Below are 87,425 nucleotides of genomic sequence, written 5' to 3'. Positions count from 1 at the left end.
CGTACAGTTTGGTGAGCTGGGTGGTGTTCACGTCGGCGGTCTCGTAGGTCGTCTTCTCGATGGTGACGTTCTGTCGACGTTCCCCATCAGTGGTCTCGATCGACCGAATCTCGAAGGGAGTCGTCAGCTCGACGATCCGGTCGTCGGTGACCACGTACTGGGTGCCGGTGATGTTGGCCGGGTCGTAGGTGGTGTTCGTCTCGAACTGGCCGCTGTCGGGGTTCGTCTGGGACATCAGCACCCCGGTGTGGTCCCCGTCAGCCGTCGAGATGTCGAACCGACCGATCGAATCCATCGCCTCAGGACTGTTGGTCCCGAGCATGGTCAGTTGCGCGGCGGCCCAGCCCTGGTACTCGTCGCCGGGCGAGAACTCTTGACTGAAGACGTAGGGGTCGATCAGGTCGGAGTTGTTTATCTCGCCAGCCTGATAGGCGTCGTACGTGTTGGTAGCGATCGTATCGATATCCGAGTCAACACTCTGGCGCTGGGACTCGATAGCGTCGAAGCGGCTGGGATACGCCGAAAAGTTTAGATACCGCACGGGCTCGGGTGCAGTATCCGTCCCGTCGACGTGGATGCCTTCGATGACGACCTCGTAAATCGCAGCCGCGTCACTCGGGCTGGTGTCTGACCGGCCAGTCACCCGCTCGGTGCCCCGGAACGGGTCCCACGTGTAGGTTGCCGAGGTGTCGACACTGTGGTCCGTGACCTTGATATCGATAGTCTGGGCCGTCATAGTGGTTCCATTGGGGAGTGTCACCGAGGTAGTACCGTAGCCGACGATTTCGACGGGGCCGATATCGCCACCCTGGTCAGAGACTGCGACGCTGTGGAACGATTCACTGACGCCGGACTCCGACTCCGTGACATTTTCCAGATGTTTCGCGTGAGCAACGGCAGCGTTCCACTTTATCACGAGGTTCGCGTACTTGATGCTGTAGTAGTTCGCGTTCGCAGTTTTCGCCTCGGTCTTCGAGGCAGCCTCAGAGGCACCAGTGTTCAGCGCACGGATGTAGGCGTTTTTCGAGAGGATTCGCGCCTGCGTGGCCGTGTCTTCGAGATAGTTGTCGAGCGTCGTGTGGTAGATCTCGCTCGACGCCTGCTGATTCTGAGCGGACTGGTAGATGTCGAGTTTGACCTGTTCAGCGTCTGCGTTCGTCGTGTTCACCTCCGTGCTGCCGGGGAGCGTCCCGCACTCGACAACCTCGACGTATGGGTTAGTCAGCGAGCTGATCTGCTCGCCAGTGTCACATGTCAGGTCGCGGTCGCCGCCAGTCGATCCGATGAAATAGACGAGACTGACAGGCCTGTCGGAGCCTGAGCCAAACGAGGGAGAGCCGGTGCCGTGGACGGTGACTTCGAGAGTGACCGACTCATACGCCCTTTCGTTGTTGAACTGGATGATCTTCTCCGCGCCCGATCCGAGTCGCTGTCGGGCGAGCGTGACGTTGCTGCCGCCGGGGCCGTCGGTCGTGGAGACTTCGACGGTGAACTTGCCATCGATGTCCTGCTGGTTGACGATGACGTGTTCCGGATGGCCGTCGATTGTTTTCGAGTAGGTGTTATCCTGTGCGAGCGCGAGGCCGGCGGGGGCGATCGCCGAAGAGACGAGCAGGACAGCGATTAGGACCGCGCCGCGGTTCATGGCTCGCCTCCGTCGATGGCGACAGCGGTCTCGCCGACGGCATCGCGCACGTCCTGGTCGGTCGCGTCTTCGAGCTGGTCGTCGTCGGAGTCGTTGGTTCGGACGTGGTGGGCGGCGACGACGGCGGCGGCGAAGATCGTCGGAACGACGACGGGGAACGGCTGGCCGACGAGAGCTGAAGCGATCGTCGAGGCGGACACGCCGATGGTGCCGAGCAGGCCGTAGCCCAGGAGAGTATCGAGTTGCACGAGGATCACCCGAGGTAGCTGATGACGTAGTAGCCCGACGCCTCGACGGCGACGACGACCAGCCCAAAGGCGGCCGTGCCAGCGATGACTTCCTGGGCACCGAGGATGTTCAGCCCCGTGACCAGGACGAGGATCGCCGTGCCCACCGCGAGGTAGATCTCGACCGGCGCTTCACCGCGGGCGATGTTCGCGAGGTCAGTGTCCACTTCGTAGGACGTGCTCTTGCTCTCGTTGACGCGGTTCGTCGCGTACGCGCCGACGAGCGCGACGAGCGTCAGCAGGAACGCGAAGGTGATGTCCGTTCCCTGGACCGTCCAGACTGCCGCGCCGAGGTCGTTCCCCAGGATGTTGATCGTCGCGATTCCGTTCGTCACGAACGCGCTCGCGGCGAACACTGTGCCGAACAGCGCGTCTTCGATGTCGATCTTTCCGTACATGGTAGCACCCGGTCGCCGATTGCGACCGTGTTCGCCGGGTGCAGTCGACCTCCTAGAAAGCACCGAATCACGGGGTTCGCGGGACTCACCCGAGGATTAAAGTAACGAGACTGCAGGGCCGGCTGCATGGAGATGCGAAAACTCTCCCCGGCGGGCGGCTGTGTAACTGTCTCCATCCCGATCGACGACCTACGCGAGCGTGGGATCGTCGACGAGGATGGCGAGCTGAACGGCGACCACTGGGCGAAGGTCCAGAGCCTCGACGAGAACGACGAGGGCGACTATCGCTTAGAGTTGGTGAGTCCATGATCCGGGCCCGACCCCGTGGGGTTCGAGCCAGATGTATCGCCGATCCTCGATGTATGCACCTGTGGGCTGTGGGCCATGGGCCAAGGTGCATAGATTCGAGTCAGTCAGGTCGGCGGTTCGCACCGATCACGGCGACGCCCCGACCCCCGTTTATGAAGAACCACCCAGTCGCTCACTCGCGAACGACGCGATTCGACCCCCCGTACATACACCAGTTTAAACCATGACTCGACGGACTTCCCTCAAGATCACCGACGAACGGCAGCGACTCCTCGACAAAGCCAGCGCGATCGTCGCCAGCGACCCCCACGACGACCCACCGATGTCCGACGTACTCGATGCAGCGCTGACCCACCTCGTCGAGAGCGAGGCGAACGTCGACGACGCGCGGGTTCGGCGTGAGCTTCCGTCCGGTGTGGTCACGCGCGAGCAGTTGGAGGAGATCGCCGACGAAGTGGCCGGCGTCGCCCGGAAGGAAATCCAGGCGCTTTGGCAGGCGGCGCTGCTGGTCGAGGAGCGGGACCACAGCGAGATCGGGACCGACGACGTGGCCGATTCCTACGAGCGCGCACAGCGGTACATTCTGGAGCAGAATCTGGGATCGCTGCCGTTCCATCACCAGCTACTGTACGAGCTGATCCGTGTGGGCGGTGTGCTGACGGCTGGGGAGTTGCACGAGCGCTACGAGGCGGTGGCCGACGACGTGTACCGTGGGCGTGGGCTGACGCCGATCTCGGAGCGGTCGCGACGGCTGAAGCTATCGAAACTGGAAGATTACGAGTTGATCGAAATGGAAGGGGAGAATCAGCATCGACGATATACTGTGTGCGATGAGCGTGTGAAAGCCGCGATTGCCCTGAATTTGGTCCTTTAGCGAATCGGGTTGATGTACCTGGAAGAGGAGATTCCATAGCCTATCCGAACTAATAGGATGAAAGACACATAATCCAGAGTGGAAAGCAGCATGCTCCAGAGTTGTCCTGAGTGCGACACCAGTAATATCTACGAGCGACAAACGAAAGTACCCACATACCGCTGCAAAAACGGCCATACATTTGAGGAGCCAGAAACTCGGGAACACTACAATGTCAGTGGTGGGTACACTGAAAAAGAGCTGGTAAAGGAACTTCAGCGGCTGGCAGACGAGTTGGAAAGGTATCCACCCACAAAGACTGAAATGGACGAATACGGAGAATACTACGGACGAACTTATCAACTGAGATTTGGGAGTTGGTCCGAAGCTGTGAAAACGGCTGGATTCACTCCCAGAGATCCTATAGATGACCCCAAAGACCGACCTGACGGGTGTAGGCTCTGTAACACTGCAGACACAGGATTAGACTTTCATCACTGGAGATACGGCGATAATGAACTCGGTTGCTATCTTTGCAGAGAGTGCCACGATCAAATACATGAGGGAAAAGGTGGCAGACACAATACAGACTGGCTGAAACACTGTGTTACGAACACAGTTGAATTGCATTTGGAATCTGGAGGAAGCTCTGATCTAGCCACGATCAAGGAACAGTATAACTTCCCAGATATAGACGTGCTGATTAAGCAAACACTGGAAAACTATGGTGAATGAGAGTTCTTGGTACAGTTGTACGATCTTCTGGAGATGAAGTTGGTCTACCTATGCGAAGTGCCATTCTCCGTAATTATCTGATCTCCTTACTCTGCTGGCCTCATCATCGGCCAGCCGATGAAGAACCATCCGAACCCGGTGTTTCCATTCGTGCGACGCACTTCCACCATTACAAATATCTTCACAATCTATTTGATCATCACAGAGTGATGGGTACTCAGCTTTCACAGAGGGGTAGACCTCATCTGAAAGGCTTCGGGACCCACTATCGACACAAGCAAAATCGGTTTCGCCGAGACGGTGTTGCAACTCTTTGAGGTGGTTTGGCATTTCTGTCATTTGTATCCGCTGAGACTGGTTCTCAGCAGGTCAAATTCATTCTGGGGTATGTTAAGTCTTTTCCTGAAAATCCCGAATTCTCCACTCTTAGGCCGCTAGGAAGTTGTTTTACTAGTCAGGCCACTCCTAGGCCAGCCACTAGTTTGTCCTAGCCTAGTAGACTAGTGCGAAATCATGATAGCACATCTCCGCGAGTGCTCGCTCAATCCTAGCTCCCGGAAATTTGGCACCTATTTACCCCGAATCCACCCCTCGAACCGTCTGTATGCAGGACAGCATGGAGGTCGACAGTGGCGAGGAGGTGACTGTAGAACACATGAAGACCCTCTCCGGCGACGGTACACGCTTCGCGCCACGGAGTCTCCGGCGTCGCTCGTCCGCGTCACGCCCAGAAGCTCACCGGCGACACGGACGGCCCGCGGCCCACGTCGAGCGTCGCGGAAAAGACACGGCTGTCCCTCTCGGCAGGATCGGCGGCCGACGCCGGCCTCGGCGTGGTCCAGGCGGTCGACGCTGGTGGCTGACGACGCTGTCGAGTGGGAACGCCGGCACAGCGTCACGCGAACACTTATACTCGGATCTGACAAAGACGAGAGCGGATGATCCGGCTCGGAACGGGGCTGCTGTCGACCGCCGACGGCCAGTCGAGACTGCTCGTCGGCTCCGAGCCGGTGTCGCTGCTGCTGGTGTTGACCGCCGCAGTCGTCGGGATGGGCGTCGCGTTCTTGGTGTGGCTCCACCGGGATCGTCCCGGTGCGCCGCCGCTGGCCGTGTTCGTCACCACGGCCAGCCTGTGGTCGATGGCCGAAGGGCTGGAGCTCGCGGCTGCCGGGTTCGGAGAGATGCGTGCGCTCGCACAGGCGGAGTTGATCCTCTCGACGGTCATCCCGCTGGCCTGGCTGGTGACCGTGCTCGAATACACCGGCAGAGCGGAGTGGCTCACCCGTCGTCGGCTGGCGGGGCTGCTGGTAGAGCCGCTGCTCGTTACGGTCCTCGTCGTGACGGCACGTCGCCACGCGCTGGTCTGGCAGTCGACGGGAACGACCGTCTTCGGGAACACGAGCGTCTTCGCACCGACCTACGGAATCGCCTTCTGGGCACATCTGGCGTACTCGCTGGCGCTGGTCGTCGTCGGCGGCGTGTTGCTCGGGCGTCTCCTCGTTCGGTCGAATCGCCTCCACCGCTGGCAGAGCACTGCGCTGCTGGGCGCGATTGCCGTCCCGATGATCGTCCACGCGCTGTTCGTCCTCGACGCCCTCGACGTCGTCACCTCGGGGTTCGACCCGTCGAGCCTTGGCTACGTCGCCGCCGGCATCGTCCTCGCGGTGGGCATTCTCCAGCGCGAACTGTTCGACATCGGGCCGGTGACCAGAGAGATCGGTCGCGAAGTCGTCCTCGCCGAGATGAACGATCGGGTGTTGATCCTCGACGGCGAGGGCCGGATCGTCGACGCCAACGGTGCGGCCGAGACGCTGTTCGAGGGATCGCGCGACGACGTGCTCGGGAACACACTCGCGACGGTGCTCCCCGATCTGGCCACAGCGCTGCCCGACACACCCACGGAGGGGCGGCTCGAACTACCCCTGGAGAGCGAGGGGGAAGTCAGGTACTACGACGTTCGCATTGCCGGACTGTCCCGCGCCTACGGCGTCCTCTCGGGGCAGGTCGTCAGCCTCCGCGACGTGACCGAGCGCCGACAGCGAGAGCAGCAACTCGACGTGCTCAACCGGCTCCTGCGGCACAATCTCCGCAACGACCTGAACGTCGTTCGGGGGAACGCCGAGCTGCTCGGAGCGACCGTCTCGGGTGAGGAACACGACCGGATCGACCGGATCACGTCGACGACCGACGATCTCGTGGCGACCAGCGACAAGATCGGTCAGATCGCCGACGCGGTCGAACGCGACGAGCGATCGCCGATCGAGCTGTGCTCGGAGCTCAACGCCGTGGTTCGCGACGTTGAACCACGGTTTCCGGACGGAACGGTCACCGTCGACTGTCCCGAACCGCTCACCGTCACGGCCGGTTCGTCGCTGTGGACCGCGCTCGAAGAACTCCTCGATAACGCCCTCCGCCACGGTGGCGACGCACCGACCGTCACGGTGCGCGTCGCCGAGAACGTCGCCGATCGACAGGTCCGTCTCGACGTGATCGACGACGGGCCAGGGATCGACGAGGCTGAGATCGCTGCGGTGACCAGCGGCGAGGAGACGGCGCTGCACCACGCGTCCGGGGTCGGACTCTGGCTCGTGACGTGGGTCGTGCGTGGCTACGGCGGCACGATCGACTTCGCCGTCGAGGACGGGACGACCGTCACCGTCCGACTGCCGCGGGCCGACGACGAGACGCGTGGTGTGACCGAATCGCGGTGATCCCACGGACTTTTGTCCGGTCGCACTGTCGCGAACCCATGGGCTACCACATCGTCGACCCGGCCGACCTCGACCCGGAACCGGACCGCCCCTCATACTGCCGGCTGTAACTTCGTGACGAGCTTCGCCACTCCGGGGGTGGCGAAATCGGTCACAGATGTACAGCCGGTAGTGTCAGAGATGAAGTACGTCAGCGAAGCCACAGACCTCGATCACATCGGCCTGCGGACCTACCGCGTCGAACCCGGCCAGTTCTTCGTCGCCGAGCCGGGTAGTCCCCACCGCGCGCACGTCGCCGCCGACGCCGACGGGGAGTGTCGCCTGCTCGGGATGGGCGCACCGCCACAGAGCGACGGCCACAGCTACGAGGTGTCCTGAGTTCACGGAATCCCGGCGGCGAGCACCATCCCGACGTACCCGACCACGGCGAGCGGGAGTCCGACGTGTATCAGCCGGCGACTGTTCCGTGCGAACTGGCACAGCGCCTCGGGACCTCGTTCGGCGAGGACGACGGCTTCCAGAGAGTCGCTCCCCGCGGCCCGACCGAACACGGTGACGGTGTCGCCGGGTGCGAGCACGCGCTCTATCTCGTCACCGTCGACTTGGCCGGTGAGGAATCCGGGACTCGCGTCGGTCGGGTCGACTCGGACGGCCCCGTCCGACCCGGTGAGATCGAACGGGACCGCACGCCGCTCTGTGGCGACCAGTGCCTGTCCCCGAGCCGACGCCACCTGCTCTTCTACGGCACCGAATCCGGGGCACTCGCCGCGCTGGACGACCAGCGCCGGGCTCCCGTCCGACGCCGAAACGACCAGTCCGTCTCGACAGGGTTCTGCCACACCGTCGACGAGTACGTGGCCGCTGGCGGGGACCCTGGCGGGCGTCACCTCGTCGGCTGCGTTGATCGCCGTCGCCAGCCGATACTGTCGACCGCCGTACGCAGTCGCTCCGGCACCGACGAGAAAGAGCGTCCAGGCGAGGTGGTACGTGTCGAGACCGGCGTAGTGGGGGGCCGCCGCCGGGTCCCCGAGGACGTACGTCGTCCCGATACCGACGACGACGAGCGCCCCGCTCGTGCCGTAGACGACCGTCCGTCCTCGGTCTTCGAACAGGTACCGGGCAATTCGCCAGTCGCGTCGATACTCGACGGCGACAAAGACAGCCGCGATCAGGCCTACCGGAAGGAGAAACTCCCACAGGAGGTGTTCGATCACGATTTCTGTTCACCCTGGTTCGGAGAGAGGGCGGCGTTGGCCACTCCTCGCAACGCGACGAGTGGCCGCATCCGACCCGCGTGTTACTCGCCGTCGGCCTCGCTCTCTCGCCGCATCGCGATCTCGAACCACGGACACAGACGGAGCTGTCGGTAGAACTTCGGGTTCTCCTGGAGGTCCTCGTAGGACACCCAGAGCAGACCCCCGACCTCCTCGGGATCTCGGTCCAGCGAGGTGTCGGTCAGCGTCGCCTGCAGGACTGTACAGACCTCCCACTCGACGCCGGCGTTCTCGTAGTAGCGCTTGTACTCGAAGCGGTCTGTCTTCTGGAGATCGTCGTACTGGTCGGGCGTAATCCCGAGTTCCTCTTCGAGGCGCTGGCGGGTGGCTTCCTCCTGGCTCTGGCCCTCGACCGGGTGGGACGCGACGGTGCCGTCCCAGTGAGTGTCCCACAGACGCTTGTCGTGAGCGCGCTGGGCCAGCAGAATCCGCCCCTCCTCGTCGAACAACAGCGCCGTGAACGCGCGGTGGCGGATGCCGTCGCCCGTGTGGGCATCGAGACGGTTGGCCGTCCCCTGTTTCTCGTCGTTCGCGTCGACGGCGATCACGTCCTGGAGCGCGTTCTCGTGTTCCACGTCGTCGTCCATGTCTGGGGTCTCGGCGGAGTCGCTCTTACTCCCTTCGGCTGCGTCGCTCATACCGGTGGCTCTCGGCAGGCACTCTTTGCTGCTTCGGTTGCGGGACGGATCAAGAACGTGAGGCGTCGGCTTCGTCCCCGTCGGCGAGGCGAACAGCGCCAGAGAGCTCGTGCTGGGTCGTCTCGGTCAGGTCGATCCCGGCGGCACGGAACCGCTCGTGGACCGCCCGGAGAAACTGGGACTGGACGGTGGCGCGCTGGCTGCGGTCGGCGCGGTCGAGCCAGATCGTCGAGAATCAGCCCCACCTCGCCGGATGCTCCAGTGAACGGCACTATCCGAGCCGTTCGTCGAGAATCAGCCTCGTCTTCGTGCTCACGACTTCCTCCAGCTCTCGGGCCTGTGTAATCAGTTCGTTGACGCCGCCGGTGTCGGCGCAGTCGACCACGAGTACGATGTCCTCCTCTCCCGACACCTGCCAGACGAAGTCGACTTCGGGCCACTCGGCCATGAGGTCGGTGACTGCGTGCGTGTCGACGTTGACGTCGACGCTGACCTCGATCATCGCTTTGACGTTGCCCGTCTGCGTAGCGATGGTGAAGCGCTCGATGATCCCCTCGTCGATCAGCCGCTCGACGCGGTTTCGGACGGTGCCCTCGGAGGTTCCCACCTCGTCGGCGATCTCCGTGTACGGCGTTCGGGAGTCCCGCCGGAGGATGCCCATGATCTCGCGGTCGAGGTCGTCCATTGAGGTGTGACGCTTGTCGCGGTCCCTACTTGAGGATTACGAAAATCGTAACTCGACTTCGAAAGCAACCCTTATCAGCCCGAACTATGTACGTATCTCGTAATGGCTGACGCATACGTCGCGATCGAAGGTGAGCGTGTCGTCGAGGCACGTTCGCGCGCACCGGGCACCGCACGTGGCGAACTGGTATTTACGACCGCGTACACGGGCTACGAGGAGAGTCTGACCGACCCGTCCTACGAGGAGCAGGTCCTCACGTTCTCCTATCCCCTGATCGGCAACTACGGCGTCCGCGAAGAGCGATTCGAGTCCGATCGAGTCCACCCCCGCGCCGCCGTCGCTCGCGAGATGACCGACGACGTGGCCGAGTGGCTCGAAAGCGAGGGCGTCCCGGCCGTCGACCACCTCGACACCCGCGACGTCGTCACGGAGATCCGCGACGAGGGTGCGATGAAGTGTGGGATCTCGGCCGGTCCCGACGCCAGCGAGGAGAAAGCGCTCGAACAGCTCGCCCAGTGTGAGCACATGTCCGACCACACCGACATCGGCGCACAGGTCAGCGTCGACGAGGCAGAGACCCACAACGAAGCCGGCGACGGGCCGACGGTCGCGCTCGTCGACTGTGGCGCGAAGGGGTCGATCGTCTCGTCGCTGGTCGAACGCGACGCCACCGTCCACGTCCTGCCCTACGACACGACGCCGGAGACGGTCGACGAACTCGACCCGGACGTGCTGTTTATCTCGAACGGCCCCGGCGACCCGGTGAACTTCGAGCAGGCCAACGAACTCGTCGCCGAGAAGGTCGGCGACGTCCCCCTCGCGGGCATCTGTCTGGGCCAGCAGGTCGTCGCCAACGCCCTGGGTGGGGACACCGAGAAGATGGAGTTCGGCCACCGCGGCGTCAACCAGCCCGTGCGTGACCTGCGCAGCGGGCAGGTCGTCATGACCACCCAGAACCACGGCTACACGGTCGCCGACCCCGGCGAGAAACTCGACGTGACGCAGGTCAACGTCAACGACGACACGCCCGAGGGACTGGAGAACGACGACCTCGACATCATCACCCGCCAGTACCACCCCGAGGCCAACCCCGGCCCCAACGACTCGCTGGACTTCTTCGACGACGTGCTGGCGCTGGCAGAGGAGTAATACGACCGGCTGTAAATCTGTGAACGATTTCGCCACCCTGGGGTGGCGAAGATCTTCACGAAGTGACAGCCGGCAATAAGCGACCGGCTGCTCCGTCGTTCAGATCGGTTTTGATCGATGGCTAGCTCTTTAACGGTGGACTCTCTCTCCCCCGGTAATGGTTGCTGGCGACATCGACTGGCGGGCGCGTGCGAGCGCCGACCCCGCGTTGACGGGGGTACTCGCGGTGACGGTGCTGGCGCTGGTGGCGCGACTCGTCGACCTGGGGGGACGCATCGCACACTTCGACGAGGGGAGAGTGGCCTACTGGGCGCTGGAGTACGCCGAGACGGGGTCGATCTCCTATCGCTACATCGTCCACGGGCCGCTGGTCCAGTACGTCGACGCCGCCCTGTTCCAGTTGCTCGGGACCGGCGACGCCGTGATGCGACTCCCCGTCGCCGTCTTCGGCGGCCTGTTGCCGCTGTCGGCGCTGCTCTTTCGGGACCACCTCCGTGACAGCGAAGTGGTCGCGCTGGCGATCGTACTGGCGGCCAATCCGGTCTTGCTGTACTACTCGCGGTTCTTCCGGAGCACGCTGCTGGTCGCGGGCTTCGTCTTCGTTGCCTTCGGTCTCGCGGTGCGGGCCTACGACACGCGACGGGTCCGCTACGTCTACGGCGTCGCCGCGCTGTTCGGGCTCGCGCTCGCGGCCAAGGAGAACGCCGTCGTCTACGCCATCGTCTGGGTCGGCGCGACCGCGCTCGTCGTCGACCAGCTCTTCTTCGCCGAGCGGGGCGAGGAACGCGGTCTCGACCTCGCAAAGCGGTACTGGGATCGGCTCGTGGCCCGTGGGCGATCGCTCGGCCCGGCCGGCGTCGGTCGCTACGCCGGCCACCTCGTCGGAGCCGTCGCCGTCTTCGGACTGGTCGTCGTCTTCTTCTTCGCGCCGCGTAACCCCGCGGACGGCGTCGGACTCTGGTACGCGATCGGACACCCGAGTTCGCTCCCGGCGGTGGTCGACGCCACGGTCGCGGATCTCACCGAGGGCTTCGAGTACTGGTTCGGCGGCACCTCCGATCCGGGCTGTCACAAGGACAACCTCGTCGACGGCTACGCCTGCTTTCTCGGACGGTTCCTCGAAACACTGCTCGTGGCTGCTCTGCCGCTGTCGGTGCTGGCCGTCGGCGGGTTCCTGATCGAGCGGTACAGCGCGGTCCGTCCGCGTCCCGTCGTGCTCTTTGCCAGCTACTGGGGGTTCGTCTCGGTGGCCGGCTACCCGCTGGGGACCGACATCTACGGGGCCTGGATCACGGTCAACGCGCTGGTGCCACTGGCGATCCCGGCGGCGGTCGGGCTGGCGTACCTCTACCGGCTGGGTCGGACCGCCTTCGACGAGGACGACACGGTGTCGACCTCGCTGGTCGGGGTCTTGCTCCTCGTCCTCACCGCCCAGGTCGCCGTGACGGCCGGCGGACTCGTCTACGAATCGCCGGCCGCGGCGGACAACAACCTCGTCCAGTACGCCCAGCCGACCGACGACTTCCGGCCGGTGCTGGCCGCCGCCGCCGAGGCCGACACCGACGGGACGGACGTGCTGATCTACGGCTCGGAGCTCGCGGCCCCGCGTGGCGTCAGTCCACAGGAGCCAAGCTGTGGCGATCTCGGAGAGCTGTTGCCCCTCCAGTGGTACCTCGCGAAACACGACCTGAACGCGTCGTGTGAGGCCAACCCGGCGACCGTCGAAGCCGATCGCCCGCCCGTCGTCGTCGCACGGGGCGACAACGCGACGGCGCTCGAAGCACGGCTGTCGGGATACACGGCCGAGAGCTACCAGTTCCGTGCCTCCGGCGGGGCGACGACGTTCTTCGTCCGAGAAGACGTGAGCGAGCCGGAGCCTACCCTTCGACGCCCGTGACCTCGTACCCCGCGTCCCGCAAGGTCTCGAGGATCGCGGCCTGATCGGCGCTCGCCTCGTAGTAAAACACGATGTCGAAGCTCCCGTCGCGCAACAGCTGTTGGCACTCCCAGACGAACTCCTCGCCGTCGATGGTGAGCCCCTGGTGCTGGTTCGAGGAGAAGTCGGCGTCGTCGTTGCCCGAGTAGACGTAGGTGTCTTTCGGGTCGTGGCCGGCGTGCTCGGCGATGACGTTGCCCGCTTCCAGGGTCGTCTCCATCATCTCGATGTCGTCTTGCCCGTCGAGGTCAGTGTGAACGATCGTACCGTTCAGTTCGATCTCGCCGGGTTCGAGCAGTGCCTTCGTGCGTCGATAGAGGTCTTCGTCGAGTGTCTCCGCGCCCATACGACTCACTCGTCTGTCGGCACTAATACGACTCACGATTCGCGGCTGCGACCCCGCCGTATCGTTCGTCTCCGGCGGTTTCGAGACATGGTGCTCCCGAACGTCTTCGGTCGCCGGACGGACGTAGCAGCGGCCGGTGCCGTCGCTGTCGCGATGGAAAGCGGAGAACTCGACTGCAGCGTGAGCTTACAGTCGCGTCAGGTTCTCGGCTCGCGGACCCTTGTCCGCTTGCACGATGTCGAACTCGACTTCCTGCCCCTCTTCGAGGTCGGGACCGCCGATGTCCTCCATGTGGAAGAACACGTCGTCGTCAGCGTCCTCCGTGTCGATGAATCCGTAACCGCCCGTGTCGTTGAAGAAGTCTACAGTACCTTGCGCCATTGTGATCACAGCCGGGTGAGGTTTTCCGCACGCGGACCCTTGTCCGCTTGCACGATGTCGAACTCGACTTCCTGGCCCTCTTCGAGGTCAGGACCGCCGATGTCTTCCATGTGGAAGAAGACGTCCTCGTCGGCGTCTTCTGTGTCGATAAACCCGTAACCGCCAGTGTCGTTGAAGAAGTCAACCGTACCGGTCGCCATTGCACGTATTTAGAGGTGGTTCTGCTATTAAAACCCACCGGTTATTTCGACTGATCTCACGGGACAGATTCGAGACGGCCGGTCGAACGGCCCGACGGAGCGGCCGCGGCGGGCGACAGATCGCAAAACTCATGCCCGTCGGGTTTGTCGAATGACACGATGCTACAGCGGGCACGAGCACTTGCGCAATCGGCCTACGAGCGGCTCCTCGAACGCGAACTCTCCGACGCACCCAGTCACGTCGCCGTCATTCAGGACGGCAATCGCCGCTACGCCCGCGAGCAGGGTGCCGAAACCACGGAGGGCTACACCGAAGGAGCGGAAACGACGGAAGCCCTTCTACACTGGTGTGACGAACTCGGAGTCGACGAAGTGACGCTCTACACGTTCTCGACGGAGAACTTCGACCGACCGAAGGAACAGCGAGAACACCTCTTCGATCTCATCGAACAGAAGCTCACGGCCTTCGCCGACGCCGACCGCGTCCACGACAACGAGGTGCGGATCCGCGCCATCGGCGAGACCGACATGCTTCCCGAGCGCGTACGGGACGCCATCGACTACGCCGAGGACCAGACCGCCGAATACGATCGACTCCACCTCAACGTCGCGCTGGCCTACGGCGGCCGCGCGGAGCTACTGGGCGCGACGCGGGACATCGCTCGCTCGGTCGACGACGGGCACCTCGACCCCGCCGCCGTCGACGCCGACACCATCGAGGGGCGACTCTACGAGGGGCCGACCCGCGACGTCGACCTGATCGTCCGAACCGGCGGCGACGAGCGCACCTCGAATTTCCTCCCCTGGCACGCGAAGGGCAACGAGGCCGCGGTCTACTTCTGTGCCCCCTACTGGCCGGAGTTCCGGAAGATCGACTTCCTGCGGGCGATCCGAACCTACGAGCACCGCGCGGCGTCCTGGCGTCGCACGCGCGCCCGCCGCGCGCTGACACTCGTCCGGGCTCTCGGTCCCGAGGCGTCACAGGCCCGGCGGATCCTCGGTCGCTTCCGTGACGCGCTCACTCGCCAGGAACGGGAGGCCGTCGAAGACGACGTTGACGTGGTCGCGGACTGAGACGGCTTTTCGGACCGACTTCCGAGCGATCGTCTCTCCAATACGCGGTTCGCCGTCCCCTACCGCCCGAATCGGCGCTGTCGGTCCTGGTAGTCCCTGAGCGCCCGGAGGTAGTCCCGCTCGCCGAAGTTCTGCCAGTTCACGTCCGTAAAGTACAGCTCGGAGTAGACGGACTGCCAGATCATGAAATCCGAGAGTCGTTCGGCCCCGGTCTTGACGACCAGGTCCGGCGCGGTCGGGAAGACCAGTTCCTCCTCGACGACGCTTTCGTCGATCTCGTCGGGGGCGAGATCGCCGTCGTCGACCGACTGAGCGATCGAGCGGACGGCGATGGCGAACTCGTGTTTGCCACCGAGCCCGATCGAGACGCCGATCGGGGCGTCTGCCGGATCGTCGTCGTCGGGTCCGCGAACGGCGACCTCGCGAGGGGCACGCAGGGTCCGCAACTCCGACTCGATCGTCGGGACGACCCCCTCGTCGAGGACGCTGACGTAGACGACGATCCGGTCGGCTCCGAACTGCACTGCCAGGTCGAAGAACCGCTCCAGAGTCTCGTAGGCACCGTCGACGAGCAGATCGCGCTCCGTGATGACGAGGGCGACTGTCTCGGGGAGCGCCGCGTCGCTCAGCTGGAGGCGGGCAGCGAGATACCGGTCGTAGATGGCCACGCAGAGCCGTAGCGCGTCGGCCGGCGTAATTCTTCGGATCGGCGAGACCCACCGAGGGTCGCCCGTCGACTGCCATCCGACGGCCGGTCGCCGAGTTCGGAAAGGGTAAGTGCCTCTCTACGGTACCAGCGTGACGTGACATCTGCTGTCCGGCGGGCCGTCGGGTTCGCGCTGGTCGGGGCCGTGGCGCTCCTCGTGCCACTCGTCGACGGCGTCGAACCGCCGTGGCTGGCGACGGCGCTCGCGATCGCTCCGTTCGTGGGGATCGCGGCGCTCGCACTGACCGTCGTCGACGACGGTCCGTTGTTCGAGCTGTTCGCCAGGCCGGGCGACCGCGAGGACCAGACCCTGTACGGGCTCGCTGGCTTCGCCCTCTCGATCGCCGGGCTCTCGCTGCTCGCCCTCCAGTTCGGGCTCCCGATGTGGGTGTTCGTCGCCAGCGTGTTCGTGCTGGCCGGTGGGAATCTCGGCACGCGGCTGGTCGAGCGCGCGACCGCCGATCCAGTGGCCGCGACTGCCGGGTTCGTGACGGCGGGGTTCCTGGCGGCGACCGCCGGGAGTGCCGTCTCGGCGATGCTGGCCGGCCGAGCGCTGACGAGTCAGTTCCTCGCGCTGCTTGCCTTCTACGCGATCAGCGGCGCGCTGCTGGCCGCACTGTTGCGTGCAGTCCTGTTCGAGCGTGACGACCCGCTGGTGTTGTTCTCGATCGGACTGTTGCTGTGGCTGTTCTCCGATCTCCCCCTGCACGACGTGACGGCGGGGCGTATCGCTCTCGCGCTGGGCGTGACGGTCGTCCTCGGCTACGTCTCCTACGCGCTCGATACGGCGTCGCTGCCGGGGATGCTCACCGGCGTCTTCCTCGGCCTCCTGACGATCGTCCTCGGTGACTTCCGGTGGTTCGCCATGCTCATCACCTTCTTCGGGCTCGGTGGTCTGGCGACGAAGTTCCGCTACGACGAGAAGCTCGACCGCGGCATCGCGGAGGAAAACGAGGGTGCTCGGGGCAGCGGCAACGTCCTGGCGAACTCCATCGTCGCGCTCGTGGCCGTCCTCGCCGCGGCGGCGAGCCCGAGCCACACCGGCATCGATCCGATGTTGCTGCTGTACGCCTTCGCGGGCGCGGTCGCCGCCGCGATGAGCGACACCTTCTCCAGCGAGTTTGGCGGTCTCTACGACAATCCGCGGCTAATCACGACGCTTCGGCGCGTCGAACCCGGCACCGACGGCGGCGTGACCTGGCAGGGTGCCGTCGCCGGGCTGGTCGGCTCGGGCATCGTCGCCGGCATCGCTGGCGGCCTGTTCGCGGACATCGGAGCCGTCGGCGCGCTCGTGATCCTCGGTGCCGGCTTCCTCGGCATGCTGGTCGACAGCCTCCTCGGGGCGACGATCGAGGGCGAGACGGTCGGCAACCAGAGCGTGAACCTGCTGGCCACGCTGGCGGCGGCGGTGGCCGGCGGACTCGCCTTCCAGTTCGTGCTATGATCCGCGAGGGCCAGCCCGACGACTGGCCCCGGCTGCGCCGCATTCAGGCCGCGACGCTGTCGGACCCGTGGCCGGAGCTACTGGAGCTGTCGCTCGGCGAGCCGTCGCTGGTCCTGGTTCTGACCGTCGACGAACCTATCGGCTACGCGCTCGTCGTCCCCGACGACGGGGTCGCCTACGTCGCGGAGTTCGCGATCGCACCCGACAGACAGGGCGAGGGCAACGGGAGCCGCCTGATGCGGGCACTGCTGGAGCGACTGGCCGAGCACGGAATCGACACGGTGCGGCTCACCGCGCGGGCCGACGCCGAGCGCGTCCACGCGTTCTACCGTGGGTTCGGGTTCACCGTCGTCGAGGAGATACCGGACCACTACGACGACGCCGACGGCCTGGTGTTCGAGCGGTAGCTACAGGTCCTCGATCGTCCGCACGCGGACCGCCGTCGGCTGTTTGACGAACTCGCCTCTCTGTCGGGCGACGATCTCGTCGACGCCCCGCTGGGCCGCCACGTCGAGGAGTCGCTGGGAGAGGGTGTCGTCGAGGACGACCGCCGTCGGGATCTGATCGGCCCCCTCGACGAGCGCGAACGCCTCGCTCGCGGGACCTTCCCCGAGGACGTTCGCCTCGTCGTCGAGCAGCCGGACGGTCCCGGTGCCTTCGGTGACGACCGCCTGTGCGTGTGCCGCCACCGTCGACGACGACGCGTCGTCGCTTGCGTCCCCGCCGCCGTCGTCGGGCTCGCCGGGTGAGCGCTCGGCGGCCTCTGGCGACGGTTGGCCGTCGGCCTCGGGGCTCACGGGTTCGACCGTCTCGGACGAGGCCGACGCCGCGTCGGCGGTCCCGACCTCGGCGTCGACGTCTCGGCCGCCGGAGGTGACTGCGCGTGGCTCGTCGGGCTCGTCCTCGGACGCCTCGGGCGTCGCCGCGATCGGGGCCGGGCTCCCCTCGTCGACGGCCTCGTAGGGGACCTTGTCCCGTAGCGCCGCGAGAATCTGTGAGCGCGAGAGGTCCTCGACGCACGTGCCGGCCGGCGCGAAGGCGACGTGATCGACCGCACCGACCTGTGCCAGCTCCTTCAGGATCAACTCGCCGCCGCGGTCGCCGTCGAGGAACGCGGTGACGGTCCGCTCGCGGCTCAGGTCGGCGATCGCCTCGGGCACGTCCGTCCCCTCGACGGCGACGGCATTTTTGATGCCGAACTGGAGCAACTGGAGCACGTCGGCTCGCCCCTCGACGACGATGATGGCGTCGCTCTCGGCGACGCGTGGGCCGGCGGGCAGTCCCTCGTACTCGGTGATGTCCTCGACGCGGAGGCGCTGGCGGACCTCTTCGACGATGTCGTGGGAGGTGATCGCCTCGGCCTCGAAGTCTGCGAGCAGCTCCGTGGCTCGTTCGACGACCTCGCGGCGCTTCGCGTGCCGGACGTCTTCGAGGTCGGTGACGGTGACGGTCGCACGGCACGGTCCGACCCGCTCGATCGTCTCCAGCGACGCCGCGAGGATCGCCGTCTCGACGCGGTCGAGTCCGCTCGCGATCGTGATCTCGCCGAAAGACTGTCCCCCTTCCGAGGTCACTTCGACGTCGACGCGCCCGACTTTCGACCCCTCCTGTAGCTCCCGGAGGTCGAGCTCGTCGCCGAGCAGCCCTTCGGTCTGTCCGAAGACTGCGCCGACGACGTCGTTGCGCTCGACGACGCCGTTCGCGGTAAAGTCTGCGTGGATGAGATATTTCGTAGAGTCCTGCATTCCTGGATTCCAGTTGCCGGGAAATCGACCCCGTATTCGTGTCGAAAAGACGTTCGATTGGCCGCCTGAAATAGCTGCCGACCGGCCTCCGTCGGGCTGGGGGTTGCCCCCGTCTACCGGACTGCCTCGGAGAGTACGTCCGCGCCGTTTGCCAGCGCCGTCACGGGATCGTCGGGGTCGTCGTTCTCGAAGACGGCCCATTCGGCGTCGATCTCTCGGGCGGCCCTCGCGACGGCGTCGACGGCGAGGTCGCCCTCGCCCAGTGGGGGCGCGGCCTCGCTGTCGAGGTGGACGTCCTTGAAGTGGACCAGCGAGATGCGGTCGGCGTATCGTTCGAGGAGAGCGACGGGGTCCGCGCCGCCGTACAGCGCCCACCCGGCGTCGACCTCGAACGTGAGGTCGTCGCTGGACCGGTCGACGAGCAGATCGAAGGCCACGCCCTCGTCGGTCTCGACGAACTCCTGGTCGTGGTTGTGGTAGTGTAGTTGCATCCCGCGGTCTGCGACCGCTCCGGCCAGGTCAGAGAGTCGGTCGGCCGTCGCCTCGACCGCCTCGACCGTCTCGAACTGGTCGGGATCGAGCCACGGCACGACGATGTCCTCGTACCCCAGCGCCTCGGCGGTCTCGACGACGCCGTCGAGGTCGTCTTCGAGAGCCTCGATCCCGACGTGTGCGGCGGCGGCGACGAGACCGGCGTCTTCGAGGGCCTGACGGATCTCTGCGGCGGGCTCCTCGTCGACGCGGTAGGCGAACTCGACGCCGTCGAACCCGGCGTCACCGACGCGGGCGAGCACGTCGAGGATCGACTCGTCGATCTCGCGGAGCGTGTACAGCTGGATTGCGGTCTGCATGCGTCGGCGTTGCGGACGTGCCCTCAAATAGCTACGGCCACGTTTCGACCGAACTTGGCCGTCTCAACTGCGATCGTCGCCGGCCCTTCCCGACGCTCCCCACGACGACTGGTCGAACAGAATTTCTCTTCAACCACCCGGATCGAATAGCCGTTATCCCTATGTTGGTCCAGTTGCAAGCCAGCACAACGATGTGGGACGGCTCGAACTGGACACGCAGTCGCTTCGAAGCGCTCGGGTGGGCACTCGCTGCGCTCGCGGTGGCGGCACTGGCGGTCCCGTGGTTCCTCTGGCGAGACAGCACTGTCGTCGCCGGGCTGCCGCTGTGGATCTGGTGGCACGTCGGCTGGATGGGGCTGGCGTCGGTCGCCTTCTACGCGTTCACCCGCTACGGCTGGGGCGTCGGCGTCGAGAGCGCGGATCCAGCGGCGACCGAGGCTCCGGGGGCGAGTCGCGATGACTGACACGGCGATCCAACTGGGCATCGTCGGCGGCTACATGGTGCTGGCGGCGGCTATCGGCGTCGTCGCCTACCGCTTGACCGACCGCACGGCGGAAGACTACTACCTCGCCAGCCGGACCTTCGGCACGGTCGTCCTGCTGTTCACGACGTTCGCGACGCTGCTGTCGGCGTTTACCTTCTTCGGGGGCCCCAACCTCACCTTCGCGCAGGGTCCCGAGTGGCTGCTGGTGATGGGGCTGATGGACGGGATCATCTTTGCCGTCCTCTGGTACGTGCTGGGGTACAAGCAGTGGCTCGTCGGCCAGCGCCACGGCTACGTCACGCTCGGGGAGATGCTGGGCGATCGCTTCGGATCGCGTCTCCTCCGCGGGCTCGTGGCGGCGATCAGTCTCTTCTGGCTCTTTCCCTACGTGATGCTCCAGCAGAAGGGTGCCGGGCAGGCGATCGTCGGGCTGACCGACGGCGCGGTCCCGTTCTGGGTCGGTGCCGGCGGCATCACGCTCTTTATGATCGTCTACGTCGCCGTCTCGGGGATGCGCGGAGTCGCCTGGACCGACACGCTCCAGGGCATCGTCATGCTCGGGCTCATCTGGGCGGCCGTCGCCTGGATCCTCTCGGCGGTCGGCGGCCCGTCGGCTGCGACGGCGCGTCTCGCCGAGACCGACCCCGAGTTCCTCGCACTGGGCGGGGGCCTGTACACGCCGGAGTACATCCTCTCGACGGCGATCTCCATCGCCTTCGGCGTGACGATGTTTCCCCAGATCAACCAGCGGTTCTTCGTCGCCCGCTCCCAGAAAGTGCTCAAGCGGACGCTGGCGCTGTGGCCCGTCCTGGTGGTCCTGCTGTTCGTCCCTGCGTTCATGCTCGGTGCGTGGGCCGCCGGCCTGGGCGTCACCGTCCCGGAGAACGGCAACGTGATTCCCGCGGTGCTCAACGAGTACACCGCCGGGTGGTTCACGGCGGCCGTCGTCGCCGCGGCCCTGGCCGCGATGATGTCCTCCAGCGACTCGATGCTGCTCTCGGGCGCGTCGTATCTCACCCGCGACCTCTACCGGCCGGTGACCGACCTCGCAGACGAGGAGCTGACGCTGCCGGCCCGCACGTCGCTGGTCGGTCGCGTCCGCCGCTCGCTGCTCGGGCTGGCCGTCTCGATCGGCCGCCTGCTTCGATCAGACCAGGACCGCGAGGCGCTGCTCGCACGCGCGGGGGTCGTCGTCTTCGCGACGCTCTCGTTCGTCGCCAGTCTCTCCGCGCCGGGGACGCTCGTCCAGATCGGCGACACCGCCTTCGGCGGGTTCGCCCAGCTCGCCCTCCCGGTGATCGTCGCGCTGTACTGGTCCCGGACGACTCGCTGGGGGATGTACGCCGGCATCGGCGGCTCGCAGCTGTTCTACCTCGCCAGCGTCTTCCTCTCGGGTGTGCCCCAGAGCTACCTCGGTGGCTGGTCGGCCAGCGTCGTCTGCATGGTGCTGGGACTGGCCCTGACCGTCGGCGTCTCCCTCCTGACGAGTGCGTCCCCCGGCGAGGACGCCAGCCTGTACAGCGTCTCGGGCGTCGACGGCGACTGATACTGCCAGCTGTCACTGTTTCATACTGCCGGCTGTCACTTCGTGACGAGCTTCGCCACCCCAGGGTGGCGAAATCGGTCACAGATGTACAGCCGGTAGTAGCAAGCGATTCGCGACTACGGGGTCGCAACATTCGTGACAGACGGACAGCCGGCAGTATGACGACCGGTCGTCCGAGACCCATAGGTGAAGATACAAGAGCGTCGAACCCGACAATCCGAGTATGGACGCAACGGACAACGTTGGCGGCCGTGATCGGATCGTACGCGCGCTACTGGCGGTCGTGCTGAGTGTCGCAGCGCTTCGCTCGCTGCGGAACGGCAAGCGACTGCGCGGTCTGCTCGCCGGGATCGGCGCACTCGTCTTCGGCTTCAACGCCACGACGAAGTACTGTGGGCTCAACGACGCGCTCGGCGTCGACACGACCGGCGACGAGGTCACCGTCGACATCGACGAACTGCGAGGCGAGGACACGGAGACTGTCGTCGAAGACGCGTCCGAGGGCAGTGGGCTCACCTGTGCCGACTGTGGCGAGCCGATCGTCCCCGGTGAACGTCGCGGCCCCGACGAGAGCGGCGAAATCGTCCACGATCGCTGTCACTGAGTTTGCAGACGCTTCACAGACGGACAGTCGACGAAGTACAGTCGTTCTGGTAGTTCGGACTCACGATCGATAACTAGAGACGGGATTTTTTGTGTTAGCTCTACAGAACCACCGACTATGGGGTCGTCTCGATCCGATCGTGCCGTTTCACCGGTCGTGGCGAACGTCCTGTTGGTCGCGGTCGTCGTGATCCTGGCCGCGACCGTCTCGGTGTTCGCGCTCGGGTTCGCCGAGGAGACGACCAAGCCGGGACCCGTCGTCGGCCAGTCCAGTGGCACGCTCGAAGCGAACACCGTGGGAGACGGCAACGGTATCGTCCGGCTCACTCACGTCGCGGGCGACAGGATCCCGGTCCCTGAGATGGAGGTCGCCGTCGACGCGACCGACGCCTGCGGCAAGAAGGGGCGGCTGGTGAACCTCCCCGTAGACCGGTACAGCGGCAAGGCGATCGGTCCCGGCAACATCGAGGGCGACGACATCTTCGACGAGCGGTCGTACAACAGCGGCGGCACGCCCGACGAGAACGCGATCCACGGATCGGAGTACACGGCCAGCGATCAGATCGCGTTCCGCATCCCTGATACGGACTGTACGATCGAGGAAGGCGAAGAGATCACCGTCCGCGTCGTTCACACGCCGACGGCGTCGGTTCCGATCACGAAGACGTTGACCGCGACGAGCCAGTGACGCTTTGCACTCCGGCGACGGGTCCGGACTCCGTCTCACACTGCCGGCTGTCACTGTTTCACGATATTCGCCACCCCGGGGTGGCAAAATCGTTCACAGATGTACAGCCGGTCGTATCAGTCCCGGCGGTGGACGGTCATCTCGACTGGCCCGTCCGGACGGAGCGTGATCGACGGGGCAAAGGAGAGGTCGTCGTGGGGTTCGACGGTCCAGTCCTGTGCGACGGTCGCCAGGACGAGACGGGCTTCGAGCATGGCGAACCGGTCGCCGATACAGCGACGGGGGCCGCCCCCGAAGGGGAAGTACCCGAACTTCGGGATCGACCGCTCGAACTCTCCGCTCCAGCGCTCCGGGCGGAACGACAGCGGCTCGTCGTAGATGCGATCGTCGTGGTGGATCACCCAGGGGTGCATCGTGACCGTCGTTCCTGCGGGAATCTCGTAGTCACCGAGCGTGTCGGGTTCGGTGGCTTCCCTGACCAGTTCCCAGACCGGCGGATAGCGTCGCATACTCTCCTTGATCGTCTGCTCGGTGTACGGAAGATCGTCGAGATCGCCCATCGTGGGGAGCCGTCCACCGAGCACGTCGTCCAGTTCCGCCTGCAACCGCTCGCGCTGCTCGGCGTTGCGCCCGAGGAGGTGCAACGCGTAGGTCAGCGTCAGCGCGGTGGTCTCGTGTCCGGCGAGGAGGATCGTCACGATCTCGTCGCGGACGCGTTCGCGCGTGATGTCTTCACCCTGTGCGGCGAGGAGCATCGAGACGACGTCGTCGCCGCCGTCTGCCTCGTGCTTCTCGACGATCCGGTCGGCGACGTCGTCGAGCGTCTCGAGGGCGTCCCGATAGCGGCGGTTCTCCGGCGTCGGAACCCAGTCGGGGGCGTGGTACGGCCGTTCGGCGTAGTCCATCACCGCTTCGAGCGCGTCGCTGATGGCCGCCTGTTCGTCGCGGATGTCCACGTCGAACAGTGCATCGGCGGCGATCTCGACGGTGAGATGCATCATATCCTCGTGTACGTTGCGCGTCTCACCGTCGGACCACGAGTCGAGCAGTCGCTCGATACCGTCGGTCATCTGCTCGGAGTACGCCTCCAGCATCTGCGGGTGGAAGGCCGGTTGGACTCGGTGGCGCTGGTCGCGCCAGGCACTGCCCTCGCTGGTGAGCAGTCCCTCGCCCAGCGCGTCACCCAGTGCCTCCTGAAACAGTTCGCCTTTGATGTAGGACTGGTTGTTCTGGACGAGGACCTGTTCGACGAGTTCGGGGTCGCTGATCTGGTAGATCGTAGTTCCAGCGACCTCGAAGGAAGCAACCGGCCCGTACTCCTCGGCCGTGTCGGTGACGAATCGGAGGCGGTCGTCGGCGAACTCGAAGGTGCTGCCGACGATCGGGTAGCCGCTGGGTCCGGGTGGCGTGTCGGTGTGGTTCGTCGTTGCCATTGTATCCCGAATATATGGGGGCAGTGTCAATCGGTGTACTGCGGGCGAAGGCTGGCCGTTTAAGTCAGTCGCGGAAGCAACCGCGCCTCGATCTTGCGCAGATGCTCCGAGGCGGTACTCTCCGCACAGCCGACGGCAGCCGCGACGTCTTCGATCGTCGCGGTCCGTGGCGTCGCGTAGTAGCCCACGTCGACGGCTGCATCGAGGACGGCCCGCTGGCGATCGGTCAGCGCCGACCGTGCGGCGTCGACCTCCGGATCGTAGGTGCCCAGCTGCTCGATCTGTACGTCGGCCGTCACGTCGGCGGGGAGGTCCGCCATCGCGTCGTGGAGTGTCTCGGACCCACCTGCGACGCGGACCGTCACGCTCTCGGCTTCGAGTTCGATCGGCAACTCGACGAGCAGCCGGTGGCGCTCGACGATTCGGAGCAACTCTGCCAGCTCCGCACTCGGCCGGGAGTGAATGAAGACGTACAGATCACCGTCGTCGGTGTCGAACACGTCGTAGGAGATGGCGTCGTCCCACGCTTCGAGATCGCTGACGACGCTGCTACGGGTGGCTTCCAGCCGGCACAGCTCTACGAGCGTGTCGTCGTGGAAGTAGTTCATGTTACAGATCGTCCCGTGATCGACGTCGAGGCCCGGCACCAACGCGTCCTGGCGCTCCGAGGAGGGCGACCGCGGAAACGTGAGTGTCAGATACCGCATATCGGTGGTCGCGTCGGCCAGCAAAAGACACTGTCGACCGCCCCGACACACGCGAGAGGCTACTCTTTTGCCTCCGACACGAGTAGCCCGGGATATGCAGACCCACATCGTCCCGGTCGGGTTCGACTACGACCGGCTGATCGCGCCGCTGGTGCGCGAGCAACTGGACGTGGACCACGTCATCCTGTTGGAGGGAGCCGTCGGCAGCGAGGCCAACGTCGAGTACTCCCAGCACCTCGCCGAGAAACTGGAGACGGACTACCAGAACCTGCTGGGCGCGACCACCGAGCGGTTCGTCATCGAGGACGTGTACGACTACGACGCCGCCTTCGAACAGGCCTTCGAGCTCATCAACGCCGAACTCGACGAGGGCAACGAGGTGTGGGTCAACATCTCCGCGATGCCCCGGACCGTCTCCTTTGCCTTCGCGACGGCGTCGCACTCGATCATGGTCGAACGCGAGGGTGACCGGGACCGCATCCACACCTACTACACCGTCCCCGAGAAGTACCTCGAAACGGAACTGGCCGAGGAGCTACGCCGCCAGAACGACCTGCTGGAGGAGCTGAAAGCCGAGGTCGACGGGATCGCGTCCGACGAGAGCGACGGGGAACTCCGAGAGCGTGTCACGACTCGACTCGACTCGGCGCGGGACCTGCTCGACGAGTTCGACGAGCGCGGGACCACTATCGGTGCCAAGGAGATCGACGGCAGCCACGTCGTCGAGTTGCCCGTCGCCTCCTTCTCGAACGTCAAGCCCTTCGAGGAAGTGATCCTCTTTACCCTCGGCGAACACGGCGAGTTCGAGTCCGTCTCCGAACTGGCCCAGGCGCTGGCCCGAGACATGGGCGAGGAGTACACCGATAGCTTCCGCTCGAAGGTGATCTACAACGTCGATCGGCTCGGCCCCGGCGGGAAAGGCTACATCGAACAGGAGGAACACGGGAAATCGTACCGAACGCGCCTGTCGCGGATCGGGGAGCTGTGGGTGCGAGCCCACGGGGACCGAGAGGACGCCTAACGGTCAGACATCTTCGGGATCGCTGTCAGGGTCGTCCCCGGCCAGACACGTGCCCCGTTCGAAACCGAAGCCATTAGGAACCGGCTGAGTGTACGATCACAGCAGATGATGCGTCGAGCACCCACTGCGCTCGTTCTCCGGCCCGTAGTAGGGGCGGCTACGCCCCACTAACTCACTCCGCTCGACGCTCGCACCGCTTTCCGACCACGCCGACAGCGACCGACAGAACCCATGAGTGACACACAGGACGCGACCGACGAATCGCTAGCAGAGCAACAGGGGATCGAGGGAGAGTACGATCCCGACGCCGTCGAGCCCCGGTGGCAGGACCACTGGGTCGAAGCGGAGACCTACGCCTACGACGAACCGGACGCCGGAGAGACCGTCGACCCGGACACCCGCTTCAGCATCGACACGCCGCCGCCGACGGTGTCGGGCAACCTCCACATGGGCCACCTCTACCAGTTCACGCTACAGGACTTCGTGGCCCGCTACCACCGGATGGCCGACGACACCGTCTACTTTCCCTTTGGCTACGACGACAACGGCATCGCCTCCGAGCGCCTGACCGAGCGCGAGAAGGGCATTCGCCACCAGGACTTCGAGCGGCGGGTGTTCCAGGAGAAGTGTCGGGAGGTCTGTGAGAGCTACGAGGCCGAGTTCACCGAGGACGTGCAGTCGCTGGCGATCTCGGTCGACTGGGACAACACCTACAAGACCATCGAGCCCCGCGTTCAGCGGGTCTCGCAGCTGTCCTTTATCGACCTCTACGAGAAGGGCCGGGAGTACCGCCAGCGCGCGCCGACGATCTGGTGTCCCGACTGCGAGACGGCGATCTCGCAGGTCGAACAGGAGGACGAACACCAGGAGACGCTGTTCAACGACATCGCGTTCCCGCTGGTCGAGGACGGCACTGGAGACGCCGACGACGACGAGACACTGACGATCTCGACGACCCGCCCGGAGCTGTTGCCGGCCTGTGTGTCGATTTTCGTCCACCCCGACGACGACGCCAACCAGCACCTCGTCGGCGGCACCGCACGCGTCCCGCTGTTCGGTCACGAGGTGCCGATCATCGAGGACGACCGCGTCGATCTGGAGACCGGCAGCGGCGTCGTCATGTGCTGTACCTTCGGCGACCAGACCGACATCGAGTGGTACCAGGCACACGACCTCCCGCTGCGGATCGCCATCGACGAGTCCGGGACGATGACGGACGTGGCCGGCGACTACCGGGGCCAGAGCACCCGCGATGCGCGCGACGCCATCCTCGCCGATCTCGACGCCGAGGGGTACCTGCTCGAACAGCGCGACCACGACCACACGGTGCAGGTCCACGAGCGCTGTGAGACGGAGGTGGAGTATCTCGTCACCGAGCAGTGGTACGTCGAGATGCTCGACAGGACCGACGAGTACCTCGAAGCGGGCCGCCAGATGGACTGGCACCCCGAGAAGATGTTCAGCCGCTACGAGCACTGGATCGAGGGACTGGAGTGGGACTGGTGTATCTCCCGCCAGCGGGACTCGGGAATCCCGATTCCGGTGTGGTACTGCGAGGACTGCGGAGAGCCGGTCCTCGCGAACAAGGCCGACCTCCCCGTCGACCCGCTCTCGGACGACGCGCCCGTCGACGCCTGCCCCGAGTGTGGCCACGACGACCTGCGGCCGGAAGAAGACGTGTTCGACACGTGGGCGACCTCGTCGCTTACTCCCCTCGTCAACGCTGGATGGGACTGGGATGCTGATGCTGAAGAGTTCAGCATGGCCAACCCCGAACTCTACTCGTTCGACCTGCGCCCGCAGGGCCACGACATCATCTCCTTCTGGCTGTTCCACACCGTCGTCAAGTGCTACGAACACACCGGCGAGGTGCCATTCGACAACGTGATGATCAACGGGATGGTGCTCGACGAGAACCGCGAGGCGATGTCCAAGTCAAAGGGCAACGTCATCCCCCCGAGCGACGTGCTCGAAGAGTTCCCGGTCGACGCGACCCGCTACTGGGCCGCGGGCACCTCCATCGGCGACGACTTCCCGTACAAGGAAGGCGACCTCGACGCCGGCGAGCGCCTGCTCCAGAAGCTCTGGAACGCCTCGCGGCTGGTCGAACAGCTCACGCCGGCCCCGGCGGCCGTCGAGCCCGTCGACGAGAGCGATCTCGCGCCCATCGACGAGTGGTTCCTCGCCGAACTGGACGCCACGGTCGAGTCGGTGACGGACCGCTTCGAGGCCTACGAGTTCTCGAAGGCGCGCAACGAACTCCGGTCGTTCTTCTGGAACAGCTTCTGTGACGACTACCTGGAGATCGCAAAGCAGCGCCTCTCCGGCGAGGGCAGCGCCTCGACGGAGTTCGCGCTGACCCGCGCCCACCGCACTTTCCTCAAGCTGTTCGCACCGTTCCTCCCTCACATCACCGAGGAGCTGTGGGACCGGATCTACCGTACCGACGAGTCGGCCGACGGGGCCGGCCTCGCCGGGGGCGACACCTCCATCCACACGACCGACTGGCCGACCCCCGGCGGCTACGACGCCGACCTCGAAGCCGGCGAGACGGCGATGGAGGTCATCTCGGCGCTGCGGACGTACAAGACGGACAACGGTCTGCCGCTGAACGCGGACCTCGACCACGTCCAGGTGTACGGCCACGTCGAGGGGCTGGCAGACGCCGTCGCCGAGGCCATGCACGTCGCAGACCTCGAACTGCTCGCGGACGCCCCCGACATCACGACGGAGATCAGCGACATCGACCTCGACTACTCGATCGTCGGACCGGAGTACGGCAACCAGGTCGGCGACATCGAGGCCGGCATCGCACAGGGCGACTACGAGATCGACGACGGTCGACTCCACGTCGCTGGCGTCACCCTCGACGCGGAGATGTTCGAGATCGAGGAAGCCCGCACTTACTCCGGCGACGGCGAGATGATCGAGACCGAGACCGCGGTCGTCATCGTCGGGTAGTCGGGAGCGACAGCCGCCTCGGCGGGCAGGTCCCGCGGTCGGCCAGACGTGTCGATCCAGCGCCCAGAAATATTATCCGTTAGCAGACTAGTAAATACACTAGAGACAACCGCTGCAGCTGGGTGCTGGGCGGTGTGTGGCCCGCTCGTCGCGGGTCGCGAGACACGCGAAAACGGGGTGGTAGTCAGTGTTACGAGTACTCAGAACGGTCGCCGTCGTGCTGGTCGTCGCGGGCGTAGTGGTCGGTCTGGCTCCGACGGTCGGTCTCACGACCGCCGGTGCCAACCGGGGCGTCTCGGTGGGCACGGCACCCGACGGCTCGGCGCTGCTGGCACTCGAACCGACCGGGACGACCGTCACGAACCCCAGCGAGACGACGGTCGCGACGCTGCGCAACAACGCCGGTGAAACGCTGAACACGGCGTACAGCGTCTCGGTCGACGGCGACGGGGGCGCTCTGACCGTCGTCACCGCCGGAACGCCGACGAATCTGGATCCCGGTGTCGGAACGGATATCGCGGTCAAGTGCAAGCCGAACGGCCAAAGCGGAACGGCCCAGTTACAGGTCCACGTCGCCGAGGCGGCCGGTGACGGCGTGACGATCCGGAACGCGCTGCTGACCGTCGACGTGGCGTACGACTGTCCCGGTGGTGGCGGCGGACGACCGAGCGATCGGCCGGCGTTCGACGACGCGGACGGCGACGGTGAGTACGACGAGGGCGAGGAGACGTACTCCGTCCGGGACCTGGAGAACTTCGAGAACAGGAGCGTTCGGCTCGCGATCAAAGACGCGGGCACCATCGACGCACGGGGACAGCGGGTGTCGATCGAGGCGAGAGAGATTCTGATCCAGAACGCGACGCTCAGATCGAACAAGCGGGTGTCCCTGGATGCGACCGGGGCCGTGACTATCGGCGGGGAGATCGAGAGCAACAAGGGGATACAGATCGACGCCGGTGGGCAGATGGCCGCCGATTACGCACAGCTACGCTCGAAGCGTGACGTGACCCTCTCCGCCAGCGGATCGCTGCTCCTTCGATTTGCGACGATCGACGCGAAGGGTGCGGCGACGGCGACGCTCCAAACTCAGAACGGTAACCTACTGGTGGAGGGGCTCAGCGTCCGGGACGACGACGACACGCTCGTCTACACGCCCGCCGACGTGTCTGTCTCCGGCACGCCGAGTCGGGGTAGCGTCGAAGCCGGCTGATCACTCGGCGAACTCCGTTCGATCGAGGGGGTCGGCCGCAGTCCAGTACCGCTCGAAGGTCTCGTCGGCCCACGACAGCACCGCGGGGTCGTCGGCGTCGATCGATGCCTGCAGGACGCCGTTGTCGTCGCGTACGAGCAGGTGGACCGTCTCGTCTGCGACAGTCACGGCCAGTGGCAGCTCGTCGCGTGCGAGCCTGATCTCGACGCCGTCGGTCGCGACGAGCGCGAGCAGTCGCTCGCGCAGCGTCGAATCCTCCGCGATGGCTTCGATCGCGCTCCGGGAGAACACGCCGCGAAACGTCTGTTGGCCGGCGGCCGTGCGTTCCTGGACGACGGTGAGGCTCTGCTCGTTGAACGCGTGTGAGAAGACACGCACGTCCGCGGCGGTTTCGATCATGTCGAGGACCCGCTGGACGGGCGCGTTGGGGCGGGTCCCGCTGGGAGTCGTGATCGTGGCGTCGGCCAGCCGTCGGAGGTCGAACGTCATCGCGTCGGTCGGGAGGTGTTCGACGATCGGTCGCAGGGCACGCTCCGTGTCCAGCGTCGACAGCAGGTCGGTAAAGCCCGCCGCGACGAGTTCGCCCGTCGCGGTGGCGACGTAGCCGCCGCTCTCGCGCCGGACCCAGGACCGGTCCTCGAAGTCGCCGAGGATGCGACCCAGGGTCGCCTGTGACGCGCCGGTCTCGTCGGCCAGTTCCCGGCGGGTGTGGCGCTCGCTCGCGAGCAGGGCGAGCACCGAGACTCGGTTCTCAGAGAGTGCGAGAAACTCGATTTCCGACAGCGCGGCCTCCATACGTCACGTTCGCACTCGCCGGTGTAAACCGCTTTCGCAGCGTGAAATATTTTCACGGGGCGGGGGTCGCCGGTCGGGAGCCGGGCCTTGCACAGCGGCTTCGATTTTCGAACGTAGTTCATGCGTTTGCAGGCCCTCCGTTCGAGTATGACTCGTCTCGACGCACAGCGATATCGTATCGGCACCGCCCCAGGCAGGGGACCCGACGAGGTGAGCGGCGAGTGAACGGCAGCCGCCGAACGCTCGTGTTGTTCGCGGTCGCGAGCGTCCTCTTCGGAGGGACGTTCGTCGCCGCGAAGGCGGGACTTGACTACTTCCCGCCCCTGCTGTTCGTCGCCCTGCGCTTCGACGTGGCGTCGGTCGTCCTGATCGGCTACGCCGTCGCGACGACGCCCCGCGAGGGACTCCTGCCGCGCACTCGCGGCGACGTGCTGGGCATCGTCGCCACCGGGATCTTCGCGATCGGGCTGACCAACGCGCTGCTGTTCGTCGGCCAGCAGTACGCCACCAGCGCCGTCGGTTCGATCGTCTTCAGCCTGAACCCGATCCTGACGCCAGTGTTCGCGGCGGTCCTGTTGGCCGACGATCGGCTCTCGGCTCGGGGTAGCGCCGGGATGCTCCTCGGCCTGCTCGGCGTCGGACTGGTCGTCAGCCCCGATCCGGCGAACCTCCTCGCCGGTGGGTTCGGCAAGGCGATCCTCTTCGCCGGTGCGGTCAGTGGCGCGCTGGGCAGCGTGCTCATCCGCTGGGCCGACGAAGGCCTGTCCAGCAGCGTCCGCACTGCCTGGGGACTCCCCCTCGGTGCGGGCCTCACGCACGCCCTGAGCCGTGCTGCCGGCGAATCAGTCGGCGCGATCACCTGGAGCGGCGAGGCGCTGCTGGCGCTTGGCTACGTCGGGGTCTTCGCCGGTGCGGTCGCCTACATCGCCTACTTCGAACTCCTGGACACGGCGGGGCCGATCCGTGCGAACCTCGTGTTCTACGTCGTCCCCGTCGTCGCGACGCTGGGCGGGTGGGCACTGCTCGACGAGACGATCGCACCGACCGCCGTCGCCGGCTTCCTGACGATCTTCGCCGGCTTCGCCGTGCTCGGGAGCGAGTCCGTCGACTCGACGGTGATCCGCCGCCGCGTTCCCGGCCTCCGGGCGAGCGATACCCCGGTCCGAACCGAGCCCAACGGCTTCGAGTCCGACTGATACGGACGGTTGTGGATTGCTACGAGATCGACCGCACGGCAGTGTGTGGTCGACTGGGTGAACGTCTACAACCGTCCGTATGACGGCAGTGGCGTTCGGTCCGTGGACGTTCCCGATCCGCGCGAAGTGTCGGCCATCGCCACGCGCCGCGCGAGTTCGGCGGCGTCGTCCGTCGCCGTCCGTGCCGTGTGGTACCACGATTCTAGCAGACAGCTCAGTTACCTCTTTCGGTACCCAGGAGTGAGTGGACCGCCTTTCCGTGGCACTCAGACGTGCTAATTGTAACTGAAGTTCACGACAATTGTATCAATTTCGCGAAACATTCATGCGTGTACGGCCCCTCCATTCGGCTACGATGAACTGGCAACACCGACGCGACCAGCACCGCGCAGCACAGAAAGAGACCGAAACCCGCAGCGGCACCCGATGGGCCTTCGTCGCGGCCGCCGTCGGCGCGGCCTGATACTCCCGGCTGTACATCTGTGACCGATTTCGCCACCCCGGGGTGGCGAAGCTCGTCACGAAGTGACAGCCGGCAGTATGAGGACGGCGGCGTTCGCTTCTCGCAGTCTCACTCCACGATGGCCTCGCGGCGTTTGAGCTTCTCGACCCGCGTCGCCAGTGCGAGGAAGACGGCGACGAACGTCAGCACCACCGCCCAGCCGGCGGCCAGATCGTGGGCCGGGAGCGTGTGGTCGAACCCGCCGACGACGGACTCGGCTCGCAGCCAGGTGTGGTGTGGCCCGCCCAGGATCGGGACGAAGTAGTCTACCACGTCGTTGAACCCGTACCAGCCCAGCGCGACGGCGACGGCCGGCACCGAGAACGACGCGTAGCGGTGGATCAGGAAGGCTTCGACGGCCATGGCCAGGTGGCTCGCGACGAGGAACCAGTAGAGCCACAGCGGGATCCCTGCGGGACCGTTGATCACGAGCTGGACGTAGGGCGTCCACAGCCCGAGCTTCAGGCAGCCGAAGAACGCCAGCATGTGGAGCCAGTCGGCGTCGTAGTCCAGCCGCCAGGCCACGAGCGAGAGCCCGATGAACATCGTCGCGACGGGCGAGTCGGGGATCAGCGGGTAGGCCAGCGCCGGTGCAGCGCCGAGCTGTCCCTCGACGAGGGGCGGCGCGAGGTTCAGCGGCCGACCTGCGTAGTACCAGAACCCAAAGAGCGTGCCGACGAGGTTGACCAGCGCGATCGGCCAGGCCAGTCGCAACCCGACGTCTTCGAGCCAGTCGGGCAGCGGTGCGACGTACCGGGGCAGGCCCTCGGTGTCTGGCAACGTCACGTCGAAGTAGCGCCCGACCAGTCGTTCGACCCGCCGCCCGACGCCGTCGTGCCCAGCCATGTCAGTGCTCTACGGCGGCCGAGAAATAACGGTAGCGGTTGGGTCGGCCGCCGTCGGTCACGCGGACGGTCGCCGCGATCGAGCGGCGGTCGTCTCCCCCGTGACGACCGACCGGGAAGCAGCGACGTTCCGTCTCAGGCGGTTCGATCCCCGTCGTCCGTTTCGTCGGAGTCCTCGTCGAGGAGGTCGTCCAGGTCGTCCGCCCCCGGTCTGTCCGCCGTTTCGTCGTCGAACTCGACCGTCTCACCGGAGTTCTCGTCGAGGAGATCGTCCAGATCGTCCGTCCCCGTGCCGACGTCGGTGTCGAGCAGGTCGGCGAAATCGCCCTCCGCTTCGTCCTCGTCCGACGGCGCGCTCTGTGCTGTCGCGTCGTCGGTTCCGTCCCCGTCGTCCTCCCGATCCGCTCGCGCGTCTCCCTCGTCTGTCAGCTCCGATCCGGGGAGGTCGTCGGTGTCGGGAAACGCGGCGGTGTCGGGAATCGCCTCGGTCTCGTCGTCGCCGCCGTCCGACGGAGCCCCCGCCGCGTCCTCGGGATCGATGCCCGGGAGTTCGTCGCTGTCGGGGAACGCGTCGCCAGAGAGGTCGGCGGCGTCTGCGTCGTCGCCCGGCGCGTCGGCCTCGTCCTCCGTAGTGGACGCGCCGTCCGTGCCGTCGTCGCCCGGCGCGCCGTCCTCGCTGTCGTCGCCCACCTCCTCGTCTCCGGCGTCCGGTTGCCCGTCGGATGCGTCCGGTCGTCGCTCGCCGTCAGACTGCGCGGGCTGGTGGTCCGCTGGTGAGCGGTCGCCCGCCGCAGGTTCAGAGTCGGCTGCGTCCTCGGCGGCCGTCGCCGGCTCGTCGTCCGTCCCGTCGGCCGGCTCCGCGACCGCGCCCTCGGGGGCCGCGGTGGCAGCCTCAAGCTTCCGGAGCGCGTCCGGCGTCGCGATGGCGTAGAGTACGTCGCCAGCCCTGAGAACGCGGTCTCGTGCCGGGAGCGGGACCGGCTGCTCGTCGTCGCGGGTGACGGCAGCGACGGTGACCGACAGCGAACCCACGGGCGCGCCGTCGATCGAGGACCCCGGCGCGACGGTGACCGTGGCGAGGGTCTCGTCGGCGGCCCGGAGGAGCGACGCGAACTCCCGATCCGGCCGGTCCTGGACCGGCAGCGTCACGAGCTTGTACCGGCTCGTGGGGTCGAGCTTGGGCGTGTCCGCGGCGTCGATGGCGACCGTGACGATCTCGTCGGCGACGCCCCGGAGCTCGCCCGTGAGCACGCGCCGCGGGGGATCGATCTCCCAGACCTGGACGAGATCGCCCGCGCTGGCGGCGTTTGCCGGGTCGGCCCGGATCGCGACGGCGTTGGTGGCCGGCGGGAGCGTCGGGCCGATCCCGGCGGCCCGCGAGCCCAGCGCGAGGTACTCGATAGCGCCGGTCTCGTCGAACTCCACGTCGACGTGGCCGACGCCGTAGTCGGTCTTCAGCCGCGAGACGAACCGCTCGCGCAGCTCCGCCTGCGTGAGTCGCCGCGGGAAGAGGAACGTCCGACCGGCCAGCGTCTCCCGGGTCGCGGCCGCGACCGGATCGTAGCCCACCACGTCGTCGATCTCCTCGGGGATCTCGACGGCGATGACGCGACCGACGGCCTTGACGAGCTGGCTGACCTCGCCGTCGATCCCGTTGCCCCCCGTCGCCGCGAACAGATCGATCCCCAGTACGTCACCGACTCGCATGCCGGCGTACGCGCCGAGGCCGCCGACGAGGAACGTGACGACGTTGAGCAGTGCCGCGAGGGCGTCCGGCTCGGCACCGCCCGGCACGAGCTGCTGGGCCAGCAGCGAAGTCGCCCCGGCGACGGCGGCGACGCCGGAGAGCCCGACCAGCAACGCCAGTCCGGCCGGCACCCGCTCGCGGACGTACCACCGGTAAAACAGCGCGACCGCCGCCGCGAGGAAGCCGGCGAGCACCGCCGTCCCGGCGATCCGTGCGGCCGTGTCGACGAGGGCTCCCGTCACGCCGCTTGCGAGCTGGAGAGTCACGCGACCGCCTCCTCGAAGGCGTCGAGGTCGGACCGCGTCCCGACGACGAACAGCTGTTCACCGGCCACGAGCTCCGTCGTGTCCTCTGGCGCGATCCGCCAGCCGCCGGGTTTCCTCACGGCGAAGACGGCCACGTCGTAGCGCTCTCGGAGGGCCGCCTCACCGATCGTCACGCCGTCGAGTGGCTGGCCGCTGTGTGGTGTCACTCGCCGGAATCGCATGTCCGAACGCCGCAGGAGCGAGACGAGTTCGTACTCCCGACGGGTGCCCCGAGACTCGACGACGACCTTCGCCCGGTCGGCACGCAAGAGCGGCTGGGCGTCAGTGCGGCGGACGGCGGCCGTGAGCCGGCCCTCGCCGCCGTCGGTGGTCGGTGCTTGCACCGGGGCCGGCAGCTCCTCGCCGTCTTCGACCGCCGGTTGCTCCGGGACGGCGACCGATTCGGAACTCCCGGAGCGAGCGCTGACGACGGTCCCGCGGACCTGTGCGTCGGTCGTCAGCAGCGTCACCTCGTCGCCGCGTGCGAGCCCGGTCGGGAGCAGGGCGTCGACCGACACCGCGTGGCGGCCGTCCTCGATCCGCTTCGAGAGCCCGGAGAAGGGCGGCGCTGCGACGACGGTCGCCCGACCGCGCTCGTCGACGGTGACCGACACGTCGCCGAGGTCGAACTCCGTCTTGAGGCGCTCGGCCAGCCGCTGTTCGAGTTCGTCGAGCCGGAGGTCGGCGGGAAACGTCCACTCGCCGCCACGGATCTCGGCGCGGAGCGGTTCGGGCAGGGGCGGGTACCCCTCCATGTCCGCCACCTCGCCGACGACGTGGATCCGGACCTCGCCCGCGCCGCCGACGAAGTCGACCACGTCTTTCGAGAGCGTGCGATTCCGGAGCGACGTGAGCGTGAGCCGTTTCGGGAACGCCGCACCCATCGAGTCGCCCTTGCTGTGGGCGTACATCGACGCCATGCTGACGACGAGGATCGCGACGACGATCCGCTCGGCGTTCGGGCTGGCGGTGATCGACTGGTCGGCCAGTGCGAGCAGCCCGCCGTTGACCCCCGCCAGCGCGATCGCGAGGACGGCGACGCCGAAGGCTGGGACCGTCACGCCAGCGAAGTAGCGAAACGAGAACGCCATTGCCCACGAGACCAGCGCCGGGATGATCCCGACGAGCAGCCCCAGATAGATGCCAAGCAGCACTTCGACGGGAAAGGAAGCCATGTCACAGCCCTGTCGCTCCTGTTCTATAGTCGTATCGGCGGGAACGGAGAGAAGACAAGCTTTACTCGCGCCGACGCGAGCAACGTGGTATGGACGACGTTCGCGACGTGCTCGGCGTGCGCGCGGTCCTGCTGTTGCCGACGCTCGTCGCCGCGCTCTCGTTCGTGACGGGGGTGGCGAACATCAGCGCACGGCGTCCCTCGGGACCCCTCGCCGAGCATCTCCCGACGGTCGTGAGCCAGACGGTCGGATTCACCGGCGCACTCACGGGCTTTCTGCTCCTCTTTGCCGTCACCGGGCTGCGGCGACGGTATCGTGCGGGCTGGTACGCGACGGTCCTGTTGTTGCCGCTGTCGGCCGTCCAGGGGTTGCTACAGGGGGTCGTCGACCTGCCGTACCTGGGGACCGATTTGCCGGTCTCGCTCCCGCTGGTCGTCCTCTCGATCCTCGCGCTGCCGGCAGTGTTGATCAACCGACGGCTGTTCGACCGGGCGCTCGACGTCTCGACGACCCAGCAGGCCGCGATCGCGGCCCTGATCGGCGGGCAAGTGTACATCACCGCCGGCACGTACGCGCTGCGCGAGCAGTTCGGCGGCGTCTCGACGCTGACGGACGCACTGTACTTCGCTATCGTCACTTCGAGTACCGTCGGCTACGGCGACATCTCTCCCGATCCCCAGTCTCAGGCCGCGAAGCTGTTCACCATGTCGGTGGTCGTGCTCGGCACGTCCAGTTTCGCGCTGGCGCTGGGGTCGGTGCTGGGGCCGGCGATCCAGAGCCGCATCACGAAGGCACTCGGAACCATGACCGAATCACAACTCGACTTGCTCGAAGACCACGTACTGGTCCTTGGCTACGGCGACCTGAGCGAACCGATTCTCGACGAACTGTCCGGTGCGGTCGAGTTCGTGGTCGTGACGAGCGACCCGGACGACGCCGCGACGCTCCAACACCGGGACATCCCGGTGTTGACGGCCGATCCCAGCGACGAGGAGCCGCTGCATCGGGCCGGTATCGAACGCGCCCAGGCGGTGATGGCGGCGACCAACGACGACGCACAGGACGCGCTGGCGATCCTGACGGCCAGACAGCTCAACCCCAGTGTCCGGATCGTCGCCGCCGCGACCGACCGCGAGAACGTCGCGAAGCTCAAGCGAGCGGGCGCGGACGTGGTGATCAGTCCCGCAGCCATCGGCGGTCACCTGCTGGTCGAGTCGGCGCTCGGTGACGAAGACTCCGAGTCACTCGCGGACCGGATTCTCGACGACGAACTCTAGCCGCGGTCCACGATGGCCACGTCGGTGTCCATCTCGGCGATGCTCTCGAATGTCGGCGGCGCGACGAACCGAGAAGCGGCGCTTCGGTCGCGGCTGGCACCGATGAGGACGAGGTCGTAGGCGGGTGCCGTCCGGCGCAGGAAGGGGACGATGTCCTGTCTGGCAACGCGCGTTTCGATGGGTGCCGTGAAGCCGTTCGCGAGGTTCGACAGCATCGACTCGGCGCGTCGCCGGTTGTCCGACGGACCGATACAGGTACAGACGGCGACCTCGCCCGTGGCCCCGGTGAGCCGGAGCGCGAAGTCGATCATGCTGTGGGCCACGTCGCTGGCCCGCCGGACGGGGACCAGTGCCCGCCCCCACTGGGTCGCGCCGTCGGCCGAGCGGTGGACCAGCACGTCCACGTCGCTCCGGAACAGTTCGTGGACGAACGGGGCGAGCCGACCGCGGTGCTTGGCGTAGGGAGCGGCGACGAGATCGCAGTTCGTCTCGGTCGCCGTCGCGATGATCGTCCGGCCCAGCGACCCGCTCTCGACGGCGACGACGACCTCACAGGGAACACCGGCGGCCGTCTCGATGCGGTGGGCCCGCGTCTCCAGCCGACCGACGGTATCGGCGACCGCCGACCGATCGATGTCGTCCCACAGCGACTCCTCGGGGTCTGACCCAGCGCCGGCCCGGTCACCGGCCTCGTGTTCGTCCAGCAGGTCCCGCTCGGCGCGTGCCAGCTGTTCGTCGTCGACCACGTCGAGCAACACCACCTTGCCCGCGTCGTGCGCGCTGGCGATCTCGCCGCCCAGCATCGCCGTCGCATCCGCCTGCTCGCCGTACATCGGGACGAGGACGTGATCGTCGCCCTTGACCGACTGGTACAGCACCGTCGCGCGCTGTTCGTAGAACTCCCGCCGCCAGACGACGAAGACGCTCGCGACGAGCAGGCTCGCGACGAAGACGCTCCCGAGGAAGGCCGGTTGCTGGCCCGAGGGGACGAGCAACCCAAGCAGCGCCGTCGAGTACGCCGCCGGCTCTTCGAGGCCGATCGACCACGTGGCCGCACCGACGAGCAACACGGCCAGGGCGGCGGAGACGGCCGTCACCTCCAGTGTCGCCGCCGCACCGACCACCCGGTTCGAGACGGCCAGGCCGGCCCAGCCACAGCCCGCACCGATCGTCAGCCCGCCGACGAACTGCGCGGGGTTCGCGTACTCGCCGTCCGGGTTGGCAAAGAGCGTGTACGCACCGGAGGCCAGCGGCGGGAACAGCAGGAAAGAGAGCGCCTCGAGCGTGTTCGAGAGGTAGGTGACCAGCCCGATCGACAGCGGGACGAAGACCAGCACGGAGAGGTGAACGATCGTCGAGGTCCGCTCCAGCCAGGCGCGAAACTCGTGGCGCTCGCGGTGCTGGAGCCCGCGGACCCGCTCGACGGTCGTCCGAATCGCCCGCTCGAGGCGGTCGCGCATACCGGTCACTGCCGCGCCGCCGACATGAGCGTGTCGGCTACAGCGACGCGGCCGTCTCCAGTGCCAGCGTGATCGCTCGCTCGACGTTGTTCTTCGCCTTCTCGGGCAGTTCCTCGTCGTCGGTCTCGCCTTTCTGGGTCCCCTCGACGAGGTTGCCGTCGACCGTACAGATCGCGCCAGCGGCCATCCCCTTGCGCCGGGCCAGCGAGAACAGCGCGGCGGCCTCCATCTCGACGGCCAGCAGGCCCGCCGCTTCCCACGCCGCGACGTACTCGTCGGTCTCGGCGTAGAAGGCGTCGTCCGTCGCGATCGGACCGACGTGGACGGACTCGTCGTTGGCCTCGGCGGCCTCGACCAGCGCCGACAGCACCGCGTAGTCGGGCACGGCCGGCACCGTCTCGGCCTCGTATCGCTCGGTCGTCCCCTCGTCTTTGGCTGCTCCCGTGGCGACGACCATGTCGCCGATCTCGATGCCTTCCTGGAGCGCGCCGGTCGTGCCGACCCGGATGACCGTCTCGACCCCGACGGCGTGGAGTTCCTCGATCGCGATCGCCGCCGACGGCGAGCCGATGCCGGTCGAACAGATCGTCAGTTCCCGACCGTCGTAGGTCGCGTTGACGACCTTGTACTCGCGGTTCCGGGCGACCGTCGTCGCTTCGTCACACTGGGCGGCGATCCGGTCGACGCGGCCCGGATCGCCGGGAACGAGCGCGATGTCGTTCAGATCGCCGTCCTCGACGAGCAGGTGGGGCTGCTTTGCCATGTCCGACGGGAGGGACGACAGCGACTAAAGTAGCCGTGCTTTGGCTCGACCCAAACAGATAATGTCTGTGAGTATGAAGGTACGGCTATGCCACAGCTCGAAGTCCACCTCAGCGTCGACGCGGAGAGCGAACCGACAGTCTACCACGTCGACGGCGACCTGAAGCGCCCCGGCGAGGCGATTCAGGCCGCCAAAGAGCTGGCGACAGAAGACGGACACGAAGGGGTCGAACTCGAAGAGGTGAAGCTGGCCGAGACTGCCTGACACGGACGGTTGTCGCGATGTGCCGGCGAGCGTCTACCCGTCCCACCGCGCACCGCTACGCAACGACACCCGTCCGTACGAGACCGTCGGCTGTAACTTCGTGAAGCGCGCCACCCCGTGGCGAGATGCTCACAGATGGACGCCCGATAGTCTGGGCTGGCGTCTCCTCGCAGAGCGACCCCTCGCTTCCGAGCGGTAGGGGACTGAGCGATCCTCGCGCGGGCCGACGACGCCGTCAGAACGCCGGTGCCAGGAACAGGAACAGATTGTTGGTGGCCGGCCCCATTCCGACCGCGGCGATGAGCGAGAACACGAGCGCGCCCTCGGCGGGCTCGTCAGCCAGATAGCGATTGAACGAGACGACGATCGCCGCCGCGATCACCAGCTTCACCAGCAGGAACAGCCACCCGACACCGAGCAGGTCGGCCGTCGGGAGCTGGCCGGCGAACTCCATGATCAGACGCGGCAGCGGCGACTGTTCGCTGGCTCCGACTACGTCGGCACCGACCGCGGTCGAGACGCCGTCGAGCGCGTGGGCGAAGACGACGACCGGACCCGCGTACCGCGTCCGGACGAACACGGGCGTGCGCCACAGGCTGATCGCCAGTACCACCAGCGCCGTCACTACCAGCGCGACGATCAGCGACACCGCCGGCCACACCGGCGAGAACGTCGGCTGTGCGATCGACTGCCAGATGCGGACGACGACCAGCACGACGAAGATCGCCGTCCCGACCAGCCCGAGATTTCGGACGACGGTGTCTTCGTTGCCCCGGACGATGCCAACGGCCTGGAGAGCGAGCCAGACGCCGCCTGTCAGGAGGAAGGTCGTCAGGTACACTGCTGGCGTCCCGAACAGCGGTTCGTACAGGGGCGGGTACAGCCCCAACTGCTCGAAGGCGTGGAAGGCACCACCGATGGCCATCCACGGCAGCAGGGACACCACTGCCCGCTGGTCGATCTCGGGTTCAGCGGCCGAGAGCAGTGCCGTCACCAGCCCGGCCCCACCGAGCAGGACGACGAGATACGGGAGCGGCGGCAGCGCGAAGCTCGTCGGTAGGATCTGCATATCCCGCCAACCGTCGCCGAGGGGCGAAAGTGTTCCGACCTCCGGTGATCGGTCCTCGGGACCGCGCCGTCGCCGAGAGGCTTACGTATCGACCCGCCAATGGGAGACCATGGACTCCGTCCCCGAACGCATCGAACACACGGTGCTGGGACCGACGACGCGGTGGGCCGACGTACAGGCAGTGCTCGACGACGCGACCGAACACGGACTGCGAGCCTGCATCCCACCGTGTTACGTCGCACGGGCCGACGAGTACGCGGACGTACCGCTCAGCACGGTCGTGAACTTTCCCCACGGCCAGGGCGCGACCGACGCCGTCGCGGCGGCGGCCAAACAGGCGTGGGACGACGGTGCCGACGAGATCGACATGGTCTGTAACGTCGGCCAGCTGAAGGCCGGTGCCGACGCGGCCGTCACCGAGACGATCGCGGAAGTGGTCGCGACCGTGCCGGTCCCGGTGAAGGTGATCGTCGAGGCCCCGCTGTTGACCGACGCCGAGAAGCACCGCGCCGGTGAGATCGTCGCGGAGGCCGGGGCCGAGTTCTGCAAGACGGCGACGGGCTTCTCCGACGGTGGCGCGACGGTCGCCGACGTGGCGCTGTTGAGCCAGTACCGGCCGGTCAAGGCCAGTGGCGGCGTCGGCTCCTGGGAGCGAGCGAAGGCTATGTTCGACGCCGGAGCCGAGCGCATCGGCGCGTCGAGTGGCGTGACGATCGCCGAAGAGTGGCGGGCCGCCGAGGGCGGTGCGAGCGAGCAGTGAGCGTCCTCGATCGCTTCCGCCTCGACGGACAGACGGCGATCGTCACCGGCGGCAACCGCGGGATCGGCCGAGCGATCGCGCAGGCGCTGGCAGAAGCCGGGGCCGACGTGGCGATCGGCAACCGCGACGCCGAGAGCGGCCGGCGGGCGGCCGAGGAGATCGAGGCCGCGACCGACGCGACCGTGCGAGCCTACGAGGCCGACGTGACCGACGAGGCGGCGGTCGAGGCACTGCTCGAGGCGACGGTCGAGACGTTCGGCGGACTGGACGTGCTCGTGAACAACGCCGGCATCACCGTCCACGCGCCCGCCGAGGAGATGACCGTCGAGCAGTTCCAGCGCGTCGTCGACGTGAACCTCACCGGGACCTTCCGCTGTGCGAAACACGCCGGCCGCGCGATGCTCGACGCCGCCGATCAGAGCGACGAGAGCGCCCGCGGCGGCGTCAGCTCGATCGTCAACCTCTCGTCGATGTCGGCCCGCGTCGCCAACTATCCCCAGCACCAGGTCGCGTACAACGCGACGAAGGGTGCTATCGATTCGTTCACGCGACAGCTGGCCTCGGAGTGGGCTGACGACGGCATCCGCGTCAACGCCGTCGCACCGGGCTACGTCCGCACCGACCCCGTCGACGAGGCGCTGCGCGAGGACCCAGATCTGGAAGCGCTGTGGAAAGAGGAGATGCTCCTCGACGAGATGGCCCGCCCCGAAGACATCGCGCCGCTGGTGGTCTATCTCGCCAGCGAGGCCTCGTGGTACGTGACCGGCTCGTCGGTGCTGATCGACGGCGGCTACACGGTGCGGTGAGCAAGGTTCATCGCCCGGTCGGGCGGAAACTGGCCGACGGCGGCCACTTCCATACGTGCGTTTGAGAGTCTCTAGCTGCCGTTTTCCCGACCGAGAGTGTTTTCCCTCGTGACCGGCTAGGCCGCCCGTGACCGACGCCGAACAGACACCCGCTCGCGACGACGAACTGACGAGTCACGGATACCACATCACGCTCGACGACGGCCGCGACTCGTTTTTCGCCCTCTCGATCGAAGACGAACAGAGCGACGACGCCTGGCTGATGTCAGACACCGTGCGTGCGTTAGACGAGATGCGCTAGCAAATCGAGGTGATTCTCCGCCGACTGCTGTCGCTACCACGCCGACAGCCACTGTACCGAACACTCACGTAGTGCGGTCCTCGAAAGCCCTCGGCTCGCTCCGGGGATCTGTGACGGATATCCTCACTTCGTTCGGATAGTGCCGTCGCAGATCCCCGGACCGCACCTCGCCCTTTCATCCACCAGGGCACAGACTGTCGGGCAATCTACGAGCCTGGCAGATGAAAGGGCGAGTGGGCGAGGGCTTTCGGGGAAATCCTGTCCGTCTCGACACCGACTGTTGCGAGAACGATTCCGTCGTGCTTTTGGCCACGAGGGACAAGACAGAGACAACGCAGCGCATGGCCCAGTATCACATCGAGACGTACGGGTGTACGTCGAACCGCGGCGAGACCCAGGAGATCGAGCAGGCCCTCCGAGAGGGTGGCCACTACCCCGCCGAGGGACCCGAGGAGGCCGACGTGGCGATCCTCAACACCTGTACCGTCCTCGAAAAGACCGAGCGGAACATGCTTCGACGGGCCGAGGAGCTCGACGCCGAGACCCCCGGGGACCTGGTCGTCACCGGCTGTATGGCGCTGGCACAGGGCGAGGAGTTCCGCGCGGCCGACGTGGACGCCGAGGTCCTCCACTGGGACGACGTACCCCAGCACGTCCTCAACGGCGAGTGCCCGACGGTCACGCCCGACACGGAGACCGTCCTCGACGGCGTCGTCGGCATCCTGCCGATCGCGCGTGGCTGTATGTCAGACTGTTCGTACTGTATCACCAAGCAGGCGACCGGCCGAATCGAGTCGCCGTCGGTCGAGGAAAACGTCGAGAAGGCCCGAGCGCTGGTGCATGCCGGTGCGAAGGAGATCCGCATCACGGGCCAGGACACCGGCGTCTACGGCTGGGACACGAACCAGGGCGAGAGCCTGCTGCCCGAGCTTTTGGAGCGGATCTGCACCGAGATCGACGGCGACTTCCGGGTCCGCGTGGGGATGGCCAACCCGAAGGGCGTCCACGGCGTCCGCGAGGAGCTGGCCCGCGTCTTCGCCGAGCACGACGAGCTGTACAACTTCCTGCACGCGCCCGTCCAGAGCGGGAGCGACGACGTGCTCGCGGACATGCGCCGCCAGCACGCCGTCTCCGAGTACGTCGAGGTCGTCGACACCTTCGACGAGCACCTGGACTACTGGACGCTGTCGACGGACTTCATCGTCGGCTTCCCCAGCGAGACCGACTCGGACTTCCAGCAGTCGATGGCGCTGTTGCGCGAGAGCCGCCCGGAGAAGATCAACGTCACCCGCTTCTCGAAGCGTCCCGGCACCGACGCCGCCGAGATGAAGGGCCTCGGCGGCCAGACGAAGAAGGATCGATCGAAGGCCATGTCCGAGCTGAAGATGGACGTGACCGGCGACGCCTACGAGGAGATGGTCGGCGAGGAGCGACGCGTCCTCCTGACCGAAGACGGGACCGACGAGTCGCTGGTCGGCTACGACGAGGCGTACCGACAGGTCGTCGTCGTCGACGCCCGAGACCGCGGCCTCAAGGTCGGCGACTTCGTCGACTGCGAGATCACCAGCCACAACACCGTCTACGCCTTCGGCGAGCCGATCTAGACCGGGAGCTGTATCGCCACCAGCATCACGACCGTCGCGACCGCGGCGACCGCCGTCGCACGACGCCGCGAGAGGTCGTAGGTCGCGTCGAGCGCGCCGATCCAGACGTAGCCGATCCACAGCGTCACCGCCAGGGAGGGAATCGAGCTCACGTCGATCAGTCCGCGGCCGTTGAACGTCACCAGCGTCCCCTCGACGCTGCTGGTACCGTGGAGGACGCCGTTCAGCGTCGCACCGGGCGTCGTCGCCAACTGCCAGGCCGCGACGAGCGTGACGAGCGGGTAGACGACGACGTAGGGGGCGTGAGACCAGCCGACGAAGGCCAACAACTGCCTGAACCGTCCCCGGCCACCCGCGAGACGCGCGGCCCCGTGCAGCAGTGCCGTCGTCACGACCCAGCCGACGAGGACGAGGAGGATCCCGCCCACGGTGCCGATGGCGAACCACAGCGGCAGCCGTGCGGTCTGGGCACCGATGACGAACTCGACGGTCGCGATGTCGGACGAGAGCCGCCGTTGCAGGGCGACGTAGACAGGGAACGCGGTCGCGATGCTGCCCGCGCCGACCAGGAACACGAGGACGAGCGGCTGGACCAGCGAGAGCCGCTCGTCGGCCGCCTCGAACGCCGCTCTCGGCCGGACGAGCAGCGTGGCGAGGGAAACGTCCATCGCCAACAGTTCCGACACGGCACCAGAAATAGTTACCGAGAGGGACCCGGAGCCGTTCCGAATCGCCGCGCCGGAATCACGGAGTCCACAACGGCGACCGGTCAGTCCCGGAGTGCCTCGACCGGCCGGGCGTTGGCCGCCTTCCAGGCCGGATAGAGGCCGCTGAGGAAGCTGGCACCCGTCCCGAAGAGGAAGCCAAGCACCGTGTACTGGAGGGCTTGCCCGGAGAAGGCGAGGGGGTCCGAGAGCAGCTGTGCGTTCATCACCATGCCCAGGCCGATACTGATGAACACGCCGAAGATAGAGCCGACGACGCCCAGCAACGCCGCTTCGTACAGCATCAGCTTGACGATGTCGAGGCGGTGATAGCCGACCGCCCGGAGGACGCCGATCTCCTCTTTGCGCTCGATCGTGCTCATGAGCATCACGTTGAGGATGCTCACGGACGCGACCAGCAGCGAGATCCCCCCGACCGCGAGCAGGAACGTCCGGATGAGGCCGATCTGCTGGTTGAACCGTTCGAGGGCCGACTCGGCGTCGAAGACGCTGTATCGCGAGCGCCGCTCACTGTTGAGATTCTCGTCGATCCGATCGCTGATGGCGAACGCTTGCTGGGGCGTCTCCGCGCGGATGAGGACCTGTGACGCGCCGTCACCGAGTTCGCCCGGTGGCAGGACGACGGCATCGCCCGTCGAGACGAACGAGGCGCGACTCGACTCGGCCAGCACGGCGACGACCCGACGGCTCTCGCCGTCGACCTGCACGCTGTCTCCGGGTTGGACGCCGAGCGTCTCTGCCAGTTCGTTCCCGATCGCGACACCCGAACGCCAGTTCCGCGGGATCTGGCCCGATTCCGCGGTGACGAACACCTCTGGATCGGAGACCGACACCAGCGACGCGCTCGTCGTCTGCTGTAACCCGGTCACTCTCGCCCGTCCACGGGAAAGCGTGTAGACATCGCCGTTGCCGGCGTAGCGTTCGATCTCGGCGACCTGTTCTCGACGGAGCAACCCGAACTCCGAGTCTTCGCCGGGGCCGACGCCGACGGTTCGGATCGCGTCGTCGGCCGTCCCCATGAACGACTGTTCGAGCGTGGCACCGAACATCCCCAGCGAGGCAATCGCGACCACGCCGATAGTGATCCCCGCCATCGCGAGGATCGTCCGAGCGCGTGCCCGCGAGAGGTTGTTCCGAGCGAAGGCCAGGAACGGCGAGAACCGCGCGAGCGGGCTGTCAATCATCGTCTAACCTCCCGTCGACGAGCCTGATCGTCCGGTCGGCGAAGTCGGTCACCTGCTCGTCGTGGGTGACGGTGAGGATCGCGACGCCCTCGTCGGTGATCTCGCCGAACACGTCCAGTACCTGCGCGCCGGTGTCCTGATCGAGGTTCCCCGTCGGCTCGTCGGCCAGCAGAATGTCGGGGTCGTTGATCAGCGACCGCGCGACGGCCACCCGCTGTTTCTGCCCACCGGACAGCTCGTTTGGGTAGTGGTCGAGTCGGTCACCCAGCCCGACGCGTTCGAGCAGTTCGTCGGCCCGCGCCTGCAGGTCCGACCGATCGTCGCGGACGAGGCCGGGGACGGCGACGTTCTGCCGTGCGGTCAGCGTCGGCACCAGGTAGAAGCTCTGGAAGATGAACCCGACGGTCTCGCGTCTGAGGTCCGTCCGTTCGCGCTTCGAGAGCGTCGACAGTGCCGTCCCGTCGACGGTGACGCTGCCCTCGGAGGGCTCGTCGAGCAGGCCGAGCAGGTTCAGCAGCGTCGACTTCCCGCTCCCGCTGGGGCCGACGACGGCCGCGAACTCCCCGGCGTTTACGTCGACAGAGACGCCGTCGAGCGCCCGCAGCGTCTTGTCGCCGGACTCGTAGATCTTCACCGCGTCGGTGGCGCTGATGACGCTCATCGGTATCGTCGGTACGCGAGCCCGCCGGCCACCACGACGAGCACGATCCCGCCGATCAGCACGATCGGCATCGAGGAGTCGCGCTGCGGTTGCTCCGCGGCGGCCCCGGTAGCCCTCGGCGTGTACGGGACGGTGGTCGTCTTGGTGATCCGCTGGCCGTTGACCCGGTAGCTGACCTCGACCGGCACCGAGACGGTCTCGTTGGTGTCGCCGGTCAGTCGGGCGTCGACCTGGAAAGACTTGAAGTCACTCTGTGGGACGTTGCCGACGAAGTAACTCGACTGGGACTGGGCCGGCTGGATCAGTTCGTTCTGGCCGACCGAGACCGTCACGGCGGAGGCGTTGCTGGTCCCGAGGTTGCTGGCGCTGCCACGGACCGTGAGCTGACTGCCGACCTGTTCGGTCCGGACGCCGGTGAGCGTGATGTTGCCACTCGCGCTGAAGTCTTCCCGTACCGTCACCGTGCGCGAGATTTCGCGTCCGTCGAGGCGGTAGTTGACGGTCAGGGGGATCGCGGCAGTCGACGCGCCCTCGGGGACCGTCGCATCGAGTTCGAACCCAGTGGAACTGCTGGCATCGAGAGAGCCGACGAACGCAGTCGACTGGGCCTCACCGAGACTGTACTTGCCGTCTTCGACGGTGACGGTGACCCCCGATACGTTCGTCTCGCCGCCGTTGTTGGCCTGTCCGGAGACCTTCAACTCGCCGTCAGCACCCGACACCTCGACGCCGCTCAGCGAGACTTCGCCGGGATTCTCGGCGCGGTCGGCCGTCGTCGTCAGCTCGCGGGTGACACTCTTGAACTCGCCGTCATCGGTCGTGTACGAGACGGCCGCTTCGACCGTCTTCTCGCCCGGTTCGACGTCGCTCGCCGAGAACTGCAGCGTCCTCTCTGCCCCCGCGTCCAGCTGTGAGACCACGCGACGGTCTTCGTCGAGTTGCAGGTCGGTCGAGGACAGATCGACCGTGACCGCTCGGATCGGTCCCGTGCGCGCGTTCGAAACCGAGAGGTCGAAGGTCGCGTCACCGTCGGCACCGACAGCGCCACCGGACAGCGACAGCGCGGGGTCGGTCTCGCCGGCAGTGACGGTCACGTTCCGCTCGAAGTTGATCACGTCACCACCAGAGAGGACTTGGACGTGGAGGACGAACTGCTGTTCGCCCCGTTCCTCGATGTCGACTCCGAGGTCCCGCGTCGTCGACTCGCCCGGTTCGATCGTGCTCGACTCGTCGGTCGAGTTGTACAGCGTGCTGTTGTCGGCGGTCGTCTCGCGCACTTCGACCGAGCGAAGCTGGTAGTTGTCGCTCGCTGCCGCCGGGTTCGAGATGGTCGTACTGATCGTCACAGTGTCGCCCGGCGCGGGCTGGTCCGGTGTCGTGGTCGTACTGATCGAGACGACCCCGGTGCTGGCACCCGTCACGGGACCGACGGTGAGTGCGACGGTCCCGACGAGGAGTATCGCGACGAGCGAGAGCGATCGGAGTCGTTTCATCGGGCACCTCCAGTGGCGGACAGAGAGCGTCGAGAGGAAGGTGTATCGGTCGTCCTGCGGGGCACGTTCGGCGACATCGATGGCGTAGTCATTCCGTTTTCGCCTTTGGCCCCCGAATAAAAATACCACCGCCCACAGCTTCCCGGCGTGAAATTGTGCCGGCCCGTTTTTTATACTCCCCCGTCGATCACGGATATGAACCGTGTCTGGAACCGCCCCGTCACTCGCTACGTCGACGTGACTGATGAGCGAGGAGCCAGGGATCGAGACTGTCGCCGAACTCCTCGACGACGAGTACGCACGGGAGATCCTCGCCGCGACGAGCACGGAACCGATGTCGGCAGAGGACCTGGCCGACGCCTGTGACGCCTCGCCGCCGACCGTGTACCGCCGGCTCGAACGGCTGCGCGAGCAGGACCTCGTCGTCGCCCAGCAACAGCTCGATCCCCAGGGCCACCACTACGACGTGTTCCGGGCACAGCTGTCCCGCGTCACGGTCGACCTGGCGGACGGCGAGTACAGCATCGACATCGAACGCCGCGAACCCGACGCGGCCGACCGCTTCACCGAACTGTTCGAGGGGCTCAAATGACGACCGCACCACTGGCGACACACGCCGCGAGCGGGTCGACGCCACTCCAGTCGACGGCCTCGCCGGGACAGCTGCTCGTCTTGCTGTTCTTCCTGGGGTTCGTCCTCTCGGTCGTCCTCTCGATCATCGTCCTGATCAAGGGCGTCCAGAGCTACCGGCGTACCCACGACTCGGCGCTGCTGGGCATGGCTGCCGGCATCCTACTGTTGAGCGGCGTGCCGCTCGTGGTGAACCTGATCCTGGGCAACACGACGGGGGCCAGCACGGAGACGATCCGGATCGTCACGGACCTGACCAGGCTGAGCGGGCTCGGTCTGATCCTGTTCGTCATCTACCGCACACAGCGATGACCCGAAACACGACACCACTGCCGACAGCGGGGGCGAGTAGCCGTGAGTGAGCTCCTCCAGGCGTCGCTGGCGGTGACGACGGTGACCGCGCTCCTGACGGCGGTCGTCGGCGGCTTCGTCGCCTACCAGGCCTACCGGGGCTACCGGCGCAACGCCAGCCGTGCGATGCTGTCGCTGGCCGTCGGCATCCTGCTGTTGACGACGATACCGTTCGTGCTGAAACAGCCCCTCGTCCTCCTCTCACTGGCGACGACCGCCGAGGCAGAGCTGGTCGCCCAGACGTGTCGAATTGCCGGCCTGCTGACCGTGCTGTACGCGTTTACCGGCGCTTAGTCGACGAGGCGGTCCACGTCGGCGTCGGCTTTCCACTCGCCCAGTTCCTTGGGGTCGACGTGGACGAACACGTCGTCGACTTCCGGCAGTTCCTGAATGGCCTCGATGACGGCGGTCTCGATGTCGTGGGCCTCGAACAGCGTCTTGTCGCCCTCGACCTCGACGTGGAGGCTCACGTCGATCTCCGGGCCGACGTAGTGGGCGATCACGTCGTGGGCACCCTCCACGTCCTCCTGTTCGAGCGCGCGGCGGACGATCTCCGCCCGCAACTCCTCCGGTGGCGCGGCACCGACGAGGTAGTCGAGGTTGTCCCGGACGACCTCGACGCCGGTGTAGATGATGCCCGCGGAGACGACCATCGCGGCGATCGGGTCCAGGACCGGGTAGCCAAGCGTCGCGCCGACGACGCCGACGAGCGCCGCGGCTGCCGTGAGAATGTCGTTGCGGTTGTCAAGCGCCGTCGCGACCAGTGCGGGAGAGTTGTGGTCCCGGCCGGCAGACAGACAGTACCGATACAGAGCGTACTTCAGCACGCCAGAGAAGACGAGGACGGCGACGGCGGCGGGGCCACGGCTCACGCCGACATCGCCCGACAACAGCGAGCTGGCGGCCTGCCAGAGGATGATCCCACCGGCAGCGAAGATCCCGACGGCGACGAACAGCGAGACGAACGGCTCGATCCGCTCGTGGCCGTGGGGGTGCTCGAAGTCCGGCGGCTGTGTCGTCAGGTAGAGTCCGGCGACGATGACGAGGCTGTAGGCGGTGTCGGCGAGGCTGTTGACCGCCTCCGAACCGACAGCCAGGCTCCCGGTCTCCGTCCAGACGACGCCCTTCAGGAGCACGAGCGCGAGATTCGCGCCCAAGATGACGAGACCGACCCGGCGGAGCACGTCCCGGCGTGACATTACGTCGTCGTTGCGCCGGGGGTGACTAAGCCGCTTCGCTCGCGTCGACGCCGGCTGGAGAACTGATCCCAGTGATCTCGAAGGTGGCACCGGTGGCTGCTCTCGAACGAGCACCCGATTCAGTGTGTCCGTCGTGGGCGTCGTCGGCTGCCCGCCCCGACACCGTGATCTCCCAGCCGTGGGCGTCGACGATCTCGCTGACGATCGCCAGTCCGAAGCCGGTTCCCCCGTCGGTCGTCGAGTAGCCGGATTCGAACACCGCCTCGCGGTCGTCGACCGGGATGCCGGGACCGTCGTCTGCGACGTAGAAGCCGTTGCCCTCCGGTAGTCGCCCGACTCGAACGGTCACGTCGTCACCGCCGTGTTCGACCGCGTTCCGAAAGAGGTTCTCCAGCAGTTGACGGAAGCGGTCGGGGTCGGCGACGAGGTCGAGATCGGTTTCGACGACCAGATCGGCGTCGCCGGCCTCGATGACCTCCCAGCACGACGCCGCCAGCGACGCGAGCGAGATCGGTTCGGTCTCGTCGATAGGCTGGCCCTGCCGGGCGAGCGAGAGCACGTCGTCGATGAGCGTCTCCATGCGGTCGAGCGCCCGCTCTCCGCGCTCGAAGTGTGAGGGGTCCCCCGTCTCGCGAGCGCCCTCGAACGCGCCACGCAACACCTGCAAGGGGTTCCGGAGGTCGTGAGAGACGACGCTGGCGAACTCTTCGAGGCGCTCGTTCTGGCGCTGGAGTTCGCGTCGGTCGCGCTCGCGCTCCGTGATGTCGGTAAAGAGCACGAGCCGACCGACCGGTGACCGTCCGGCCGCGAAGGGACTCTCGGTGAGCTGGTAGTACCGGACCTCGCCGCCGTCGTGAACGGACAACACCCCAGATTCGGAGTCGAGTGCCTCGGCGACGGACGGAACGACGCTCCAGAGCGGCCGTCCGATCACGTCTGGTTGGCTCAACGAGGGAAAGAGGCTCGCTGCGGCTCCGTTGTACTCCCGGAGCTGATCGCGTTCGTTCACGATGAGGATGGGCTTGTCGTCTCCGTCTGCGAGCCCGATCGCCTGAAACCGTTCGTGGAAGACGAACGAGACGCCGACGGCGAAGACCGCGACACCGAGCGGTTCGTGGCTCACGTCGACGAGCAGGGGCGTCGCGTGCCCGACGAAGTTCAGTGCGAACGGTGCCCCCGTCACCGCGACGAGGAGGCCCAACGGCCACGTCTCGTAGCTGACCTGCCGGAGTCGCTCGAAGAGCATGAAGTACCCGACGAACGTCAGCGCGTAGCAGAGCCCGACGACGATCCAGTGTGCGGGGCCGTGTGTCACGGCCAGGTGGGGGAACGGCGCCGTCGCGGTCCGGGTCGCGAAGTACAGTCCGTGATACGAGTTCGTGACCTTCAGCGCGAGGACGACGAGGAAGATCGCGACGGCCGCGCGTCGGAGGCCGGTGCTGCGATGGAGCGTCCGTCCGGTGAACGCCGAGCAGAAGTAGAGCCAGGCACCGACGGTCGCCAGGCCAACAACGAGGCCGACGACGTAGAACACGGTTTTGAGCCCTGGGTCGGGCACGAGGAAGTAGCCCAGATACGAGAGCGCCCAGCCACCGCTGGTCAGGAGCAGCGCCGTCAGTCCTCGTCGCGTGCCCGGGTCTTCGAGCTGCTGGACGCGGTCGATACTCACGAAGCAGGCCAGTGTTGCCACAGTGAACACCAGGAGATAGCCCGCGTAGGTGAGGTCACCGGACAACTGAATGATCACTCGAAGACTCCGTCTGTTGCAGCGTTCACCGCCGAACGGTCATGACACTATCGTTCCCGACAGTTCGAGCCACGTTCGCTCCCGAACGAGACGGCGGTGTCGTCGTCGACGACCGTCGCGTCGTCCTGGGCAGCGAACCCCTCGTGAACGCGGTCGTACGTGTCTTCCAGCCCCTCGACGATCACCTGCGTGTCGCTGACCACCGGCATGAAGTTCGTGTCTCCCTCCCAGCGGGGGACGACGTGGGTGTGGAGGTGGTCCTCGATCGAGCCGCCCGCGGGTCCCCCACCGAGGTTCAGCCCGGCGTTGAAGGCGTCCGGGTCGAGCGACGCCTCCAGGGCGTCGAAGGTCCGCTGTTTCAGGCGAGCGTGTGCGAGCAACACCTCCTCCGGGAGGGCCCGGTAGTCCCCCGTGTGCTGGTAGGGGATGACCATGACGTGGCCCGGACTGTACGGCGCGTTGTTCAGCAACACGTAGGCGTGATCGTTGCGGGCGACGACTCTGTGCGCCCGGTCGTCGTCGCGCTCGGGCAGCGCACAGAACACGCAGTCGACGTCCGGGTTCTTCTCCTCGCGTTCGACCCACTCGATCCGCCACGGCGCGAACACCTGCTCCATGGCCGTGGGTCGACCGCGAGACGGTAAATCGCTTTGCCACGAGGCCGGCGAATCCAATATTTAAACCTTGTTGCCGTTCACGGGTTGCTCCCTATCTAGACAGTACGAGAGAGGTTCTTAAACAGTCTACTGCCCTCTCGTACCATAAGATGCCATATTCGACTTCCGTCTTGCGATAAACGGTCTAAACGACCCCGAACTGTGGAGGGTTTTTATGCGTTGATTTCCCGTTGGTCGAACCGGGATGGCAGTCACAGACACCGACACCCACATGTCGGAGCCGTGCTCGACGTGTGACCGAACGACGCCACACGACGTCTCCGTCCAGATACTGACCGAAAGCACCAAATCGAAGAACGCGGCGTTCTCGCGGGAACCGTATCGCGTCAGTGAGTGTCGAGTCTGTGGTACCACGACAGAGACGCGAATGAACAACGCCTGATACGGACGGTTGTCGCGATGTACCGGTGAGCGTCTCCCCCGTCCCAACGCGCACCGGTACGCAACGACAACTTTCCGTATGATACGGACATCCCGGCACCACCCACCACCCACGCCACCTTTTGGGCGCTCACCGCCGAGCGCCAGCGCACCCGACAGCGAGTCACCGAGAGCGCGTCAGTCGAGCCGCGTCGTCACTTCACAGCCGTCATCTGTCACGATGACGGTGTGTTCTCTCTGGCTGACGAGCTCGCCCTCGGCTTCCTGGAGGACCGGGTAGCCGTGAACGATGTCTTGCTGTTTCAGGCGACGGAGCGCCATTCCCGGACGGGACACGTCGAGCCACCGGGCCGCGAACGGCAGGGTCTTGAACTCCTCGGTGATCTGGTTCAGCGCCTGTCGGGCCTCGCGGTTTCGGACCGACCCCTCCCGTTCCAGCGAGAAGATCTCCTCCGTCGCACCCTCGTTTACCTTCCCCGTCCCGGTCGTGGCGAACGGTTCGATCGCGACGACCTGTCCCGCCTCCAGGGTCGCACCGCCGGGGATCGACCGGTTCGGGACGTTCGGCTCGGTGTGTTGCTCCCAGTGGCCCAGCCCGTGGCCCGTCAGGTTGACCACCGGATTGTAGCCGTACCCCTCGATGACGTCCTCGATGACGGCACCGATTTCGCCGGTCTGGACGCCGGCCTCGACGGTCTCCAGTGCCGCGTCGAGGGCCTCGTCGGCGGCGGTCTTCAGCTCCTCGTTGCCCGAGAGATCGACCGTGACGGCCGTGTCGGCCAGCCACCCGTCGATGTGGACGCCGATGTCCAGTTTCACCATCTGCTCGCCGACGGTGCGGTCGTCGTCCGGTCCGGCGGCCCCGTGGGCGGCCTCGTGGTCGACGCTGACGTTGACCGGGAAGGCGGGCTCGCCGCCCAGTTCCCGGATGCGGGCTTCGGCCCACTCGGAAATTTCGAGGTAACCGGTCCCCACTTCGAGTCGGTCGGCGGCCTCGTTGCGCACCTGTGCCAGGATCTCTCCGGCCTCGCGATGTTTCTCGTACTTCTCGGCGGCCAGGTCCACGTCTGTCATGAGTGTGGGTTCGGAACTGTGGGGCAAAGGGTTTGCCGTTGTACGTGAAAAGGGGTGTAATGGCTACCAACCGTGAGGGACCGATCTACGCCAGCACGCTCCTGTGGGGGGTCGTGCTCCTGGCGACGGCCGCCGTCATCGTGACCCGCGGTCTCTGGTCGGGCGTCGTGGTCTTCGCGAGCGCCGCCGCGGGCGTGGCCGTCGTGACCGCGTTGCTCGCCGTCGTCGAGCGGTTCGGCAGCGAACCGCAGTACGACAACAAGCTCGACCCCTGGGACGAGTAGCGGCCCTACCGCGTGGCCGTCTGCATCGCGTCGGTGTTCTCGGCCGCTCCGACGCGGCCGGCGTGGTCGAGGACGATCACGCCCGCTCGTCCGCCCGTCGCGTCCGCGAAATCGTCCACGGCCGTCTGGGCGGCCTGGCTCGGCTCGTGTCGTTCGAGCGCCCGAACGGCCTCCTTCGCGAGTCCGAACCGAGCGATCGCCTCTCCCTCGCCGGTCGCGCTCGCGGCCCCTCGCTCGTCGGCGTAGACACCGGCCCCGAGCTGTGGCACGTCGCCGACGCGGCCGGCCAGCGCGAACCACCGGCCACCCGTCGAGGTCGCGGCCGCCACCCGATCGCCGTCGGTCGCGACCGCACCGACCGTGTCGTGGCTCGCACCGAACCGCTCGCGGACCCACGCCAGTTGCTCGGCGGCGTCTCCGTCCGGCGGGTCGGCCGCCTGCCAGCGCTCTCGCGTGCGCTCCGTCCACAGATTCCCGTCCGTCTCGACGCCGACCGTCGCCGCGAACTCGACGGCGCGGTCGCCGGCCAGCAAGACGTGGGGCGTCTCCGTCGCGACCGCTCGCGCCACGTCGACAGCGTGTTCGACGCCGGGCATCGCACAGGCCGCCCCCGCCGTCCCGTCGTCGGTCATCACGCTCGCGTCCGTCCGGACGACGCCGTCGCTCTGGACGGTGCTGCCGACGCCAGCGTTGAAGCGAGGATTCGACTCCAGGACGGCGACCGCGTCCCGGACCGCGTCGAGTGGCGACGCGGCGTCGCTGCCCGCACGAGCGGCGTCGTCGAGAACCGCCTGCCGAGCCGTTGGTTCGTCGGGAGCCGATCCAGCGCCGCCGTGGACGATCAGATCCATGTGGAGGTCGAGCGCCGCCACGGTCAAAAGCGACCCGGCGAACCGAAAACCCGAATGGAACGGGCTGACTGGTCGAGAGCGATGTACGAGCGCGAGGATGCGACGGAGTACGCCCTGATCGACCGCTGGGACGACGGCTTCGGCTGGTTCGCTCACCCCGAAGAAGGCGGCCAGCGGGCCAGCCACGCCGTTCGTGCCAGCGACGACGGAGCTACCCGCGGCGACGGCGGCGTCTGGCTGTTCGATCCGATCGACGCCCCCGGAATCGACGAACGCGTCCACGACCTCGGCGAGGTGGCCGGCGTCGTCGTGCTGTCGGACTACCACGCCCGCGACGCCGGGACGTTCGCCCGCCGACACGGCGTCTCCGTCCACGTACCGGACCACCTCGACCGGAGCGCCAAGCGGGTGGACGCCCCGGTCGAACGGGTCTCGGGATCGGTCGCCGGCTTCGAGCTGACGGCGATCAGACCGCTACGGGCGTGGCGCGAAGTCCTCGCCTACCGGGAGTCCGACGGGACGCTGTACGTCCCGGACTTCCTCACCAGCGAGAAGTTCGCCGTCGGTTCGGAACGCCTCGGGATGCCGTTCCTGAGTCGCCTCTCACCGCCACGGCGACTGTTCGCCGACTGCGATCCCGACCGAATCCTGCTCGGCCACGGCGAGGGAGTCTTCGACGACGCCAGCGCCGCGCTGACCGACACGGTGACGAACGCTCGCGCTCGCTTCCCGCGGGCACTCGCGAACGCACCGACCGAGATCCGTGCCGTGCTCGACGCAGTTCGCTAGCCGAGACATCGGACTCGATTCCCGCAGCAGACGGCCCCTGTCCCCTGTTACCATGCCCTCGCGGAAAGCGGCACTCCTTTAGGCGCGACTTTCGATTGGCCGCGTATGAGCTACGATTACGACAAGGTCGAGGTGCCCGCCGAAGGCGAGAAGATCGAGGTCGTCGACGAGGACAACGACGAACTCGACATCCCGGAGAACCCGATCGTCCCCATCATCCACGGCGACGGTATCGGGAAGGACGTGGGCCCGGCCGCCCAGAAGGTGCTTGAGGCCGCCGCGAACGCGACAGGCCGCGAGATCTCGTGGATGCGCGTCTTCGCAGGCGAGTCCGCCCGAGAGAAGTACGACGAGAACCTCCCCGACGACACCGTCAACGCGATCGACGAACACCGGGTCGCCATCAAGGGGCCGCTGACGACCCCGGTCGGCGCTGGCTTCCGCTCGCTCAACGTCGCGCTGCGCCAGACGCTCGATTTCTACTCGAACGTCCGACCGACCTACTACCTCGACGGCGTCCCGTCGCCGATGAAAGCGCCCGAGGAGATGGACATGGTCACCTTCCGTGAGAACACGGAAGACGTCTACGCCGGCATCGAGTGGGAGGCCGGCACCGAAGAGGTCGAGCAGGTCCGGGACTTCGTCGAGGAGGAGATGGGCTTCGACGACGTGATGCACGACGGTCCGATCGGCATCGGCATCAAGCCGATCACCGAGTTCGGTTCCAAGCGGCTGGTCCGCAAGGCCATCGACTACGCCATCGAGCACGACCGCGACAAGGTCACGCTCGTCGGCAAGGGCAACATCATGAAGTTCACCGAAGGCCAGTTCACCGAGTGGGGGATGGAGGTCGCCGACGAGGAGTACCCCGACGACGAGGTCTTCGCCGCACCCGACTCCCTGTGGGAGACCCAGGACGACATCGACATCCCCGAGGACGCCGTCATGGTCGAGGAGCGCCTCGCCGACGCGATGCTCCAGTGGATGCAGCTGCGCACCGACGAGTTCGACGTGCTCGCGATGCCCAACCTCAACGGCGACTACCTCTCGGACGCCGCTGGCGCACAGATCGGCGGCCTCGGCATCGCACCCGGTGCGAACTTCGGTGACGCCCGCGTGCTCGCAGAGCCCGTCCACGGCTCGGCCCCGAAGCGCGCCGGCCAGAACATGGCCAACCCGACCGCGATGATCCTCTCGGGCCGTCTGATGTTCGACTACATGGGCTGGAAGGACGCCGCCAACCTCGTTCGCGACGCCGTCGAGGAGACGATCTCCTCGGGCAAGGTCACCTACGACCTCGAACGCCAGCTCGAAGACGCCGAGAAGCTCGGTACCGAGGAGTACTCGGACGCCATCGTCGAGAATATCGAGAAGCTCGCGTAAGCGAGTTTCTGGACTCGCCCGGCGTCACCTTTGCTCACTTCCAGGCTGGCTCGTCGCGTGGCGGGCTGAACACGTCGATCCCGCGCACGGGCTCGTCCGTTCGATTGGCCGCCTCGTGTGGCTCCTCGGCCGGGACGACGTAGGAGTCGCCGGCACCGACGACCTGTTCCTCGCCGTCGATAAGGAACGTGAACGTCCCGCGAGCGACGAAACCGACCTGCTCGTTGGGGTGGCTGTGTTCCGGGACGACCGCGCCCGGTTCGATGTGGAAGTGCTGGACGTTCATCCGCTCGCCGACCGCCAGCGGCGCGATGTGGACGCCGTCGACGACCTCGGTGAACTCGCTGTCGGCGGTGTCACAGACCTGCATGGCAGAGGTGAGTGGAGGGCGGCAGGTAAGCTTACCGGGGCGGTGGGAGGGTCGAGCCGGGACGCGTCGGCGGACTGGAGAACAGTTTTCATGCCGTCGACTCCAAAGATCGAGTACCATCAAGATGAACGAGCAATCGAAGCGAACGGCCGTCGGACTGGTCTCCGCGCTCGGACTCGGCGCTGGCGGCTTGATCCTGGGGATCGTCCTGGCGAACGTCGCGGGAATCGGGCTGGTTCTGGCGGGATTCGACCTCGACCCGACGAGCGTCGAGTTCCTGATCCTCTCGCTGATTTTCGTCCAGGGCGTCGGCTGTTTCGGCGTGTCGATGGCGTACGTCAACGCCAGACCGTCGCTGGGGCCGAAGATCAGAGAGCGACTGGGTTTCGAACCCGGATCGACGCCCTTCGACATCGGTTACGGCGTGCCCGATCTGCGCGACCTCGGTGTGATCTTCGGGGGGTACTGTACCGCCTTCGCGGGCGTGATCGTCGGCCTCCTCGTCATCTCACAGCTACAGGTCGAGACCGGACAGAACCAGCTCGGTGAGGTCGCGATGGCGAACCCCGGAATCGTCCTCTACCTGATCCCGGTGATGCTGTTCGTCGTCGGACCCAGCGAGGAGTTGCTCTTCCGTGGCGTCGTCCAGGGTCGCCTCCGTGAGGTCCTCGGTCCGGTTTCCGCGATCCTCATCGCCAGTATCGCCTTCGCTGGGATGCACGGGGTCGCACTGGTCGGTGGTTCGACCGTCGGGAACGCGCTCGTGCTGGTCGTGTTGCTGTGGCCGGCGCTGGTGTTTGGAACGAGCTACGAGTACACGGACAACGTCGTCGTCCCGGCGGTGATCCACGGCATCTACAACTCGACGATCGTCCTGTTCCTGTACATCGGTATCGTCTACGGCGACGAGATGGCGGCGGCACCCCAGACGCTGCTGGCCGCGCTCCCGGTGTGACCGCCAGATTCAATCACGGACCGTCCCAACGGTGAGTATGTACGCCGTCGTGGGGTGTAGCGACTGTTCGGCGCTGTGGATCGTCGAGGGGCGGCCGGCGACGACCCAGTGTCCCCGCTGTGGCACGACCAGAAAGCACGAGAAGCGCCGCAAGTTCGTCGAGACCGACGACGAGGACCACGCTCGCGAGGTCCGGTCGTCGATGCTCGCGAACCGTCAGGATCAGGGCGACGCGTTCGCACGACTGGATTCGTTCGCCGAGATGGAGGGGCGACTCGACGACGCCGGTCCGAGCGACGAGGCGGTGCTAGAGGCTGCCGGCGTAGATACAGAGGAGGTCGCGGCCGCCGCCGAACGGTCCGAGGGCGGCGCTGGCGGGGGACAGAGCCGAAAAGAGACCGTCCTGTCGGCACTCCGCGAGTGCGAAGCGCCCACCGAGGCGGACGTGATCGACTACGCGACCGAGCGTGGCGTCCCCGCCGACTACGTCCGCGACGCACTGGCGAAGCTCCGTCGCCGCGGCGAGGTGACCGAGAGCGGCGGGACCTACCGCCGACTATGAACGTCGCCGGCTATGCCGTCGAGCCCGGCCGGACCGCCGTCGGTGTCCTGGTCGGAGCCGCCGGACTGCTCTTTCTCGCCCAGCCGATCACGGGACCGATCGACGTGGGCGGCGTCCCGATCCAGCCGGCGCTGGCCTCTCCGGTCGTGCTCGCTGCGGGACTCGCGCTCGGGACGGTCGTGTTCTACCGGCAGGGCTACGCGCTGTTCGCGGCGGCACACGCGGTCTTTGCCGTCTCGCTGGTCGGCTTCGTCGGCGGGATCGCTCTCGGGAGCGACCGCCTGCTCGTGGTCGGCGTGGCGGCGCTCGTCGGCGGCGCGGGGTGGCTGGTGACGATCCAGCGGCGGGCGTCCTGATACGACCGGCTGTACATCTGTGACCGATTTCGCCACCCCGGGGTGGCGAAGCTCGTCACGAACTGACAGCCGGCAGTATGACTCCAAGCGAGCTACGCCAGCGCAGTCAGCTCCCCAGCGCCGCCGACGTAGAGTCGCTGGCCGACCGAGAGGAGCGCGTGGCTCACCTGTCTGTCTCCGACGCCGGCTTCCCACCGCACCGCGCCGGTCGAGCTGTCGAGGGCGACGACGCGCCCGCCGTCCTCGTCTGGCCCGGAGAGGGACACCGTCTCTTTGGCGATCACGGGACAGCCCGCGCGAAAGTCGAGGGGCTGTGACCACACCGTCGCGCCGCTGGTGCTGTCGAGTGCGTACACGGTGCCGTGGGACGTTCGAGCGCCCGCTGGACGGGCGAACGTGTACACGCGCCCGGCGTCGGGATCGACTGCCGGCGTGTAGACGTAACTGGCCAGTTCTCGGTGCCACCGCCGCTGTCCCGCGTCGAGATCGTACGCTATCAGCGGGACGGTCGATCGGCCACCGGTGCCGACGGCTCCCCGGTACAGCGTCCCGTCGACGACGGCAGGCCACAGGACTGCGACACTCTGATGGGATGGCTGCCAGGACGTGTGAATCGCCGGTGGCTCGCCGAGGAGGGCCCTCAGCGCCGAACGGTCGGACCGGTAGCAGCGGACTCGGGACGGCGAGGAGACGAGTGGCCGCCCCTGGTAGATGCTGATGTCGTGGTCGCCACCGGTCGATGCGTGCCACCGGATCGCCCCGGTGTCCGCGTCGAGCCCGTAGAGCGCGTCGGTGTTCGTCGCGACGTAGATCGTGCCGCGGTGCTCGACGGCCGAGTACGCTTGTCCCTCCGGGAGCTTCGTTTCGAACAGCGCCGTGCCGGAGGCCGCGTCCAGCGCCCGGAACGTCCGTCCGCCGAGGTACAGCCGCCCAGCGACGTAATCGAGCGACCCGACGCCGTCGAGATCCGCCTCGTGCCACCGTGTCACGCCGTCCGCTCGGACGGCGTACACGTCACCCGACGCGCCGGATCGCAGCGTCAGGCAGTACACCGTCCCGTCGGCTGCGACCATCCGGAACACCGTTCCCCGGAGATCGACGCGCCACTCGCGTTGGGGTGTCTGTCTCGGTGGCGTAGCAGTCGGACTGTGGCGACTGTTTCGAACGCCGCGGTGCTGTGACGGCCACGTCCCTGCCGGAGGTCGCCGATCGGCTCGTATCGTTCGCTCCGGACGCTGCGGAGCGCGGCAGCCGGCAGTAGCGACCGTTCCGGCGACGACACCCGCACGGAGCAGTGACCGACGGTTGTACTGAGACATGACGATGGTGTTGACCCGGTGACCGTTCGGCGGTCACGACTATTCCTGTCAAATATCGACGGTATAAGTGTACTGGATTCGTTCAGTAAGATCAACCACGTGATTGGGTCGAAGAGACGACGACGAGCAAGACAGCAGCCGGGATAGCGGCGTTGTTGGGACGCTATCGATCGAAATCGACCAGGCGAGTGCTGCTACCGCCCGAGGTCCTCGTGAGCACTGGAGAGGTGCCGCGAGGAGAGGGCCGCCAGCAGGGAGAGTTCGCCGGCCAGCGCCCCGGCGGCGATCACTTCCGCGAGGGCGTCGGCGTTGCTGCCCGCGGGGTCGCCGCCACCGGCGTAGCCCAGCACGTCCAGCCCCTCGGCCTGGGTCGGGAGGCTCGTGCCGCCGCCGACGGTGCCGACCTCCAGCGACGCCAGCGTCACCGAGGCGTACAGCCCGTCCTCGCGGGCGTCGACGGTCGTGATCGCGTTCGCGCCTTCGACGACCTGTGCGGCGTCCTGACCGGTCGCGAGGAAGGCCGCGGCGACGACGTTGGCCGCGTGTGCGTTGAAGCCGAGCGCCCCGGCCTTGGCCGAGCCCACGAGGTTCTTGCGCGTGTTTGCCTCGGCGATGGCCTCGGTCGTGGTCCCGAGTCGCTCCTCGACCTGTTCGTGGGGGATCAGCACGTCCGCGGCGACGGTGCGGCCCCGTCCCTCGACGGCGTTGATCGCGGCGGGCTTCTTGTCCGAACAGAGGTTTCCAGAGAGCGCGACCAGTTCGGCGGGCGTCTCGCGCTCGACGATCTCGCAGGCGGCCTCGGTCGCGATCGTCGCCATGTTCATCCCCATGGCGTCTTTGGTGTCGTAGGAAAACCGCAGGAAGACGTTGTCGCCGACGACGTAGGGGGTCACGTCCTGGAGTTCGCCGTGTCCAGTGGTCGCCTCGGCGGCCTCCGCGAGGTCGTCGACGTGTTCGCGCACCCAGGCCGACACCTCGCCGGCCGCGGCCACGTCCTCGACACGGAAGACCGGCGCGCGGGTCATCCCCGACTTGAGCACGCGAGCGGTCGCACCGCCAGCGCGCCTGATCGTACTGACGCCGCGGTTGACACTGGCCACGAGCGCACCCTCGGTCGTCGCCAGCGGGAGGTAGTGCTCCCCGTCGGCGGCGCTCCCGTCGACGGGGAGGGGGCCGACGACGCCCATCGGCACCTGGGCCGCGCCGATCATGTTCTCGACGTTGGGTTCGGCGTCGGCGGCCTCGAAGGTGTAATCGCCGACCGATTCGAGGTCGACGCCGGTCTCTTCGGCCAGCAACCGTCGGCGTGCCGTCGCGGCGGTCTCGGCGTCGGCGTGCTCTTCGAGTTCGTAGAGGCGAAGCTCGCCCTCGCGAACGCGTTCGGCGAGGTCCTCGGCGTCGGTCATGGCCGAATGCTCGCGGGCGACTCCCCTAACAGTTCTGATCCGGTCAGGACAGGCGTTCGACCAGCTCGTCGGCCGTCACGGTCTCGCCGTCGAGTTCGATCCGGAAGGCCGCGTCACCGCCGGTGCGCTCGAAGGCGGTCAGATTCCCCGTCACGAGGAAGGTGTCGCCGTAGCCGGGGTTGCCCGTGTACCCCGAGACGGTGACCGTCCCGTCGCCGCTGTCGGTGATCGTGTCGTTGTCTTCGGCGACGAGGTCGTCGGCCACGTCGGCCGCTCGCTCGACCGATCCGTCGACGGTGAACTCGTAGCGTACCTCGCCCTGTTCGGTGGCGACGACGGCGACCTCGTGGGTGGTGGGTTCGTCGCCGCTGCCGTCCGCCCCACCGCCGTCGCTGGCACCGTCGCCGACAGCGTCCGTGCTTTGGCTGACGACGCGCCGTTCCATCTCGCGGACGACGTAGTCGCCGTCGCCGCCGGTCTGTCTGATCTCCGTGATCGCGCCGTTGACCACGAACGAGTCGCCGTAGCCGGTGTTCCCGGTGAAGCCACTGACCGTCCACGTGCCGTCGTCGTTCCGGCTGATGGTGTCGTTGTCGCCGGCACCGATCCGGTCGTTGATCGTCGTCGGCCGGATCGGTCCGGTCGCGGTCAGCTCGTAGCGCACGTCCCCCTGGCTCGCTCCGACGACCTCGACGCAGCGCTCCTGGGGCGTCTCCGTGCCGAGCGTGGCGGCCTCGGCCACGTCGCTCCGGAGGTAGTGTCGACGGTAGTCCTGGTCGGTTTCGATCTCGATGGCTTCGATCGTCTTGCCCGCGTGCTGGCCGCTCCCCCGGTAGACGTTCGGGACGGCGTCTATGCCGTCGGTGTCGCGGATGCCGGACAGTTCCGGGAAGTCGTCGGTGTCGCCCACGCCGTCCTCGCTGTAGCTCTGCTTCGTCTCGGTCGTACCGTCGACGAAGTGCAAGCGGACTCGCGAGGTCAGCACCGACGGCACGCCCCCAGAGAGGACGAACTCACCGACGGGGACGTGGACGCTGGTGGCCGTAAACGTCGTGGCTCTGTGTCGACGCTGGCACGGGTCCGGGTTGTCGACCGTCTGCGTGCCGTTGATCGTGACCGAGTCGACGATTCGTCCCGGCGAGCCGTAGCGGACCGGCTCGCCGTCGTCCAGAGAGACCCCGTTGCTCGACTGGACCGAGCTGCCGTCTTCGAAGGCGACCCGGACGGCGTCGATGCCGGTCGAGTCGGTAACCTCGACGTAGTCACAGCCGATCGCGAACTGGCTGTCGCTTACCTGTGCCGTCGCGGTGCCGGCGACGCCAGCGGGTCCCACGAGCGCGCCCCCGAGTGTCACCCCCAGAAACGCCCGCCGTGTGCTCCCGTCAGACTCGCCGTTCGGTCCGGGATTACCGCCCGAATTGTCTCCCATACTCCTCGTCTCTCTCCGTGGGGCGGTTTGTTATTTGGAGCCAACCGCCGGCCGGCGATCGATAAGTCCACCGTACCGAGGCTTCCGGGCCTTCGCGTGGCCCGTCGATCGACGGTCGCGAACCGATTGTGTGCTAACAAACACCACGATACTACAACGACGGCCACCGACTCCCAGAATGCCACCGTTCTCGCGTATTGAAGGTAAAATCTTTTCAATACGGGGTTCCGTAGAAAGAGACAACAGGGGTAGCCAGCTATGCCAGCAATGGAATCCGCGGAGTTCGAGACTGACCTCAGTCTCTTCAAGTACGACAACCTCGAACAGCTCCCGCCGGAGTACCGGGATCTCGGGGAGGACGAACGGACCGAGCGAATCGAGAGCGCGCTCGACACACTCGGGGACGACGTGGTGATCCTCGGACACAACTACCAGCGCCGCGAGATCGTCGAACACGCCGACTTCATCGGCGACTCCTACCAGCTGAGCAAGGAGGCGGCCAACGCCGACGCCGACTACGTGATCTTCGGCGGCGTGACGTTCATGGCCGAGTCCGCCGATATCATCACCGACGACGACCAGAGCGTGATCCTCCCGAGCATGGAGGCGTCCTGTCCGATGGCCGGCATGGCAGAGGCCCTCCAGGTCGACGCGGCGTGGGCCGAGTTGACCGCCGAGACCGACGCCAACGTCGTCCCGATCACGTACATGAACAGCTACGCCGACCTGAAGGCCTTCTGTGCCGAGCAGGGCGGGCTGGTCTGTACGTCCTCCAACGCCCACAAGGCCTTCGAGTACGCCTTCGAACAGGGCGACAAGGTCCTCTTCCTGCCCGACAAGCACCTCGGCGAGAACACGGCCCACCGGCTGGGGCTCGAAGACGAGATCGTCGAGTGGGACCCGTGGGACCCCGACTCCAAGGACGCCAGCAAGGCCGTCGCAAACGACATCATCCTCTGGGACGGCTACTGTCAGGTCCACGAGCGGTTCCGCGAGTCCCACATCGAACAGGTGCGCGAGGAGTACGACGACGCCAACGTCATCGTCCACCCCGAGTGTCGCCGCGAGGTCGTCGAGGCGGCCGACGTGGCCGGCTCGACCGCCCAGATCTGTGAGGTCGTCGAGGAGGCCGAGCCGGGCGACACCTGGGCGATCGGCACCGAGATCCACCTTACCCACCACCTCCAGCGGTGGCACCCCGAGGTGAACGTCGTCCCGCTGTGTGGCGAGGCCTGCATGGACTGCAACGCCATGCGACAGATCGACCCGAACTACCTCGCGTGGGTGCTCGAAGAGCTGGTGGCGGGCCGGGAGCGCAACGTCATCGAAGTCGCACCGCAGGAGAAAGAGCTTGCACAGGTCGCGCTCGACCGAATGCTGGAGATCTGAACCATGAGCGCAACGACGGACCACGAGACGGTCGACGTACTCGTCGTCGGGTCGGGGATCGCGGGCCTCGCTGCCGCCCTCGCCAGCGCACGCGAGGGCGAGGAAGTCGTCGTCGCCACGAAAGCGACCCGTCCCGAAGGTGCCTCCTCCTGGTGGGCCCAGGGCGGGATCGCCGTCTCGCGGGACCACCCCGAGCAGTTCAAGCAGGACATCCTCGCGGCCTCCGACGGCACGGCCGACCCCGACGCCGTCGACGTGCTCGTCGAGAACGCCAACGAGGCCGTCCGGGACGTGCTCGTCGAGACGTTGGACGTGAACTTCGACAGCCGCGAGGACGACCAGCGGGAGTCCTCGGAACGAGCGAGCGGCGACGAGGACTACGACTTCACCCGCGAGGCCGCCCACAGCGAGGACCGCATCCTCCACGTCGACGCCGCCACGGGCAAGCACATCCACGTCCCCTTCCTGCACTACCTCGACGACCACGACAACGTCGAGATTCGAGACGACACGGCGGCGCTGGAGCTGATCCGCCACGAGGGGCGCGTCCACGGCGCGATGCTCGAATCCGACGGCGACGCCGCGCCGCTGTACGCCGGTGCGACGGTGCTGGCGACCGGCGGGATCGGCGATCTGTTCACCCACTCGACGAACCCGACCGGGTCGACGGGCGACGGGATCGCCATGGCCGCACTGGCCGGCGCAGACGTGGCGGACATGGAGTACGTCCAGTTCCACCCGACCGTCTACGTGGGGGGCGAGCAGGGAGCCGACGCGGCCAGCGACGCGAGCGCGACGGGCGATGGCGGCGACCCGTTCCTCGTCAGCGAGGCCGTTCGCGGCGAAGGCGCGCTGCTGCGCAACGGTGCGGGCGAGCGGTTCATGCCCGACTACCACGACGACGCCGAACTCGCGCCCCGCGACGTGGTCGCGCGAGCGGTCGCCGCCGAGCGCGAGGCGACTGGTACCGTCGTGCTGGACGTGAGCCCGCTCGACTTCGCCGCGGAGTTCCCCGGTCTCGTCGAGAAGTGCGAGGACCGCGGGGTCGACTACACCGAAGGAATTCCGGTCGCGCCCGCCGAACACTTCCTCTGTGGCGGCGTCGCCGTCGACGACCGCGGCCGGACCAGTCTCGACCGGCTGTACGCCGTCGGCGAGTGCGCCCGGACCGGCGTCCACGGCGCGAACCGGCTGGCGTCGACGAGCCTGCTGGAGGGGCTGGTCTGGGGGCTGCGTGCCGGCTCGGACGCGGCCGGCCACGCGCCGACGATGATCGAAGCGCCGGAGCTGCTGGAGCGAGATCCTGACCTGCCCGAGGACTTCGCCCGCCAGAAGTTCCTGCGCCTGCGGCGCGTGATGGACGAGTACGTCGGCCTCGAACGCGACCCCGCGGACCTGAACCGCGCACTGGGCGTCCTCCGGCGGCTCAAGGGCGAGGTCGACGCCTACGTCCGCACGCGCACCGCCCGGTCGCTGTACGAACTGCGCAACGCCAGCGTGACGGCGCTGCTGGTGACTCGCCACGCCATCGAGAACGACGAGAGCGTCGGGACCCACCACGTCGTCGAGGCCGACCCGACCGAAGAGCCCGAACCCCGGGCCGACGACTGATGCTGACCGACAGCGACATCGAGCGGTGGCTCCGGGAGGACGTGGGCCACCACGACGTGACCAACGACGTGCCCGGCGAGACCACCGGCCGACTCCTCGCCACGGAGTCCGGCGTCGCCGCCGGTCTCGACGCCGCGACGGCCGTCTTCGACTACCTCGACGTGACCGTGCGAGAGCGAATCGAGGACGGGACCGCCGTCGAGAGCGGCGACGTACTGCTCGCCGTCGAGGGACCGGCGCGTGCGATCCTGCGGGGCGAGCGCGTCGCCGTCAACGTCGCCGGCCACGCGTCGGGAATCGCGACGAAGACTGACGCCGCGGTCGCCGCCGCCCGCGCGGTCGACGACGAGGTTCGCGTCGCGGCGACACGCAAGACCACGCCCGGACTGCGCGGCGTCGAGAAGCGCGCCGTCGCGGCTGCCGGCGGTGACACCCACCGGCTCGACCTCTCGCACATGGTGATGGTCAAGGACAACCACGTCGCTGAGCTGGGGCTGGACGGAGCGATCGAGCAGTTCCGCGAGCGGGCCTCCTTCGCGACGCGGCTCGACGTAGAAGTCGAGACGCCCGAGGACGCGCCCCGAGCGGCCGCGGCCGGCGCAGATGTCGTCCTGCTGGACAACATGCCCCCCGGCGAAACGCGCGAGGCCGTCGCGTTGCTCCGCGAGAGCGACGCCGCGGCGCTGGCGGAGGCCTCGGGCGGGATCACCGTCGAGACGGTGCCCGACTACGCCGCGACCGGCGTCGACGTGATCTCGATGGGATCGCTGACTCACTCCGCGCCGACGCTGGATCTGTCTTTTCGGACCGGGTGAGATCGACGCCACAGCGGGAGCCGCGTGGGCCGACGACGCCACGGGCAGGCACCGATCACCCGCGCACGTTGGGGGGACCGTTACGTTTATGCGACGTATCGCTGATAATTCGATCGAGGCAGTGGACGCTAGGGACAACGACGAGTAGGGATACATGGCGTCGGAAAACAACGAGACAGCCGCGCTTGCCGACGATCTCCTCCAGCGGCCGCTCTCTGCCGTCTGCGACACGGCGGAGACGATCCACCACGTCCTGACCAACAGGCGCGTCGGACTCACGAGAGGCGGCGACGAGACGACGGTGATCGAACCCGGCACCGCCTACGGTGCCGTCGCCGCGATCACGGACCGTCGGCTCCTGTTTCTCGTCGGCGTGCCGCCCGACCAGGAGACGGACTTCCGCGCGGAAGTCGCCTACGACGACGTCGAGACCGTCGAGAAACGGACGGAGACCCTGACACAGTCACTCGTCGTCGAGACGGTGGCCGACCGCTTCGAGTTCACCGCTCGCAAGCCTCGCGCGGTCGATGCGGCCGTCGACGCGCTGGAGTCGACGCTCGCCGAGCACGTCCTCGATGAGGCAGCGGATCACCACGAGTCCGCGCGCGAGGCCACGGAGCCCGCCGACAGCGCCACAGAGCTGGAAGCGGCGCTCGACGCGTACCGCCGCGCGGCCACGCTGCTGGGCGACGAGGACGAGCCGGTCAGCGACGCCGAACGGGCGGCCCGCGAGGACGCCGAAGCCGTGCTCGCGCGACTCGTCGCCGCCCACCGAGAGCACGCGGCGGCGTGTGCAGACGCCGCCGACTGGGAACTGGCGGCCGACAACGACGAATCGGCCTACGAACTGCTCGTCGACGCACGCGAGGCCTACGACCGGGCACTCGAACTCGCACGGGCGTACCCGCCAGGCGATCCCGACGCGATCGAACGCGAACGCGCGGCCGTCGTCGAGAGCCTGGAGCCGCTGAAGGTGCGATTCGCCGTCGCGAACGCCTGAGCGAACCGCCACAGTGTGTCGGTTGCGGAGCTCGAACGGATGGACGCACCGATCGCACGGCCGTCGTGCGATCCGTGCATCGATGTTCATACTACTGGCTGGAAATCTGTGAACGATTTCGCCACCCCGGGGTAGGGAAGATCGTCACGAAGTGACAGCCGGCAGTATCAGCTGTCGCTCGTGAACGCGTCGAAGATCGACGAGAACTCGTAGGGTTCCTGTTCGATCTGGCTGCTCTCGTAGAGCGCGCTCCCCTCGCCGTTGTCGCGGACGAGCTCCCAGAACGACAGCCACCGGAGGTTCTTCTCCTGGGCGAAATCGAGCACCGTCTGTGCGTCCTCGGGGTAGAACACGTTCGAGTCGACGTCGTTCTGGCCGATCATCGGCGTCAGGCCGATCGTGTTCCAGCGCTCTGTGGCCGACCGAGCCGGATAGATGTCGGCCAGCTGTCCGTGGACGCTCTCGGCGGCGTCGACGACGGTCTCGCCGTTCAGTTCGAACGCCGAGCCGTAGTTCATCGTCATGAGGTTCACGGCGTCGAGTTCGACGCCGCGCTGGGCCGCGTCTTCGAGCACGAACAGCACGTCGTTGCTCGACTGCTCGGGGAGCCCGCTGGGCATCACCGGCAGTGTGTACGAGATCGACAGCTCCGGGTACTCTGCCTGGAGCAAAGCGAGTGCCTCGTTCCGGCGTTCGATGACTTCGGGATTGTCCCGGATGTGTTGCTCCTCGTCGAAGTCGATGAACTGCGCGTCGAGCCGATCGACGACGGTCGCGTACTTCTCTTTGAGCGTGCTCGCGCTCGTCACCGCCTCCGCGAGGTACGTGCCACTGAGACCGCCGAAGGAGACGATGACCTCACCGTCGTGGTCGGCCCGGAGGTCGGCGATCTGGCCCTGCATGTCGAGGCGTTCGCCGCTCTCGCCGACGATCAGGTTCGAGTCGCCGGCCCACGCCGGCTCGCCCCCGGCGGAGTTGACGAACGCGAGCGTGAAGTACTTCGTCCCGGCGTTCGAGACCGCGTCGGTGAGCGCCTGCTGGTCGTCCAGGGCCACGTCGACGAACGGGGCGAAGACGTTCTCCGGGATCGCGCCCGGTGTGCCCGTGTCTCCGTCCGAACCGTCGCCGCCGTCGTCACCGCTGCCGTCGTCCCCACCGCCACCGTCTACGGGACCGACTTCGTCCCACGGTCCACCGGCGTCGGGCTCGTCTCCCCGAGTCCACCACTGGGCCTCGTAGATCGTCCCCTCGTAGACGACCCGATCGCCGCCGGTGTACGTGGTGCCGGCGTCCCAGGCCGGATAGTCGGTCTCGTTGCCACCGTCCGTGCCGTCGTCGCTGCCGTCGTCGCTGCCGTCGTCGCTGCCGCCGTCGCTCCCCCCGTCGGAGCCACCGTCCGAAGAGTCGACGACGTTCCACGGCCCCCACTGGGTGCTACCGGGTTCGTCGCCCTGTGTCCACCACTGGGCCTCGTAGATCGTCCCCTCGTAGACGACCCGGTCACCCTCCGAGTAGGTCGCGCTCGCGTCCCACGTCGGGTACTCTTGCTGTGCCGATGCCGCGCCGACGCCCGTGAGCCCCACGAGCGCCGACAGTGATCGTACGTACGTCCGTCGTCGCATGTGTGATCCCTCGACGGCCGGGACGGCAGTACGACGGCGACACCGATCGGGCAGCTGTCAGTGCCCCCCTAACATCCGGACACCCCGATGGCCGCGACCGTAGCGGACGCCCGACCGCGACAGTACTGTGGTGTTTCGTCGGCTAAAAATTAATCATTTATAGTATGCATTTCTGTCGAACAGCGCAGAAACGCGCGGCGACGGTCACCAGCCGTGCGTCGATACGAAACGCCGGGCCGATCGGCGACGGCCACGGACGGCCGGCCGTTGCCGTCACTCGACCAGCGGCTCGCCGGTCATCGCGTCGGGCTGGTCGATCCCCAGCAGCGACAGCATCGTCGGCGCGAGATCCGCGAGCGTCCCGCCGTCGCGGGCCTCCCGGCCCGCCGCCGTCCCGTCGGGGCCGAGGTAGACGAACGGGACCGGATTGAGCGTGTGGGCCGTGTGTGGGTCCTCGGAGGTCCCCATGTCGTCGGCGTTGCCGTGGTCGGCACAGACGAGGACGTGACCGCCGGCCTCGGTGATCGCCTCGACCATGCGTCCGAGCTGCTCGTCGACGGCCTCGACGGCCGCGGTGGCGGCCTCGAAGTCGCCGGTGTGGCCCACCATGTCGGCGTTGGCGTAGTTACAGACCATCGCGTCCGGGTCGTCGTCCTCGATGACCTCGATAGCGGTGTCGGTGACTGCGGGTGCGCTCATCTCCGGTTGCTGGTCGTAGGTCGGCACGTCCGGACTCTCGACGATCCGGCGGATCTCGCCGTCGAACTCGACCTCACGGCCGCCGTTGAGGAAGTAGGTGACGTGGGCGTACTTCTCGGTCTCGGCCAGGCGAAGCTGCGTGTGCCCGGTCTCGGCCAGCACCTCGCCGAGCACGTCCTCGGGCTGGTTGGGCGGGTAGGCCACCGGGAGATCGAAGGTCGCGTCGTACTGGGTCATGGTGACCAGCCGGACCTCCGGCGGTTCCGTGTCGCCGCCCCAGTCCTCGGGACGAACGTCGCCCAGCATGCGCGTGAGCTGACGCGCGCGGTCCGAGCGGAAGTTGAAGAAGATCACGGCGTCGCCGTCGTCGAGTGCCGGCCGGCCCCGGTCACTGCTCTGGCGTTCGCTTTCCGGGGCCTGTCGAGGCTCGCCCTCGACCAGCGTCGGCTCGACGAACTCGTCGGTGTCGCCCCGATCGTAGGAGTCGGTGACCGCCTCGACCGCCGTGTCGGCGCTGTGGGCGGCCTCGCGCGAGACGATCGCGTCGTAGGCCCGGCGGGTGCGCTCCCAGTTCTGGTCTCGGTCCATCGCGTAGTAGCGCCCGGCGACGGTGGCGACGTGGCCCGTTCCACGCTCCTCGGCGTGGGCCTGGAGTTCGGCGAGGTACTCCTCGCCGCCGGTCGGCGAGGTGTCCCGGCCGTCGGTGAAGGCGTGGGTGACCGCCTCGACGCCGCGGTCGGCGGCGAAGTCGATCAGCGCGTGGAGGTGCTTCTGGTAGGAGTGGACGCCGCCGTCAGAGACCAGCCCCATGAGGTGGACCGCGCCGTCGTTGGCCTCGGCGTAGTCGAAGGCCGATTCCAGGCGGTCGTTCTCGAAGAAGGTGCCGTCTGCGATCCCGTCGGTGACGCGGGCGGAGTCCTGCTTGACGACGCGGCCGGCCCCGATGTTGAGGTGGCCGACCTCGGAGTTGCCCATCTGGCCCTCCGGGAGGCCGACGCGACGCCCGTGGGTTTCGAGCGTGCTGTCGGCACCGATCTCGCGGTATCGGTCGACGTTTGGCGTGTCGGCCGCGGCGACCGCGTCCCGGGTGTCCGTGTCGGGGTTCAGTCCCCAGCCGTCCAGAATGACGAGTCCGACTTCCATATCGGGTCGGTGGCGGGGCCGCCCTAAGATACTGTCGGGTGTCGGTGGCGCTCACACGGCGGGTTCCCACGTTTCGAGCGTGTATCCGTCGTACGGCGTCTCGTCGACGAGTGTCCACGCCTCGCGGTCGAACGCCGGGAACGTCGCGTCGCCCTCGTACTCGCCGTCGACGCGGCTCAGCAACATCCGGTCGTACCGTGGCAGGAACGCCTCGTAGACCCCGGCACCGCCCAGCACGTACAGCACCGGATCGCCGCGCTCGCGGGCGAGATCGATCGCCGCGTCGACGCTCGCCGCGCGAGTCGCCGTCTCGGCCTCGAACGAGCGCTCGCTCCGACTCAAGACGAGCTGTCGTGCGCCGGGCAGTTCCTCGAACATCTCGAAGGTCTTGCGGCCGAGCACGACGGTGTCGTCGGCGACTCGCTCGCGGTAGCGCCGGGACTCGTGGGGGAGGTGCCAGGGGAGTCGGTCGCCGTCGCCGATGACGCCGTTTTCGCCGACCGCCGCGACTGCGATGATCTCCATGCGCGACCGTTGGGTCTGGGACTACTACTCTCCACCGCCGCCGGTCGATCCCGAGCGCGACCCAGCGCCCGCCCGGACGCCGCGGCCGCGTGACGATGCTTTATCCCCCTGCGGTCGCTCCCACCGGCATGGACGTACTCGTCATCGGCGGCACCGGACTGATCAGCACGGCCGTCTCGCGCCAGCTCGTCGCGGCCGGCCACGACGTGACCTGTTTCACTCGCGGGGAGAGCGACGCCGAGTTGCCGGACACGGTGTCGTTCGTCCACGGCGACCGCGACGACGACGCCGCCCTGGAGCGGGCCCGCGACGCGGTCGAGCCCGACTGCGTGATCGATATGGTCTGTTTCGCCCCCGCACAGGCCGAGGCCGCCGTCGAGATCTTCGCGGGGATCGAGCAGTACGTCTTCTGTTCGACGGTCGACGTGTACCACCGCCCGCTGGCGACCAACCCCGTCACGGAAGACGCCGCCCGCGAGCCGGCCGTCAGCGAGTACGGCGCGAACAAGGCCGCCTGCGAGGATCGCTTCCTGGCCGCCCACGACGACGGCGCGTTCGCCGCCACCGTGCTCCGCCCGTGGAGCACCTATGGCGAGGGCGGGCCGGTGCTCCACACGCTCGGCGTCGGCACCTACTACGTCGACCGGATCCGGAAGGGCAAGCCCATCGTCGTCCACGGCGACGGCCAGTCGCTGTGGGGCCCGTGCCACCGCGACGACGTGGCCGCGGCGTTCGTCGCCGCCGTCGGCAACGGAGCCGCGTACGGCGAGTGCTACCATGTCACCAGCGAGGAGGTGATCACCTGGAACCAGTACCACCGGACCGTCGCCGACGCGCTGGACGCTCCCGAGCCCGACCTCGTCCACGTTCCGACGACCGTCCTCGCCGACGCCGTCCCGGACCGCACGGCGATGCTGCGCGATCACTTCCAGTTCTCGACGGTCTTCGACAACAGCAAGGCGAGACGAGACCTGGACTTCGAGTACACCGTCAGCTTCGAGGACGGGGTTCGTCGGACCGTCGAGCGACTCGACGCCGAAGACCGGATCGAACCCTGGGACAGCGAGAACGACGACGAGCTGATCGCGGCGTGGCGCGACGCCACCGCCGACTTTCGTGCAGCGTTCGGACGGTCGTGACGGCCGGCTCTCAATCGACGATCGCGGACGCCCACTCCGACAGTGACACGAACGAGAGGCGATCGCGGAGGAGGAACCACGGACTCGCCAGCGCCGCCCCGAGGGCGTTGGCGTAGGCGTCTCCCAGCCCGAAGTAACGGTCGGGCAGGAACGACTGCCAGATCTCGATACCGACGCCGTAGGCCACGGTGATCCCGAGCACGAACACCGCGAGTCGGCCGGTCGACCACCGCCAGGTGCTCGTGGCGTACGCCAGTGTCCCACCGAAGGCGGCGTACGCGAGGAAGTGACGCCACTTGTCCAGCGGGAGGAGATCCGGCGGACCCGCAACGATTGGCTCTCCCGGCGGCGCGACGACCACCGAGAGCGTGAAGATCACACCACCCACCACGGCGACGGCGAGCCACCGGAGCCACGACGGCAACAGCGGGACGCGAAAAGCACTCATTGGCTACGTTGCCGACAGTGAGGGGTAAAAGCGATGTGGTCGCGGGCGACGCACTCGTGGCGACGAGTCGTCCGTATCAGGCGTTCGTCTTGTACAGGTTGCCGTCGTCGTCGTAGCGGGCCTCGAAGATCCGGTCGAACTGGTCGTCGGAGATCGTCACGTCGATCGCCCCGAGGTTCTCGTCGAGCTGGTCGACGGTCCGCGCGCCGACGATCGGGACGCAGTCGAAGTCGGGCTGGTCCATCAGCCAGCGCAGAGCGACCTGTGCCGGCGAGGCGTCGACCTCCTCGGCGACGGCCCGGACCTCGTCGATGACGTGCCAGCCCCGTTCCGAGACGTAGAAATCGAGGAAGCGATCGTCGAACTGGGCACGCGTGTCTTCGGGGGCGTCCAGCTCGTAGGTCCCGTCGCCCGCACGCTCGTACTTGCCGGTGAGGAAGCCACCGGCCAGCGGCGAGTACGGACAGACCGCGAGGTTCTGGTCGGCACACACGTCGAGGTACTCGGCCACGTCCTCGTAGTAGGCGGCGTGAAAGAGCGGCTGGGTGACGGTGAACGCCTCGTAGTTGTTCACGTCGGCCTTCCACAGGCCCTTGGTGAGCTTCCATGCGTCGGCCGTCGACAGGCCGACGTTGTGGACCTTCCCCTCGCTGACGAGGTCGTCGACGGCGCGCAGCGTCTGTTCGATCGGCGTGCCGTCGTCGAACCGATGCAGGTAGAGGACGTCGAGGTAGTCCGTCTGCAGTCGGTCCAGCGACCCCTCGACCTCCGCGCGGACGTTCTTCTTCGAGAGGTTCTCCTGGAAGCGCGAGACCGTCGACCAGAAGCACTTCGAGGCGATGACGTAGTCCTCGCGGTCCCGGCCTTCGAGCCACTCGCCGATCCACCGCTCGGAGTCGCCGCCGCCGTAGCCGTTGGCGGTGTCGATGAAGTTGCCGCCGCGCTCGGCGAAGGCGTCGAGCAGCTCGTGGGCGTCCTCGCGGTCCGTCTCGACGACGCCGCTGTCCTCGTGTTCCTTGCCGAAGCGCCACGTCCCGAGACAGATCGGCGACACCTGCAAGCCGGTCGTGCCGAGTCGTCGGTAGTGCATACGCTCGTGTGTGAGAACGCGAGCGGGATAACTGGGGTGGGTACTCAGTCGCGTATTCGACGGGTTCCTACAGACGCCGCTCCAGTTCCTCGCGCAGGATTGTCCGGTGACAGCGCTTCTGGTCGGTGTTCTCGTAGCAGACCAGCGCCACGTCCTCGCCCGCCTGCAGGGGTGAGACCAGATCGTCCATCGGAGCCTGGCCCTCGTCGCTGGTGAGGTGATCGCGATACGTCTCCTCGAAGTCGAGTTCCTCCCAGGCGGCGTTCTGAGCACCCTCCTCGCACATACCGTCGAGCTTGAACGACTCCTCGCGAGACTGGAACTCTTCGAGGAAGTCCGATGGCGGCCCGAGCGCAGGGCGGTTCTCGTCGACCGCACCGTGGAACCACGGCGTCGGCGAGCGTATGACGCCGACATGACGGGCCCCCTCCGGCAGGTTCACCAGAACCTCGAGAAACTCGAAGCACTCGGCCTGATCGATTTCGAAATGGAAGGCCGGTCGAAGCGTCCGCGAGTCTGGTACGATACGATCGAGGTGGATCTTCCGTTGCTCGATTCGGATGGCGAATACGACACCGCAGATGCCTAGAAGCCGGCGGTATCGAGTTCGTCGAGGAACGCAGGTCGATTCGAGTGCTTCTCTCGGAGGCGAGCGACGAACGCGGCCAGTTCGTCCTCGAACCCGAGGCGTTCCATCTCGCGCAGGTGCTCGATCACGGTTCGGTAGTGATCGCGACCGGTGTCGCTGGCCAGGTACGGCTCCAGTCGCTCCTGATACGCTTCGAAGTACTTCTCGGGGTGGAGGTCGGCGACGTCGGCCCGGTAGCGCTTGAGCGTCGCCACGTCTTCGCTGTCGAAGACTCTCGACAGGGCCTTCTTGTGTTCGCCTTCGTGGCAGTACAGGTCGATCAGCCGATCGGGATCGAGCCGTCCGAGTTGTGTGACGATCCCGTGGAAGACCGATTCCCACCGCTCGTCGGAGCAAGCGGTCTTCAGTTCGTCGTAGGCGTCCCAGTCCTCGAATCGGACGAACAGCGTTCGGAGACGCTCCCGGTATCGCTCGTCGTCGCGTTCGTCGTAGAACTCGGCCGCGAACCGGTGGAATTCGTGGGAATGGGTGAATTGATCGAGCCCGTCCTCGACGACGTCCTCCGCGCGGTCGTCTCGATCGTCCGCGAGAAGTTCGTCGACGTATTGCCGACAGAACGACGGACGCTCCGTGTACACGTCGGCGAGGATCGCACGGAGCGTGTCCCGCTCGTCGAGTTCCGACAGTACCCAGACGTACGTCGAGAGCAGTGTTCGCTCGTGAGGGGTGTACTGAGATTGCGAGCGAGAGGCATCTCGGCCGTCTCCCTCCAGTGCGAACGCTTCGATCTTTTCCGTGAGCGTCTCGCCGACGAATGCTTCGATATCGAGCGGGATCGCGCTGAGACGGTCGACATCGATCGCTCCGCCGGTGAACAGATCGGCGTCCAAACGGTCTCTCGTCAGATCGGGAACCCGCGTTGCAGTCGATCCGTCAATCGGAACGTCGCCCTCACCAGTCGGTCCATCCTCGCCGTTCGCGGATTCGTTCTCGTCCGGAAGATCGCTCTCGGAGGGAGACAGGTCGGCCGGTACGTGGGGTTCCAGCAACGACCGGAGATGTTCGAGATCGTCAGTCGTCTCACAGACCGCTCGAAGCGCCTCGTCGTAGGACTCCCCCACGAAGTCGAACTCCGTCGTCCGGTACTGCTCGAACAGAGTGTCGACGTACTCGTGTCGTTCCTCGGGTGGTCGGTCCATCTCGCGGACGGTTTCCGCATATGCGTCGACCGCTTGCTGGATCTGGTCGCCGTAGTGGCCGCTGCTGTCGTCGATCCGATCGAGGTTCTCTTGGATCGTCTCCGCGAGCGCCCGATATATCTTCAGGGCTTGCTCGGCGTTAGCGTTCTCCCGGTAGGTATCCGCTCGATCGTAGTACTGGCTGAAATCGAGTCGCGTATCGTATTCGACGATGTCATGCTGTCCAGCGGCATCCTCGAAGCGCTGGTCGATCTCGCGCCTGTAGTCGGCGGCGCTTTTCTCGGCCGGCCCATCGACAAGGGCGAGGAACTGCTCTCTTCGGTGCTCGTCCTCTGCGAGAATCCGACTCAAGAACGTCCGCACTGTCTCGTCGTCGGCCGGCTCGACCGCTCGTTCGACGGCTCTCGGCGTCGGCTTGTTCGATGCTTGGGCCGCCTCGTCGCCGTAGTCGGACGTGTCCGATCGATCACCCAACAGTTCGTCCGAGCGGTCGGCCACGGCCAGCAACACGGCGACGACGTGCTTGCACTCGCCGTCGTAATCGTAGGAACACGAACACCGGGGAGCAAACTGTGTCGCCGACAAGTCGACCGTCGTCCGGTAGTCGTGGCTGCCACGGACCGTCGCAGTCACCTCGCTGTCCGCGACGGTGAGGTCGCGGACCCGGCCCGCCTCGAAGTACTCGACACCGCGCTGGAATGACTGTGCGGTACAGATCTCGCGGATCGCATCACGGGTCGGGATCTGGACGTCCATACGTGATCGCTCGGGATCGCCGCTCGCGTCGGACTCATTGTCAGTCATATCTCGTCGGGAGACCAATCTTCGAGCGAGACTCGTTCGGCAATCGGGCCTTCGCCTCGTTGCTCGACCGCTTCGAGAAAGCCGATCGCTGTCTGTTCGGGATCGATAGGTCCCCAGCCGTGGTGTGTCCCCCAGAATCGCGTCGCCCAGACGAGGGTGTCGTCGACGACGATGCCGACGTTTCCAATGATGTCTTCGGGATTGTCGTAGTACTGTGAGGGCGGCGTACCCAATCCGTCCTGGAGCGTGGCGTTGTACGCGAAATCGTCCCAGGCGTTGTCGAGCGTGCGATGCTCGACTGCCCCTGAGAACTCCTCAGGTGGCGCTCGCCGCGGCTCGACCGGTACGATCTCGACCGGGATCGCGTGCCGACCGACGATCGATTCCAGTAGCTCGACGGTTCGACGATGGTCGGCCGCAGTGTCAGCCTCGGCGTAGTAGCGCAGTCGCATGGTTGTCCTGGGCAACGCCGTTCGTCGATCCTCACTACGGTGCGGTGAGTTTTGTGGACTGCGGTCCGACCGCGCTGGTCGGGAATCACGGTGGTGCTCAAGAGAGAACACCGGTGCCGGATTCAGCGAACTCAGTCCTCGTTCGGTGGTTCCGGCGGTTCGAGGAGTGCTCGGAGAAGCCGACCAGCGCGGCTCTCTGCGAGTTCCGCGAGCGTCCAGTCGACGCGAAGGCCCACCAGTGCGAGGAGCCACGCGAGAGTGAACGTGCCGACGGTCGTCACGGAGCCGCTCTGTATCGCTGGTAGCGACTGGAGTGTCTGAACGGAGAGAACGACGAGCAAGAGCACGCTCGCGACCTTGACTGGGACGTCGCGCACCAGCGCACCCGTGCGAGCAGTCGCGCGCTTGAGCGAGGATTCGTTCCAGGCTCTCTCGACGTGTGGGACGAGTCGGTCGAGCAATCGGACGAACGGGCCGACAGTGTGAGTCTCTCGCAGGTCGATGACGACGACCTTCGGATCGGGCTCTTTGGTGAGCCAGCGGTAGAGGGACGACGCCCGTGTGACCTTGGCCACCTGAGCAGTGAGTGACTGACTGGTCTGGACGACGCGTGACGCTGCGAGTACGCGACTTACTTTCTCGTCCACGGCTTCGAGAGACACTGTCGGCGAGCCATTTTGCGTATCCATTCCGAATGAGCGGCAGTTCGACTGGAGCGGTATCTAGCTTTCGGTGTTCGAAGCCGATCACCCGCCGATGCTGACGACCTCGGCCCGGACGGTGATCGTTCCCAGATCGAGAACGACCGTCGAGCCCTGTCTGATCGTGTCGCCCTTGAACCGGACGCCGCTGGTCGTCTCTCTCACCTGGAGTTCCGTCGTGAGTGTGACATCTCGAAGGAACGGATGGTCGACGACGTTCACCGAACCGCTGTCGCCCGTAGCGATGATGACTGCCGGCTCGACGGCGACGCCGGTAACGCGAGCGACGGTCGTGTCTCTCGAGCGCTCGGTCATGCCCGTCTCGATCGTATCGGCCATCTCCTCGCGGACGTCGGTCATCCGGAGCGTGACTGTGCGGTTAGCGAGCGTGCCACGTTCTTCGAGCGTGCCGACGCGGCGGATCGGCCCCGACAGCTCGTAGCTCTCGGTCGAAATTTTGACACTGTTGCCCCGCTGGACGTGCATGTCACCGAATTGCTGGCGCTGGCCGTACGACAGCGTCTGTAGTGAGAGTCCGATGAACACGCGCTTACGGTCGGGATCACCCGTTGCGTACGTCGTGACGGTCTGGACTTCCGCGGTTTCGTGCCCGGCGATCGTCGCGAGGTCACCGTCGGCAATTCGTGCTGCCGTCTCGACGTCGACGGTACTTTCGACGAGTACGTCTGTCTCTTTGCGGTCGAGACCGTCCCCGATTCGTTCGAGTCGGCCGTCGATCGTGTACTCGCTCGCTGGGAGTGTGACTGTCTGGCCGCGACGGAGTTGCGTGGTCCCGAAGCGACGCTCGCCCTGCTGAGTGTACGTCTCGAGTTCGACTTCGACGTAGACCGTTCGTTGCGTCGAGTTATTTCTCGCGTACGCGGCTACATCTGTCACCGTAGCCACCGTCCGTCCCGCGAGTTGTACTTCGTCGCCGGCCGTCATCTCGCGGGCGTCGGTCGTTGGGACAGTGTCCTGCAGGACGACAGTCGTCGTCTCTCTGTCGAGCGAGTTTCCGTCGCCGATGGCTCGGATCTCGCCGCTTACTTCGTACCGGCTCGTGGTGATGTCGAGTGTCCGCCCGAAGCGCAGAGGGGCGTCAGCGTAGATGATGCTATCGTCGTTTGGCTGACCCTGTAGTTCCGCGCGGATCGTGACGTGGGTTTGATCGTCCTGTGGCGAGAGATGGATGTCCGTGACCGTGAGCTCCGAGTTCCCGCCGAGGCTGTAGGTGTCGCCTTCGTTCATCTCGGCGACGAGGTAGTCTGGTTGTGTCCCGAGATCGAGCGTGACGTTCGTCGTCGCGAGGTCCGACTCCAACTGGTCGTTACCGCCGAAGACGAGGGCAGCACCGGCGACTGCGACAGCGAGAACCAGAACCACGGCGAGCGCGTCGATAACGTTGACGAACCCGAAGAGGTTCCCTTCGTCGTCGAGGACTTGCATTCGCTTCGGAGTGTTTGGGCGTTTTAAAAGGTCTTTCGCTACGGAGGGGTACTCTCCAGTTCAGTGTCCGGTGAGAGGCCCTCGAAAGCCCTCGGTGCGCTCACGCGAGACGCGCCTCGCCCTTTCATCCGCCAGGACGTGGGGGGATGGTTCGACACGGCTGTGGATGGTATCCCTCTCATACTGCCGGCTGTACGTCTGTAACGAATGTTGCGACCCCGTGGTCGCGAATATCTCGAAACAGCTACAGCGGGCAGTATCAGCCCTGGACGGCTGTCCCGTTCCGGACAGCGCCGGCCTGGACGGTCGCTTCGCGCGTCTCGTTGGCCGTCTCGATGGTGTACGTGCCGGGGTTGGCGACGCGGACGTTGTACGCACCGGTCGCGTCGGCCGTCGTCTGTCGTTCGTACGTGAACGAGGCGCCGGGAACCGTCACGTTCGTCCGGACCGTGACTGTCTCGTTGGGCGCGACCTGCCCCGTCAGGTTCGCGCCGGGAACGACCTGGTAGGTGAGTTTCTCGCCGCCTGCCGTGACGTACAGTGGCTGGAAGTGGGCGAGCCCGTCCCGATCTGCGGTTCGACTCCCGTAGTGGTCTGTGAGATGTGCGTAGGCAGTTCCACCGGTGGTGTTGATGTCCTCGGAGAGGACGACGTAACCGACGCGGCCGTCGAACCGACTGTACCACTCGTCGGCATTGGGGCTCCCGAGGAACTCGGCGTACGTCTGTCGGGCGTAGCTGTAACTCTCCGATTCACCGTTGACGAAGTAGTTGTACACGCGGTTGCGCCCCCACTGGCTCAGGACGTAGTTGTCGGGATAGGACTCGTTGAGCTGGGCCGAGTGGTTCGCGACGTGGGCAGCGCTCTGGTAGGTACTGTCCTCGACCGTGAGCTGGCCGGTCTTGACCGGCACCTGCACGATCCCGAGACTCCCGACCAGCAGGAAGATGAGGGCGAGCGTCCCGATCGTCCGTCGATCCGGCACGGTCAGTGGGGGGAGCGCCTCGCGGGTCGCGTCAACCGAGAGTGCCTCGACGGCGTCGATCCAGGCGGCGAGTCGCACGAAGCCGATGCCCGCGAACACCGCGAGGACCGGCGCGAGTTCGCCGACGAACCGGACCGACAGCGTCGAGAGCGCGAAGAAGTACCAGACGTACGCGGTCGGCACCGCCCACTTTGGTGCTGTTCGAGCGCGCTGGATGCCGACGACCATCGCCGGGATCGCGATGACGAGCGTAAACCCCAGCAGGAGCAAGACCCCGAGCGTGTCCGGATCGAACAGGCCAACCGTCTCGGCGATGTTGCGCTCGGCCGTGATCCGTCCGGCCCCTCGCAGGAGCGCGTCCCAATCTTCCGGGCGGGCCTCGCGGAAGACGAGGAGCCCGACCGGAGCGAGGACGGCATCCATGGCCAGCAGATGGCGAGCGTCGTCGGTCGCCCGGTGGACGGCTTCGGCGACGAGGAGTGCGAGAGCGACCCCGCCAAAGACCAGTGCGGGCGAGAACGCGACGCGTGGGGTATGCCAGCCGACGACGACGTGGCCGACCGCGGCGAGCCCAGTAGCGATCGTGAGGCCGGTGAGGATCGGCGCGCCGGGGACGAGTGGTGACTCGCTCCTGTCGACGGCTGCCAGAGCCAGGGCGGCGACCGCGAGGCCGACCGCCGCGATGAGGAGTGGTGCAGACTCCCAGGCCAGCGTCTGGCCAGCGACAGCGATCCCGAGAACGACGCTCGCGAGCCACGTCTTCGGTGTGGTAAGTTTATCCTGATCGGTACCTGCGAGGACCGTCAGCGCGTAGGCCGTCGCCGCCAGCCACGGGTAGTCGAAGGCGTGGTGGTCCGCGAAACCCAGGCTGGTCCGCATCGCGTGGCCCGGAATGATCGCGAAGAGGAGGACCGCTGCGAGCCCAACGCGCCTGTCACCCGTGACGGTGACAGCCAGCAAGTAGACGAAAATCGCCGTGATGACAGCCGTGAGGACGGGGTACCACGCCATCACGTCGCCGACGACGGCTGCACCATTGCCAAAGAGTTCTGAGAGCCACCACAGCGTCGCCACGAGGAGTGGTTCTCCCTTTGTGACGCCGTCCGGTAACGCGGCAAGGGCATCGAGACTGAATACCGACTGACTCTCCGCGAGGACGCGCTCGACCCAGTAGCGGTAGTAGTACGGATCGTTCCCCGAGAGGACGACGTTACCGTCACGGTAGACCGACTGGAGTGGGTGAGCGCGAACGAGTGCGACGACGGTGAGGGCGGCCGTGAGTGTGAGGATGGTTGTTCTGTCGAGTGTTGGCCATTCGAATCCAGAGAGAGTACCGTCGAAATCGAGCGGCTCCTTCTCGTCTGCTGGGTCATCTGAGAGCGCTGCTGCCGTGGCATCTGGATTCGCAAGCCGGTATTCGTCGTCGACGGACTCGACGACACCACTCGCGACTAATTCACCGAACGGACCCGAATCGATCGGCACGTTGTCGAACGCCCAAGTGTCCTGTTTCTCGTCGACATCGAGAACTGTATCGAGGGCATCTCGGAGATCCGGCCGCTCGTCGAGAAGCGCGTTCACGTCGCCCTCGTCGCTCATATGCGGTGGTGTTTCGTGGCCAGAATAAAGTCACCGACTCGTGGTTACTTCGAATCGTTTTGTTGGAAATATCCAACGTATCGAAGAGTGCCTTGATGTTCCTCGATGTGGCCGACAGCGAGTTGTTCGAGCGCCCAGTAGACCTAAGGCCGCTGTGTGATAATCCAGAATAGAGCGGGCGTAGCAATGATGCACTTTCGGACAAACCTCTTGACGATCACGTTCCAATCTGCGCCTGTGTCTTCGGTAGCATTCGAACGTATGTGACGACTCGTGAATATGGCCACCTATTCGATTCCTCATCACACGAGGGTGTCATAGAACGATTACCACACCAAAGAGCAGGGTGAATGCTGAGATGGTATGGCCTCAGCGACCCTGCAAGATGATCCTTCGGTAGAGACGTTCTTCAATGTCGTGGAGACCGAGACGCTAGCGCTGTTTGAGCATCTCTCCTTCGAGTTTCTCGAAGAGTTCGACGTGTTCGCCCCGGCGCAGACGGGGCGAACACGAGACCACGAACCACCAGAGCTGATGCGTGGCTTCCTCCACTGCTACTACAAGGACATCTACGGTATCCGCCCTGTTGCACGAGAGCTCCACAATACGGTTGTCTGGCTTGGCTGTGGCTTCGATCGACCGCCGTCGAGAGACGCGGTCGATCGATTCCTCACTGACCTCGAACACGTCGTCGACGATGTCTTTGATCACCTCGTCGAGCAGGCCGCCCGGCGCGGCCTGCTCGACTTGACCTACTGCATCGATTCGACCGATGTGAGGGCGATGCCCGCCGATCAAGATGCGTCGAAATGCTACGATCCAACCGACGAAGAGTACTACTACGGCTACGGCTGTACGATCGTCTCGACCGGGCAAAAGATCCCGATTGCAGCCGAGTTCACCGAGAGTAAGCAAGCGCCAGAGGAGACGGCGATGCGCGTCACGCGTGACGCGCTCGCCGTCGCCAAGCCGATCTGGATGGTCGGTGACAGCGCCTACGACACGCTTGACTGGCACGACCACCTGCTGGCCGCAGGGGTCGTGCCAGTCGCTCCGTACAACGCGCGAAACACTGACGACCCGAAAGACATCGAGTACAGGGTCGAAGACCGCATCGAACAACACAGCGAGGACGGTCAGCTGAAGCAGTCCACGTTGGATGAGACGTACAACCGCCGTACTGGAGTCGAACGAACCAACGAATCAGTGAAGGACTGCGGCCTCGGGCGAACGCACGCCCGAGGCCGCGTCCACGCACGAGCGCAGGTATTCCTCGCGCTGTGCCTTCGACTCGTCGTCGCAATTACCAACTACGAACGTGGAGACAATCCGGGAAGTACGGTCATCACGGTGTGACAAGAGTTCTATGACACCCTCCATCACACAGTTGCGGTTTCATCCTGCGTCTGGTCACTCTTTTGACCGACCGAATAGGATGCTGATCGCATCAAGTACAACTTGGTACAACTGTCGCGTCACTATCTTCAGGTCGAACCAGAACGACTGCTTTCGGATGTACTCGATATCGTAGCGGATCTTCTCCTGTGGGTCGTAGCCAGTCACATCGTTAATCTGTGCGAGTCCAGTCAGGCCGGGTTTGACGAACCATCGACTTCGCCACTCGTCGACGCTCGATTCGATGTCACTGTCGAGTTCAGGCCGCTCCGGTCGAGGACCGACGACGCTCATGTCGCCGACAAGAACGGACCAGAGTTGGGGGATCTCGTCGAGGTGGGTCTTCCGGAGGAGTCGTCCGACGCGCGTGACACGTGGGTCGACCCCGCCCGCATCTTCGTCGCTGAGTCTTGCACCAGTTCCTGCTTCAGCGTTCGTCACCATACTTCGGAACTTGTAGATGTCAAACCGGTCACCGAACTCCGCCGTTCGCTGTTGGCTGTACAGAACGGGTCCAGGTGAATCGATTTTGACGGCGAGAGCAATTACCACGATCAGTGGCGAGAGGAGCAGGAGGCCTGTCGCTGAGAACATGAGATCGAAAAGACGCTTGAGTATGTAGTCTTGCCAGTCCCACGGTTCCAGGTCTGTGTCGACGAGATCACCACCTATCGCATCGCTCACGAGGACACTATCTGCGTGGTCTCGGTGAATTTGCGCACGGACACCGAGTTCGTAGCATTCAGCTAAGGCGCCGAAAAACTCCTCGCGATCAGGGCGATTGAACCCCAAAAGGACGGTGTCAACATCGTGTTCCACGAGGACTTCATCAAGGCGAGAGAGGCCACCGAGTCGGGGAAGCGAAGCGATCGTCGTCACTCCCCCATCAGGTACCGCCTCGGACGCTGGCTGTTCTCGGGCCGTAACGTTCGCAGGCGCGACGTAGCCAAGCAGCGTTACGTCGGCAGCGCTCCGGATGGTCTCCATGGCCTCGAAGTCGTCGCCAACGATGATTGCCCGGTTTGATGCCAGTGGCTGGCGTCGAATCGAAACGAACCAGACCGGGAGGACAATAATCAGTAAACCAGTCGTGAGGATGAGTGTTGATCGCGGTAGCCGTGTCGACCAATCGAAGTAGCCGATCGTCGCCAGCACTGTCGCTGCGAGGATGACTCGCTTGTGTGTGAGTGCGATCGTGTCGAGTATCCGCCTCGGCTGGGGTTTGAAAAGCGGCCACAGGACTCCGAGGACGACAATAAATGTCGTCGCGATCTCGTCAAGTAGTGATCCGTTCGTGTAGGTGTTGGGCTGAAGATTGTCCAGTACTGGGATCGAAGTGACGAGTGTCTGGGCTAGCGGTGTGTTCGCGAGGACGACGACCAACGCTGTCAGGGCCGTCGTCCCACAGATCGCGAGCGAACGATACCGCCAGCCAGAGGGCATTGATAGATATCTCGTGATATTTATTCATAAGCGCTGCGGGTCACCCTCCGGTTTAAGTCTCATCGTGAAATAAACATCCTCCACACCGTACTGTCCAACTGAAAGATCGAAGTGTGAACAGACCGTAGAAACAGCTATATGACAGGAAAATAACATGGCATAAATGCTGTATATTAAAGAATGGATTTCCCGGAGAACGCACGGTCTAGTTCTGAATCACCTCAGTCGGCGTTCGTCCGTCGAGCGCTTGATTGGTCGTTCGTGGTTGTAGTGGTGTCTGAAGCGCCCTAACCACTCTCTGGCGCTGGATTGACTGCCCCGCCAGAACGTGTGGAAGCAGTCGATTCGTATGGTGACGGTCTGGAACCACTTTTCGATGTGGTTCCGAGTTCAATAATCAGTACCTCACAAAGCATCGCCAGTTAGCCGGCTGTGTTGAATCACTAGGCGGCGTCGGGATGGGTCGCTAAATCAAAGGAGTTGAAGCAGGAGACTCCAGTTGATCATGACTCAAATCTCCCGCTTCATTAGCGAAGTTGTTCCGGTTGCTCAAGTTGTTACCGGTGATGGAGACGAATCCGCCGCCCCGGAAGGTGGCGGCGGATTCGCCGACTA

86 protein-coding genes and 2 pseudogenes are annotated in these 87,425 nt (G+C 66.3%); 41 read left to right on the top strand and 47 right to left on the bottom strand.

The genetic code is table 11. The features are described from left to right. The 3 genes from IL252_RS16295 to IL252_RS16285 form a co-directional block, all read right to left on the bottom strand. The coding region (locus IL252_RS16295) for a hypothetical protein (RefSeq protein WP_208628878.1) at positions 1–1,645 on the bottom strand (1,645 nt) is incomplete at its 3' end. Then, a complete protein-coding gene (locus IL252_RS16290) occupies positions 1,642–1,902 on the bottom strand; it encodes a hypothetical protein (RefSeq protein WP_208628877.1) in 261 nt (86 codons plus the stop codon). The genes IL252_RS16290 and IL252_RS16295, both read right to left, overlap by 4 nt. Then, entirely contained in the window at positions 1,899–2,330 is a 432-nt protein-coding gene (locus tag IL252_RS16285) for a hypothetical protein (protein WP_208628876.1), read from the bottom strand. The genes IL252_RS16290 and IL252_RS16285 overlap by 4 nt, the downstream gene beginning before the upstream one ends. Before the next feature lie 126 nt (positions 2,331–2,456). Here IL252_RS16285 and IL252_RS16280 point away from each other — a divergent pair, with 126 nt between their 5' ends. The 5 genes from IL252_RS16280 to IL252_RS16260 all read left to right on the top strand — a co-directional run bounded on the left by IL252_RS16280 (position 2,457) and on the right by IL252_RS16260 (position 7,316). After that, positions 2,457–2,639, top strand: a complete 183-nt coding sequence (locus tag IL252_RS16280; protein ID WP_208628875.1) for a hypothetical protein — start codon at positions 2,457–2,459, stop codon at positions 2,637–2,639. A gap of 223 nt (positions 2,640–2,862) precedes the next feature. Beyond that, positions 2,863–3,513, top strand: a complete 651-nt coding sequence (locus IL252_RS17670) for a hypothetical protein (RefSeq protein ID WP_244257300.1) — start codon at positions 2,863–2,865, stop codon at positions 3,511–3,513. Between the two features lie 78 nt (positions 3,514–3,591). Further along, positions 3,592–4,227 (top strand): homing endonuclease associated repeat-containing protein, encoded by a 636-nt coding sequence (locus IL252_RS16270; RefSeq protein WP_208628874.1) that lies wholly within the window; start codon positions 3,592–3,594, stop codon positions 4,225–4,227. Positions 4,228–5,165: 938 nt separating this feature from the next. Then, on the top strand, positions 5,166–6,938 hold the full coding sequence (locus IL252_RS16265; protein ID WP_208628873.1) for a histidine kinase N-terminal 7TM domain-containing protein: 1,773 nt from the start codon (positions 5,166–5,168) through the stop codon (positions 6,936–6,938). Between the two features lie 180 nt (positions 6,939–7,118). Then, positions 7,119–7,316 (top strand): hypothetical protein, encoded by a 198-nt coding sequence (locus IL252_RS16260; protein WP_208628872.1) that lies wholly within the window; start codon positions 7,119–7,121, stop codon positions 7,314–7,316. 2 nt (positions 7,317–7,318) lie between these two features. Here the strand turns inward: IL252_RS16260 and IL252_RS16255 are convergent, their stop codons facing one another. The 3 genes from IL252_RS16255 to IL252_RS16245 form a co-directional block, all read right to left on the bottom strand. Then, complete coding sequence (locus tag IL252_RS16255) at positions 7,319–8,152, bottom strand: hypothetical protein (protein WP_208628871.1); 834 nt, start codon at positions 8,150–8,152, stop codon at positions 7,319–7,321. Positions 8,153–8,235: 83 nt separating this feature from the next. Continuing rightward, positions 8,236–8,850 carry an isopentenyl-diphosphate Delta-isomerase gene (gene idi, locus IL252_RS16250; protein WP_153552653.1) on the bottom strand — a complete coding sequence of 205 codons (615 nt, stop codon included), beginning with the start codon at positions 8,848–8,850 and terminating at the stop codon, positions 8,236–8,238. Between the two features lie 271 nt (positions 8,851–9,121). Then, on the bottom strand, positions 9,122–9,535 hold the full coding sequence (locus IL252_RS16245; protein WP_018257790.1) for an Lrp/AsnC family transcriptional regulator: 414 nt from the start codon (positions 9,533–9,535) through the stop codon (positions 9,122–9,124). 102 nt (positions 9,536–9,637) lie between these two features. On the opposite strand from IL252_RS16245, the gene carA reads away from it, so the two are divergent. Continuing rightward, positions 9,638–10,684: a glutamine-hydrolyzing carbamoyl-phosphate synthase small subunit gene (carA, locus tag IL252_RS16240; protein ID WP_208628870.1), complete on the top strand. Its 1,047-nt coding sequence runs from the start codon at positions 9,638–9,640 to the stop codon at positions 10,682–10,684. Between the two features lie 157 nt (positions 10,685–10,841). Then, positions 10,842–12,581, top strand: a complete 1,740-nt coding sequence (locus IL252_RS16235; protein ID WP_208628869.1) for a flippase activity-associated protein Agl23 — start codon at positions 10,842–10,844, stop codon at positions 12,579–12,581. On the opposite strand, the gene IL252_RS16230 is transcribed toward IL252_RS16235, so the two are convergent. From IL252_RS16230 to IL252_RS16220, 3 genes are all read right to left on the bottom strand, one after another. After that, a complete protein-coding gene (locus IL252_RS16230) occupies positions 12,562–12,966 on the bottom strand; it encodes a DUF5778 family protein (protein WP_208628868.1) in 405 nt (134 codons plus the stop codon). The genes IL252_RS16235 and IL252_RS16230 overlap by 20 nt on opposite strands. 186 nt (positions 12,967–13,152) lie before the next feature. Continuing rightward, positions 13,153–13,347, bottom strand: coding sequence for a cold-shock protein (locus IL252_RS16225; RefSeq protein ID WP_015762510.1), 195 nt, complete (start codon positions 13,345–13,347; stop codon positions 13,153–13,155). A gap of 5 nt (positions 13,348–13,352) precedes the next feature. Beyond that, complete coding sequence (locus tag IL252_RS16220) at positions 13,353–13,547, bottom strand: cold-shock protein (protein ID WP_015762509.1); 195 nt, start codon at positions 13,545–13,547, stop codon at positions 13,353–13,355. 159 nt (positions 13,548–13,706) lie between these two features. Between IL252_RS16220 and uppS the strand changes: the two genes are divergently transcribed. Then, positions 13,707–14,621 carry a polyprenyl diphosphate synthase gene (gene uppS, locus IL252_RS16215; RefSeq protein WP_153552657.1) on the top strand — a complete coding sequence of 305 codons (915 nt, stop codon included), beginning with the start codon at positions 13,707–13,709 and terminating at the stop codon, positions 14,619–14,621. Between the two features lie 59 nt (positions 14,622–14,680). Here uppS and IL252_RS16210 read toward each other — a convergent pair whose 3' ends face one another. Next, the gene (locus IL252_RS16210; RefSeq protein ID WP_208628867.1) at positions 14,681–15,289 is read right to left on the bottom strand and encodes an undecaprenyl diphosphate synthase family protein; all 609 of its coding nucleotides are present in this window, start codon (positions 15,287–15,289) and stop codon (positions 14,681–14,683) included. Between the two features lie 135 nt (positions 15,290–15,424). Here IL252_RS16210 and IL252_RS16205 point away from each other — a divergent pair, with 135 nt between their 5' ends. Both IL252_RS16205 and IL252_RS16200 read left to right on the top strand, forming a co-directional pair. Continuing rightward, positions 15,425–16,771 carry a DUF92 domain-containing protein gene (locus IL252_RS16205; protein ID WP_208628866.1) on the top strand — a complete coding sequence of 449 codons (1,347 nt, stop codon included), beginning with the start codon at positions 15,425–15,427 and terminating at the stop codon, positions 16,769–16,771. Next, on the top strand, positions 16,768–17,178 hold the full coding sequence (locus tag IL252_RS16200) for a GNAT family N-acetyltransferase (protein WP_170093638.1): 411 nt from the start codon (positions 16,768–16,770) through the stop codon (positions 17,176–17,178). The genes IL252_RS16205 and IL252_RS16200 overlap by 4 nt, the downstream gene beginning before the upstream one ends. Here IL252_RS16200 and dnaG read toward each other — a convergent pair whose 3' ends face one another. After that, positions 17,179–18,516, bottom strand: a complete 1,338-nt coding sequence (dnaG, locus tag IL252_RS16195; RefSeq protein WP_208628865.1) for a DNA primase DnaG — start codon at positions 18,514–18,516, stop codon at positions 17,179–17,181. A 113-nt stretch (positions 18,517–18,629) separates the two neighbouring features. Beyond that, complete coding sequence (locus IL252_RS16190) at positions 18,630–19,367, bottom strand: sugar phosphate isomerase/epimerase (protein ID WP_208628864.1); 738 nt, start codon at positions 19,365–19,367, stop codon at positions 18,630–18,632. 191 nt (positions 19,368–19,558) lie between these two features. Between IL252_RS16190 and IL252_RS16185 the strand changes: the two genes are divergently transcribed. From IL252_RS16185 to IL252_RS16170, 4 genes are all read left to right on the top strand, one after another. Then, positions 19,559–19,831, top strand: coding sequence for a DUF3311 domain-containing protein (locus IL252_RS16185; protein WP_208628882.1), 273 nt, complete (start codon positions 19,559–19,561; stop codon positions 19,829–19,831). Further along, positions 19,824–21,398 (top strand): sodium:solute symporter, encoded by a 1,575-nt coding sequence (locus IL252_RS16180; protein WP_208628863.1) that lies wholly within the window; start codon positions 19,824–19,826, stop codon positions 21,396–21,398. Before IL252_RS16185 ends, IL252_RS16180 begins: the two co-directional genes overlap by 8 nt. 223 nt (positions 21,399–21,621) lie before the next feature. Beyond that, positions 21,622–22,002 carry a DUF2892 domain-containing protein gene (locus IL252_RS16175; RefSeq protein WP_208628862.1) on the top strand — a complete coding sequence of 127 codons (381 nt, stop codon included), beginning with the start codon at positions 21,622–21,624 and terminating at the stop codon, positions 22,000–22,002. 117 nt (positions 22,003–22,119) lie between these two features. Continuing rightward, the gene (locus tag IL252_RS16170) at positions 22,120–22,689 is read left to right on the top strand and encodes a type IV pilin (RefSeq protein WP_208628861.1); all 570 of its coding nucleotides are present in this window, start codon (positions 22,120–22,122) and stop codon (positions 22,687–22,689) included. A gap of 116 nt (positions 22,690–22,805) precedes the next feature. Here IL252_RS16170 and IL252_RS16165 read toward each other — a convergent pair whose 3' ends face one another. Beyond that, positions 22,806–24,122 carry a cytochrome P450 gene (locus IL252_RS16165; protein WP_208628860.1) on the bottom strand — a complete coding sequence of 439 codons (1,317 nt, stop codon included), beginning with the start codon at positions 24,120–24,122 and terminating at the stop codon, positions 22,806–22,808. Positions 24,123–24,181: 59 nt separating this feature from the next. Next, positions 24,182–24,829 carry a helix-turn-helix domain-containing protein gene (locus tag IL252_RS16160; protein WP_208628859.1) on the bottom strand — a complete coding sequence of 216 codons (648 nt, stop codon included), beginning with the start codon at positions 24,827–24,829 and terminating at the stop codon, positions 24,182–24,184. A 94-nt stretch (positions 24,830–24,923) separates the two neighbouring features. On the opposite strand from IL252_RS16160, the gene IL252_RS16155 reads away from it, so the two are divergent. From IL252_RS16155 to IL252_RS16145, 3 genes are all read left to right on the top strand, one after another. Further along, positions 24,924–25,850, top strand: coding sequence for a DUF6293 family protein (locus IL252_RS16155; protein ID WP_208628858.1), 927 nt, complete (start codon positions 24,924–24,926; stop codon positions 25,848–25,850). Between the two features lie 231 nt (positions 25,851–26,081). Continuing rightward, on the top strand, positions 26,082–28,811 hold the full coding sequence (locus tag IL252_RS16150; protein ID WP_208628857.1) for a valine--tRNA ligase: 2,730 nt from the start codon (positions 26,082–26,084) through the stop codon (positions 28,809–28,811). Between the two features lie 187 nt (positions 28,812–28,998). Beyond that, positions 28,999–30,021 carry a hypothetical protein gene (locus tag IL252_RS16145; protein ID WP_244257299.1) on the top strand — a complete coding sequence of 341 codons (1,023 nt, stop codon included), beginning with the start codon at positions 28,999–29,001 and terminating at the stop codon, positions 30,019–30,021. On the opposite strand, the gene IL252_RS16140 is transcribed toward IL252_RS16145, so the two are convergent. Then, entirely contained in the window at positions 30,022–30,816 is a 795-nt protein-coding gene (locus IL252_RS16140) for a winged helix-turn-helix domain-containing protein (protein ID WP_208628856.1), read from the bottom strand. A 221-nt stretch (positions 30,817–31,037) separates the two neighbouring features. Here IL252_RS16140 and IL252_RS16135 point away from each other — a divergent pair, with 221 nt between their 5' ends. Further along, on the top strand, positions 31,038–32,012 hold the full coding sequence (locus IL252_RS16135) for a DMT family transporter (protein ID WP_208628855.1): 975 nt from the start codon (positions 31,038–31,040) through the stop codon (positions 32,010–32,012). 571 nt (positions 32,013–32,583) lie between these two features. On the opposite strand, the gene IL252_RS16130 is transcribed toward IL252_RS16135, so the two are convergent. From IL252_RS16130 to IL252_RS16120, 3 genes are all read right to left on the bottom strand, one after another. Further along, on the bottom strand, positions 32,584–33,360 hold the full coding sequence (locus IL252_RS16130; protein ID WP_208628854.1) for a DUF1405 domain-containing protein: 777 nt from the start codon (positions 33,358–33,360) through the stop codon (positions 32,584–32,586). 134 nt (positions 33,361–33,494) lie between these two features. After that, the gene (locus tag IL252_RS16125) at positions 33,495–35,372 is read right to left on the bottom strand and encodes a TrkA C-terminal domain-containing protein (protein WP_208628853.1); all 1,878 of its coding nucleotides are present in this window, start codon (positions 35,370–35,372) and stop codon (positions 33,495–33,497) included. After that, a complete protein-coding gene (locus IL252_RS16120; RefSeq protein WP_208628852.1) occupies positions 35,369–36,586 on the bottom strand; it encodes a potassium channel family protein in 1,218 nt (405 codons plus the stop codon). The genes IL252_RS16125 and IL252_RS16120 overlap by 4 nt, the downstream gene beginning before the upstream one ends. An 89-nt stretch (positions 36,587–36,675) precedes the next feature. Between IL252_RS16120 and IL252_RS16115 the strand changes: the two genes are divergently transcribed. Then, positions 36,676–37,863 carry an NAD-binding protein gene (locus IL252_RS16115; RefSeq protein ID WP_208628851.1) on the top strand — a complete coding sequence of 396 codons (1,188 nt, stop codon included), beginning with the start codon at positions 36,676–36,678 and terminating at the stop codon, positions 37,861–37,863. Here the strand turns inward: IL252_RS16115 and IL252_RS16110 are convergent. Together IL252_RS16110 and IL252_RS16105 are read right to left on the bottom strand one after the other, a co-directional pair. Then, positions 37,860–39,323: an HPP family protein gene (locus IL252_RS16110; RefSeq protein WP_208628850.1), complete on the bottom strand. Its 1,464-nt coding sequence runs from the start codon at positions 39,321–39,323 to the stop codon at positions 37,860–37,862. The genes IL252_RS16115 and IL252_RS16110 overlap by 4 nt on opposite strands. 37 nt (positions 39,324–39,360) lie before the next feature. Next, positions 39,361–40,086: a nucleoside phosphorylase gene (locus tag IL252_RS16105; protein WP_153552676.1), complete on the bottom strand. Its 726-nt coding sequence runs from the start codon at positions 40,084–40,086 to the stop codon at positions 39,361–39,363. A gap of 87 nt (positions 40,087–40,173) precedes the next feature. Between IL252_RS16105 and IL252_RS16100 the strand changes: the two genes are divergently transcribed. Next, positions 40,174–40,350 carry a hypothetical protein gene (locus tag IL252_RS16100; protein ID WP_170093619.1) on the top strand — a complete coding sequence of 59 codons (177 nt, stop codon included), beginning with the start codon at positions 40,174–40,176 and terminating at the stop codon, positions 40,348–40,350. Between the two features lie 235 nt (positions 40,351–40,585). Here IL252_RS16100 and IL252_RS16095 read toward each other — a convergent pair whose 3' ends face one another. Further along, positions 40,586–41,419: a DUF63 family protein gene (locus tag IL252_RS16095; protein WP_153552678.1), complete on the bottom strand. Its 834-nt coding sequence runs from the start codon at positions 41,417–41,419 to the stop codon at positions 40,586–40,588. A gap of 109 nt (positions 41,420–41,528) precedes the next feature. On the opposite strand from IL252_RS16095, the gene deoC reads away from it, so the two are divergent. The 4 genes from deoC (at position 41,529) to IL252_RS16075 (ending at position 44,890) form a co-directional block, all read left to right on the top strand. Next, complete coding sequence (gene deoC / locus IL252_RS16090) at positions 41,529–42,179, top strand: deoxyribose-phosphate aldolase (protein ID WP_208628849.1); 651 nt, start codon at positions 41,529–41,531, stop codon at positions 42,177–42,179. After that, positions 42,176–42,985, top strand: a complete 810-nt coding sequence (locus tag IL252_RS16085) for an SDR family NAD(P)-dependent oxidoreductase (protein ID WP_208628848.1) — start codon at positions 42,176–42,178, stop codon at positions 42,983–42,985. Before deoC ends, IL252_RS16085 begins: the two co-directional genes overlap by 4 nt. A gap of 127 nt (positions 42,986–43,112) precedes the next feature. Continuing rightward, positions 43,113–43,286, top strand: coding sequence for a hypothetical protein (locus IL252_RS16080; protein ID WP_015762482.1), 174 nt, complete (start codon positions 43,113–43,115; stop codon positions 43,284–43,286). A gap of 341 nt (positions 43,287–43,627) precedes the next feature. After that, positions 43,628–44,890: a tRNA (N(6)-L-threonylcarbamoyladenosine(37)-C(2))-methylthiotransferase gene (locus IL252_RS16075; protein ID WP_208628847.1), complete on the top strand. Its 1,263-nt coding sequence runs from the start codon at positions 43,628–43,630 to the stop codon at positions 44,888–44,890. On the opposite strand, the gene IL252_RS16070 is transcribed toward IL252_RS16075, so the two are convergent. The 4 genes from IL252_RS16070 to IL252_RS16055 form a co-directional block, all read right to left on the bottom strand. Continuing rightward, a complete protein-coding gene (locus tag IL252_RS16070) occupies positions 44,887–45,558 on the bottom strand; it encodes a YIP1 family protein (protein ID WP_208628846.1) in 672 nt (223 codons plus the stop codon). The genes IL252_RS16075 and IL252_RS16070 overlap by 4 nt on opposite strands. Positions 45,559–45,659: 101 nt before the next feature. Next, positions 45,660–46,799, bottom strand: a complete 1,140-nt coding sequence (locus IL252_RS16065; RefSeq protein WP_208628845.1) for an ABC transporter permease — start codon at positions 46,797–46,799, stop codon at positions 45,660–45,662. After that, positions 46,792–47,460 carry an ABC transporter ATP-binding protein gene (locus tag IL252_RS16060; RefSeq protein WP_153552684.1) on the bottom strand — a complete coding sequence of 223 codons (669 nt, stop codon included), beginning with the start codon at positions 47,458–47,460 and terminating at the stop codon, positions 46,792–46,794. The genes IL252_RS16065 and IL252_RS16060 overlap by 8 nt, the downstream gene beginning before the upstream one ends. Then, entirely contained in the window at positions 47,457–48,953 is a 1,497-nt protein-coding gene (locus IL252_RS16055) for a hypothetical protein (RefSeq protein ID WP_208628844.1), read from the bottom strand. The genes IL252_RS16060 and IL252_RS16055 overlap by 4 nt, the downstream gene beginning before the upstream one ends. Positions 48,954–49,197: 244 nt before the next feature. On the opposite strand from IL252_RS16055, the gene IL252_RS16050 reads away from it, so the two are divergent. Genes IL252_RS16050 through IL252_RS16040 form a run of 3 tightly spaced genes read left to right on the top strand, consistent with a single transcriptional unit; the run spans position 49,198 to position 50,228 of the window. Continuing rightward, the gene (locus tag IL252_RS16050; protein WP_170093614.1) at positions 49,198–49,545 is read left to right on the top strand and encodes a winged helix-turn-helix domain-containing protein; all 348 of its coding nucleotides are present in this window, start codon (positions 49,198–49,200) and stop codon (positions 49,543–49,545) included. Further along, on the top strand, positions 49,542–49,895 hold the full coding sequence (locus IL252_RS16045) for a hypothetical protein (protein WP_208628843.1): 354 nt from the start codon (positions 49,542–49,544) through the stop codon (positions 49,893–49,895). Before IL252_RS16050 ends, IL252_RS16045 begins: the two co-directional genes overlap by 4 nt. 42 nt (positions 49,896–49,937) lie before the next feature. Further along, positions 49,938–50,228 carry a hypothetical protein gene (locus IL252_RS16040; protein WP_208628842.1) on the top strand — a complete coding sequence of 97 codons (291 nt, stop codon included), beginning with the start codon at positions 49,938–49,940 and terminating at the stop codon, positions 50,226–50,228. Here the strand turns inward: IL252_RS16040 and IL252_RS16035 are convergent. From IL252_RS16035 to IL252_RS16025, 3 genes are read right to left on the bottom strand one after another with little or no spacing between them, the layout of a single operon-like run. Then, positions 50,225–51,133, bottom strand: coding sequence for a cation diffusion facilitator family transporter (locus tag IL252_RS16035; protein WP_208628841.1), 909 nt, complete (start codon positions 51,131–51,133; stop codon positions 50,225–50,227). The two genes, IL252_RS16040 and IL252_RS16035, sit on opposite strands and share 4 nt — an antisense overlap. Positions 51,134–51,158: 25 nt before the next feature. Next, a complete protein-coding gene (locus IL252_RS16030; protein ID WP_208628840.1) occupies positions 51,159–52,880 on the bottom strand; it encodes an ATP-binding protein in 1,722 nt (573 codons plus the stop codon). 47 nt (positions 52,881–52,927) lie between these two features. Beyond that, a complete protein-coding gene (locus IL252_RS16025; RefSeq protein WP_208628839.1) occupies positions 52,928–53,497 on the bottom strand; it encodes an HIT domain-containing protein in 570 nt (189 codons plus the stop codon). 244 nt (positions 53,498–53,741) lie between these two features. Between IL252_RS16025 and IL252_RS17665 the strand changes: the two genes are divergently transcribed. Further along, positions 53,742–53,939: a hypothetical protein gene (locus tag IL252_RS17665; protein WP_244257298.1), complete on the top strand. Its 198-nt coding sequence runs from the start codon at positions 53,742–53,744 to the stop codon at positions 53,937–53,939. Positions 53,940–54,115: 176 nt separating this feature from the next. Here IL252_RS17665 and map read toward each other — a convergent pair whose 3' ends face one another. Then, entirely contained in the window at positions 54,116–55,012 is an 897-nt protein-coding gene (map, locus tag IL252_RS16020; RefSeq protein WP_208628838.1) for a type II methionyl aminopeptidase, read from the bottom strand. Positions 55,013–55,071: 59 nt separating this feature from the next. On the opposite strand from map, the gene IL252_RS16015 reads away from it, so the two are divergent. Continuing rightward, positions 55,072–55,296, top strand: coding sequence for a hypothetical protein (locus tag IL252_RS16015; RefSeq protein WP_153552694.1), 225 nt, complete (start codon positions 55,072–55,074; stop codon positions 55,294–55,296). Positions 55,297–55,301: 5 nt separating this feature from the next. On the opposite strand, the gene IL252_RS16010 is transcribed toward IL252_RS16015, so the two are convergent. Next, on the bottom strand, positions 55,302–56,147 hold the full coding sequence (locus IL252_RS16010) for an isoaspartyl peptidase/L-asparaginase (RefSeq protein ID WP_208628837.1): 846 nt from the start codon (positions 56,145–56,147) through the stop codon (positions 55,302–55,304). A gap of 54 nt (positions 56,148–56,201) precedes the next feature. Here IL252_RS16010 and IL252_RS16005 point away from each other — a divergent pair, with 54 nt between their 5' ends. Both IL252_RS16005 and icd read left to right on the top strand, forming a co-directional pair. Continuing rightward, the gene (locus IL252_RS16005) at positions 56,202–56,936 is read left to right on the top strand and encodes a hypothetical protein (protein ID WP_244257297.1); all 735 of its coding nucleotides are present in this window, start codon (positions 56,202–56,204) and stop codon (positions 56,934–56,936) included. A 105-nt stretch (positions 56,937–57,041) separates the two neighbouring features. Further along, positions 57,042–58,319: an NADP-dependent isocitrate dehydrogenase gene (gene icd / locus IL252_RS16000; RefSeq protein WP_208628836.1), complete on the top strand. Its 1,278-nt coding sequence runs from the start codon at positions 57,042–57,044 to the stop codon at positions 58,317–58,319. 34 nt (positions 58,320–58,353) lie between these two features. On the opposite strand, the gene IL252_RS15995 is transcribed toward icd, so the two are convergent. Next, the gene (locus IL252_RS15995) at positions 58,354–58,689 is read right to left on the bottom strand and encodes a cupin domain-containing protein (protein WP_170093605.1); all 336 of its coding nucleotides are present in this window, start codon (positions 58,687–58,689) and stop codon (positions 58,354–58,356) included. 124 nt (positions 58,690–58,813) lie between these two features. On the opposite strand from IL252_RS15995, the gene IL252_RS15990 reads away from it, so the two are divergent. From IL252_RS15990 to IL252_RS15980, 3 genes are read left to right on the top strand one after another with little or no spacing between them, the layout of a single operon-like run. After that, positions 58,814–59,644 carry a CPBP family intramembrane glutamic endopeptidase gene (locus IL252_RS15990; RefSeq protein ID WP_208628835.1) on the top strand — a complete coding sequence of 277 codons (831 nt, stop codon included), beginning with the start codon at positions 58,814–58,816 and terminating at the stop codon, positions 59,642–59,644. Positions 59,645–59,681: 37 nt separating this feature from the next. After that, entirely contained in the window at positions 59,682–60,206 is a 525-nt protein-coding gene (locus tag IL252_RS15985; protein ID WP_208628834.1) for a DUF5817 domain-containing protein, read from the top strand. Then, positions 60,203–60,562, top strand: a complete 360-nt coding sequence (locus IL252_RS15980; protein WP_208628833.1) for a hypothetical protein — start codon at positions 60,203–60,205, stop codon at positions 60,560–60,562. The genes IL252_RS15985 and IL252_RS15980 overlap by 4 nt, the downstream gene beginning before the upstream one ends. Positions 60,563–60,654: 92 nt before the next feature. On the opposite strand, the gene IL252_RS15975 is transcribed toward IL252_RS15980, so the two are convergent. The 3 genes from IL252_RS15975 to IL252_RS15965 form a co-directional block, all read right to left on the bottom strand. Then, positions 60,655–61,635, bottom strand: coding sequence for a PQQ-binding-like beta-propeller repeat protein (locus IL252_RS15975; protein ID WP_244257296.1), 981 nt, complete (start codon positions 61,633–61,635; stop codon positions 60,655–60,657). A 440-nt stretch (positions 61,636–62,075) separates the two neighbouring features. Continuing rightward, a complete protein-coding gene (gene hmgA / locus IL252_RS15970) occupies positions 62,076–63,287 on the bottom strand; it encodes a hydroxymethylglutaryl-CoA reductase (NADPH) (RefSeq protein WP_208628831.1) in 1,212 nt (403 codons plus the stop codon). Between the two features lie 43 nt (positions 63,288–63,330). Next, positions 63,331–64,716: a hypothetical protein gene (locus IL252_RS15965; RefSeq protein ID WP_208628830.1), complete on the bottom strand. Its 1,386-nt coding sequence runs from the start codon at positions 64,714–64,716 to the stop codon at positions 63,331–63,333. Between the two features lie 258 nt (positions 64,717–64,974). On the opposite strand from IL252_RS15965, the gene nadA reads away from it, so the two are divergent. The 4 genes from nadA (at position 64,975) to IL252_RS15945 (ending at position 69,531) form a co-directional block, all read left to right on the top strand. Then, entirely contained in the window at positions 64,975–66,105 is a 1,131-nt protein-coding gene (gene nadA / locus IL252_RS15960) for a quinolinate synthase NadA (RefSeq protein WP_369334733.1), read from the top strand. Between the two features lie 3 nt (positions 66,106–66,108). Continuing rightward, positions 66,109–67,716, top strand: coding sequence for an L-aspartate oxidase (locus IL252_RS15955; RefSeq protein ID WP_208628828.1), 1,608 nt, complete (start codon positions 66,109–66,111; stop codon positions 67,714–67,716). Continuing rightward, on the top strand, positions 67,716–68,531 hold the full coding sequence (gene nadC, locus IL252_RS15950; RefSeq protein WP_208628827.1) for a carboxylating nicotinate-nucleotide diphosphorylase: 816 nt from the start codon (positions 67,716–67,718) through the stop codon (positions 68,529–68,531). The genes IL252_RS15955 and nadC overlap by 1 nt, the downstream gene beginning before the upstream one ends. A 154-nt stretch (positions 68,532–68,685) precedes the next feature. Then, on the top strand, positions 68,686–69,531 hold the full coding sequence (locus IL252_RS15945) for a hypothetical protein (RefSeq protein WP_208628826.1): 846 nt from the start codon (positions 68,686–68,688) through the stop codon (positions 69,529–69,531). Positions 69,532–69,698: 167 nt separating this feature from the next. Here IL252_RS15945 and IL252_RS17775 read toward each other — a convergent pair whose 3' ends face one another. From IL252_RS17775 to IL252_RS15930, 3 genes are all read right to left on the bottom strand, one after another. Next, positions 69,699–71,153: a carbohydrate-binding protein gene (locus tag IL252_RS17775; RefSeq protein ID WP_208628825.1), complete on the bottom strand. Its 1,455-nt coding sequence runs from the start codon at positions 71,151–71,153 to the stop codon at positions 69,699–69,701. Positions 71,154–71,426: 273 nt separating this feature from the next. Then, on the bottom strand, positions 71,427–72,995 hold the full coding sequence (gpmI, locus tag IL252_RS15935) for a 2,3-bisphosphoglycerate-independent phosphoglycerate mutase (RefSeq protein ID WP_208628824.1): 1,569 nt from the start codon (positions 72,993–72,995) through the stop codon (positions 71,427–71,429). A 51-nt stretch (positions 72,996–73,046) separates the two neighbouring features. Further along, positions 73,047–73,520, bottom strand: coding sequence for a dihydrofolate reductase (locus IL252_RS15930; protein WP_208628823.1), 474 nt, complete (start codon positions 73,518–73,520; stop codon positions 73,047–73,049). A 128-nt stretch (positions 73,521–73,648) separates the two neighbouring features. Here IL252_RS15930 and IL252_RS15925 point away from each other — a divergent pair, with 128 nt between their 5' ends. Continuing rightward, the gene (locus IL252_RS15925) at positions 73,649–74,659 is read left to right on the top strand and encodes an NAD-dependent epimerase/dehydratase family protein (RefSeq protein ID WP_208628822.1); all 1,011 of its coding nucleotides are present in this window, start codon (positions 73,649–73,651) and stop codon (positions 74,657–74,659) included. A gap of 10 nt (positions 74,660–74,669) precedes the next feature. Here the strand turns inward: IL252_RS15925 and IL252_RS15920 are convergent, their stop codons facing one another. The 8 genes from IL252_RS15920 to IL252_RS15885 all read right to left on the bottom strand — a co-directional run bounded on the left by IL252_RS15920 (position 74,670) and on the right by IL252_RS15885 (position 83,972). After that, positions 74,670–75,107: a VanZ family protein gene (locus tag IL252_RS15920; protein ID WP_208628821.1), complete on the bottom strand. Its 438-nt coding sequence runs from the start codon at positions 75,105–75,107 to the stop codon at positions 74,670–74,672. Between the two features lie 76 nt (positions 75,108–75,183). Next, complete coding sequence (locus tag IL252_RS15915; RefSeq protein WP_208628820.1) at positions 75,184–76,197, bottom strand: aldo/keto reductase; 1,014 nt, start codon at positions 76,195–76,197, stop codon at positions 75,184–75,186. Between the two features lie 67 nt (positions 76,198–76,264). Further along, positions 76,265–76,639 carry a DUF488 family protein gene (locus tag IL252_RS15910; protein WP_244257280.1) on the bottom strand — a complete coding sequence of 125 codons (375 nt, stop codon included), beginning with the start codon at positions 76,637–76,639 and terminating at the stop codon, positions 76,265–76,267. A gap of 143 nt (positions 76,640–76,782) precedes the next feature. Then, entirely contained in the window at positions 76,783–78,789 is a 2,007-nt protein-coding gene (locus tag IL252_RS15905) for an SWIM zinc finger domain-containing protein (protein WP_208628819.1), read from the bottom strand. Beyond that, positions 78,786–79,241: a hypothetical protein gene (locus tag IL252_RS15900; protein WP_208628818.1), complete on the bottom strand. Its 456-nt coding sequence runs from the start codon at positions 79,239–79,241 to the stop codon at positions 78,786–78,788. Before IL252_RS15900 ends, IL252_RS15905 begins: the two co-directional genes overlap by 4 nt. A gap of 131 nt (positions 79,242–79,372) precedes the next feature. Then, positions 79,373–79,930, bottom strand: a complete 558-nt coding sequence (locus tag IL252_RS15895; protein WP_208628817.1) for a hypothetical protein — start codon at positions 79,928–79,930, stop codon at positions 79,373–79,375. A 57-nt stretch (positions 79,931–79,987) separates the two neighbouring features. Further along, positions 79,988–81,388 (bottom strand): DUF4330 domain-containing protein, encoded by a 1,401-nt coding sequence (locus IL252_RS15890; protein ID WP_208628816.1) that lies wholly within the window; start codon positions 81,386–81,388, stop codon positions 79,988–79,990. Between the two features lie 259 nt (positions 81,389–81,647). Further along, positions 81,648–83,972, bottom strand: a complete 2,325-nt coding sequence (locus tag IL252_RS15885; protein ID WP_208628815.1) for an STT3 domain-containing protein — start codon at positions 83,970–83,972, stop codon at positions 81,648–81,650. Positions 83,973–84,335: 363 nt separating this feature from the next. Between IL252_RS15885 and IL252_RS15880 the strand changes: the two genes are divergently transcribed. Further along, complete coding sequence (locus IL252_RS15880; protein WP_208628814.1) at positions 84,336–85,328, top strand: transposase; 993 nt, start codon at positions 84,336–84,338, stop codon at positions 85,326–85,328. A gap of 54 nt (positions 85,329–85,382) precedes the next feature. Here IL252_RS15880 and IL252_RS15875 read toward each other — a convergent pair whose 3' ends face one another. Beyond that, a complete protein-coding gene (locus tag IL252_RS15875) occupies positions 85,383–86,810 on the bottom strand; it encodes an exopolysaccharide biosynthesis polyprenyl glycosylphosphotransferase (protein ID WP_208628813.1) in 1,428 nt (475 codons plus the stop codon). 205 nt (positions 86,811–87,015) lie between these two features. After that, a pseudogene (locus tag IL252_RS15870) lies at positions 87,016–87,197 on the bottom strand (integrase core domain-containing protein); the annotation flags it as partial. 118 nt (positions 87,198–87,315) lie between these two features. Between IL252_RS15870 and IL252_RS15865 the strand changes: the two are divergent. Continuing rightward, positions 87,316–87,425 (top strand): annotated as a pseudogene (locus tag IL252_RS15865) (IS5/IS1182 family transposase); the annotation flags it as partial.

This window comes from Halomicrobium sp. IBSBa (assembly GCF_017612575.1).
In the GTDB taxonomy this organism is placed as follows: Archaea; Halobacteriota; Halobacteria; order Halobacteriales; family Haloarculaceae; genus Halomicrobium.
This window is presented reverse-complemented; position numbering and strand designations above follow the sequence as displayed.

What these genes read in the sequence shown, in the direction of transcription:
- IL252_RS16285 (WP_208628876.1), bottom strand. Translation starts at nt 2,330, where the DNA reads ATGTACGGAAAGATCGACATCGAAGACGCGCTGTTCGGCACAGTGTTC.
- IL252_RS16280 (WP_208628875.1), top strand. Translation starts at nt 2,457, where the DNA reads ATGGAGATGCGAAAACTCTCCCCGGCGGGCGGCTGTGTAACTGTCTCC.
- IL252_RS17670 (WP_244257300.1), top strand. Translation starts at nt 2,863, where the DNA reads ATGACTCGACGGACTTCCCTCAAGATCACCGACGAACGGCAGCGACTC.
- IL252_RS16265 (WP_208628873.1), top strand. Translation starts at nt 5,166, where the DNA reads ATGATCCGGCTCGGAACGGGGCTGCTGTCGACCGCCGACGGCCAGTCG.
- IL252_RS16260 (WP_208628872.1), top strand. Translation starts at nt 7,119, where the DNA reads ATGAAGTACGTCAGCGAAGCCACAGACCTCGATCACATCGGCCTGCGG.
- idi (WP_153552653.1), bottom strand. Translation starts at nt 8,850, where the DNA reads ATGAGCGACGCAGCCGAAGGGAGTAAGAGCGACTCCGCCGAGACCCCA.
- IL252_RS16245 (WP_018257790.1), bottom strand. Translation starts at nt 9,535, where the DNA reads ATGGACGACCTCGACCGCGAGATCATGGGCATCCTCCGGCGGGACTCC.
- carA (WP_208628870.1), top strand. Translation starts at nt 9,638, where the DNA reads ATGGCTGACGCATACGTCGCGATCGAAGGTGAGCGTGTCGTCGAGGCA.
- IL252_RS16235 (WP_208628869.1), top strand. Translation starts at nt 10,842, where the DNA reads ATGGTTGCTGGCGACATCGACTGGCGGGCGCGTGCGAGCGCCGACCCC.
- IL252_RS16230 (WP_208628868.1), bottom strand. Translation starts at nt 12,966, where the DNA reads ATGGGCGCGGAGACACTCGACGAAGACCTCTATCGACGCACGAAGGCA.
- IL252_RS16225 (WP_015762510.1), bottom strand. Translation starts at nt 13,347, where the DNA reads ATGGCGCAAGGTACTGTAGACTTCTTCAACGACACGGGCGGTTACGGA.
- IL252_RS16220 (WP_015762509.1), bottom strand. Translation starts at nt 13,547, where the DNA reads ATGGCGACCGGTACGGTTGACTTCTTCAACGACACTGGCGGTTACGGG.
- uppS (WP_153552657.1), top strand. Translation starts at nt 13,707, where the DNA reads ATGCTACAGCGGGCACGAGCACTTGCGCAATCGGCCTACGAGCGGCTC.
- IL252_RS16200 (WP_170093638.1), top strand. Translation starts at nt 16,768, where the DNA reads ATGATCCGCGAGGGCCAGCCCGACGACTGGCCCCGGCTGCGCCGCATT.
- dnaG (WP_208628865.1), bottom strand. Translation starts at nt 18,516, where the DNA reads ATGCAGGACTCTACGAAATATCTCATCCACGCAGACTTTACCGCGAAC.
- IL252_RS16190 (WP_208628864.1), bottom strand. Translation starts at nt 19,367, where the DNA reads ATGCAGACCGCAATCCAGCTGTACACGCTCCGCGAGATCGACGAGTCG.
- IL252_RS16185 (WP_208628882.1), top strand. Translation starts at nt 19,559, where the DNA reads ATGTGGGACGGCTCGAACTGGACACGCAGTCGCTTCGAAGCGCTCGGG.
- IL252_RS16180 (WP_208628863.1), top strand. Translation starts at nt 19,824, where the DNA reads ATGACTGACACGGCGATCCAACTGGGCATCGTCGGCGGCTACATGGTG.
- IL252_RS16175 (WP_208628862.1), top strand. Translation starts at nt 21,622, where the DNA reads ATGGACGCAACGGACAACGTTGGCGGCCGTGATCGGATCGTACGCGCG.
- IL252_RS16170 (WP_208628861.1), top strand. Translation starts at nt 22,120, where the DNA reads ATGGGGTCGTCTCGATCCGATCGTGCCGTTTCACCGGTCGTGGCGAAC.
- IL252_RS16165 (WP_208628860.1), bottom strand. Translation starts at nt 24,122, where the DNA reads ATGGCAACGACGAACCACACCGACACGCCACCCGGACCCAGCGGCTAC.
- IL252_RS16160 (WP_208628859.1), bottom strand. Translation starts at nt 24,829, where the DNA reads ATGCGGTATCTGACACTCACGTTTCCGCGGTCGCCCTCCTCGGAGCGC.
- IL252_RS16155 (WP_208628858.1), top strand. Translation starts at nt 24,924, where the DNA reads ATGCAGACCCACATCGTCCCGGTCGGGTTCGACTACGACCGGCTGATC.
- IL252_RS16150 (WP_208628857.1), top strand. Translation starts at nt 26,082, where the DNA reads ATGAGTGACACACAGGACGCGACCGACGAATCGCTAGCAGAGCAACAG.
- IL252_RS16140 (WP_208628856.1), bottom strand. Translation starts at nt 30,816, where the DNA reads ATGGAGGCCGCGCTGTCGGAAATCGAGTTTCTCGCACTCTCTGAGAAC.
- IL252_RS16130 (WP_208628854.1), bottom strand. Translation starts at nt 33,360, where the DNA reads ATGGCTGGGCACGACGGCGTCGGGCGGCGGGTCGAACGACTGGTCGGG.
- IL252_RS16120 (WP_208628852.1), bottom strand. Translation starts at nt 36,586, where the DNA reads ATGGCTTCCTTTCCCGTCGAAGTGCTGCTTGGCATCTATCTGGGGCTG.
- IL252_RS16115 (WP_208628851.1), top strand. Translation starts at nt 36,676, where the DNA reads ATGGACGACGTTCGCGACGTGCTCGGCGTGCGCGCGGTCCTGCTGTTG.
- IL252_RS16110 (WP_208628850.1), bottom strand. Translation starts at nt 39,323, where the DNA reads ATGCGCGACCGCCTCGAGCGGGCGATTCGGACGACCGTCGAGCGGGTC.
- IL252_RS16105 (WP_153552676.1), bottom strand. Translation starts at nt 40,086, where the DNA reads ATGGCAAAGCAGCCCCACCTGCTCGTCGAGGACGGCGATCTGAACGAC.
- IL252_RS16100 (WP_170093619.1), top strand. Translation starts at nt 40,174, where the DNA reads ATGCCACAGCTCGAAGTCCACCTCAGCGTCGACGCGGAGAGCGAACCG.
- IL252_RS16095 (WP_153552678.1), bottom strand. Translation starts at nt 41,419, where the DNA reads ATGCAGATCCTACCGACGAGCTTCGCGCTGCCGCCGCTCCCGTATCTC.
- deoC (WP_208628849.1), top strand. Translation starts at nt 41,529, where the DNA reads ATGGACTCCGTCCCCGAACGCATCGAACACACGGTGCTGGGACCGACG.
- IL252_RS16075 (WP_208628847.1), top strand. Translation starts at nt 43,628, where the DNA reads ATGGCCCAGTATCACATCGAGACGTACGGGTGTACGTCGAACCGCGGC.
- IL252_RS16070 (WP_208628846.1), bottom strand. Translation starts at nt 45,558, where the DNA reads ATGGACGTTTCCCTCGCCACGCTGCTCGTCCGGCCGAGAGCGGCGTTC.
- IL252_RS16065 (WP_208628845.1), bottom strand. Translation starts at nt 46,799, where the DNA reads ATGATTGACAGCCCGCTCGCGCGGTTCTCGCCGTTCCTGGCCTTCGCT.
- IL252_RS16060 (WP_153552684.1), bottom strand. Translation starts at nt 47,460, where the DNA reads ATGAGCGTCATCAGCGCCACCGACGCGGTGAAGATCTACGAGTCCGGC.
- IL252_RS16055 (WP_208628844.1), bottom strand. Translation starts at nt 48,953, where the DNA reads ATGAAACGACTCCGATCGCTCTCGCTCGTCGCGATACTCCTCGTCGGG.
- IL252_RS16050 (WP_170093614.1), top strand. Translation starts at nt 49,198, where the DNA reads ATGAGCGAGGAGCCAGGGATCGAGACTGTCGCCGAACTCCTCGACGAC.
- IL252_RS16045 (WP_208628843.1), top strand. Translation starts at nt 49,542, where the DNA reads ATGACGACCGCACCACTGGCGACACACGCCGCGAGCGGGTCGACGCCA.
- IL252_RS16035 (WP_208628841.1), bottom strand. Translation starts at nt 51,133, where the DNA reads ATGTCACGCCGGGACGTGCTCCGCCGGGTCGGTCTCGTCATCTTGGGC.
- IL252_RS16025 (WP_208628839.1), bottom strand. Translation starts at nt 53,497, where the DNA reads ATGGAGCAGGTGTTCGCGCCGTGGCGGATCGAGTGGGTCGAACGCGAG.
- IL252_RS17665 (WP_244257298.1), top strand. Translation starts at nt 53,742, where the DNA reads ATGGCAGTCACAGACACCGACACCCACATGTCGGAGCCGTGCTCGACG.
- map (WP_208628838.1), bottom strand. Translation starts at nt 55,012, where the DNA reads ATGACAGACGTGGACCTGGCCGCCGAGAAGTACGAGAAACATCGCGAG.
- IL252_RS16015 (WP_153552694.1), top strand. Translation starts at nt 55,072, where the DNA reads ATGGCTACCAACCGTGAGGGACCGATCTACGCCAGCACGCTCCTGTGG.
- IL252_RS16010 (WP_208628837.1), bottom strand. Translation starts at nt 56,147, where the DNA reads ATGGATCTGATCGTCCACGGCGGCGCTGGATCGGCTCCCGACGAACCA.
- IL252_RS16005 (WP_244257297.1), top strand. Translation starts at nt 56,202, where the DNA reads ATGGAACGGGCTGACTGGTCGAGAGCGATGTACGAGCGCGAGGATGCG.
- icd (WP_208628836.1), top strand. Translation starts at nt 57,042, where the DNA reads ATGAGCTACGATTACGACAAGGTCGAGGTGCCCGCCGAAGGCGAGAAG.
- IL252_RS15995 (WP_170093605.1), bottom strand. Translation starts at nt 58,689, where the DNA reads ATGCAGGTCTGTGACACCGCCGACAGCGAGTTCACCGAGGTCGTCGAC.
- IL252_RS15990 (WP_208628835.1), top strand. Translation starts at nt 58,814, where the DNA reads ATGAACGAGCAATCGAAGCGAACGGCCGTCGGACTGGTCTCCGCGCTC.
- IL252_RS15985 (WP_208628834.1), top strand. Translation starts at nt 59,682, where the DNA reads ATGTACGCCGTCGTGGGGTGTAGCGACTGTTCGGCGCTGTGGATCGTC.
- IL252_RS15980 (WP_208628833.1), top strand. Translation starts at nt 60,203, where the DNA reads ATGAACGTCGCCGGCTATGCCGTCGAGCCCGGCCGGACCGCCGTCGGT.
- IL252_RS15975 (WP_244257296.1), bottom strand. Translation starts at nt 61,635, where the DNA reads ATGGTCGCAGCCGACGGGACGGTGTACTGCCTGACGCTGCGATCCGGC.
- hmgA (WP_208628831.1), bottom strand. Translation starts at nt 63,287, where the DNA reads ATGACCGACGCCGAGGACCTCGCCGAACGCGTTCGCGAGGGCGAGCTT.
- IL252_RS15965 (WP_208628830.1), bottom strand. Translation starts at nt 64,716, where the DNA reads ATGGGAGACAATTCGGGCGGTAATCCCGGACCGAACGGCGAGTCTGAC.
- nadA (WP_369334733.1), top strand. Translation starts at nt 64,975, where the DNA reads ATGCCAGCAATGGAATCCGCGGAGTTCGAGACTGACCTCAGTCTCTTC.
- IL252_RS15955 (WP_208628828.1), top strand. Translation starts at nt 66,109, where the DNA reads ATGAGCGCAACGACGGACCACGAGACGGTCGACGTACTCGTCGTCGGG.
- nadC (WP_208628827.1), top strand. Translation starts at nt 67,716, where the DNA reads ATGCTGACCGACAGCGACATCGAGCGGTGGCTCCGGGAGGACGTGGGC.
- IL252_RS15945 (WP_208628826.1), top strand. Translation starts at nt 68,686, where the DNA reads ATGGCGTCGGAAAACAACGAGACAGCCGCGCTTGCCGACGATCTCCTC.
- IL252_RS17775 (WP_208628825.1), bottom strand. Translation starts at nt 71,153, where the DNA reads ATGCGACGACGGACGTACGTACGATCACTGTCGGCGCTCGTGGGGCTC.
- gpmI (WP_208628824.1), bottom strand. Translation starts at nt 72,995, where the DNA reads ATGGAAGTCGGACTCGTCATTCTGGACGGCTGGGGACTGAACCCCGAC.
- IL252_RS15930 (WP_208628823.1), bottom strand. Translation starts at nt 73,520, where the DNA reads ATGGAGATCATCGCAGTCGCGGCGGTCGGCGAAAACGGCGTCATCGGC.
- IL252_RS15925 (WP_208628822.1), top strand. Translation starts at nt 73,649, where the DNA reads ATGGACGTACTCGTCATCGGCGGCACCGGACTGATCAGCACGGCCGTC.
- IL252_RS15920 (WP_208628821.1), bottom strand. Translation starts at nt 75,107, where the DNA reads ATGAGTGCTTTTCGCGTCCCGCTGTTGCCGTCGTGGCTCCGGTGGCTC.
- IL252_RS15915 (WP_208628820.1), bottom strand. Translation starts at nt 76,197, where the DNA reads ATGCACTACCGACGACTCGGCACGACCGGCTTGCAGGTGTCGCCGATC.
- IL252_RS15905 (WP_208628819.1), bottom strand. Translation starts at nt 78,789, where the DNA reads ATGACTGACAATGAGTCCGACGCGAGCGGCGATCCCGAGCGATCACGT.
- IL252_RS15900 (WP_208628818.1), bottom strand. Translation starts at nt 79,241, where the DNA reads ATGCGACTGCGCTACTACGCCGAGGCTGACACTGCGGCCGACCATCGT.
- IL252_RS15895 (WP_208628817.1), bottom strand. Translation starts at nt 79,930, where the DNA reads ATGGATACGCAAAATGGCTCGCCGACAGTGTCTCTCGAAGCCGTGGAC.
- IL252_RS15890 (WP_208628816.1), bottom strand. Translation starts at nt 81,388, where the DNA reads ATGCAAGTCCTCGACGACGAAGGGAACCTCTTCGGGTTCGTCAACGTT.
- IL252_RS15885 (WP_208628815.1), bottom strand. Translation starts at nt 83,972, where the DNA reads ATGAGCGACGAGGGCGACGTGAACGCGCTTCTCGACGAGCGGCCGGAT.
- IL252_RS15880 (WP_208628814.1), top strand. Translation starts at nt 84,336, where the DNA reads ATGGCCTCAGCGACCCTGCAAGATGATCCTTCGGTAGAGACGTTCTTC.
- IL252_RS15875 (WP_208628813.1), bottom strand. Translation starts at nt 86,810, where the DNA reads ATGCCCTCTGGCTGGCGGTATCGTTCGCTCGCGATCTGTGGGACGACG.